107 protein-coding genes, 1 tRNA gene and 1 pseudogene (1 of these 109 only partly in view) are annotated in these 111,777 nt (G+C 74.7%); 53 read left to right on the top strand and 56 right to left on the bottom strand.

The genetic code is table 11. The annotated features are described in order from the left end of the window. Positions 1–603, bottom strand: the 5' portion of a protein-coding gene (locus C8054_RS18885) for an alpha/beta hydrolase family protein (RefSeq protein ID WP_107158126.1). The gene continues 216 nt to the left of window position 1, outside the view; 603 of the gene's 819 nt are visible here — the first part of the coding sequence; its start codon is at positions 601–603; its stop codon lies beyond the left edge, outside the window. Positions 604–755: 152 nt separating this feature from the next. Between C8054_RS18885 and C8054_RS18880 the strand changes: the two genes are divergently transcribed. Beyond that, positions 756–1,148 (top strand): hypothetical protein, encoded by a 393-nt coding sequence (locus C8054_RS18880; protein WP_107158125.1) that lies wholly within the window; start codon positions 756–758, stop codon positions 1,146–1,148. A 20-nt stretch (positions 1,149–1,168) separates the two neighbouring features. On the opposite strand, the gene C8054_RS18875 is transcribed toward C8054_RS18880, so the two are convergent. The 3 genes from C8054_RS18875 to C8054_RS18870 form a co-directional block, all read right to left on the bottom strand. Beyond that, the gene (locus C8054_RS18875; protein ID WP_107158124.1) at positions 1,169–2,362 is read right to left on the bottom strand and encodes a helix-turn-helix transcriptional regulator; all 1,194 of its coding nucleotides are present in this window, start codon (positions 2,360–2,362) and stop codon (positions 1,169–1,171) included. Further along, positions 2,349–2,549 carry a hypothetical protein gene (locus tag C8054_RS31740; RefSeq protein WP_146179934.1) on the bottom strand — a complete coding sequence of 67 codons (201 nt, stop codon included), beginning with the start codon at positions 2,547–2,549 and terminating at the stop codon, positions 2,349–2,351. Before C8054_RS31740 ends, C8054_RS18875 begins: the two co-directional genes overlap by 14 nt. Positions 2,550–2,644: 95 nt before the next feature. Next, complete coding sequence (locus C8054_RS18870; RefSeq protein WP_107158123.1) at positions 2,645–3,883, bottom strand: helix-turn-helix domain-containing protein; 1,239 nt, start codon at positions 3,881–3,883, stop codon at positions 2,645–2,647. A gap of 517 nt (positions 3,884–4,400) precedes the next feature. On the opposite strand from C8054_RS18870, the gene C8054_RS18865 reads away from it, so the two are divergent. Both C8054_RS18865 and C8054_RS18860 read left to right on the top strand, forming a co-directional pair. Next, positions 4,401–4,474, top strand: a tRNA-Glu gene (locus C8054_RS18865). Positions 4,475–4,498: 24 nt separating this feature from the next. Further along, positions 4,499–5,698, top strand: coding sequence for an RtcB family protein (locus tag C8054_RS18860; protein WP_107158122.1), 1,200 nt, complete (start codon positions 4,499–4,501; stop codon positions 5,696–5,698). A 32-nt stretch (positions 5,699–5,730) separates the two neighbouring features. Here C8054_RS18860 and C8054_RS32315 read toward each other — a convergent pair whose 3' ends face one another. From C8054_RS32315 to C8054_RS18845, 4 genes are read right to left on the bottom strand one after another with little or no spacing between them, the layout of a single operon-like run. Then, on the bottom strand, positions 5,731–5,895 hold the full coding sequence (locus tag C8054_RS32315; RefSeq protein WP_199199839.1) for a hypothetical protein: 165 nt from the start codon (positions 5,893–5,895) through the stop codon (positions 5,731–5,733). Continuing rightward, positions 5,892–6,110 (bottom strand): helix-turn-helix transcriptional regulator, encoded by a 219-nt coding sequence (locus C8054_RS18855; protein WP_107158121.1) that lies wholly within the window; start codon positions 6,108–6,110, stop codon positions 5,892–5,894. Before C8054_RS18855 ends, C8054_RS32315 begins: the two co-directional genes overlap by 4 nt. Continuing rightward, entirely contained in the window at positions 6,110–6,589 is a 480-nt protein-coding gene (locus tag C8054_RS18850; protein ID WP_107158120.1) for a DUF2975 domain-containing protein, read from the bottom strand. The genes C8054_RS18855 and C8054_RS18850 overlap by 1 nt, the downstream gene beginning before the upstream one ends. A gap of 46 nt (positions 6,590–6,635) precedes the next feature. Then, complete coding sequence (locus tag C8054_RS18845) at positions 6,636–7,229, bottom strand: HD domain-containing protein (protein WP_107158119.1); 594 nt, start codon at positions 7,227–7,229, stop codon at positions 6,636–6,638. A 139-nt stretch (positions 7,230–7,368) separates the two neighbouring features. On the opposite strand from C8054_RS18845, the gene C8054_RS18840 reads away from it, so the two are divergent. The 7 genes from C8054_RS18840 (at position 7,369) to C8054_RS18810 (ending at position 13,270) form a co-directional block, all read left to right on the top strand. Further along, positions 7,369–8,343, top strand: a complete 975-nt coding sequence (locus C8054_RS18840; protein ID WP_107158118.1) for an LpqB family beta-propeller domain-containing protein — start codon at positions 7,369–7,371, stop codon at positions 8,341–8,343. Next, the gene (locus tag C8054_RS18835; RefSeq protein ID WP_107158117.1) at positions 8,340–9,278 is read left to right on the top strand and encodes an LpqB family beta-propeller domain-containing protein; all 939 of its coding nucleotides are present in this window, start codon (positions 8,340–8,342) and stop codon (positions 9,276–9,278) included. Before C8054_RS18840 ends, C8054_RS18835 begins: the two co-directional genes overlap by 4 nt. 140 nt (positions 9,279–9,418) lie before the next feature. Further along, positions 9,419–10,207: a class I SAM-dependent methyltransferase gene (locus C8054_RS18830; protein WP_107158116.1), complete on the top strand. Its 789-nt coding sequence runs from the start codon at positions 9,419–9,421 to the stop codon at positions 10,205–10,207. 43 nt (positions 10,208–10,250) lie between these two features. Further along, on the top strand, positions 10,251–11,261 hold the full coding sequence (locus tag C8054_RS18825) for a hypothetical protein (RefSeq protein WP_107158115.1): 1,011 nt from the start codon (positions 10,251–10,253) through the stop codon (positions 11,259–11,261). Beyond that, entirely contained in the window at positions 11,258–11,911 is a 654-nt protein-coding gene (locus C8054_RS18820; protein WP_107158114.1) for a hypothetical protein, read from the top strand. Before C8054_RS18825 ends, C8054_RS18820 begins: the two co-directional genes overlap by 4 nt. 21 nt (positions 11,912–11,932) lie before the next feature. Beyond that, complete coding sequence (locus tag C8054_RS18815; protein ID WP_233219716.1) at positions 11,933–12,829, top strand: inositol monophosphatase family protein; 897 nt, start codon at positions 11,933–11,935, stop codon at positions 12,827–12,829. Between the two features lie 36 nt (positions 12,830–12,865). Further along, positions 12,866–13,270 (top strand): VOC family protein, encoded by a 405-nt coding sequence (locus C8054_RS18810; protein ID WP_107158112.1) that lies wholly within the window; start codon positions 12,866–12,868, stop codon positions 13,268–13,270. On the opposite strand, the gene C8054_RS18805 is transcribed toward C8054_RS18810, so the two are convergent. After that, positions 13,261–14,040 carry an SDR family oxidoreductase gene (locus C8054_RS18805; RefSeq protein ID WP_107158111.1) on the bottom strand — a complete coding sequence of 260 codons (780 nt, stop codon included), beginning with the start codon at positions 14,038–14,040 and terminating at the stop codon, positions 13,261–13,263. The genes C8054_RS18810 and C8054_RS18805 overlap by 10 nt on opposite strands. 132 nt (positions 14,041–14,172) lie before the next feature. On the opposite strand from C8054_RS18805, the gene sigJ reads away from it, so the two are divergent. Continuing rightward, the gene (gene sigJ / locus C8054_RS18800; RefSeq protein ID WP_107158110.1) at positions 14,173–15,048 is read left to right on the top strand and encodes an RNA polymerase sigma factor SigJ; all 876 of its coding nucleotides are present in this window, start codon (positions 14,173–14,175) and stop codon (positions 15,046–15,048) included. A gap of 6 nt (positions 15,049–15,054) precedes the next feature. Here sigJ and C8054_RS18795 read toward each other — a convergent pair whose 3' ends face one another. Further along, positions 15,055–15,948 (bottom strand): GNAT family N-acetyltransferase, encoded by an 894-nt coding sequence (locus C8054_RS18795; protein ID WP_107158109.1) that lies wholly within the window; start codon positions 15,946–15,948, stop codon positions 15,055–15,057. Between the two features lie 263 nt (positions 15,949–16,211). Then, complete coding sequence (locus tag C8054_RS18790) at positions 16,212–17,126, bottom strand: SDR family NAD(P)-dependent oxidoreductase (RefSeq protein ID WP_107158108.1); 915 nt, start codon at positions 17,124–17,126, stop codon at positions 16,212–16,214. 75 nt (positions 17,127–17,201) lie between these two features. On the opposite strand from C8054_RS18790, the gene C8054_RS18785 reads away from it, so the two are divergent. After that, entirely contained in the window at positions 17,202–17,621 is a 420-nt protein-coding gene (locus tag C8054_RS18785) for a helix-turn-helix domain-containing protein (protein ID WP_107158107.1), read from the top strand. A 52-nt stretch (positions 17,622–17,673) separates the two neighbouring features. Here the strand turns inward: C8054_RS18785 and C8054_RS18780 are convergent, their stop codons facing one another. The 3 genes from C8054_RS18780 to C8054_RS18770 are packed head-to-tail and all read right to left on the bottom strand — an operon-like array spanning position 17,674 to position 19,759. Next, positions 17,674–18,384, bottom strand: a complete 711-nt coding sequence (locus C8054_RS18780; protein WP_107158106.1) for a methyltransferase domain-containing protein — start codon at positions 18,382–18,384, stop codon at positions 17,674–17,676. Next, a complete protein-coding gene (locus tag C8054_RS18775; protein ID WP_107158105.1) occupies positions 18,381–19,088 on the bottom strand; it encodes a DUF2064 domain-containing protein in 708 nt (235 codons plus the stop codon). Before C8054_RS18775 ends, C8054_RS18780 begins: the two co-directional genes overlap by 4 nt. Beyond that, positions 19,085–19,759: a glycosyltransferase family 2 protein gene (locus C8054_RS18770; protein WP_107158104.1), complete on the bottom strand. Its 675-nt coding sequence runs from the start codon at positions 19,757–19,759 to the stop codon at positions 19,085–19,087. Before C8054_RS18770 ends, C8054_RS18775 begins: the two co-directional genes overlap by 4 nt. Positions 19,760–19,904: 145 nt before the next feature. Here C8054_RS18770 and C8054_RS18765 point away from each other — a divergent pair, with 145 nt between their 5' ends. Further along, positions 19,905–21,353 (top strand): hypothetical protein, encoded by a 1,449-nt coding sequence (locus C8054_RS18765; protein WP_107158103.1) that lies wholly within the window; start codon positions 19,905–19,907, stop codon positions 21,351–21,353. Positions 21,354–21,381: 28 nt separating this feature from the next. Here the strand turns inward: C8054_RS18765 and C8054_RS18760 are convergent, their stop codons facing one another. After that, positions 21,382–22,452, bottom strand: a complete 1,071-nt coding sequence (locus tag C8054_RS18760; RefSeq protein ID WP_107158102.1) for an NAD-dependent epimerase/dehydratase family protein — start codon at positions 22,450–22,452, stop codon at positions 21,382–21,384. Between the two features lie 144 nt (positions 22,453–22,596). Between C8054_RS18760 and C8054_RS18755 the strand changes: the two genes are divergently transcribed. Continuing rightward, positions 22,597–23,916 carry a molybdopterin-dependent oxidoreductase gene (locus tag C8054_RS18755; RefSeq protein ID WP_107158101.1) on the top strand — a complete coding sequence of 440 codons (1,320 nt, stop codon included), beginning with the start codon at positions 22,597–22,599 and terminating at the stop codon, positions 23,914–23,916. Next, entirely contained in the window at positions 23,909–24,343 is a 435-nt protein-coding gene (locus tag C8054_RS18750) for a hypothetical protein (protein ID WP_107158100.1), read from the top strand. The genes C8054_RS18755 and C8054_RS18750 overlap by 8 nt, the downstream gene beginning before the upstream one ends. Before the next feature lie 326 nt (positions 24,344–24,669). On the opposite strand, the gene C8054_RS18745 is transcribed toward C8054_RS18750, so the two are convergent. Then, a complete protein-coding gene (locus C8054_RS18745) occupies positions 24,670–25,902 on the bottom strand; it encodes an SLC13 family permease (RefSeq protein WP_107158099.1) in 1,233 nt (410 codons plus the stop codon). A 110-nt stretch (positions 25,903–26,012) separates the two neighbouring features. Between C8054_RS18745 and C8054_RS18740 the strand changes: the two genes are divergently transcribed. Further along, complete coding sequence (locus C8054_RS18740) at positions 26,013–31,793, top strand: TIR domain-containing protein (protein ID WP_107158098.1); 5,781 nt, start codon at positions 26,013–26,015, stop codon at positions 31,791–31,793. Here C8054_RS18740 and C8054_RS18735 read toward each other — a convergent pair. The 6 genes from C8054_RS18735 to smpB form a co-directional block, all read right to left on the bottom strand. Continuing rightward, positions 31,753–32,388 carry a GNAT family N-acetyltransferase gene (locus C8054_RS18735; RefSeq protein ID WP_107158097.1) on the bottom strand — a complete coding sequence of 212 codons (636 nt, stop codon included), beginning with the start codon at positions 32,386–32,388 and terminating at the stop codon, positions 31,753–31,755. The two genes, C8054_RS18740 and C8054_RS18735, sit on opposite strands and share 41 nt — an antisense overlap. A 106-nt stretch (positions 32,389–32,494) precedes the next feature. Continuing rightward, positions 32,495–33,730: a glycoside hydrolase family 16 protein gene (locus C8054_RS18730; RefSeq protein ID WP_107158096.1), complete on the bottom strand. Its 1,236-nt coding sequence runs from the start codon at positions 33,728–33,730 to the stop codon at positions 32,495–32,497. Between the two features lie 115 nt (positions 33,731–33,845). Further along, positions 33,846–35,108 carry an MFS transporter gene (locus tag C8054_RS18725; RefSeq protein ID WP_107158095.1) on the bottom strand — a complete coding sequence of 421 codons (1,263 nt, stop codon included), beginning with the start codon at positions 35,106–35,108 and terminating at the stop codon, positions 33,846–33,848. Beyond that, a complete protein-coding gene (locus C8054_RS18720) occupies positions 35,105–35,680 on the bottom strand; it encodes a helix-turn-helix domain-containing protein (protein ID WP_107158094.1) in 576 nt (191 codons plus the stop codon). Before C8054_RS18720 ends, C8054_RS18725 begins: the two co-directional genes overlap by 4 nt. A 46-nt stretch (positions 35,681–35,726) precedes the next feature. Continuing rightward, complete coding sequence (locus tag C8054_RS18715) at positions 35,727–36,164, bottom strand: VOC family protein (protein ID WP_107158093.1); 438 nt, start codon at positions 36,162–36,164, stop codon at positions 35,727–35,729. Positions 36,165–36,242: 78 nt separating this feature from the next. Next, positions 36,243–36,734, bottom strand: coding sequence for an SsrA-binding protein SmpB (gene smpB, locus C8054_RS18710; protein WP_107158092.1), 492 nt, complete (start codon positions 36,732–36,734; stop codon positions 36,243–36,245). A gap of 241 nt (positions 36,735–36,975) precedes the next feature. Here smpB and C8054_RS18705 point away from each other — a divergent pair, with 241 nt between their 5' ends. Then, positions 36,976–38,034, top strand: a complete 1,059-nt coding sequence (locus tag C8054_RS18705; RefSeq protein WP_158273870.1) for a PKD domain-containing protein — start codon at positions 36,976–36,978, stop codon at positions 38,032–38,034. Between the two features lie 44 nt (positions 38,035–38,078). Here C8054_RS18705 and C8054_RS18700 read toward each other — a convergent pair whose 3' ends face one another. The 3 genes from C8054_RS18700 to C8054_RS18690 are packed head-to-tail and all read right to left on the bottom strand — an operon-like array spanning position 38,079 to position 40,257. Continuing rightward, on the bottom strand, positions 38,079–38,714 hold the full coding sequence (locus C8054_RS18700; protein ID WP_107158090.1) for a lysoplasmalogenase: 636 nt from the start codon (positions 38,712–38,714) through the stop codon (positions 38,079–38,081). Next, positions 38,711–39,538, bottom strand: a complete 828-nt coding sequence (locus C8054_RS18695) for a sterol desaturase family protein (protein WP_107158089.1) — start codon at positions 39,536–39,538, stop codon at positions 38,711–38,713. Before C8054_RS18695 ends, C8054_RS18700 begins: the two co-directional genes overlap by 4 nt. Next, positions 39,535–40,257, bottom strand: a complete 723-nt coding sequence (locus C8054_RS18690; RefSeq protein ID WP_107158138.1) for a FadR/GntR family transcriptional regulator — start codon at positions 40,255–40,257, stop codon at positions 39,535–39,537. Before C8054_RS18690 ends, C8054_RS18695 begins: the two co-directional genes overlap by 4 nt. A 144-nt stretch (positions 40,258–40,401) precedes the next feature. Between C8054_RS18690 and htpG the strand changes: the two genes are divergently transcribed. Then, positions 40,402–42,294 carry a molecular chaperone HtpG gene (htpG, locus tag C8054_RS18685; protein ID WP_107158088.1) on the top strand — a complete coding sequence of 631 codons (1,893 nt, stop codon included), beginning with the start codon at positions 40,402–40,404 and terminating at the stop codon, positions 42,292–42,294. Positions 42,295–42,455: 161 nt separating this feature from the next. Then, the gene (locus C8054_RS18680; protein ID WP_107158087.1) at positions 42,456–42,827 is read left to right on the top strand and encodes a hypothetical protein; all 372 of its coding nucleotides are present in this window, start codon (positions 42,456–42,458) and stop codon (positions 42,825–42,827) included. Between the two features lie 19 nt (positions 42,828–42,846). On the opposite strand, the gene C8054_RS18675 is transcribed toward C8054_RS18680, so the two are convergent. Beyond that, entirely contained in the window at positions 42,847–44,409 is a 1,563-nt protein-coding gene (locus C8054_RS18675; RefSeq protein WP_107158086.1) for an LLM class flavin-dependent oxidoreductase, read from the bottom strand. 208 nt (positions 44,410–44,617) lie between these two features. Here C8054_RS18675 and C8054_RS18670 point away from each other — a divergent pair, with 208 nt between their 5' ends. Beyond that, positions 44,618–45,067, top strand: a complete 450-nt coding sequence (locus C8054_RS18670; protein ID WP_107158085.1) for a YbaB/EbfC family nucleoid-associated protein — start codon at positions 44,618–44,620, stop codon at positions 45,065–45,067. A 195-nt stretch (positions 45,068–45,262) separates the two neighbouring features. Here C8054_RS18670 and C8054_RS18665 read toward each other — a convergent pair whose 3' ends face one another. After that, entirely contained in the window at positions 45,263–47,326 is a 2,064-nt protein-coding gene (locus C8054_RS18665) for a M4 family metallopeptidase (protein WP_107158084.1), read from the bottom strand. Positions 47,327–47,757: 431 nt separating this feature from the next. On the opposite strand from C8054_RS18665, the gene C8054_RS18660 reads away from it, so the two are divergent. The 4 genes from C8054_RS18660 to C8054_RS18645 all read left to right on the top strand — a co-directional run bounded on the left by C8054_RS18660 (position 47,758) and on the right by C8054_RS18645 (position 52,835). After that, the gene (locus C8054_RS18660) at positions 47,758–48,675 is read left to right on the top strand and encodes a diacylglycerol kinase family protein (RefSeq protein WP_107158137.1); all 918 of its coding nucleotides are present in this window, start codon (positions 47,758–47,760) and stop codon (positions 48,673–48,675) included. 43 nt (positions 48,676–48,718) lie between these two features. Continuing rightward, the gene (locus C8054_RS18655; RefSeq protein ID WP_107158083.1) at positions 48,719–49,507 is read left to right on the top strand and encodes a nucleotidyltransferase; all 789 of its coding nucleotides are present in this window, start codon (positions 48,719–48,721) and stop codon (positions 49,505–49,507) included. A 109-nt stretch (positions 49,508–49,616) separates the two neighbouring features. After that, positions 49,617–52,409 carry an FAD-binding and (Fe-S)-binding domain-containing protein gene (locus C8054_RS18650; RefSeq protein WP_107158082.1) on the top strand — a complete coding sequence of 931 codons (2,793 nt, stop codon included), beginning with the start codon at positions 49,617–49,619 and terminating at the stop codon, positions 52,407–52,409. Positions 52,410–52,454: 45 nt separating this feature from the next. Then, the gene (locus C8054_RS18645; protein WP_107158081.1) at positions 52,455–52,835 is read left to right on the top strand and encodes a VOC family protein; all 381 of its coding nucleotides are present in this window, start codon (positions 52,455–52,457) and stop codon (positions 52,833–52,835) included. A 46-nt stretch (positions 52,836–52,881) separates the two neighbouring features. Here the strand turns inward: C8054_RS18645 and C8054_RS18640 are convergent, their stop codons facing one another. Both C8054_RS18640 and C8054_RS18635 read right to left on the bottom strand, forming a co-directional pair. After that, positions 52,882–55,914: a glycosyl hydrolase gene (locus C8054_RS18640; RefSeq protein ID WP_107158080.1), complete on the bottom strand. Its 3,033-nt coding sequence runs from the start codon at positions 55,912–55,914 to the stop codon at positions 52,882–52,884. Between the two features lie 246 nt (positions 55,915–56,160). After that, complete coding sequence (locus C8054_RS18635; RefSeq protein WP_233219715.1) at positions 56,161–56,424, bottom strand: hypothetical protein; 264 nt, start codon at positions 56,422–56,424, stop codon at positions 56,161–56,163. Positions 56,425–56,520: 96 nt separating this feature from the next. Between C8054_RS18635 and C8054_RS18630 the strand changes: the two genes are divergently transcribed. Continuing rightward, on the top strand, positions 56,521–57,141 hold the full coding sequence (locus C8054_RS18630; protein WP_107158079.1) for an L-threonylcarbamoyladenylate synthase: 621 nt from the start codon (positions 56,521–56,523) through the stop codon (positions 57,139–57,141). Positions 57,142–57,217: 76 nt separating this feature from the next. Next, positions 57,218–58,792, top strand: coding sequence for a Na+/H+ antiporter (locus tag C8054_RS18625; RefSeq protein ID WP_233219714.1), 1,575 nt, complete (start codon positions 57,218–57,220; stop codon positions 58,790–58,792). 111 nt (positions 58,793–58,903) lie between these two features. Here C8054_RS18625 and C8054_RS18620 read toward each other — a convergent pair whose 3' ends face one another. Beyond that, positions 58,904–60,346, bottom strand: a complete 1,443-nt coding sequence (locus C8054_RS18620; RefSeq protein ID WP_107158078.1) for an endo-1,4-beta-xylanase — start codon at positions 60,344–60,346, stop codon at positions 58,904–58,906. 408 nt (positions 60,347–60,754) lie between these two features. On the opposite strand from C8054_RS18620, the gene C8054_RS18615 reads away from it, so the two are divergent. Beyond that, positions 60,755–61,600: a S1 family peptidase gene (locus C8054_RS18615; protein WP_107158077.1), complete on the top strand. Its 846-nt coding sequence runs from the start codon at positions 60,755–60,757 to the stop codon at positions 61,598–61,600. A 54-nt stretch (positions 61,601–61,654) separates the two neighbouring features. Here C8054_RS18615 and C8054_RS18610 read toward each other — a convergent pair whose 3' ends face one another. Both C8054_RS18610 and C8054_RS18605 read right to left on the bottom strand, forming a co-directional pair. Continuing rightward, complete coding sequence (locus tag C8054_RS18610; RefSeq protein WP_107158076.1) at positions 61,655–61,987, bottom strand: putative quinol monooxygenase; 333 nt, start codon at positions 61,985–61,987, stop codon at positions 61,655–61,657. Between the two features lie 9 nt (positions 61,988–61,996). Continuing rightward, entirely contained in the window at positions 61,997–62,902 is a 906-nt protein-coding gene (locus tag C8054_RS18605) for a hypothetical protein (RefSeq protein WP_233219713.1), read from the bottom strand. A 215-nt stretch (positions 62,903–63,117) separates the two neighbouring features. Here C8054_RS18605 and C8054_RS18600 point away from each other — a divergent pair, with 215 nt between their 5' ends. Both C8054_RS18600 and C8054_RS18595 read left to right on the top strand, forming a co-directional pair. Next, positions 63,118–63,423, top strand: coding sequence for a DUF1330 domain-containing protein (locus C8054_RS18600; RefSeq protein WP_107158075.1), 306 nt, complete (start codon positions 63,118–63,120; stop codon positions 63,421–63,423). Positions 63,424–63,642: 219 nt separating this feature from the next. Then, on the top strand, positions 63,643–65,271 hold the full coding sequence (locus C8054_RS18595; protein WP_107158074.1) for an ABC-F family ATP-binding cassette domain-containing protein: 1,629 nt from the start codon (positions 63,643–63,645) through the stop codon (positions 65,269–65,271). Between the two features lie 4 nt (positions 65,272–65,275). On the opposite strand, the gene C8054_RS18590 is transcribed toward C8054_RS18595, so the two are convergent. Continuing rightward, the gene (locus tag C8054_RS18590) at positions 65,276–65,935 is read right to left on the bottom strand and encodes a response regulator transcription factor (protein ID WP_107158073.1); all 660 of its coding nucleotides are present in this window, start codon (positions 65,933–65,935) and stop codon (positions 65,276–65,278) included. Next, positions 65,923–67,212: a histidine kinase gene (locus tag C8054_RS18585; RefSeq protein WP_107158072.1), complete on the bottom strand. Its 1,290-nt coding sequence runs from the start codon at positions 67,210–67,212 to the stop codon at positions 65,923–65,925. The genes C8054_RS18590 and C8054_RS18585 overlap by 13 nt, the downstream gene beginning before the upstream one ends. 120 nt (positions 67,213–67,332) lie before the next feature. Between C8054_RS18585 and C8054_RS18580 the strand changes: the two genes are divergently transcribed. Both C8054_RS18580 and C8054_RS18575 read left to right on the top strand, forming a co-directional pair. Then, entirely contained in the window at positions 67,333–67,620 is a 288-nt protein-coding gene (locus tag C8054_RS18580; RefSeq protein WP_107158071.1) for a DUF1905 domain-containing protein, read from the top strand. After that, positions 67,617–68,387 carry an NAD-dependent protein deacylase gene (locus C8054_RS18575; protein ID WP_107158070.1) on the top strand — a complete coding sequence of 257 codons (771 nt, stop codon included), beginning with the start codon at positions 67,617–67,619 and terminating at the stop codon, positions 68,385–68,387. The genes C8054_RS18580 and C8054_RS18575 overlap by 4 nt, the downstream gene beginning before the upstream one ends. Positions 68,388–68,438: 51 nt before the next feature. Here the strand turns inward: C8054_RS18575 and C8054_RS18570 are convergent, their stop codons facing one another. Next, the gene (locus C8054_RS18570) at positions 68,439–68,984 is read right to left on the bottom strand and encodes a hypothetical protein (protein ID WP_107158069.1); all 546 of its coding nucleotides are present in this window, start codon (positions 68,982–68,984) and stop codon (positions 68,439–68,441) included. 73 nt (positions 68,985–69,057) lie between these two features. On the opposite strand from C8054_RS18570, the gene C8054_RS18565 reads away from it, so the two are divergent. From C8054_RS18565 to C8054_RS18545, 5 genes are all read left to right on the top strand, one after another. After that, the gene (locus C8054_RS18565; protein ID WP_107158068.1) at positions 69,058–69,657 is read left to right on the top strand and encodes a TetR/AcrR family transcriptional regulator; all 600 of its coding nucleotides are present in this window, start codon (positions 69,058–69,060) and stop codon (positions 69,655–69,657) included. A 10-nt stretch (positions 69,658–69,667) separates the two neighbouring features. Continuing rightward, positions 69,668–70,597 carry a diacylglycerol kinase family protein gene (locus C8054_RS18560; RefSeq protein WP_107158067.1) on the top strand — a complete coding sequence of 310 codons (930 nt, stop codon included), beginning with the start codon at positions 69,668–69,670 and terminating at the stop codon, positions 70,595–70,597. Positions 70,598–70,677: 80 nt separating this feature from the next. Further along, complete coding sequence (locus C8054_RS18555; RefSeq protein WP_107158066.1) at positions 70,678–71,430, top strand: dienelactone hydrolase family protein; 753 nt, start codon at positions 70,678–70,680, stop codon at positions 71,428–71,430. Between the two features lie 31 nt (positions 71,431–71,461). Continuing rightward, positions 71,462–72,088: a maleylpyruvate isomerase family mycothiol-dependent enzyme gene (locus C8054_RS18550; protein ID WP_199199838.1), complete on the top strand. Its 627-nt coding sequence runs from the start codon at positions 71,462–71,464 to the stop codon at positions 72,086–72,088. A gap of 83 nt (positions 72,089–72,171) precedes the next feature. After that, entirely contained in the window at positions 72,172–72,885 is a 714-nt protein-coding gene (locus tag C8054_RS18545) for an RraA family protein (protein ID WP_107158065.1), read from the top strand. Between the two features lie 4 nt (positions 72,886–72,889). Here C8054_RS18545 and C8054_RS18540 read toward each other — a convergent pair whose 3' ends face one another. The 7 genes from C8054_RS18540 to C8054_RS18510 all read right to left on the bottom strand — a co-directional run bounded on the left by C8054_RS18540 (position 72,890) and on the right by C8054_RS18510 (position 82,106). Then, a complete protein-coding gene (locus C8054_RS18540; protein WP_107158134.1) occupies positions 72,890–73,516 on the bottom strand; it encodes a response regulator transcription factor in 627 nt (208 codons plus the stop codon). Then, a complete protein-coding gene (locus C8054_RS18535) occupies positions 73,513–74,742 on the bottom strand; it encodes a sensor histidine kinase (protein WP_107158064.1) in 1,230 nt (409 codons plus the stop codon). Before C8054_RS18535 ends, C8054_RS18540 begins: the two co-directional genes overlap by 4 nt. A gap of 9 nt (positions 74,743–74,751) precedes the next feature. Next, on the bottom strand, positions 74,752–75,204 hold the full coding sequence (locus tag C8054_RS18530; RefSeq protein WP_107158063.1) for an ABA4-like family protein: 453 nt from the start codon (positions 75,202–75,204) through the stop codon (positions 74,752–74,754). Further along, a complete protein-coding gene (locus C8054_RS18525; RefSeq protein ID WP_107158062.1) occupies positions 75,204–76,133 on the bottom strand; it encodes a hypothetical protein in 930 nt (309 codons plus the stop codon). The genes C8054_RS18530 and C8054_RS18525 overlap by 1 nt, the downstream gene beginning before the upstream one ends. A 101-nt stretch (positions 76,134–76,234) precedes the next feature. Continuing rightward, positions 76,235–77,422 carry a DNA polymerase IV gene (gene dinB / locus C8054_RS18520; protein WP_107158061.1) on the bottom strand — a complete coding sequence of 396 codons (1,188 nt, stop codon included), beginning with the start codon at positions 77,420–77,422 and terminating at the stop codon, positions 76,235–76,237. A 95-nt stretch (positions 77,423–77,517) separates the two neighbouring features. Then, positions 77,518–80,703, bottom strand: coding sequence for a penicillin acylase family protein (locus C8054_RS18515; protein WP_107158060.1), 3,186 nt, complete (start codon positions 80,701–80,703; stop codon positions 77,518–77,520). 269 nt (positions 80,704–80,972) lie between these two features. Then, positions 80,973–82,106, bottom strand: a complete 1,134-nt coding sequence (locus tag C8054_RS18510) for an N-acetylmuramoyl-L-alanine amidase (protein ID WP_107158059.1) — start codon at positions 82,104–82,106, stop codon at positions 80,973–80,975. Between the two features lie 154 nt (positions 82,107–82,260). On the opposite strand from C8054_RS18510, the gene C8054_RS18505 reads away from it, so the two are divergent. The 8 genes and pseudogenes from C8054_RS18505 to C8054_RS18470 all read left to right on the top strand — a co-directional run bounded on the left by C8054_RS18505 (position 82,261) and on the right by C8054_RS18470 (position 93,131). Then, positions 82,261–84,039 (top strand): hypothetical protein, encoded by a 1,779-nt coding sequence (locus C8054_RS18505; protein WP_107158058.1) that lies wholly within the window; start codon positions 82,261–82,263, stop codon positions 84,037–84,039. A 62-nt stretch (positions 84,040–84,101) separates the two neighbouring features. Further along, entirely contained in the window at positions 84,102–84,449 is a 348-nt protein-coding gene (locus C8054_RS18500) for a PadR family transcriptional regulator (protein ID WP_107158057.1), read from the top strand. Beyond that, the gene (locus C8054_RS32310; RefSeq protein ID WP_199199840.1) at positions 84,446–85,627 is read left to right on the top strand and encodes a hypothetical protein; all 1,182 of its coding nucleotides are present in this window, start codon (positions 84,446–84,448) and stop codon (positions 85,625–85,627) included. Before C8054_RS18500 ends, C8054_RS32310 begins: the two co-directional genes overlap by 4 nt. A gap of 191 nt (positions 85,628–85,818) precedes the next feature. After that, a complete protein-coding gene (locus tag C8054_RS18490; RefSeq protein WP_107158056.1) occupies positions 85,819–87,474 on the top strand; it encodes a serine/threonine-protein kinase in 1,656 nt (551 codons plus the stop codon). Positions 87,475–87,527: 53 nt separating this feature from the next. Continuing rightward, complete coding sequence (locus C8054_RS18485) at positions 87,528–88,565, top strand: hypothetical protein (RefSeq protein WP_107158055.1); 1,038 nt, start codon at positions 87,528–87,530, stop codon at positions 88,563–88,565. 53 nt (positions 88,566–88,618) lie between these two features. Further along, a pseudogene (locus C8054_RS18480) lies at positions 88,619–89,359 on the top strand (hypothetical protein); the annotation flags it as partial. Positions 89,360–89,913: 554 nt separating this feature from the next. Then, complete coding sequence (locus tag C8054_RS18475) at positions 89,914–91,212, top strand: MFS transporter (RefSeq protein WP_107158053.1); 1,299 nt, start codon at positions 89,914–89,916, stop codon at positions 91,210–91,212. Positions 91,213–91,268: 56 nt separating this feature from the next. Beyond that, positions 91,269–93,131: a transketolase gene (locus C8054_RS18470; protein ID WP_107158052.1), complete on the top strand. Its 1,863-nt coding sequence runs from the start codon at positions 91,269–91,271 to the stop codon at positions 93,129–93,131. 83 nt (positions 93,132–93,214) lie between these two features. Here the strand turns inward: C8054_RS18470 and C8054_RS18465 are convergent, their stop codons facing one another. Further along, positions 93,215–93,604: a YchJ family protein gene (locus C8054_RS18465; RefSeq protein ID WP_107158051.1), complete on the bottom strand. Its 390-nt coding sequence runs from the start codon at positions 93,602–93,604 to the stop codon at positions 93,215–93,217. 171 nt (positions 93,605–93,775) lie between these two features. Between C8054_RS18465 and C8054_RS18460 the strand changes: the two genes are divergently transcribed. Continuing rightward, positions 93,776–94,771, top strand: coding sequence for a phosphotransferase family protein (locus C8054_RS18460; protein ID WP_107158050.1), 996 nt, complete (start codon positions 93,776–93,778; stop codon positions 94,769–94,771). Between the two features lie 19 nt (positions 94,772–94,790). Here C8054_RS18460 and C8054_RS18455 read toward each other — a convergent pair whose 3' ends face one another. Continuing rightward, the gene (locus tag C8054_RS18455; RefSeq protein ID WP_107158049.1) at positions 94,791–95,021 is read right to left on the bottom strand and encodes a hypothetical protein; all 231 of its coding nucleotides are present in this window, start codon (positions 95,019–95,021) and stop codon (positions 94,791–94,793) included. A 73-nt stretch (positions 95,022–95,094) separates the two neighbouring features. Here C8054_RS18455 and C8054_RS18450 point away from each other — a divergent pair, with 73 nt between their 5' ends. Further along, positions 95,095–95,790 (top strand): TetR/AcrR family transcriptional regulator, encoded by a 696-nt coding sequence (locus C8054_RS18450; protein WP_107158048.1) that lies wholly within the window; start codon positions 95,095–95,097, stop codon positions 95,788–95,790. Between the two features lie 10 nt (positions 95,791–95,800). On the opposite strand, the gene C8054_RS18445 is transcribed toward C8054_RS18450, so the two are convergent. The 5 genes from C8054_RS18445 to C8054_RS18425 form a co-directional block, all read right to left on the bottom strand. Then, positions 95,801–96,898 carry a magnesium and cobalt transport protein CorA gene (locus tag C8054_RS18445; protein ID WP_107158047.1) on the bottom strand — a complete coding sequence of 366 codons (1,098 nt, stop codon included), beginning with the start codon at positions 96,896–96,898 and terminating at the stop codon, positions 95,801–95,803. 75 nt (positions 96,899–96,973) lie between these two features. Then, on the bottom strand, positions 96,974–97,624 hold the full coding sequence (locus C8054_RS18440) for a class F sortase (protein WP_107158046.1): 651 nt from the start codon (positions 97,622–97,624) through the stop codon (positions 96,974–96,976). Between the two features lie 75 nt (positions 97,625–97,699). After that, positions 97,700–98,185, bottom strand: coding sequence for a hypothetical protein (locus C8054_RS18435; RefSeq protein ID WP_107158045.1), 486 nt, complete (start codon positions 98,183–98,185; stop codon positions 97,700–97,702). A 254-nt stretch (positions 98,186–98,439) separates the two neighbouring features. Further along, positions 98,440–99,102: a response regulator transcription factor gene (locus C8054_RS18430; RefSeq protein WP_107158044.1), complete on the bottom strand. Its 663-nt coding sequence runs from the start codon at positions 99,100–99,102 to the stop codon at positions 98,440–98,442. A 218-nt stretch (positions 99,103–99,320) separates the two neighbouring features. After that, the gene (locus C8054_RS18425) at positions 99,321–100,427 is read right to left on the bottom strand and encodes a sensor histidine kinase (protein ID WP_107158043.1); all 1,107 of its coding nucleotides are present in this window, start codon (positions 100,425–100,427) and stop codon (positions 99,321–99,323) included. 171 nt (positions 100,428–100,598) lie between these two features. Between C8054_RS18425 and C8054_RS18420 the strand changes: the two genes are divergently transcribed. Then, positions 100,599–101,015 (top strand): DUF6069 family protein, encoded by a 417-nt coding sequence (locus C8054_RS18420; RefSeq protein ID WP_107158042.1) that lies wholly within the window; start codon positions 100,599–100,601, stop codon positions 101,013–101,015. 100 nt (positions 101,016–101,115) lie between these two features. On the opposite strand, the gene C8054_RS18415 is transcribed toward C8054_RS18420, so the two are convergent. After that, positions 101,116–101,346, bottom strand: a complete 231-nt coding sequence (locus C8054_RS18415; RefSeq protein ID WP_158273869.1) for a DUF664 domain-containing protein — start codon at positions 101,344–101,346, stop codon at positions 101,116–101,118. Positions 101,347–101,463: 117 nt separating this feature from the next. Between C8054_RS18415 and C8054_RS18410 the strand changes: the two genes are divergently transcribed. The 3 genes from C8054_RS18410 (at position 101,464) to C8054_RS18400 (ending at position 103,653) form a co-directional block, all read left to right on the top strand. Next, on the top strand, positions 101,464–101,874 hold the full coding sequence (locus C8054_RS18410; protein ID WP_107158040.1) for a YciI family protein: 411 nt from the start codon (positions 101,464–101,466) through the stop codon (positions 101,872–101,874). A gap of 8 nt (positions 101,875–101,882) precedes the next feature. Then, a complete protein-coding gene (locus tag C8054_RS18405) occupies positions 101,883–103,019 on the top strand; it encodes an RNA polymerase sigma factor (protein WP_107158039.1) in 1,137 nt (378 codons plus the stop codon). Positions 103,020–103,107: 88 nt separating this feature from the next. Continuing rightward, the gene (locus C8054_RS18400; protein ID WP_107158038.1) at positions 103,108–103,653 is read left to right on the top strand and encodes a hypothetical protein; all 546 of its coding nucleotides are present in this window, start codon (positions 103,108–103,110) and stop codon (positions 103,651–103,653) included. 43 nt (positions 103,654–103,696) lie between these two features. Here the strand turns inward: C8054_RS18400 and C8054_RS18395 are convergent, their stop codons facing one another. After that, on the bottom strand, positions 103,697–104,878 hold the full coding sequence (locus C8054_RS18395) for an aromatic acid exporter family protein (protein ID WP_107158037.1): 1,182 nt from the start codon (positions 104,876–104,878) through the stop codon (positions 103,697–103,699). 200 nt (positions 104,879–105,078) lie between these two features. Here C8054_RS18395 and C8054_RS18390 point away from each other — a divergent pair, with 200 nt between their 5' ends. Next, the gene (locus C8054_RS18390) at positions 105,079–106,350 is read left to right on the top strand and encodes an MFS transporter (RefSeq protein WP_107158036.1); all 1,272 of its coding nucleotides are present in this window, start codon (positions 105,079–105,081) and stop codon (positions 106,348–106,350) included. Here the strand turns inward: C8054_RS18390 and C8054_RS18385 are convergent. Next, the gene (locus C8054_RS18385; RefSeq protein ID WP_107158035.1) at positions 106,322–107,380 is read right to left on the bottom strand and encodes a Gfo/Idh/MocA family oxidoreductase; all 1,059 of its coding nucleotides are present in this window, start codon (positions 107,378–107,380) and stop codon (positions 106,322–106,324) included. The two genes, C8054_RS18390 and C8054_RS18385, sit on opposite strands and share 29 nt — an antisense overlap. 81 nt (positions 107,381–107,461) lie before the next feature. Between C8054_RS18385 and C8054_RS18380 the strand changes: the two genes are divergently transcribed. Further along, positions 107,462–108,685: a lycopene cyclase family protein gene (locus tag C8054_RS18380; RefSeq protein ID WP_107158034.1), complete on the top strand. Its 1,224-nt coding sequence runs from the start codon at positions 107,462–107,464 to the stop codon at positions 108,683–108,685. Here the strand turns inward: C8054_RS18380 and C8054_RS18375 are convergent. Further along, complete coding sequence (locus C8054_RS18375; protein WP_233219712.1) at positions 108,623–109,750, bottom strand: serine hydrolase; 1,128 nt, start codon at positions 109,748–109,750, stop codon at positions 108,623–108,625. The genes C8054_RS18380 and C8054_RS18375 overlap by 63 nt on opposite strands. 2 nt (positions 109,751–109,752) lie before the next feature. After that, a complete protein-coding gene (locus tag C8054_RS18370; protein WP_107158033.1) occupies positions 109,753–110,526 on the bottom strand; it encodes a tyrosine-protein phosphatase in 774 nt (257 codons plus the stop codon). 104 nt (positions 110,527–110,630) lie between these two features. On the opposite strand from C8054_RS18370, the gene rnhA reads away from it, so the two are divergent. Beyond that, positions 110,631–111,197 (top strand): ribonuclease HI, encoded by a 567-nt coding sequence (gene rnhA / locus C8054_RS18365; protein ID WP_107158032.1) that lies wholly within the window; start codon positions 110,631–110,633, stop codon positions 111,195–111,197. Here rnhA and C8054_RS18360 read toward each other — a convergent pair. Both C8054_RS18360 and C8054_RS18355 read right to left on the bottom strand, forming a co-directional pair. Then, complete coding sequence (locus C8054_RS18360; RefSeq protein ID WP_107158031.1) at positions 111,116–111,376, bottom strand: hypothetical protein; 261 nt, start codon at positions 111,374–111,376, stop codon at positions 111,116–111,118. The genes rnhA and C8054_RS18360 overlap by 82 nt on opposite strands. A gap of 36 nt (positions 111,377–111,412) precedes the next feature. Further along, positions 111,413–111,649, bottom strand: a complete 237-nt coding sequence (locus C8054_RS18355) for a preprotein translocase YidC (protein ID WP_107158030.1) — start codon at positions 111,647–111,649, stop codon at positions 111,413–111,415. Between the last annotated feature and the right edge of the window lie 128 nt (positions 111,650–111,777).

Raw genomic sequence — 111,777 nt, 5'->3', positions numbered from 1 at the left:
GACGTAGAGCGCGGGCAGGTCGTCGCCGGCGCGCTCCAGCAGCGCCACCGTGTCGTCTCCGTCCGGCGCCGGGCCGTCGCCCCAGACGGTGTGCCACACCGCCGGGTCGAGGGGGCTGGACGGGTGGTGCCGGCGGTGCACCACGTCGAGCGCGCCGGAGAGGCTGGCCGCCGCCGCGAACCGGTCCGGGTGGCGCAGCGCCCACTTCACCGCGCCGTAGCCGCCCATCGACAGGCCGGCCACGAACGTGTCCTCCCGGCGGGTGGAGAGCCGGAAGAACGACCGGCACACCTCGGGCAGTTCCTCGCTGAGGAACGACCAGTACCGGTTGCCGTGCGCCTCGTCGCAGTAGAAACTGCGCTGCGCCTGCGGCATCACCACGGCCAGCCCCAGCGGGGCGGCGTACCGTTCGATCGACGACCGCCGGGTCCACGCCGTGTCGTCGTCGCTGAGGCCGTGCAGCAGGTACAGCACCGGCGGATCTCCGTCGCCGGCCGCGCCGGCCATGCCGATCCCGGTCGCGCCCCGGTCGGGCAGCAGCACCGTCATCGAGGTGCCCAGGCCGAGCGTCTCGGAGAAGAAGTCACACCGTATCCGCGCCATGAGCCGGCAGCGTACCGGTGGCCCGATGGGGGCGGATTGACCGTTCCTATTGCCGCGGGCCCTTCGCGCGGGACAGGATGGGCATGCGTGCCGGAAACGTGTTCGTAACCTGCGCGTTGCTGGTCTCTGTCACGAGGAAGTGGGAGTCAGTCATGAGCGACGTCTCGGCGGCACTGGGTGTGCGCCTCTACCCGGATCTGGTCGAGCCCGGCGGTCTGGCTCCCGCGCTCGCGCAGACCGCGACCGCCCACCAGCTCGACGTCGGGCGGGTCAGCGCTCCCGAGCAGGGCCGCAGCCGGTTCACCTGCGCCGAGCTGACCTCCGAGCGGGGCGTGGTCTGCGTCAGCCTCGGCGCCCAGGCCCGCTACTTCATGATCGACCTGCGGGTCGACGGCGACGTGCAGGCCCGGGGGGACGCCACCGACCTGCTCCAGGTCGCCCAGGTGGCCGACGCCTGGCGGTCCGGCACGACGCTCACCGACCTCACCGCCCGTTTCCCCTTCATGGAGGAGATCAAGCGCCACCCGGTGGCCCAGGCCGGCTAGGGCCGGTGGCCCGGCCCGCGTCAGCGGGTGAGGCCGACCGCCGTCGCCAGGTGCGCCACGCCGGCCGGCGCGGGTCCGCCGCGCGCCACCTCGGCCAGCACGGTACGCGCCGCCGGCCGCATCCGGACCTCGGCCGGCGCGAGCCGGTCGGCCTCGGTCAGGGCCCGGCCCGCCCGCAGCAGGTCACCGATCTGGAGGTACGCCCGCGCGGCGTCGACCAGGTGCGCGGCGCGGTGCTCGACGGGCAACCACCGCCAGCCCTCCGACCGGATCGCCGTCTCGTGCCGGGTGACCGCCTCGGCGCCGTCGCCGAGTTCGACAGCCACCGCCACGTGTGCCACCTGCACGGCAGCCGGCCCGAACCCATCGAGGTGGGGGTCGAGCCGGTCGTCGGCCCGCCCGGCGATCCCGGCGGCCACCCCCAGCCACTCCGCCGCGCTGCGCGCGTCGCCGCAGGACGCCGCCGCGAGCGCCGCCTCGACCCACAGCGTCCCGGCCAGGGCCGCTCCGCCGGGCGACGCGTCGCGCGCCGCCGGGGCACCGGTCCGGTTCGCGGCGGCGATCGTCACCGTCGTCGCCAGCCGCCCCCGCCCCGTGGCGCGCAGCGCCTGCCCGAGCGGCACCGCCGCGACCGCCGTCCACCTCGGCTCACCGGCGGCCACCGTCACCGCCCGATCGGCGGCCAGCCAGGCCAGATCCGGCTCGCCGAGTTTCACCAGCACCGACGCGGTGATCCGGTACGCCCGCACCAGCAGCCCGCCGGCGCCGTCCCCGTCCCCGGCGTACGCGGCCCGGGTCGCGTCGAGCAGTTCCGGCACCAGGCGCAGCACCTGCGGATAGCGCGCGTGCCGGTACGCCGACCACGCATGATCCACCCGTCGGCCCAGCTCGTCCGTGGACGTCGAATCCCGGTGGCCGGAACCGGCCGGGAACAGGTCGTAGCGGGCCAGCGCCGCGCGTACCCCGTCCACCCCCTCGTCGCCAAGGGCCGGCGGCGGATCCTCCCGGCCGAGCAGCGTCGCCGGTTCCACCCGCAGCACCCGGGCGACATCCTGGATGACGGAGAAGCGGTCCAGGGCGCGTACGCCGCGTTCGACCTTGTCGACCCAGCTCTTCGACTTGCCCAACCGGTCGGCCAGCATCTGCTGGGTCATCCGACGCCGGACCCGCCACTGCGCGACGCGGCGGCCGACCGGCACGTCACCGCCGGTCATGCCGCCGGTCCGGCACCGCCCGGGTCGTCTCCTCGACCGGTATCCGGTCCGCCTCGGCCTGCGCGAGCAGCCGCTGCCGCGCCGCCTCCCGCTCGGCGGCCTGGATCTGCTCACCCCGGTCGACTGCCGGCTTGTCGCCACGCTTCTGCATCGCCACCTCCATCGGCGGTGGCGCGTCGCGCGCCACACCGCCACAGGCTGGCGTGACTGAGGGTAATCAAAAAGGTGCGGAAGGTGCGATCCGAAGATCGTGAAGTCATCCACTCGGACACGGTGTACCAGTCACCGCGCACAACCCATCAGCTCGGCCAGGGCAGCCAACTCGTCCGTCATCGCCCGGCGGCGTCCGGTGGCGATGGTGTCCACGATGTCCCGCGCGTACCGCTGCTGCCGCAGCCAGGTCGGCGCCGTGTCGCGCAACTGCGTCAACACCGCTGTCGCTTTCCCGTAACGCCGCAGATCCGCGTACGCCCATGCCAGGTCCAGCCGATGCCGTCGCCACGCCGATGTGCTGAGAGTGGGCCCCGGCGGCACCGTCGCGGACAGCTCCAGCACCCGATCCGCCTCGCCGGCCACGGCTGCCGCTTCCGCCCGCTGCATCTGCACCTTGGCGCTGTCGAATCCGCCGACCAGCATCAACTGATCCGCCGCCGGTACCCGATCACCGATCCGTACCGCGGCGGCAGCGGCGACCCCGATAAGGTCGGTCACCTCGTCCGGCCGGTTGTCCCGGGACCGCGCGGCGGCGGCGCTCAGCAGCAACCACCCCCACGCGGCCAGATCGCCCGGTGTCGCCCGGGACAGCCGAGGTTCCACCTCGTCGGCGGTGGCCACCGCCAAGTCGGCCGCCTCGCTGATCCGGCCTTGACGCATCAGCGACCAGCACATCGTCCGGATGACGGTGGCCGCGACCACCCGGTCTCCGGAGCGCTGCGCGGCGTCGAGGGCCCCCGAGAGCGCGGTCTGCGCCAGGTCGTCGGCCCGAAGCTGGATCAGCAGACCGCCGGCCAGGTGATACGTGCGGGCGAGCAGGTCGTGCGCCTCGGCCTGACGCTCCTCGCCGACGAGATCGACCGCCGCCCGCACGTTGACCACTAGCGGCGGCACCACCCGTAACGCCATGGCGTAGTCGCCGGCGTTGTAGACCCGATCGGCGGCGTGCAGATTCCCGCGCAACGTGTGGAGGCCGGGTGGCTCGCTCGACGGCACCACGAACGGAGCACCGTCGATTCCCCGGAGCGGGGCGATGACCCGGCGGATCTCGGCCAGCGACAGCGACCGGTGACCCGGCTCGCCACGCGCGGCTGCCTGCGACGCGTCACCGAGCAACGCGGACGTCGACACACCAAGGGCCCGCGCGAGCGCATGCAGCGTGTCGAGGCGAGCCGTGCCCCGGCTGCCCTGCTCCAGCTTCCGGATCACCTCGACACTGACCCCGGAACGCTCGGCGAGCTGCTCCTGCGTCAGCCGCGACTCGCGACGAAGTCCGGCGAGACGCTCCCCGACGGTGGGTTCAGCCATGCCACCTCCCGCTGCCGCAACGACCGACCGCCCCTCGACGCGCGGACGGATGAGCGGCCACTTCGGACCGTACACCGGTCTGAGCTGTGCGTGACGTCCCGCGCAGGCGGGATCGACTCCGCTACGCCGACGTGGTGGCATCACGCGGCTGGCCATGCCGCTACTTCGGCGAAGTGGTGTCGATCAACGCCCTCGTGAATATCGCGTTGCCGGCCGCATGCCGCGGTCGTACCGTGAACGGGCAACCTCAACCGGTTCCAGCCGCAAGGAGAGCCCCGTGTCGCAGCGGAATCGCACCCGAGCCGAGCGGCCCGTGCCGCGCGCCGGTGCCCTGCTGCCCGAGCCGGGCCGCGGTGGCCGCCGGGAACAGCGGTGGCGACCGGGGTGGTGGCGCGTCTAGCGCCGACGCGACGATCCGCGCGAACCGCCCGCCCCAGACCGGAGCCGGGCGGTTCTCCGTGTCCGGGGCGCGCTCCGGCACGGACACCAGCACCGCCCGGGACGTCCGTCCCGGCACGGGCCGTTGGAGCAAATGGGCAGCTCACCCGGTTCTCACCCGGGAGGCTACGGGTTCGAGTCCCGTACGGCCCACATCCCACGAACAAGGAGACGATCATGGGTTTCACCCCCCTGGCCGGTACCCGGGCGCCGGTCCGGGTCTGGACCGATCCGTACGCGATCGAGGCGCAGGCGGCCCGGCAGCTGCGTAACATCGGCGCGCTGCCCTGGGTGCAGGGCGTCGCGGTGATGCCGGACGTGCACTTCGGCAAGGGCGCGACGGTCGGCTCGGTCATCGCGATGCGGCAGGCCGTCTCGCCGGCCGCGGTCGGCGTGGACATCGGCTGCGGCATGTCCGCGGTGCGCACCTCGCTCACCGCCGCCGACCTGCCCGACGACCTCGGGCCGCTGCGGTCGGCGATCGAGGCGGCGATCCCGGTCGGGTTCGCGATGCGCGACGACGCGGTCGACCCGCGTCGGGTCCGGGGTCTGGAGCAGGCCGGCTGGGTCGACTTCTGGCGTCGGTTCGGCACGCTCGACCGGAGGGTGGCGCAGCTCGAGACGCGGGCCCAGCGGCAGCTCGGCACGCTCGGCGGCGGCAACCACTTCATCGAGGTATGCCTGGAGCAGGGCGGCCCGGACGACGGCCGGGTCTGGCTGATGCTGCACTCCGGTTCCCGCAACATCGGCAAGGAGCTGGCCGAGCGGCACATGGCGGTGGCGCGCGGCCTGCCGCACAACACCGACCTGCCCGACCGTGACCTGGCGGTGTTCCTGTCCGGCACGCCTGAGATGGACGCCTACCGCCGGGACCTGTGGTGGGCGCAGGAGTACGCGCGGCGCAACCGGGCGGTCATGCTGGCGCTGCTCTGCCAGGTGGTCCGGGACGCGTTCCCGCGGGTCGGCTACGACGAGCCGATCTCCTGCCACCACAACTACGTGGCGGAGGAGCGGTACGACGGGGTGGAGGTGCTGGTGACGCGGAAGGGTGCGATCCGGGCCGGCGACGGCGACCTGGGCATCATTCCCGGCTCGATGGGCACCGGCTCGTACGTCGTGCGGGGCAAGGGCAACCTCGACGCGTACTGCTCGGCGTCGCACGGCGCGGGGCGGCGGATGTCGCGGGGGCAGGCGAAGCGGACGTTCAGCACGGCCGACCTGGCCGCGCAGACCGCCGGCGTGGAGTGCCGCAAGGACGCCGGTGTGGTCGACGAGATCCCGGCCGCCTACAAGGACATCACCGAGGTGATGGCCCAGCAGGAGGACCTGGTCGAGGTGGTCGCCCACCTCAAGCAGGTCGTCTGCGTGAAGGGTTGACCGGCGGGGCCGGCGTCGAGGGGGCGCCGGCCCTACCGGGTACGCCGGGCGACGCGCACGGCGACGGCGACCGCGCCGATGACGAGCAGCGCGGACAGGAGCTGGAGGCCGGGGGAGTCGTCGACTTCCCCGTACCCGAAGCCGGCGACGCCGAGCGCGACGGCGAGGACCGCCAGGGCGGTGAGTGCGTGTCTCATGCCTCCTCCCCGTCGGCGACCCATTCGAGCAGGTCGCCGGGTTGGCAGTCGAGGACCCGGCACATGGCCTCCAGGGTGCTGAAGCGGACGGCCTTGGCGCGGCCGTTCTTCAGCACCGCGACGTTGGCCGGGGTGAGCCCGACCCGCTCGGCGAACTCGCCGACGCTCATCTTGCGTTTGGCCAGCTCGACGTCGATGCGGACGACGATGGGCATCAGATCACCGCTTCCATGTCGGTGCGCAGCGTGGTGGCCTGCCGCAGCAGCGCGCGCATCACCACCATCAGCAGCCCGAGCACGCTGACGCCGGTGGTGAGCAGGAACAGCAGCAGCGGCAGCCCCGGGTCGTCCGCGTGGAACCCGACGTATCCGAAGACGGCGACCAGGCTCGCCCAGGCGGCGGCGACGGCCCAGACGATCCCGTCGACCCAGGCCAGGGACGCCTCGGTGAAGATGCGGTCGGTGCGGACCAGGGTGAGCAGCTGCCAGGTGCACACGATCACCACCTGCACGCAGAGGACCCAGAACACGGTCACGGCGGTGGCCGGCCAGCGCAGGTACGCCATCTCCGGATCCTCCCGGGCCAGGTGCGCGAACTGGCCCGGCAACGACATGGTCTGGAACAGCAGCAGAATGCCGAACAGCAGGACGAGGAAGGCACGCAGTGCGGTCACCGCACGCTCGGTAGTCACCATGAATCGACTATCGCTCGGAAGCTATCGAAAGTCAATCGGTTCAGGGTCAGTCGTGCACCGGATGCTCGGCCTGGAAGGCGAGCCGGTGGTCCGCGCCGGCGGCCAGGTCGGCGAGCACGTCGTCGAGGTCCAGGAACGTCTGCCAGGGCGCCTGCCCGGTGATGTCGGCGAGCCGGTCCACCACGAGCTGCTCCAGGTCGGTGACCCGGCGGCCCTTCCACACCTTGTCGGCGAGGCTGACCAGCAGATCCTCCAACTGCACGCCGGGGGAGTGCCAGGCGGCGTGGGTGACCGCGAAGCGGGCCCGCTCCTCGGGCACGCCGAAGCGCAGCAGCAACTGGTAGCCCGCCTCCTCGTGCGCGGAGCCGGGACCGGTCAGCTCGGCCGGGTGCTCGACCTTGCCGAGGTCGTGCACCGCGGCACCGAAGAGCACCGCCTGCCGGTCGAACGGCACCGCGGCGAAACGTTCGGCGAACGCGGCGGTGAGGTGCCAGGCGACGTCGTGCACCAGCCGCAGGTGCGCGCCGAGCCGGGGCGGCGCGGACAGGGCGGCCAGCAGCTCGACCGCCACCCCGGGCAGCGGGAGCAGCGGCGGGTCGCCCGGTTCGGTCAGGGCGCGGCGCAACGCGTCGGAGGTCACCGGGGCGAGGGTACCGGGCGTCAACGCCGCTCACTCCGGGTCCTGACCGAGTGGCCGACGGTGAACGGTCCGCTCGCCCGATCCCGGCGCGTTCGTCCGGTCAGGAGGGTGGAGCGATGTCTACCACGGGGGATTTCACATGATCGAGTTGACTCGTCGTACCCTGCTGCGCGCCGCCGCGCTGACCGGCGCCGCCGCCGCGACCGGGCTGGCCGGCGGGACGGCCGCCGCGACACCGGCCGCCGCCGCCGAGATCGTCAACGGGCCGTGGCTGGTCAGCGTCGGCTGGGGCGTGCGCCAGGTCGACCCGGGCCGCACCACCCCGCGGTGGCTGCTGGAGGACGGCGACAACGCCAAGACCTCACCGGACGGCCGGTACGTGGCCTGGGTGAACACCGCCCGGTCCGGCGACGGCACGCTGGAGCCGTATGTGGCGGTGTACGACCGGGTCACCGGGCAGCGGCGCACGCTGCTCGCCGACCCGTTCGGGGTGCACTACGGCGCGCCCACCTGGTCGCCGGACGGCCGGGAGATCGCCCTGGTCACCGGCGCGCAGGACGACACGCTGATCGCGGTCGACGTGGCGACCGGCGCCGCCCGGGTGCTGGCCCAGGGGCACGTCATGCGGGACCCGGACTGGTCCCGCGACGGCTCCATGATCGTCCTGCACTGGCTCAGCCGCTCCGAGGGCTGGCAGTTGCGGGTGCTGGAGCTGGCGACCGGCACCGTCCGGCGGCTCTACGCGCCGCAGGCGGGAGAGCGGGTCAGCGGGCCGGTGTTCACGCCCGACTCCCAGCGCGTGGTGTTCTGCACCACCCGCTGGTATCCCGACCGGGACACCTACAACCAGTCCCTGGCGTCGGTGCGGCTCGGCGGCACCGGGTTGAAGCAGCTCACCGACCAACCGCGGTTCTACCTGTCGCCGGTCTTCTCCCCGGACGGCCGGTACTGCGCGGCGCTGTCCATCCCGCCGGAGAACACCGAGCCCGACGGCGGCAACATCATCGTCTCCACCAGCGGCTTCGGTGAGCCGTGGTGGATCCCCGGCGACGAGTACGACGACTCCTCCCGGCTGGACTGGGCCCGGGCGCTCACCACGGAGGTGCCCGCATGAGCGCGATGAACCGTCGTGCCCTGCTGCGCGCCGCCGCGCTCACCGGCGCCGCCGCCGCGACCGGCCTGGCCGGAGGGCTGGTCGCCGGTGCGCCGGCCGCCGCCGACGTGGTGAACGGGCCGTGGATCGTCACCGGCCCCGGCGTGCTCCAGATCAACCCCGGCCGGACCACCCCGCAGGTGCTGCTCTCCCAGGGCAACGCCGCGACCGCCTCACCGGACGGCCGCCACCTGGCCGTCCTCGGTCAGAAGCCCGGCCCCGCCTTCGACCCCACCCTCGACGTCCACGACCGGGTCACCGGGGAGAGTCGCACGCTGATCACCGATCCGTTCGGCGTCCACTACGAGTGGCCGACCTGGTCCCCGGACGGCACCGAGATCGCGCTGCTTGTCGACCGGTCCACGTTGATCGCGGTGAACGTGGCCACCGGCGCTCGCCGCGTCCTCGTCGCGGGCCACGACATGGCGCGACCGAACTGGTCCCGCGACGGCTCGCTGATCGTGATGGAGTGGTCGAGCCGGTCCGAGGGGCGCCAACTGCGGACCCTGGAGCTGGCCACCGGCAAGGTGCGGCGGATCTACCAGCCCGACCCGGGCGAGTTGTTCGGCTGGCCGGTCTTCACCCCGGACACCGGCCGGGTGGTGTTCGTGAGCAACCACTGGACCCGCGACGTCGACGTCTTCGGCGGCTCGCTCGGCTCGGTGCGCGTCGACGGCACCGGTCTGAAGCGGCTCACCGACGAACCGCGCTTCTTCCAGTCGCCGGTGTTCTCCCCGGACGGGCGCTACTGCGCGGCGCTGTCGGTGCCGCCCACCAACCCGGAACCCGACGGCGGCAACATCATCGTCTTCACCAGCGGCTTCGGCGAGCCGTGGTGGATCCCCGGCGACGAGTACGACGACTCCTCCCGGGTGGACTGGGCGCGGGCCATCTGACCCGCCCGGACGACGCGGCGGCCGGACCACGGCCGCCGCGTCGGTGTATCCGGGGTGAAGATCCCGGCAACCGGGCGCGCGCGGTGCGAGGCTTGGGGTGGACGCCGCCGACGGGGCCGGCGACCGCTGTGGAGGGTGCGATGGCCGAGCCGCCGACCGGGACTTCGGCGCACCGCGCGCAGGCGCACGGCCGGCACGCCAACCATCACAGCTACCACGACGGCGCGCAGGTCGACGGGTACGTCGACGACCCGTACCACCGGGTGCGCCGCGCCGTCGCGGCCCGGCTGATGGCCGACGGGGTGACCGGCGACGGACCGGTGCTGGAGCTGGGCTGCGGGTCGCGCGGCATGCTCGACCCGGCCGCGCTGCCCGGCCCGCTCGTGCTGGCCGACATGGCCGAGACGGCGCTGGGCACCGCCCGGCGGGCGGCCGGCGGGCCGGCGCTGCCGGTCTGCCTGGACGCCACCCGGGGCCTGCCGTTCCGGGCGGGCAGCTTCGCCGGGCTGCTCGCCGGCGAGCTGATCGAACACGTCTACGACCCGCTGGCGTTGCTGCGGGAGTGCCACCGCGTGCTGGCTCCGGACGGCCTGTTGGTGCTCACCACCCCCAACCTGGCCCCGGTGCAGGACCGGCTGGCCTTCCTCGCCGGCCGGGCGCCGCGCCAGGTCGACCCGCTGCATCCCTACCTCTGGCTGCACATCCGCCCGTTCACCGCGTCGCTGCTGCGGCGCACGCTGCGTCGCGCCGGGTTCCTCCCGCTGGCGATGCGCTCCAACGAGGTCGGCTGGCGGCTGCCGGGCGGACGCTGGATCGCCTCGCGGTGGCTGGCCCGGGCCGCGCCGGGTCTCGGCGGGTCGCTGATCTGCGCCGCCCGGCGACGCGGCACACCGCCGCCACCGGCGAAACGGGGCGTGATCGCGCATTGACAAAGGGCTATCATGGAGGCTCCGTCGTCGACCGGGGGATGTCATGGCGCGCCTGCTCGGCTGGGTCGTCAGCAATCTCGACGCGTTCATCGGTCTGCTGCTGGCCGTCACGGTCGCCGTCCTCGGCCTGACCAACACCGTCAGCCAGGACGTGGTCAACAGCGCCATCCTGCTGGTCCTCGGCCTGCTCGCCCAGGCGGTGCTGCGCGACCGGCTGCGTCGCCGGACCGCCGAGCAGGAGGTCCGGCAGGTCATGGTGGACGTCCGGGCCCGGCTCACCGACCTCGTCCCGCCGATGGCCGCGCTCACCGGCCCGGAGGGCGCGCTGACCCGCTCCCGGGAGGCGATCCAGAGCGCCTCCATGGTCCGGGTGCTGCACGGCAGCGAGGTCGGCCAGGCGCTCGACGAGGCCCGGCAGCACACCGACCAGTGGCACTTCAAGGGCGGCACCGGCACCTACCTGCGCGCCGTCACGCTGCCCGAGTGCCTGAAACACGCCCGCCGCCGCAACGCCACGCTCAGCCTCGCCATCGAGATCATCGACCCGACCGACGAGGAGGTCTGCGAGCGGTACGCGTGGTTCCGGCGCAGCCTGGAAGCCGACGAGCCGACCGAGCCGAAGGAACCGTGGACGGTCGACCGCACCCGCAAGGAGTCGTACGCGACGGTGCTCGCCGCCTGCTGGCACATGCAACGCTCCGGCCTGCTCACCGTCGACATCCGGCTCTCCGCGCAGATGACCACGTTCCGCTACGACCTCTCCTCCTCCTGTGTGGTCATCACCCAGGAGAACCCGCAGACGCCGGCGCTGCGCATCGACCGTGGCGAGGTCTACTACAACCGGTTCAACATCGAACTCGACTACAGCCGCCGGCAGAGCCGCCGGGTGCCGATCGAGTCCGCCGGGCAGGTGCGCCTCGACGACGAGCCGTCCGTCGAACAGGTCCGCCGGCTGCTCGCCGCGCTCGGGCTGACGCTGCCCCGGTCCTTCGGGGACCGGGAGGTCGGCGAGATCGTGCGCAAGGCCCTCCAGGCGAGGAACCCGTACGCATGACCAGCTACGCCGACCTGGCCCGCGAGATCGACCGGGGCACCCGGCCGGAGCTGCTGCGCGACTGGGTGCTGCACGTGCTCGCCGACGTCGCCGACGGGCGGCGACCACTGCGGGCGGTCCGGCACCCGCTCGGCTTCACCTGCCTGCCGGTGGAGCGCGACGGCCCCGACGGGATCTGCGTGCACGCCTGGCCGGCCGACCCGCCGCCGGTGCGCCCCACCACCTCGGCCATGCACTCGCACAGCTGGGACCTGCTCAGCCACGTGCTGCACGGCACGGTCCGCAACGAGCTGATCGACGTCACCGACGCGCCCGCCGACCCCTCCTGGCGGATCTACGAGGTGCACAGCCTCGGCGAGGTCGACGAGGTGGCCGCCACCGACCGTCTGGTCACCGCGATGACCGCCACCGTGGAGACGCACACCGCCGGCGACTCGTACGCGCTGCGCGCCGGTGGCTTCCACACCTCGGAGGTGGCCGCCGGCATGCCCGCGGTGACCGTGGCGCTCGGCCGGACCACACCCGGCGCGTGCGACCTGAGCCTCGGCGCGGTGGACGGGCGCAGCCACCGGGTCCGCCGGGACCGCTGCGACGCGGCGGAGACCGCGCGGATGGCGCGGGAGATCGCGCGACTGGTGGCACGGGGCTGACTGGCTGGAGGAGCCGTGGACGTGGAGCCGAACAGAGGCGGGCCCGACCTGCGCGACGCGCACCGGTTCGCGGTGGACGCCGCCCGGGCGGCCGGCCGACTGCTGCGCCGGGGCATCCGGGGCGAGGTGCACGCCCGGGCCAAGGACGACTCCGGTGACCTGGTCACCGACCTCGACCTGGCCGCCGAGCGGTTGATCGTCGACCGGATCCGGGCCCGCTGGCCGGAGCACGGGGTGATCGCCGAGGAGGGCGGCGAGTACGCCCCGGACACCACCTGGGCGTGGCTGGTCGACCCGCTCGACGGCACCAACAACGTGGCGATCGGCCTGCCGGCGTACGTGGTGGGCATCGCGTTGTGTGAACGCGGCTCGCCGGTGCTCGGCGTGGTGCACGACCCGGTCACCGGCCGGACCTGGTCCGCGCTGCGCGGACACGGCGCGTTCGTGCACGGTGCGGACCCGGCCGGCCGTCCGCTGCGTACCGCCCACCGGCCGGTGCCGGCCGCGCCGGTGCTGGCCTGGACCCAGGGCCACGGCGTACGCCGCGACGACAGCACCGCCCGGGCGTTGAAGGTCGTCCTCGACACCACCGCCCGCCGGGTGCTGCAACTGTGGGCGCCGCTGCTGTCCTGGGTGATGCTGGCCCGGGGCGACATCGACGGCATCGTCGGCTACCGCCCGGAGGCGGTCGACCTGCCGGCCGGGCTGCTGCTGGCCGCCGAGGCCGGCATGGTGGTACGCGCGCTCGACGGCGGCCCGTTCGACGACCGCTACGGTTGCCCGGCCGACCGGCGCAGTTTCGTCGCCGGCCCACCGGAGACGATCGACCGGCTGGTCAAACTGGTCACCGCGGCGCAGTGGATCGAGCCGCAGGTCCGCCAGCTCACCCCGATCAGCCTCGGCACGGTCGGCTGGTGAACCGGGGCGCCAGCGGAATCCGGTAGCGTCGCGCCGATGGCCGCCAGACAGCTCAAGCTCGGTCTCCGGGTCCGCGACCTGGACCGCTCGCACCGGCTCTACCAGCGACTCGGCTTCCGGCAGATCCCGCAACCCGACCAGCCGCACCTGCGCTACCTCACGTTCGGCCACACCTGGCTGATCCTGTCCGACCTGCACCGGCACGGGCACCACAACGCCGAGCGGGAACGCGCCACCAAGGACGGTCCGCCCGGTCTCGGTGTGGTGCTCACCGTGCCCACTCCGGACCTGGACGCCACGTACGCGCTCTGGCGCGACGAAGGGCTGCCGGTGACGCTGGAGCCGGAGGACGTGGGCTGGGCGCGCATCTTCTACGGGCTCGATCCGGACGGCTACGAGGTCATGTTCGAGCAGTTCCACCCGCCGGCCCGTCAGGGCTGACCCGCGCCGGACCGCAGTCGCCCGGCCAGGAACTCGTCCCAGGTCCGCACGCCCCGGGTCGCGCCCGGCCGGGCCAGGTTCGCCCCCTCCCGGTACACCCGCCCGGCCCGCCCGGGCAGCCGCACCGGCAGTCGCAACCGGCGCCGCCCGGTGGCCGCCAGGTAGCCGGCCAGCAGCTCGTCGAGGCCGTGCGTGGCCGGGCCGGCCAGATCGGGCACCAGGCCGGCGGGCGCGCCGAGCGTCAGGTCGACCAGCCGCGCGGCCACCTCGGCGGCGTCCACCGGTTGCAGCCGCAGGCCACCGGGGACCGGCACCATCGGCAGCTTCGTCATCGTGGTCAGCATGGTCAGCACCAGGTCGTGGAACTGCGCGGCGCGCAGCACCGTCCACGGCAGGCCGGAGTCGGCGACCGCGCGTTCGGCGTCGTGCTTGGACCGCAGCCAGGCCAGCGGCACCCGGTCCGCGCCGATGACGGAGACGTGCACCAGGTGCGTCACGTCGGCGCGCCGGGCGGCGCGGACCAGGTTGGCGGTCGCCCGGTCGTCGCCCTTGGCGCCGCCGGCGAGGTGCAGCACGGTCGCCGCGCCGCGTACCGCCGGTTCGAGGTCGCTGTCGGCGAGCAGGTCGGCGGTCACGTGGGTGACACCGTCGCCCGGTGCGCCGCCGCGGCGGCTGAGCACCCGGACCGGGTGGCCGGCCGCGCGCAGCAGCGGTACGACGTGCCGGCCGAGCGTGCCGGTGCCGCCGGTGACCAGGATGGGTGCCTGCATGATCGTCCTCCACGGGTCGGTTGCCGTACCGACCCGGGGAGACCGTCCGACGTGACCGATGTGACCGGCGTCACCTGTCGTCACATCGTCGGGGCGTCCCGGGTCGCAACGGTGAGCGAGAGGGAGGCCACGATGGACGGGACCACCGGACCGGCGGCGCGGTTCGAGCGGGAACGGCCCCGCCTGCGCGCGGTGGCCTACCGGCTGCTCGGCTCGCTGACCGAGGCCGAGGACGCCGTGCAGGAGACCTGGCTGCGGCTGGCGCGCGCCGACGTCGACACGATCGACAACCTGGACGCGTGGCTGACCACGGTGGTGGCCCGGATCAGCCTGAACACGCTGCGCTCCCGTGCCGCCCGCCGGGAGGATCCGCTGGACGTACGCCTGCCCGACCCGATCGTCGAGACGCCGCCGGACGCGGACCCGGCCCACGCCGTGGTGCTCGCCGACTCGGTGGGGCTCGCGCTGCTGGTGGTGCTGGACACGCTCAACCCGACCGAGCGGCTCGCGTTCGTGCTGCACGACATGTTCGGGGTGCCGTTCGACGAGATCGCCCCACTTGTCGGCCGCTCACCGACGGCGGCCCGGCAGCTCGCCAGTCGGGCCCGGCGTCGGGTACGCGGCCGGGCGCCCGCCCCGGACCCGGACCTGGCCCGCCAACGGGCGGTGGTGGACGCGTTCCTGACCGCCGCCCGCGAGGGCGACTTCGAGGCGCTGATCGCGGTGCTGCACCCGGACGTGGTGCTCCGCTCCGACGGCGGGACCGCCCGCGCCCGGCACACCACCGTGCTCACCGGCGCGACCGAGGTCGCCGCCCAGGCCACCACGTTCGGCCGGCTCTTCCCGTACGCCCGGCCGGTGCTGGTCAACGGCGCCGCCGGCGTGCTGGTCGGCGCCGGCGGCCGACCGCTGTCGGTGATGGCGTTCACGGTCACCGGCGGCCGGATCGCCGCCGTGGACGTGATCGCCGACCCGCACCGGCTGGCCGCGCTCGGCCTCGCCGACTGAGCGGCGTCAGGGGGCCACCACCAGGTTGGCCATGTCGACCAGCGGCCGGAAGCCGAGGCGGGCGTAGAGCCGGTTCGACGTCGGGTTCGCCTGGTCGGTGAAGAGACACACCCGGCTGCCGTCGGCCCGCAGCCGCCGGCTGACCTCCGCGACCGCGTTGCCGGCCCATCCCCGCCCGCGCTGCTCCGGTGGCGTGTAGACCGGTCCCACCCGGGCGACACCGAAAGCCGGGGGATTCGCGGCGGTCAGGTGCACCGGCCGGCCCGCCTCGTCGGTCCAGAACCAGACCCGGCCGCCCCTGATGCGGTGGAGCAGGTCGGCCCGGTCGGGTGCCTCGTGGGCACTGGCACCGCGTGGTCGGCCCGCCTGCTCGTCGGCGTCCGCCAGGAACGCGCCGAACCAGGCCTCGACCAGGTCGACGTGGTCCTCTCCGGCGACCGTCAACGCGCCGGCCGCCGGCGTGGGAGGCACCAGCGCGTCGAGTTCGTGCAGCCGGGTGTGCTGGGCCACCTCGACCCGGCCGCCGCCGAGCCGCGCCACCTCGGCGGCGCAGTCCCGCGCGGCCGGCAGTGCGCCGTTGATCGCCGACACCGTCTCGCCGCGTTCGTGCCAGGCCCGGGCCAACGCGACGGCCGCCTCCGCCGGCATCGGCAGCAGGAACGGCGGACGCGGCGGGAACGGCGCGGTACGCATCCCCGCGCCGACCACCGCGCCCGAGGCGTCCCGGACCACCAGCCACCAATCGTCCGCCGGCACCTCGTCCCCCTCGGCCCGGCGGGCCGCCATCCGGTGCGCCACGGTGGCGACCACGGTGTTGACCACCGGCTCCGCGGCCAGGTGGCCGCCGGCAGCCTCGAGGAACTCTCCCGGATCGGTGCAGAAGTGCAGGGTGGCGGTCATGCGGGCACGCTAGCGGATGGCGCATGAGCGACCGCAGCGGTTTTCCACCGTGCCGGAACCGGCGTTCAGGCCACGGCCAGCTCGGCGAACCACTCGCCGCCCGTCGGATGCAGGTCCCGCTCGGACAGCCCGGCGGCCGTGGCCGGGGGCCGTGCGCCGCCCGGGTGTCCAGTCGGCCCAGCCGAAGCTGGGCCCCAGGCGCCGGCCGGAGACCACGCGCGCCTGCCCCTGCCACGTGCCGCCGCCGGGTGTGCCAGCCCGGCTCACCGGGTGCCGTCCCTGCGCGTGACCCGTGTCGGATCGGCCGCGGCCAGGATCTGTTCGGTCACGTCGGCGAGGCGTCGCGCTGCGACGGGGTCGAGGGTCTTCAGGTCGAGCGGCACGGGCCTGCCGCGGTCGACTGCCGTCAACGGGGCCGTGGGTGGCGAGTCGAGAAACTCGTGCACCGGTGCGACCGCCCGTGCCACGGGCCGGGCGGCAACCGAGGCGAGAGTCTTGATGACGGTACGAACCAGGGGGTTGACCTGCTCCATCACGGAATCGCCGCTGCGGGTGAACCCGGGGTGGTAGAGAACGTAGGGAACCCGCTCACCGAACCGGCCCGCCATCGCCACTCCCAGGAGATCGTTGGCACGTGCTGCCTGGAGTTGCGCCGCGATGGTGCGATATCGGGTCCGCAGTTGCAGATCGTCCCAGTTGATCTTTCCGGAGGTGAGTCCGACGCCGGCGATGTTGACAATCACCGGCTGTGAAGCGATCGACAGCGCGGGCATCAGGCCGTGGCCCAGGAGGTAGCGGCTCAGGTAGTAGAGAGCGAAGGTCGATTCGAATCCGTCGCTGGTCTCGACGCGCTGAGGAGACTGGCGGTTCGCCGCCAGCACCAAGCCGTCGACGGTCCGGTAGGTGGCCGCGACATGATCGATCACCGCCTGGTTGCCGGCGATCGTGCTGAGGTCGGCGGCCAGGAACTCGACCCGGTCACCGGCCTCGGACGCCGTGGCCTCGGCGAGCAGGGACTCGCCCTTGGCCGGGTTGCTCCCGATCGCGAGGACCCGGTCGCCGCGTGCCGCGCGGCCGAGCACGATGCCTCGTCCCATGCCGTCGCTGCCTCCGGTGACGACAACGGTCCGGCCCCGCGCTGCCGCATCGGGGCCGGCGCCGTCGTGATGGGTGGCCATCTCTTCTCCCTGGTTACTCTTGGTAAGTACCCCCATCATCGGTAACCCCGCTGGATCGCGGAAGAAGGCAGTTTGATGTCAGCAGCGAACACCGGTGTGCCTGCCCCACTCGACACCCCGTTGCCGAGCCCGGTGCCCGGGGACGAGCACGATCAGTGCCCGGTGACCGACGTCCTGCGCCGCATCGGGGACAAGTGGACAGTGCTCGTGGTGGTCCTGCTCGGGCAGCGACCGCATCGGTTCAACGAACTTCGCCGCGGCATCGAGGCCATCAGTCAGCGCATGCTCACCCGTACGCTGCGCGGGTTGGAGAAGGACGGACTGGTCCACCGGAAGGTCTTCGCGACGATCCCGCCCAGTGTCGAGTACCGCCTCACACCCCTCGGCAGATCCCTGTTGGAGCCGCTGTCGGGCCTGGCCAGATGGGCCGTCGAGCATCAACCAGCCATCGCGGCCAGCAGACGCGTCAACAACCTCCCGCCCCGTACCAGCTGACGGGCGGCGCATGAGCGGCCGTAGCGCCGCTCCACCGCGCGGGGATCGGCGGTCAGGCCACGGCCAGCTCGGCGAACCACCGGCCGCCCGCCGAGCGCAGGTCCCGCACGGACAGCCCGGCGGCCGTGGCCGGGCCGTGCACCGCCCGGGTGTCCAGCCGCGCCCAGCCGAAACTGGGCCCTCGCCGCCGGCCGGAGACCACGTGCGCCCGGCCCTGCCAGGCGCCGCTGCCGGGCGGGTCCACCTCGACCAGCACGGTGCCGTCCGGGTGCAGCAGCTCCCGGCACCGCCGCAGCAGCCGCGCCGGGTCGCCGCCGATGCCGATGTTGCCGTCCAACAGCACCACGTGCCGCCACCGGCCCTCGGCCGGCAGCGGGTCGAACAGGTCGGCGCGCACCGCGACCGCGCCGCGCGCCCGGGTCAACGCCACCGCCCGCGGGCAGACGTCGACGCCGAGCGCGGCCAGACCGGCCCGGGCGAGCGCCGCGGTGAGCCGGCCCGGCCCGCACCCCAGGTCCAACGCCGGGCCGTGGCAGCGGGCCACCACCGCGGCGGTCGCCGCTTCCGCCGGGCCGTGCCACCGTTCCACCGGCAGCCGCCGGCGAACCCCGTCGGCCTGCACCAGCCAGTGACTGCCGACGCGCTCGCGCAGCGCGATGCCGAAGGCGTCCACACCGGTCGCGCTCGCCGGGCCGGTCCCGGTCGGCGACTGGCGGGCCCGCAGGCCCGGCCCGGTTGTCGCGCTCGCGGGGCCGGCGCTCATCGAACCGCCTTCGGTCGACGATCGGGCGACACCGCCACCAGGGCGGGTCGCAGCGCGGCCACCTCGCGGGCGAACCGGCCGTCGGGCGCGCCCCGGGCCACCGCGCGGGCGTCGACCCAGTCGTCCACGTCGCGCAGCGTGGGCAGGGCACCCACCCGCAGGCCCGCGTCGCACAACGCCGCGTAGGTGAGCCGCCCGGTCTCGGCGGTGGACATCGGCACCGCGCGCAGCGCCGCCGCCCGACGCGGGTCACGCAACCCCAGTGCCCACCAGCCGCCGTCCGCCGCCGGGCCGAGCACCGCGTCGACACCGGGCGCGGCCAACCGGCGTACGCCGTCGGCGAGCAGCACCGGCGTCACCTGCGGGGTGTCCATGCCGATCTGGAGCACCGGCCGCCCCGGGTACGCGTGCGCCACGTCGGCGTGCGCGTGGGCCAGCCGCTCGGCGAGGCCGTCGCCCCGCTGCGGCAGCACCGGCCAGCCGGCGACCGTGGTGGCGAGGTCCGCGCCGTCCTCGGCGTCGGCGAGGTGCCCGGCCAGCGCCAGCACCGGCGTCACGCCTTCGGTGGCGGCGACCGCGTCCAGCGTGTCGCGCAGCGCGGCGGCGGCGATCCGGGCCGCCTGCGCCGGGGTGGCCGGTGGGCAGAGCCGCGTCTTCACCGCCCCCGGCACCGGGGCCTTCGCCACCACCAGCAGGACGGTCACCGTCGGCCGTCCACACTGCGCAGCACGGTGAGGAAGTCACGGGTGGCCCGGACCGTGCCGCGTACCGAGCCGGACACCTTGGACTTCGTGCCGGCGGCGCGCGGGGCGTAGCGGACGTCGTGCTCGTGGATCCGCCAGCCGGCCGCCGCCGCCCGGATCATCAGCTCCAACGGATAGCCGAACGCCCGGTCGGTGACGCCGAGCGCCAGCAACGACTCGCGGCGGGCCACCCGGATCGGGCTGAGGTCACGCAGCGGCACCCCACGCTGCCGGAGCAGCGCGGCGACCAGCGCGGTCCCGGCCCGCGCGTGCCACGGCCAGGCGCCGGCCGACACCGGCCGGCGACGTCCCACCGCCAGGTCGGCCGTGCCGGCCGCGACCGGGGCGACGAGCGCCGGCAGCTCCGCCGGGTCGAACGAGCCGTCCGCGTCCAGGACGCAGACCAGCTCCGTCCCGGCGGCCTCCAGCCCGGTGTGCACGGCCGCGCCGTAACCGCGACGCGGTTCGCGTACCACCCGGGCGCCGTGCCGGGCCGCCACCTCGGGCGAGCCGTCCCGGGAGCCGTTGTCCACCACGATCGCCCGGTAGCCCGGCGGTAGCGCGTTCAGCACGCCGGGCAGGGCGGCGGCCTCGTCCAGGCACGGCAGCACCACGTCGATCTGTGTCCGCATGCCGCCGACGCTAGGCCGACCGCCACCCGGACGAGCCCTCGATCGTGCTTACGGAACCGTTACGAGCAGGCATTTCTTACCATCCCGTGACGGGCCGGCGGTTGCGGTCCCGGCCCGCCCCGGCCCCCCGTACCGTGCGGTCGTCATGAGATCCGCACCCACCCTGCGTCGCGACCCCGCCGCGGACCGGACCGGCTCCCCGCACCGGGGCGACCTGGTCGTGGTCGCGGTCGAGGCGGCGCTGCTCGCCGCCGCCGTCGTGGTCGGCCTGGTGCTCAACCGGCGTGGCGTGGGCCTGCACGCCGACGCGGCGCCGCTCTACGCCACCTGGCGTCCGCACGCCGGTTGGGGTACGCCGCTCGCGGCGTTCGTCGCGCTCGTCGTGCTCGGACCGGGACTGCGCTGGGCCCGGACCGCCCGATGGGGGCCGCTGCTGGCCGTCGGCTGGCTGGCCGCGGTGGCGTGGACGCTGGCGCTGGCCCTGGTGGACGGCTGGACGGCCGGGCTGACGCGACGGTTGACACCGCAGGCGGAGTACCTGCACGAGGTGCCCGGGGTGACCGACGTTCCCCGCATGCTGGCCGGCTTCACCGACCGCATCGTGGACTTCCAGCCCGACTCCTGGTCCACCCACACCGCCGGGCATCCGCCGGGCGCGCTGCTGGTCTTCGTCTGGCTGGACCGGGTCGGGCTGGGCGGGGGCGCCGCCGCCGCGCTGTGCTGCGTGCTGGTCGGCGCGACAGTGGTGGTCTCCGTGCCGGTCACGCTGCGCGCGTTGGGCGCCGCCGACGCGGCCCGGGCCGTGCTGCCGTTCCTGGTGCTGCTGCCCGGCGCGGTCTGGCTGGGTGCCTCCGGAGACGCGGTGTTCACCGGCGTGGTCGCCGCCGGGCTCGCGCTGCTGGCGGTACGCGGACCGCTCGCCGCGCTGGCCGGCGGTCTGCTGCTCGGCTTCGCGCTGCACCTGTCGTACGGGTTCGTGCTGGTCGGCGCGCTGGCGGTGACCGTGTTGGCGTTGCGGCCCGACCGCCGCCGGGCCGCCCTGCTCGCCGCGACCGCCGGCGTCGCGGCCGTCACGGCGCTGTTCGTGCTCTCCGGTTTCCGCTGGTGGGAGGGGTACGACCGGGTCGTCGAGCGCTACTACCAGGGCTGGGCGGCCGACCGCCCGTACGCGTACTGGGTGTGGGCGAACCTGGCCGCGCTGCTGCTCTCCGCCGGGCCGGTGCTCGGGCCGGCACTGCGCCGGACCGTCGTCGCGGCGCGCGCCGCCTGGCTCGCGACCGGCCCGGCCGGCATTCACCGCCCCGGGTGGACCGGACGGACCGGGTGGACAGGACGGACCGGGTGGACCGGGTGGACCGGGCGGCTGGTCGGGCTCGGGCCGACGGTGCTGCTACCGGCCGCCGCCGCGCTGGTGGTGGCCGCCGCCGACCTGTCGGGGATGAGCAAGGCCGAGGTGGAGCGGATCTGGCTGCCGTTCGTGGTCTTGCTGCTCGTCGCCGCCGCGCACCTGCCCCCATCGACCCACCGCCGCTGGCTCGCCGCCCAGGCCGTGACCGCCCTCCTCGTCAACCACCTCCTCCTCACCGTCTCCTGACCCCAACCCGCGCCGGAGGGCAGGCCGGTCAGGCGGGTTGGGGGGAGAGGGCGGCGGGGGAGCGGAGCGGATCGGTGGCGAAGGCCTTGACGCCGTCGGTGAAGGTGACCCGGGCGGTGTAGCCGAGCAGGTCGCGGGCGCGGGTCGGGTCGGCCACCACGTGCCGGACGTCGGCCGCCCGCGCGCCGCCGGCGATCTCCGGCGACGGGCCGCCCATGGCCTCGGCCAGCGCGGTCGCCAGGTCGCCCACGGTGTGCGGCTCGCCGGAGCAGACGTTCACCGGCACCAGGCCGTCCGGCGGCGGCGCGGTCAACGCCAGCAGGTTCGCCCGCGCCACGTCCGTGACGTGCACGAAGTCCCGCCGCTGCCGGCCGTCCTCCAGCACCACCGGGGCGCGACCGGCGGCCAGCGCCGAGCGGAACAGCGAGGCCACCCCGGCGTACGGGGTGTCGCGGGGCATCCGGGGACCGTAGACGTTGTGGTAGCGCAGCGCCCACACGCCGCCGCCGGTCTGCCGGGCCCACGCCGCGGCGTAGTGCTCCTGGGCGAGTTTGCTGGCCGCGTACGTGCTGCGCGGCTCCAGCGGCGCGTCCTCGGGCACCAGCGCCGGGGTGAGCGGGTCGCCGCAGCCGGGGCAGGTCGGGTCGTAGCGGCCGGCGGCCAGATCGGCGGCGCGGCGCGGGGCGGGACGCACCACGCCGTGCCGGGCACAGGTGTAGCGCCCCTCGCCGTAGACCACCATCGAGCTGGCCAGCACCAGCCGGCGTACCCCGGCGCGGTGCATGGCGGCCAGCAGCACCGCCGTGCCGAGGTCGTTGTGCCCGGCGTAGTCCGGCGCGTCGGACGGGTCGAGCCCGTGCCCGACCATGGCCGCCTGGTGGCAGACCGCGTCCACGCCGGACAGCAGCCGGTCCAGCAGTCCGGCGTCACGGACGTCGCCGACGGTCGGGTCGTGCCGCCGGGACCACTCCGGCAGCGAGCCGCCGTGTGCCTGCGGCAGCAGCGCGTCCAGGCAGACCGGCTCGTGGCCCTCGGCCGCCAGCAGGTCGGCGATCTGCGATCCGATGAAGCCGGCCGCGCCGGTGAGCAGTACCCGCATACCGGCCCACGCTAGGGCACCCGGGCCGGGTCGGCGGCCGGTTCACGTCCGACGTCAGCGGTCCGTAAGGGACGACGGCGGTAAGGCTTCGGTAATGCGGCAAACGCCGTCGCGGGCCGCCGGCGGCGTCTAGCGTCCCATCGCGTGACCACCGACGCCCCACCGCCGGTCGAGCCGGCGTACGCCGCGCCGGCCCGGCTCTGGCGCGCCCTGGACCGGCACCGTCCCCCGGGCGTCGACGCGGTCGACCGCGCCTGGCGCAGCCCGGTACGCGGACCGTGGCTGACCTCCGTGCTGGGCGCCGTGCTGCTGGCCACCCTGCCGCTGGTGATCGTCACCGGGCTGCTCGACTGGATCGCCTACGGCCCCCGCTTCGACCAGGCGTTCCCCCGGGACGTGGGGTGGCTGCACCCGCCGGTGTTCGACTGGCCGACCCGGCCGGCGTGGCTGTTCCGGGTCACCCAGGGGCTGCACGTGACGCTCGGGATCGTGCTGGTGCCGGTGGTGCTGGCCAAGCTCTGGTCGGTGGTGCCGAAGCTGTTCGCCTGGCCACCCGCCCGTTCCGTCGCGCAGGTGCTGGAACGGCTGTCGTTGCTGCTGCTGGTCGGCGGCATCCTGTTCCAGAGCGCCACCGGGCTGCTCAACGTGCAGTACACGTACCTGTTCGGCTTCGACTTCTACACCGCGCACTGGTACGGCGCCTGGATCTTCACGGTGGCGCTGGTGGTGCACGTGGCCGTCAAGCTGCCCCGGCTGGTGACCGCGCTGCGCGGGCCGGGCTTCGCGCGTACCCCGCTGGCCCGGACCCGGCCGGAGCCGGCGGACCCGGACGGCCTGGTGGCCCGCCGCCCCGGCCCGGCGACGATGAGCCGGCGCGGCGTGCTGGCGCTGGCCGGCGGCGGCGCGTTGCTGCTGGCCGCGCTGACCGTGGGGCAGGGCGTGGACGCGTTGCGGGGGACCGCGCTGCTGCTGCCGCGCGGCCGGCGGATCGGCGACGGGCCGACCGGTTTCCCGGTCAACCGCACCGCCGCCGCGGCCGGCGTCACGCCGGACCGGACCGGGTCGGGCTGGCGGCTGACGGTGCGCGCCGGCGACCGGACGGAAACGCTCGACCGCGACCGGCTGCTCGCGCTGCCGCAGCACACCGCCACGCTGCCGATCGCCTGCGTGGAGGGCTGGTCGACGTCGCAGACCTGGACCGGGGTACGCCTGCGGGACCTCGCCGCGCTGGTCGGCGCCGCGGAGCCGGCCACGGCACGGGTCCGTTCGCTGGAACGCGGCGGGCTGTTCAGCCGGGCCACCCTGCACGGCGGCCAGGTCAGCGACCCGGACGCGCTGCTCGCGTTGCGGGTCAACGGCGTCGACCTGAGCCCGGACCACGGCTTCCCGGCCCGGATCATCGTGCCGGCGCTGCCCGGCGTGCACTGCACCAAGTGGGTCGAGGGGATCGAGTTCGATGGCTGAGCTGCGGCGGGCGTACGGCGCGGCGTGGTGGCACCTGGCGCTCCTGGTCGGTTGCTTCGCGGTGACCGGCTGGATCGCGCTGCGGCTGGCCGGCGAGCCGACCGCGGGGCGGATGCTGCTCTGGTTCGTCGGCGCGGTGGTCGCCCACGACCTGGTGCTGTTCCCGGCGTACGCGACCCTCGACCGGCTGCTGCGGCGCGCCGGCCCGGCGGTGCGCAACCACGTGCGGGTGCCGGCGCTCGGCTCGGGGCTTCTGCTGCTGGTCTATCTGCCGGGCGTGCTCGGGCTGGGGGACGGCACGTACTCGGCGGCCACCGGGCTGACGCCCGAACCGCTGCTGCGACGCTGGCTGGCGGTCAGCGCCGTGCTGTTCGCCGCGAGCGCGCTGCTCTATGCGGTCCGTCGGCTGCGCCACCGTGGACGCTGACCGCGAGGCGACCCGGGCTGGCGGGGGTATGCCCGGTGCTGCCCGGCAGGGCGAGCGGTTCCACTGGCTGCGGGTGCTCAGCGGCTGGCCGGCGTGTCGCGACGCCTCGGCATCGTCCGGTGAAGCGATATACCGCAGAGGCATAATTATGCCTCTGCGGTATATCGCTGGTACCGCATGCACTGTTCCCCGTCGTTACCCACGGTGACGCCGTGTATCTCTTCAGTCGCCCGAGCGGGCCGAGGCCGTCCGAACGGCCGGGCAGCACCGAGCCGGGCAGCACCGGGCCGAGCGGGCCGGGCGGGCCGCCGGAGGAGAGGGACGGGTCAGGCGCCGGGGCCGATCAGCAGCGCGGCCACCGTGCCCGCCGTGGCGAGAGCGGCCAGCGCGGCGCTGGTCGCCACGAACCGGCCCAGCGGCACCGCCACGCCGGCCGCCCGGCACCGCTCGTACCAGATCAGCGTGGCCAGCGACGCCCACGGCGTGGCCAGCGGACCCACGTTCGTGCCGATCAGCAGCGCCAGCAGTTGGGTGTGCCGGTCGGCGGCGATCACCGCCTCGCCGGCCACGTACGCGGGCAGGTTGTTGACCACGTTGCTGAACAGCGCGCCGACCGCGCCCGCCCGCAGCGCCCCCTCCGCGCCCGGATCGGCACCGATCAGCGCGCCCATCACGCCGTCCAGGCCGTGCCGGCCGATGGTCTGTACCACCAGGAACAGGCCGGTGACGAACACCAGCAGCCGCCACGGCACCAGCGCCGGCCGCAGCCGGTGCCGGGCGCGTGCCGCGAAGCCGGCCACGACGATCGCGGCGGCCACCCCGGAGGCGACGCCGATCTCCACCCCGGCCAGGACGCCGCCGACGAAGAGCAGGCAGGCGGCCAGCGCGGTGCGGTAGAGCAGCCGGTCCGGCGCCACGTACGGCGGCGGCGGGACGAACGGGTCGGCCCCGGCGCGGGCCGGTCGCCAGTACCACCACCACAGCAGCAGCATGGTGACCGCGATGGCGACGAGCTGCGGCCACCACATCCGGGCCGCCCACGGCACCGGGGCCAGGCCGATCCGGTCGCTGGCCAGGATGTTGGTCAGGTTGGACACCGGCAGCAGCAGGCTCGCGGTGTTGGCCAGCCAGACCGTGGTCATGGCCAGCGGCGTCGGCGGCACGTTCAGCGTCCGGGCCAGCGCGATCATCACCGGCGTCAGCAGCACCGCGGTGGTGTCCAGGTTGAGCGCGACGGTGGTGACCGAGGCGAAACCGACGCAGAGCCAGAACAGCGCCCGGAAGCTGCCCCGCGCGGTGATCGCCACCCGGGCGGCGAGCGCGTCGAACACGCCGGCCACCGCGGTCAGCTCGGCCAGCACCACCACCGTGCCGAGAAAGATCAGAATGGGCACGATCCGGCGTACGGTGGCCTCGGCGTCGGCGCGCGGGAGCAGGCCGGAGAGCACGCAGAGCACACCGACCACGGCCAGCCCGATCGCGATCCAGTCGAGCACGTGCAGCCGGCTCCGACGGGATCGGTCCGGCGCGGCGGACGGCGGATCGCCGACGGTCTCCACGAACGACGATCCTCGCACATCCGCCCCGACCGGTCCGGCCCGACGCGGGGCGGCATACCGAGCTGCCCGAGGGTGTCGATCTGTTGACCGTCGGTGGTCATAATGACCACGTGGCTGTAGGCGCGCACCCCACCCGGTCCGACCGCCCCATCGACTTCTTCATCAGCTACTCGCCGGCCGACGAACGCTGGGCGACGTGGCTGGCGTGGGAGTTCGAGACCGCCGGCTACCGCACGATGATCCAGGCGTGGGACTTCGTGGCCGGCACCAACTTCATCGACTTCATGGACCGCGGGGTCCGCGAGGCCGAGGTGGTGGTGGCGGTGCTGTCCGAACGTTACCTGCACTCCACGTACGGCAAGCTGGAGTGGCAGGCGGCGTTGCGCGCCGATCCGGACGGCACCGGCAACAAGCTGGTCACCGTGCGGGTCGAGGACTGCCCGATCGACGGCCTGCTCGCCACCATCACCTACGTCGACCTGGTCGGCGTGGACGACCCGGCGCAGGCGCGCGCCCGGGTGCTGGACCGGATCCGGGAGGCGCTCGACGGTCGGGCCAAGCCGATGCGGCAACCGGCGTTCCCGCACCACCCGGACGATCCGGCCGGGCTGCTCGCCGCGCCCGCCGCGGGGGCGCCCGCGCAGCGCCGCCCCCGGCGTACCCCGATCAACCCGCCGCCGTTCCCGCCGGCCGCGGTGGCGCCGCCGACAGCGCGCGACACCGTCACGGTGCTCCAGGTGGCCGGGCCCCGGTTCGGCCGCGGCGTGCTCGACCCCGGCGCCCCGGTCACCCCCGGCGAGGTGCAGGAGCACCTGATGGGTGACCTGACGCTGCTGATGAACGACGGGGTGCCCCGACCCGACCTGCTGGTGGTGGCCGGCAACCTGACCGAGTCGGGCAGCCCGCGCGAGTTCTCCGACGCGTTGAGCTTCCTCACCGGGCTGCGGGTGCTGCTCGGCCTGGAACCGCACCGCCTCGTGGTGGTGCCCGGCCCACGGGACGTGACGATGGCCGCCTGCCGGGCGTACTTCGCCACCTGCGAGGCCGACGACGTCGACCCGCAACCGCCCTACTGGCCCAAGTGGCGGCACTACGCGCGGCTCTTCGACGACCTCTACCAGGGGCTCGACGACCGGCTCTTCGACAGCGAACAGCCCTGGACGCTGTTCGGAATCCCCGACCTGCGGGTGGTGGTGGCCGGGCTGAACTCCACCATCGCCATCACCCACCGCGAGGAGGACCGCTACGGCTTCCTCGGCGAGGCCCAGTCGAGCTGGTTCGCCCAGCGGCTGCGCCACTACCAGCAGTCCGGCTGGCTGCGGCTGGGCGCGATGGCGCACGCCCCCGGCCCGCGCAGCCCGTACGCCGACGAGGCCCCGCCGGACCGGGTGTCGCTGCGCGACCGCGGCTCGGTCAACCGGCTGGTCGGCCCGATGCTCAACCTGCTGATCTCCGACGCGGCGCCGGCCGGCCGGGTCGACCCGGTGGTGCCGCTGGCCGCCGCGCCGCGCGACGGTCGGGCGCAGGTGCTGCGGCTCGGCGCGGACGGGATGACCCGCTGGGTGCTGGGCCGCGACGACCGCCTGGACGTCGGCGAGTCGACGGCGGTGAGCTGGCCTCGCGCCGAGGCCACGTTCGGCGCGGCCGGCCCGGCCCAGGTGCCCGACCCGAGGCGACCGACCCTGGTGGAGGGCGCCACCCAGGGCGGGGCGCCGGCCGCGGCGGCGACGCCGGCGGCGCCGGTGGAGCGGCTGCTGGACCGGCTCGCCGAGGTGTGCGAGGCCCGCTACGACCGGGTGGTGGTGCGGCGCGTCGAGGGCGACCCGCCGCACCTGTACGTCAGCTACCGCTCCGACGGGGTGGTCCGGCAGCAGCGGGTCGGCGCGCACGTGGGCACGCCGGGGCCGGACGACGTGGACCGGTTCGCCCGTCGGGTGCACGCCACCGACCCGGACATCGGGTCCGAGCTGGTCTACGACGGCGACCGGGTGCCGCGCGGGCTGGCCGAGGAGGCGCAGCGGCGCGGCGTACGCGTGCTGCACCTGACCGAGTTCCAGGGCCTGCTGGACCTGCGCGACTACGTGGCCGCGCAGACCGCCCGGCTCCAGGCCGACCGGCTCTACCCGCCCGGGCAGTACGTCCCCCAGCGCTACCGCCACCTGGTCGGCGCGGACCAGCGGGTCCGCGAGGACGTGGTGGACGAGCTGCTGGAGACCGTCTCCGCCCCGGACGGCCGGTTCGTGCTGGTGCTCGGCGACTTCGGCCGGGGCAAGACGTTCGCGCTGCGGGAGGTGGCCCGCCGGCTGCCGACCGCCGCACCGGACCTGATCCCGATCCTGGTCGAGCTGCGCGCGTTGGACAAGGCACACTCGGTGGACGGCCTGGTCGCCGCGCACCTGGCCAACCACGGTGAGCAGGTGATCGACCTCAAGGCGTTCCGGTACATGCTGCGGCAGGGCCGGATCGTGCTGCTCTTCGACGGGTTCGACGAACTGGTGGCCCGGGTGACCTACGACCGGGCGGCCGACCACCTGGAGACGCTGCTCCAGGCCGCCGAGGGCGCGGCGAAGATCGTGGTGAGCAGCCGGACCCAGCACTTCAAGACCAACTCGCAGGTGCTGACCGCGTTGGGCGAGCGGGTCGGGCTGCTGCCGCACCGCCGGGTGCTGGCGGTGGAGGACTTCACCCCCGGCCAGATCGAGGCGTTCCTGCGGCACCGCTACGACGGCGACGAGGCCGCCGCCCGCGAGCGGATGAGCCTGCTGGCCGGCGTCAAGGATCTGCTCGGCCTGTCCCGTAACCCGCGCATGCTCGGGTTCATCGCCAACCTGGACGAGGGGCGGCTGGCCGCGGTGGCCGGCGCCGGCGGCACGTTCAGCGCCGCCGCGCTCTACCGGGAGATCCTGGAGTCCTGGCTGGACTTCGAGGAGCGGCGCACCCAGGGCATCCCGGGGGCCCCGGTCAGCCTGCGCCGGCCGGAGCTGTGGCAGGCGGTGAGCCGGTTGGCGTTCCAGCTCTGGGAGAGCGGCGAGTCCTACCTGCGGCTCGCCGAGCTGACCGAGTCCACCGGCCAGCTCGCCGGGCGGGCCGAGTCGCGGCTGTCCGGCCCGCAGGCCGCGCACGCGGTCGGCGCGGGCAGCCTGCTGGTCCGCACCGACGACGGGCTGTTCGGCTTCATCCACACCTCGGTGATGGAGTGGCTGGTCGCCGACGGCGTCGCCGAGCAGCTCAACCGGGGTGAGGAGCCGACCGCGCTGGCGGTCCGGTCGCTGTCCGCGCTGGCCGTGGAGTTCCTCGGCGACCTCGCCGACCCGGCCCGCTGCACCGCGTGGACGGCCCGGGTGCTCGGCGACGAGTCGGCCGGCGAGACGCTGCGCGCGAACGCGCTGCGGCTGTCCGCCCGGCTGCGCCTGCCCGACCGGGCCGACCTGCGCGGCGCGGTGCTGCGCGGCGAGGACCTGTCGCACCGGGAACTCGCCGGCGCGGACCTGACCGGCGCGGACCTCACCGACACCCGGCTGGTGGCGACGAACCTGACCGAGGCGCGGCTGGAGCACGCCAGGCTGCGTGGCGCGCGGCTGGACCAGGCGCGGCTCGCCGGGGCGGACCTGCGTGGCGCGGAGCTGGCCGGCGCGCGGCTGTTCCGGGCCGACCTGCGTGGCGCGCGGATCGGCGGCAGTAGCTGGCACCGCACCGCGCTGATCGACGTGAGCGCCGACCCGGCGTTGCTGCGCGCGCCGGAGCTGCGTGGCGCGGTCGTCGCGCCGGGCCGGCCGGTCGCGCCCGGGCTGGCGCCGCCCGCGGTGGGCGTCGGGTACGGCTTCGAGGTGGGCCGGCTGCCGGTGCCGGTGGCGTACAGCCCGGACGGCGCGGTGCTGGCGGTGGGCAGCGACGACGGTGGCGTGCTGCTCTGCGACACGGCCACCGGGCTGCCGGTGCGCACGCTCCAGGGGCACCGGTCCCGGGTGTACGCGGTGCGCTACGACGCCGCCTCGCACCAGCTCGTCACCGGCGCGGCCGACCTGACCGTACGGCTGTGGGACGCCGACCACGGCGACGTGCGGCACGTCATCGAGGACGTCTTCGCGGGCTGGGTGTGGCCGCTGCTCACCGACGAGCGGCGGGGCCGGCTGGTGGTCGGCGACGCGGCCGGCGTGGTCCGGCTCTTCGACACCCGCACCGCCCGGCTGCGCCACGAGTGGCCGGGGCACGACGCGCCGATCTGGGGCACCTCGTTCAGTCCGGACGGCCGGCGGGTGGTGGTGGTGGACAGCGCCGGCGCGGTCCGCGGCTGGGACATCCACACCGGCCGGCTCGCGTTCGAGGTGCGGGAGCCGGAGGTGGTCTACCGGGTGGTGCACTCGCCGGACGGCCGGCTGCTGGCCGCCGTCGGGCAGCACGGCCGGGTCTGGGTGCGCCGGGCCACCGACGGCGAGCTGCTGCGGCAGCCGCGCGGCCACGAGGCCGACGTGTACGCGCTGGACATCAGCCCCGACGGCACGCTGATGGCCACCGGCGACACGCACGGCGCGCTGCGGCTGTGGGAGACCGAGACCGGCCGGCCGGTCCGGGTGCTCGGCCGGCAGCGCGGCGCGATCTACAGCGTCCGGTTCAACGGTGACGGCAGCCTGCTCGCCACCGCCGCCAGCGACGGCGCGATCCAGCTCTGGGACACCGCCGACGGCCAGGTACGGCACGAGTTGACCCGGCACCGCGGCTCGGTGTGGCCGGTGGTCTGGCGGCCGGACCAGAACCAGGTGGCGACCAGCAGCAACGACGGCACCACCCGGCTGTGGGACGTGCGCAGCGGGCAGCTCCAGCACACGCTGCGCGGGCACGGCCGGCGGGTCACCGCGCTCTCCTTCCGCGACGACGGGGAGGTGTTGGCCGCCTGCGGCAACGACGGCGTGGTCCGGCTCTGGGAGCCGCGCACCGGCCGCCTGCTGCGGCAGCTCGCCACCCCCGCCGACCGCCTGCTCTCGGTGGTCTTCTGCCCGGACGAGCCGCTGGTCGCCACGCCCAGCGGCGACGGCGGCGTGCACCTGTGGAACACCGACACCGGCGCGGACGAGCGGGAACTCAACGTGGACACCGACCACGTCTGGGCGGTCGCGTTCAGCCCCGACGGCGACGCCCTGGCCACCGCGAACGACGACGACACGGTCCGCCTCTGGTACCGCCGCACCGGCCGGCACTTCGCCACGCTCACCCCGCACCGGGGCCGGGTCCGCACGGTGGCGTTCAGCCCGGACGGCGAGACCATCGCCACCGGCTGCGACGACCAGACGGTCCGGCTGTGGGACGCGGCCACCGCCACCTGCCGGCTGACCCTGGAGCACCACACCGACCGGGTCTACTCGATCGGCTTCAACAGCGAGGGAACGCTGCTGGCCAGCGCCGGCAACGACGGCACCGCGGTGGTGTGGGACGTGGCCACCGGGGAGGCGCGCACGGTGCTCACCGAGCACACCGGCCGGCTCTGGTCGTGCGCGTTCAGTCCGGACGGCAACCTGCTCGCCACCGCTGGCGACGACCTGGTGATCCGGCTCTGGGACCCGGGCACCGGGCGGCTGCACGGCACCCTCGCCGCGCACACCCGGCGGGTCTGGTCGGTGCACTTCAGCCCGGACAGCAGCCTGCTGGCCAGCGCCGGCGACGACGGCACGGTCCGGCTGTGGGACGTGGCCGACCCGGAGCACGCCCAGTTGCGGACCACGCTGATCGGTCTGCCGGACGGCTGGGCGGCGGTCAGCCCGGACGGCCGCTACAAGCTGGACGGCGACCCGGGCGGCCAGTTCTGGCACGTCATCGGCACCTGCCGCTTCGAGGTCGGCGAACTGGACCCCTACCTCACCCAGGTCCGCCGGCTGGCCGTCGACGCCCCCTTCTGACCGCCCCCGCCGGGCCCGTCCAGCGGACCTCGCCGTCGTGCCACCCGTCCGTCGGGGCCAGGCCGCAGGCGGTGGCCACCGCCGCCGACGCGCGGTGGTCGGGATGGATGTGGGCCACGAGGGTACGCACACCGCGTCGCCCGAGCCAGCCGGCCATTCCCCGGGCGGCCTCGGTGGCGATGCCGCGCCCCTGCCAGGGCGTGCCCACCACCCAGGCGATCTCCGCGACCGGCCCGGCGACGACCGGTTCGGTGTCGTCGCGGTGCCGGTGCCCGACCGCCCGGGCGCTCGCCGTGGCCGCGTGCCGGCGCGGCCCCTCGGGTGCGGTGACGGTCGCCTGGACGAACCCGGCCAGCGGGCCGTCGTCGCGGAGCTGGATGACCCAGTTGCACCACGACTCGCCCGGGTCGGGGGAGCCGGCGACCAGCCGCTCGTAGCGGGCGCGCAGCGCCGCCGGGTCGGCGGGGCTGCCGCCGATGAAGGTGTGCAACGCCGGGTCGGCGAGCACGGCGGCCATCTCCTCGGCGTGCGCGACGGCCAGCGGCAGCAGGAGCAGCCGGGCGGTGGGGACGGTTCCGGTGGTGAACCCGCTCATGGCGTCGCCGTCTCGGAAGAGGGGTGGGATGGCGCCGCGTCATCGTACCGGCGGGGCGGGCGCCGGGGCGGACGGTGGGCGCCGCCCGCCCCGGCTCACCGGCCGGTCAGCGCCGCCACTTCTGGTTGGCGGTGCCGCCGCACTCCCAGATCTGCAACCGGGTGCCGTCGGCCGAGCTGTTGCCGGTGGCGTCCAGGCACTTGTTGGCCTGCGGGTTGACGATGTCACCGGCGGCGCTGAACACCCATTTCTGCGCGCCGGTGCCGTTGCAGTCGTAGAGCTGCACCTTGGCGCCGTTGGCGGTGGACCCGGAGGCCACGTCGAGGCACTTGCCGAGCGCGCGCACCGAGCCGTCGGCGTTCCAGGTCCAGCGCTGGGCGGCGGTGCCGTTACAGGTCCAGAGCTGCACGGCGGTGCCGTTGGCGGTGCTCGCGCTGGCGACGTCGACGCACTTGTCGCCGTACCCGACGATCGGCCCGCCGGTGCCCCCGCCGCCGGTGTCCCAGGCCTGCACGCGGACGTAGTCGACGGTCATGGTCTGCGGGAACGTGGTGGAGCCGTCCGGCGAGCCGGGCCAGTTTCCGCCGACCGCCACGTTCATGATCATGAAGAACGGGTGGTCGAAGACCCAGCGGTTGCCGCCCGCGTCGGCCGGCGTCTTGCGGGAGTAGGCCACGCCGTCGAGGTACCAGGTGATCGAGTCGGGGGCCCAGTCGACGGCGAAGGTGTGGAACGCGTCGGCGAGCGCCTGGCCGTTCGGCAGCGAGGTGGACGCCCCGATGCCGTTGGCGCCGGAGTAGCCCGGTCCGTGCAGCGTGCCCCACACCGTGGACGGGGCGTAGCCGACGTTCTCCATGATGTCGATCTCGCCGCTGTTGGGCCACGGGTTGCTGCCGATGTCGTTGCCGAGCATCCAGAACGCCGGCCACAGCCCCTGCCCGCGCGGGATCTTGATGCGCGCCTCGAACCGGCCGTACGCCTGGGCGAACGTGCCGTTGGTGAGCAGCCGGGCCGAGGTGTACTGGCAGCTTCCGTACCAGCAGCCGTAGCCGGCCGGGTTCTCCTTGCGGGCGGTGATGACCAGGTTGCCGTTGCCGTCGAGCGCGGCGTTGCGGGTGCTGTTGGTGTAGTACTGCAACTCGTTGTTGCCCCAACCGCCGCCGCCGATGTCGTAACGCCACTTGCTCGCGTCGGGGGCGGCGCCGGCCGGGCCGGTGAAGTCGTCGGACCAGGTGACCGCGCCGGGGGCGGCCATCGCCGGGGTGGTCGGGACGGTGGTGAGGGCGGCCGTGAGGCCGACCGCCGCCATCGCCAGGGCGGCGAGGGTACGGATGCTGCGCACGGGGGTGCCTCCTGCGGTGGTGGGTCCGCCTACCGTCCGGGTGGCCGGCCCCGCGGAACGGTAAACAAACTATAGAGATAACCTTCGATGAAGGTATGAACGAAGCCACCCGTTGTCAAGAGAGCGCTTCCTCCGGCACGGCACGCCGCGGCGTCGGCGCCGGTCGGCGCATCCCGCGCCATGGGCCGCCGAGCAGCGGGGTCAGCACCACCAGCAGGTAGCAGGTGCCCATGATGACCAGCGTGGGCGTGGTGCCGAACCGGTCGGCGGCCAGCCCGGCGCCCAACGCGCCCAATGGCATCGCCGCCCAGGCGCCGGCGCCGATCACCCCGTACACCCGGGCCCGCATGGCCGCCGGCACCCGTTCCAACTCCACCGCGCCCATCAGCGGGTTGAGCGCGCCGGCGGCCAGCCCGGCCACCGCGACGATCGCGACCACCACCGGCAGCGGCGGCGCGGCGGCGAGGGCCCACAGCGGCGGCGCGCCGCAGATCGCGTACGCGGTGACGAACGTGGCCCGGCGGGGCAGCCGGTGCCCGATCGCGCTGAACACCAACGAGCCGATCAGCGCGCCGCCGCCCATGACGCCGACCAGCAGGCCGAACGCGGCCGGCCCGCCCAGGTCGCGATTGGCCACCACCGGTAGCAGCACGTTGCTCTTGGCCGCGTCGAACAGGTTCGTGACCAGCACCAGCAGCACCATGGCGCGCAGCAGCGGCTCCCGGGCCAGGAAGCGCAGCCCGGCGGCGAACTGTCGCCAGTAGCCGCCGGTCTCCGGCTCGGCCTCCTCGGTGGAGGGGCGCAGGCCGCGCGGCACCAGCAGCGTCACGACCAGCGCCGAGACGGCGAATGTGGCCGCGTCCACGGCCAGCACCGGCAGTGCGCCCAGCACGCCGACCAGCAGACCGGCCACCGGAGCCCCGATCATGCGCGCGCCCCGCGACGTCGCCTCGTGCCAGCCGATCGCCCGTTCGATCGGCACCCCGGCCGCGGTCGCCGCCTCCGGCAGCAACGCGGTGCGGGCGGTCTGGCCCGGCGTGTCCAGCAGCCCGCTGACGAAGACCAGCGCCAGCAGCGCCGGGAACGGCAGGCCGACGGTGGAGTGCAGCAGCGGCACGGCGGCGACCGTCACGCCGGAGACCACGTCGGCCAGCACGCTGGACCGGCGGTACCCGATCCGGTCGACAAGCACGCCGCCGAACGCGCCGCCGAGCACCACCGGTGCGGTGGCGAACGCGCCGGCCAGCCCGGTGGCCGCCGGCGAGCCGGTCTCGGCGAGCACGTAGAGCGGCAGCGCGATGAGCGTCAGCACGTTGCCGGTCAGCGAGACGGCGTGCCCGACCAGCAGCCCGACCAGCGGCCGGCGGTCCCGGGTCACTGCGGCCCCCGGTAGGCCTGCCAGATCAGCGTGACCATCTCCGCGCCCGGCCGGCCGGGCGTGCCGCGCGCCTGCCAGCGTCGGCCCAGCTCGGACAGCTCGTCGCGCAGCTCGCCCAGCTCGTCGGGGGTCAGGTGCAGCACCGTGTCGCTGCTGGTGGTGCCGCGCACCCAGGCCAGGTCGAGGCTCGCCTCCGACTCCAGGTAGGCCTGGTAGCGGGCCACGTACCGCTCCATCGCGGCGCGGCGCAGCAGGTCGCCGGCGAGCCGGCGTTCCGGGTCGTCGAGCAGCTCGACCGGGTCCCAGTCGGTGGTGGCGTGCGCCGCCCGCCACCACCGTTCACGGCGGTCGCGGGCCAGGTCGGAGGCCTCGGTCACGAAGCCGTGCTCGGCCAGCTTGCCGACGTGGTAGCTGACCGAGCCGACCGCCTCGCCGGTGCGCTCGCTCAACATGCCCACGGTCTGCGGGCCACGCAGGCGCAGCTCGCCCAGCAGCCGCAGCCGGGTGGGATGGGCCAGCGCCCGCATGGCCCGCGGGTCGGTCAGGTGCACGTGGTTCGGCTGGTCCGCCATGCCGCCACGCTAGACCGACAAGAGATGAAGTACAAGATGTCTTGTACTAGTCGAGGCAGAACTCGTTGCCCTCCGGATCGGCCAGCACCAGGTGCCCGGCGTCCAGCGGCGGAACGGGCTCGTGCCGGGCCACCCGGGTCGCCCCGAGCGCCACCAGCCGGTCGGCCGCCGTCTCCAGCGCCGCCATCCGGGCCGCTCCGGTCAGCCCGGGCGCGGCCCGGACGTCGAGGTGCACCCGGTTCTTGCCCCGCTTCGGCTCCGGCACCCGCTGGAAGAACAGCCGTGGCCCGGTGCCCTCGGGGTCGACCACGGCCGAGGCGTCGCCGTGCCGCTCCGGCGGCACGCCGAACGCGGTCAGCGCCGCCTCCCACGAGTCGAAGCCGTCCGGCGGCCCCTGCACCCGGTAGTCGAGCGCCTCGGCCCAGAACGTGGCCAGTGCGGCCGGGTCGGCGCAGTCGAAGGTGAATTGCACGTCGAGGCCCATCGCGGCTCTCCTTCTCCTCGGGTCCCGGCCAGCCTTCCCGACGTAGCGGTCAGGAGCTGACCGCGACCCGCGGGAGCGTCACGTCCGGCGCGTCGTCGTCCGGCCCTTGAGCCGCCGCCCCATCTCCCGGGCGATCTCCCGCTTGGCGTCCCGCTCGGCGAGCGCCTGACGCTTGTCGTATGACCGACGCCCCCGGGCCAGGCCCAGCTCGACCTTGGCCCAGCCGTCGGCGAAATACATCGACAGCGGCACCAGCGTGACCCCACCGTCGCGCAGCTTCTCCAGGATCCGGGCGATCTCCACCCGGTGCAGCAGCAACTTGCGGGTGCGCCGGGGCGCGTGGTTCGTCCAGGTGCCGAAGCCGTACTCGGCGATGTGCAGCCCGTAGAGCCACAGCTCGCCGTCGCGCTCCTGGGCGAACGCGTCGACGAGCGACACCCGCCCCTCGCGCAGCGACTTCACCTCGGTGCCGGCCAGCACGATGCCCGCCTCGTAGGTCTTGAGGATGTCGTAGTCGTGCCGCGCCTTCTTGTTCGAGGCGATCGCCTTGCGCCCGTTCTCCCTGGCCACGCCGGCAGAATACCCAGCCCGCCGCCCCGTCCGCCCGCCCCCGCCGGGCCCGATTCACGGAAACTGCGGCTATTCCACCCGCGATGGCCGCCCTTTCCGTGAATCAGCGCGTGCGGCGCGGGGTGGGGCGGGGGCGTGGGGCTTAGGCGGAGGAGGAGCCTCCGTTAGCCCGGCGTTAGGACGCGGACGCCTACCGTGGCCCGGTCACATCCACAAGGGACACGGGGCCCTGGGAGGAAACGTGCTCAACAGTCAACTCGCCCGACTCGCTGTCGCGGTGCCGGGCGTGATCGCACTACTGGCGGCGTCCGCGACGTCGGCGTCAGCCGCCGTCGATCCGCCGGTCAACGACAACCTGGCCGGCGCGTCGCCGGTCGGCGCGCTGCCGTTCGTGGGCGTCCAGGACCTCAGCGCCGCCACCGTGCAGGAGGGCGAGCCGTCGTCCTGCTTCGAGACCGACCGGACGGTCTGGTACTCGTACACCCCGACCGTGGACCGGCTGGTGACCGCCGGCACCGGGCCGGACCATCTCGGAGTCGCGGTCTACACGGGCGACTCCCTCGACGCTCTCACGGAGGTCTCCTGCCGGCCCACCTACGCGGGGACGCCGGTGACGTTCCCCGCGCGGGCCGGCACCACCTACCTGTTCCGGATCGGCGCCAACCACGTCGAGCAGACCACGTTCCGGCTGGACGTGGCGCCGGCGCCGGAGGTCGACTTCGACGTCGCCCCGGTGGAGTGGACCGTCTTCGACGAGGTCGCGTTCTGGCCCCGCCTGTACGACCCGGCCGGCCTGGGCATCGACCTGGGTTCGCTGCGCTGGGACTTCGGCGACGGCACCACCTCGACCGAGCAGTACCCCCGCCACCGCTTCACCGGCGACGGCGACCACCAGGTGCGGTTGACCGCGCGCACTGTCGACGGGCGCACCGCCTCGGCCACCCACACGTCGGTGGTCCGAACCCACGACGTGGCGGTCGTCAAGCTGAACACCCCCTCGACCGCCCGCGCCGGGCAGCGCGTCGGCGTCACCGTCGACGTGCGGAACACCCGTTACGACGAGAACGTCGACGTCCGGCTCCACCGCAGCGGCCCGTTCGGGTACGAGGAGGTGGGGGTCGACACCCGCCCGGTGCCGGCGCGGAGCGGGAGCACGTCGTTCTCGTTCGCGTACACGGTGACGCCGGAGGACGCTGCGGCCGGCAAGGTCACGTTCCGGGCGAGGGCCGAGCTGCGCGACCACCGGGATGCGCTCCCGGCGGACAACGAGCTGCTCTCCGCCCCGGTCCGGATCCGCTGACCGCGCCGGTGGCGGTGCGCGCGGCCCGCGCGCACCGCCACCGGTCAGGCGGGGACCGCCACCGGCACGCGGGGCGCGTCGGCGCGGGCCGCCACCCAGCCGGTGGTGATCAGCAGCAGCGCGGCGCAGTAGGTGCCCATCACCAGCAGGCCCGCACCGGGCAGCTCGACGCCGGCCGCGCCCACGCCGATGAGCAGGTCGGAGACGAGGAAGAACGCGCCGCCGGCCGCGACCCGCGCGGACACCCCGGTCGCGGCGGCGGCCATCAGGCACAGCGCCAGGCTGTAGCCGAGCACCGGCAGCCGCAGCGGCCCCAGCGTGCCCCACAGCAGCGCGTTCCCGGCCGCCCAGGCGACCAGGTAGCCGGCCCACGCGGGCACCGGCGCTCGGCCGTGACGCCGGAAGCCGGTCAGGAAGGCGAGCTGCGCGACCAGGAAGAACCCCATGCCGGCCAGGAACGCGGCCCGGCCGGGCACGAGCAGCGCCACGTCCCCGGCGGTGGCGGCGACCAGCCCGGTCGCCACCGCGTCCCACCGGCGCCTGCACCGCCAGAGGTACGCCAGCAGCACCGGCGCCAGCAGCGGCTTGGCCAGCCACTGGAGCACCGTCGAGTCGAGCGCCACCCCGACCAGCTCGACCGCGGCGACGAGCCCGAACAGGGTCAGCCAGGAACGCCTCACCGGGCCGGCTGCCAGCCGGGACGGCCGAGCAGATAGCCGAGCCGGTGCCGCCAGCAGGTGGCCCGGCGGACGTCGGACCAGATCGCGGCGAACTCGTGCGTCGCCACCCGCAGCGGGTTGTAGGTGCCGATGTTCTTCGTCAGCCCGTAGCGCACCGCGGCCCGCTCCGGCGCGAAGCTGCCGAACAGCCGGTCCCACACGATCAGGATGCCGCCGTAGTTGCGGTCCAGGTACTCGGTGTTCGAGCCGTGGTGGACCCGGTGGTGCGACGGGGTGTTGAACACCCACTCGATCGGCCGGGGCAGCCGGCCCACCCGCTCGGTGTGCAGGAAGAACTGGTAGAGCAGGCTGATCGACTGCTGGAGGAAGATCATCCACGGCGGGATGCCGAGCAACGCCAGCGGCAGCCAGAACGGCAGCGAGGTCATCGGCGTCCAGCTCTGCCGCAGCGCGGTGGAGAGGTTGTAGTGGACGCTGGAGTGATGGACCACGTGGCTGGCCCAGAGCACCCGCACCTCGTGGTGGGACCGGTGGAACCAGTAGTAGGCCAGGTCGTCGGCGAAGAAGACGATCGCCCAGGTCCACCAGTCGCCGGGGGACAGGTGCACCGGCGCGACCGTCCACAGCGCCGCGTAGAGGCCGACCGTGAGCAGCTTCCACGGGAAGCCGATGAGTTGGCTGCCCAGCCCCATCGACAGGCTGGTGGTGGTGTCGCGCAGCTCGTAGCCGCGTTCCTCGTCGTCGGGCAGGAAGCGGTAGGAGGCCGCCTCGATCACGATCAGCAGCAGGAACGCCGGGACGGCGTACAGCACGGCGGGGATCATGCGCGCGCTTCCCTTCCGGTGGTGGGGATGGGGGTGACCGGGGCGGTCAGCAGCGCCCGGGCCTGCCGGGCCGCCGCCTCGCCCCGGCCGGACGCGACCGCCGCGGCGAGCCGGCGGTGTCCGGCGACGTCGAGCAGCTCGGCGGCGCGGGCGTCCGGGGGGACGTCACCGACCGCGAACGTGCCGGCGACCAGGCTGTTGAAGGCCAACTGGTAGGCGGTGTTGCCGCTGCCCCGCACCACCAGCCGCCAGATGCGGATGTTCGCCTCGGCCATCCGGTCCAGGTCCGGCGCGAGCGCGCCGTACTCCTCGGCGGCCCGGACCAGCGCGGCGACCACCGCCTCGTCGCCGCGTTCGGCGCAGAGCCGGGCCGCGTCGACGCCGACGCAGGCCCGCATCTCCAGCATGTCGCGCACCAGCGTCTCGACCGGGAGTACGTCGCCGGAGCGGGCCAGCGACAACGCCAGGTCGAGCCCGGCGTGCACCCGCCAGTCGAGCACCCGGGTCGCGCCGCCCTGGCTGACCCGGACCAGGCCGAGCTGTTGCAGCCGGCGCAGCGCCTCGCGCACCGCGTGCCGGTTCACCGCGAACGCGGCGGCCAGCTCCCGCTCGCCGGGCAGCGTCTCGTCGGGCCGGTGGCGCCCGGCCACGATGGCGTCGCGGAGCTGGCCGAAGACGTGGTCGGAGACCGAGGCGCGCGGCGCGGGGGTGAAGGCCATGGCCAGCAGTGTGGCCCCGGACACATCAACCCGTCAACTGGTTGGACCAGTTTGATTTCCCGGGCCGGCCCGGCCGGTGGGTACCGTCGCGGTCACGCCTCGTATCCTTTTCGCGGTAGGACCGCCACGGTGAAGGGAGTCGGTGTGAGCGACCGGGTCGAGACGTTGGAGTTCCAGGCCGAGGCGCGTCAGCTGTTGCAGCTGATGGTGCACTCGATCTACTCGAACAAGGACGTCTTCCTGCGTGAACTCATCTCGAACGCGTCCGACGCGCTGGACAAGCTGCGGCTGGAGTCGCTTGTCGACAAGGAGTTGTCGGCCGACACGTCCGACCTGCACATCGAGATCGAGACCGACGCCGAGGCCCGCACGCTGACCGTGCGGGACAACGGCATCGGCATGTCCCGCGACGAGGTGGTGGCGCTGATCGGCACCATCGCCAAGTCCGGCACCGCCGAGATGCTGCGCAAGCTGCGCGAGTCGAAGGACGCCGCCGCCTCGCAGGAGCTGATCGGCCAGTTCGGCGTCGGCTTCTACGCCACCTTCATGGTCGCCGACCGGGTGACGCTGCTGACCCGCCGCGCCGGGCAGACCGGTGGCACCCGGTGGGAGTCCACCGGCGAGGGCACCTACTCGGTGGAGACGGTCGAGGAGGCACCGCAGGGCACCTCGGTCACGCTGCACCTCAAGCCGGTCGACGCCGAGGACAACCTGCACGACTACGCCGCCGAGCGGACCATCCGGGAGATCGTCAAGCGCTACTCCGACTTCATCGCCTGGCCGATCCGGATGACCGTCGACAAGCCCGGCGAGGACGGCGACACCACCCGCGAGGAGCAGACGCTCAACTCGATGAAGGCGCTCTGGGCGCGGTCCCGGGACGAGGTCGACGAGGCGGAGTACAAGGAGTTCTACCGGCACGTCGCGCACGACTGGGCGGACCCCCTGGAAACCATCCACATGCGCGGCGAGGGCACGTTCGAGTACGAGGCGTTGCTCTTCCTGCCCTCGCACGCCCCGGTCGACCTGTTCTCCCCGCAGGGCCGGCGCGGCGTGCAGCTCTACGTCAAGCGCGTGTTCATCATGGACGACTGCGAGGCGCTGATCCCGAACTACCTGCGCTTCGTCAAGGGCGTGGTGGACGCGCACGACCTGTCGCTGAACATCTCCCGCGAGATCCTCCAGCAGGACCGGCAGATCAGCGCCGTGCGGCGGCGGCTGGTCAAGAAGGTGCTCGCCACGCTCAAGGGCCTGCCGGCCGAGTCGTACCGCACGTTCTGGACCGAGTTCGGGCCGGTGGTCAAGGAGGGCCTGCTGGAGGACGCGGACAACACCGACGCGTTGCTCGACCTGGTCCGCGCCGCCTCCACCCACGACCCGGCCGAGCTGACCACGCTGCGCGACTACGTGGAGCGGATGAAGGACGGCCAGACCGAGATCTACTACGCCACCGGCGACAACCGGGCCACCATCGAGAACTCCCCGCACCTGGAGGCGTTCCGGGCCAAGGGCTACGAGGTGCTGATCCTCACCGATCCGGTGGACGAGGTGTGGGTCGAGCGCGTCGGCGCGTACGACTCCAAGACGCTGCGCTCGGTGGCCAAGGGTCAGGTCGACCTGGAGACCGAGGAGGAGAAGGAGAAGGCCGAGGCGGAACGGCAGGAGTACGCCGAGCTGCTCACCTTCCTCGGCGGCGCGCTCGCCGACAGCGTCAAGGAGGTGCGCCTGTCCACCCGGCTGACCACGTCGCCGGCCTGCGTGGTGGGCGACGCGTACGACATGACGCCGACGCTGGAGAAGATGTACCGGGCGATGGGCCAGGAGGTGCCCCAGGTCAAGCGCATCCTGGAGCTGAACCCGACCCACCCGCTGGTCACCGGGCTGCGCAAGGCGCACGGCGAGGGCGGCGACAGTGCCGCGCTGACCGAGACCGCCGAGCTGCTGTACGGCATGGCGCTGCTCGCCGAGGGTGGCGACCTCGCCGACCCGGCGCGCTTCACCCGGATCCTCGCCGACCGCCTCGCCCGCGGCCTCTAGATGCAAGGAGGGGGCCCTTCTTATCGCCTACGCGATAGGAGGGGCCCCCGCTTAACATCGCCGTCGGCCTTTCGTCCCCTTCATGACAGGGGCGGGATAACGATCTACGTCGATGGGAAGATGGTCGGGTCATGTCGTCTCATCCACGGGGGATCAGTGTCATGCGCCTGTTCCGCACAGCGGCCGCGATCGCGTCGGCCGTCCTGCTCACCACGACCCTGGGGCTCACCGTCGCCTCGCCCGCCCAGGCCAGCCACTTCTGTGGCTCGCCCGCCTACCAGAACGTCGACGACGGGTACGGCATCCTGAAGGGGGGCTACAACCTCAAGACCGCCCCCTACTCCGACTGCTTCAACGTCGCCTACCTCGGCAAGGGCACCAAGCTCTACATCTGGTGCCAGGTCATCAACGAGTACGGCAACTTCTGGGTCTACACCCGGGTCGCGGGCACGGAGACCTACGGCTGGATGTCCTGGGACAACTTCAGCGAGGTCACCGGCAACCGGGGCCACTGCACGCCCTACCTGCTCTAGTGCGGGCCGGGCCCGCCGGTCAGACCTGACCGGGGAAGAAGCCGTGGCGGGCCAGCGGCTCGACGATCTGGTGCTCCTCGTACGACAGGTGCGACAGCAGCGTGTCGGTGAGCAGGTCCACCGCGTCCTGTAGTTCGGTGAAGTCGCCGGGGGAGCGGATCAGTTCCACCAGCGCCCGGTCCACGCTCTCCACCACGTCGTGGATCACCACGTGTTCCTCCGCCAGGCGGTCCAGCACCGGCGCCAGCCCGGCGTCGGCCCGGCGCAGGTGCGGAAAGATGGAGGCGTCCTCCAGCCCGTGGTGCTGGGTCACCACCGTGCAGTAGGCCGCGCAGTAGGCGCCAAGCGTCCAGTTGTTCTGCCGCATGGTCATCTCGTTCAGCGCGGCCCGCGCTCCACCGGGCGAGACCGCGCCGCGCCGGACCTGGTCGAGCAGGTCGCGCACCTGGGCCAGCTCCCGACGCAGGTGGTCGTGCACGTCCACCAGGTGCTGCCCGGCCGCCTGCCCACCGGCCGGGTAGACCTGACCGGCCGGCGCCGGCGGGGCGGCCGGCCGGGTCGACTCGTCCCAGGGGCGGCGCGCGCTCAGGCGTACCCCCGGGTCAGGGGTGGGGGTGACCGCGAGCGTGGTCGGACCGCCGGTCGCGGCCTGCTCCCCGGCGACGGCCCGGGCGCCGCTGCCGGGCGTGGTGCGCTCGGCCGCGACCAGCTCCCGCACCGCCGGCGCCACCTCCTGCGCGAACAGTTGGATGGCGCGGGGCTCGTCGGCGGCGAGGATGAACGTGGTGATGCCGTGCGTCAGCGTGAGCCCGGCCAGCTCCTCCACCCACTGCTCCGGCGGGCCGGCGAGGAAGCCGGTGGACGAGCGGGCGAACGTGCCGGTCACGTTGAGCATCCGGCGGATCGCGCCCGGGTCCCGGCCGGCGGCCCGCGCGCCGTCGTCGACGAGCGCGTTGAGCGCCGGCAGGTCCTCCGGCCCGTTCGGCAGGTACGACAGCGACGGCAGCCAGCCGTCCGCGGCGCGGCCGACCAGCCGCAGCATCCGCGGCTTGTACGCGCCCACCCAGATGCCCACCGGATGCGCCGGGGCCGGCCCGCGTTTCGCCCCGACCACCCGGTAGTGCTCGCCGGGCAGGCGGATCATGTCGCGCCGATCGGTGTCCCACACCTCGCGGACGACCCGGATCGCCTCGTCGAGTGCGTCGACCGCCGCGCCGGGGGAGAGCCGCCGCCCGCCGGCCGCCTCGATCCCGTCCCAGAACGCGCCCGCGCCGAGCCCCAGTTCGACCCGGCCGCCGGTGAGCAGGTCCAGGCTGGCGACGCTGCGCGCCAGCACCACCGGTTGGCGCAGCGGCAGGTTGAGCACGTTGCCGGCCAGGCGGATCCGGTCGGTGGCGGCGGCCACGTACGACATCAGCGTCCAGGTGTCCAGGAAGGCCGGCAGGTAGGGATGGTCCTGGAAGGTGACCAGGTCCAGCCCGGCCCGCTCGCAGAGCGTGGCGAGCGCCACCACCTGCTCGGGCTGCCCGGCGGCCGGCGTGAGGAAGCTGCCGAAGGCCAGCTCGGGTCCGTGGTCGGTCATCCACCCGCTCCTCGCGCGATCTTGTCCGGTCCCGCCCACGGTAGCGCCGCCGCCCGCCCGGCGTCCGCCGTCCCGCGACACGCCGGGCCGTCGGCGTCCGTGCTGCTCGGGGCGCCGGTGACCGGCCGAGGTGGCGGATGGTCGGGTTCCGTCGTCGTCGGTTGCTATGGTCACGGGTGCTTGGCTAAGACGTGAAGAAAGCGCGGATATGACCAACGATGCGTTCTCGGCCGCCGCGAGCCTCGACGAGCTGCTGACCCGCACGCAGCAGGCGTTGGCCGCGATGCGGTCCCGGGCCACCGTGCACGCCGACGGCGAGCCGGGTGACCTGCTGCGGGCCGAGGGCGCCGCGGCCGGCGGCCGGGTCCGGGCGGTCGCCGTCCAGGGTGGCCGGCTGGATTCCGTCGCGGTCGACCCGGAGCTGGCCGGCGAGCCGCTGGAGGCGCTCTGCGGGCACGTCGTCGCCGCCGTCAACGCCGCGCTCGCCGAGTTGGACGCTCAGGTCAGCGCCTCGGCCCGGGCGGACGCCGACGCGCTCGCCGCCCGGCTCGGCGGGCTGCCGGACCAGGCGGAGCTGTTCAGCGCGACGATGCACGAGGTGGCCGCGCGGATCCGCCGCGACCGCGCCGCCGCGTCCCGCGCCGCACGCCCGGTCTGATCGGCGGTCAGCGCCCCGCCTCGTCCATCCGTCCGGCCTGACCCGTGCCGCTCGTCCGTCCGTCCGGCCTGATCGGCGGTCAGCGCCCCGCCCCGTCCATCCGCCCGTCCCGCCTGATCGGCGGCGGGCCGGTCACCGGAGACGACGGAGCGGCCGGCCGTCTCCGAGGAGGACGACCGGCCGCTCGCGCTGCGGTCAGCTCAGGTTGACCGCGGTGTCGTCGACGACGAAGGACGTCTGGAGGGAGGCGTCCTCCACGCCGCTGAACGAGATGGTGGCGGTGGTGCCGGCCAGCGACGAGATGTCGAAGGACCGCTGCACGTAGCCGGTGGCCTTGTTCAGGTTGGAGTAGGTCGCCAGCGTGGTGCTGCCGGCCTTGACGGTCAGCTTGTCGTACGCGGTGCTCGTGGTGGACTCCGCGCTGTCGATGTGCAGCCAGAAGCTCAGTGTGGCCCGGCAGCCGGCCGGGATGCTGACCGACTGGCTGAGCGTGTCGGTGTGCGAGGAGCCGTAGCCGTCGAGCCACGCCTTGTACGAGCCGCCGTGCGCGGCCTGGCCGCTGTCGGTGGTGATGACGCCGGACGAGGCGCTCCAGTTCACGTTGCCCGACTCGAAGCCGGGGTTGGCCAGCTTGTTGCCGGAGCAGCCGCCCGACGGCGGGGTGGAGGTGGTCGGCGTGGGCGTCGGGGTGCCGCCGCCGGAGCAGGTCGGGTCACCCGACTGTGCCGGCACGCTGACCGCGTCCCAGGCCGCCTTGACGGTGTTGAACTCGGTGCAGCTGCTCGGGTAGAGGTTCTTCGCCGCCTGCAGCGTCCAGGTGCGGTACTTCAGGTACGACGAGGACGAGGTCTTCAGCAGCATCGCGTTGTACATGATCTTGATGGCCTTCTGGATGCCCAGGCCGGTCACGCTGCCGCCGTTGCAGGTCGAGCTGGACGGCTGCCCGTTGGTCGGGCTGTTGCCGTTGGCCAGCAGGTAGAACCAGTGGTTGCCCGGCCCGGCGGAGGCGTGCACCTCGCCACCCGGAACGCTGCTGGAGTAGCAGTTCGGGTCGCCGAGCGCACCCGGGTTGTACATGTTCCGGATCGGGCCGGAGCCGACCAGGTTGATCTTCTCGCCGACCAGGAAGTCCGGCGCGTCGTAGCTGGACGGCTCGTTGGCGAACCACTCGGTGGCCGCGCCGAACGTGTCCGCCACGAACTCCTGGGTGCCGCCGCCGGAGATGCCACCGGGGGTGTGGTCGTCGATGCCGTGGCCGATCTCGTGGGCCACCACGTCGAGCGAGCCGATCCACTGGCCGGCGGTGTTCTTGCCGATCTGGACCTGGGTGCCGTCGTAGTAGGCGTTCTGGTCGTTCAGGCCCACCCGGATCGGCCAGTAGCCGCCGTTGCCGTCGGCGCCGTTGCGGCCCAGCCACTGGCTGAGCATCTTGTGCTCGGTCTGGGCGGAGAACAGCGCGTCGACGCAGCCGGTCTCCTTGTTGGTGGCGGTGCCGTTGCCCCAGGCGTCGTCGGTGCCGCTGAACGTGGTGTTGTTCGCGGCGTCCTGGCAGCTGAGGTTGGTGACGGTCGGGTCCTTCATGGTGTACGTGCTGCCCGACTGGGTGGTGTTCAGCGTCAGCGGGCTGGGCCCGTTCCAGGCGCCGGTGCCGGTGCCCGCGACGATGTGCTCCTGCTTGCGCAGCACCGCGCCGGTGCGGGCGTCGACGTCCACGGTGAGCCGGCTGGCGCCGTCCGCGCCGGTGCCGCGCACGGTGGTCTCCCAGGCCAGCGTCGGGCTGGCGCCGAGCGTGTAGACCACGAGCGTGGTGCCCTCGACCGCGCTGACGGTCTTGAGCTGGGCGCGCGCCGTCTTCGCGCCGGCGGCCGAGGTCAGCTTGGGGGTGGTGGCGAGCGCGCCGATCGGCCGCTGCTGGGCGACCGAGGCGTACTTCAGGTTGCCGGCGGCGTCGGTGGCGAGCACGAAGTCGCCGCCGACCACCGGCAGGCCCCGGTAGGTCCGCTCGTAGGGCACGTACTGGGTGCCCTCGGAGGAGATCACGGGCTGCTGCACGAACGCGTCGTCGGAACTGGCCTGCAGGTAGGCGGGACGGTTCGCGACCAGCGCGCGGGCCGAGTCGGCGGCTGTCGCGCGGGCCTGGGCGGGGTTCGGGGCGGCGGGCCCGGGGGGCGCGGCCTGCACGGCCGCGGCGGTGCCGGCGGCCAGCACGCCGGCCGCGGCCGCGCCGGTGAGCGCGGCGAGGCGGGGTGAGAGCTTCAAGAGGGTGTGCTCCTGTTCCTAGGCGCGCCGCACGGAGCCCGGTGGGGACGGGCGGCGCGATGGTGCGAGGCGGGGTGACGGTCGGTCACCGGAGCTGCCGGCGTGGCTCCGGGTCGACAGATCGACCGTCCGGGCCGTCGGGGGTCGGCGGCTCGTTGGGTGCACAATCACACGGCGCGCGAGCCGGGAGCAATGGGTGACCGGGGCAACCGACACCTGCCGGACAGTCGGCCGTCGACGCGAATTCAGGAAGCCATGATCTTCAATAGCCCCTGATCAGGGTGAACATTGTCGTCCGTGGATGGTGGCCGGTCTGAGATGCGAGGATTGCCGCTCTACGCAATCTGTGCACATAGATTCAGCGTGGACGTGCGGTCGGGCCGGTCCCGGCGGCAGGCGTGGGCCGGGCGCGCTCCGGGTACGAGGACGCCATGAGAACGAGCACCACCGACCGCCCGGCCCGCACGGGCGTGATCGCGGTCGTGGCACACCGGAAGAAGACCTTCGGCGGCGGCCTGGACGAGTTGCGCGCCCGCCTCGTCGGCGCCGGCGTCGGTCGGCTGCTCTGGTACGAGGTGCCGAAGAGCCGCAAGGCGCCGAAGCGGGTCCGCGCCGCCCTCGACGAGGGCGCGGAGCTGGTGCTGGTCTGGGGCGGCGACGGCATGGTGCAGCGCTGTGCCGACGCGCTGGCCGGCACCGACGTGCCGATGGGCATCCTGCCCGCCGGCACCGCCAACCTCTTCGCCGTCAACCTCGGCATCCCCGCCGACCTGCCCGAGGCGGTCCGGGTCGCGTTGCACGGCCCGCGTCGCCGGCTGGACCTCGGCCGGATCAACGGGGAGCACTTCGCGGTGATGGCCGGCGCCGGGTTCGACGGCGACCTGATCCGCGACGCGGACCGCCGGCTCAAGAGCCGGCTCGGCCGGGTCGCCTACGTCTGGACCGGGCTGCGGCACGTGCGCGGCGAGTGCGTGCGCACCCGCGTCCGGGTGGACGGCGCCGACTGGTTCGACGGCGAGGCGAGCTGCGTGCTGTTCGGCAACGTCGGCACCATCACCGGCGGAATCCCGGCCTTCGACGACGCCCGGCCCGACGACGGCGCGCTCGAGGTGGGCGTCGCCACCGCCAGCGGCGCCGTGGACTGGGCCCGGACGCTGGGGCGGATGGCCGCCGGGCGCTCCGACGAGTCGCCGTTCGTGCGGATCACCCGGGGTCGGAAGATCACCGTACGGTTCGCCGCGCCGAAGACGTACGAGCTGGACGGCGGCGCGCGGGGGACGGCGAAACGGCTGAAGGTCAAGGTGGTGCCGGGCGGGCTGACGGTCTGCTGCCCGGAGCCGGTGGACTGACCCGGCCGTGGGCGCCGGTGACCGCCCCGGGCAGGATGCCGGCATGCGTGACGACGTCCGCGACTACCTCGCCGACCTGGTCGAGCGGGCCCGCGGCGTGCTCGGCGACGACCTGACCGGCGCGTACGCGGCCGGTTCGGTCGGGCTGGGCGCCTACCAGCCGGGGCGGAGCGACGTGGACGTGGCGGTGCTGGTTGCCGGCCCGGTCCCGGCCGCCGCGAAGCGGGCGCTGGTGGACCGGCTGCGGCACGAGGCGCTGCCCTGCCCGGCGCGCGGCCTGGAGCTGGTCGTCCACCGGCGGGACGTGGCCGCCTCCGGCACGCCCGAGCCGGGCTTCGAGGTGGAGCTGAACACCGGCGCCGCCATGGCGTTCCGGGCCACGTTCGACCCGGCCGACCGGCCCGCCGCCGACGGGCGGTTCTGGTACGCGCTGGACCGCAGCATCCTGCACCAGTCCGGCCTGGTCCTGCTCGGCGCGCCCGCCGCCGACGTCTTCGCCGACCCGTCCCCGGCGGCGCTGCGGGCGTTGCTGGTGGACGCGCTGCGCTGGTGGCTGGCGCGGCCCACGCCGCCCGGCGACGGGCCGGCGCCGGGCGCCGAGGACGCGGTGCTCGGTGCCTGCCGCGCGCTGGTGCGCCACCGCGACGGGGTCTGGCTGGGCAAGGTCGACGCCGGCCTGCGGGTGGCCGCCACCGACCCGGACGCCGCGGTGATCCGGGCGTCGATCGCCGCCCGCCGCGGCGCCCCGCCCCCGACCGGCCCGGCCGCCCGTGCGTTCCAGCGCCGCGTCCTGTCCCGCCTCACCGCCGACGGCGACCCCCGGCGATCATGAGGTTGCGGGCGCCGCCGTCCGGTTCGTCGCCGCCAACCTCATGATCGCCGCCCGACCGACCGGGGCGGACCGGGGACGGGACTAGGGTGGGGTCGGGAGGTCGGTGATCATGGGAGAGTTGAGCGCGTCGGTCCGGGCCGGGCTGGCGGCGGCGGTGCCCGGCGGGGTGAGCACCCGGGCCGCGGACCGGCTGCGGCTGGCCCACGACGCCTCGCACTACCTGCTGCACCCCGGCGCGGTGGCCACCCCGGCCGACGCCGGCCAGGTCGCCGCGCTACTGACGCACAGCCGCCGCACCGGCACCCCGCTGACGTTCCGCTCCGGCGGCACCAGCCTCAGCGGCCAGGCGGTCACCGACCGGCTGCTCGTCGACGTCCGCCGGCACTTCCGCGACCTGACCGTGCTCGACGACGGGCGGCGGGTGCGGGTGCAGCCGGGCGTGGTGCTGCGGCAGGTCAACGCGCGGCTCGCGCCGCACGGCCGCAAACTCGGCCCGGACCCGGCCAGCGAGTCCGCCTGCACGGTCGGCGGCGTGGTCGCCAACAACTCCAGCGGCATGACCTGCGGCACCGAGGCCAACACCTACCGCACGTTGGAGTCGCTGGTGCTGGTGCTGCCCAGCGGCACCGTGCTGGACACCGGCGCCCCGGACGCCGACGCCCGGTTGCGCGCCACCGAGCCGGCGCTGCACGCCGGCCTGCTCCGGCTGCGCGACCGGGTCCGCGACAACCCCGACTCGGTGCGCCGGGTCCGCGCCCAGTTCGCCATGAAGAACACCATGGGGTACGGCGTCAACGCGTTCCTCGACCACGACGACGCGGCCGACCTGCTCACCCGGCTGGTGGTGGGCAGCGAGGGCACGCTCGCGTTCGTCGCGTCCGCGACGTTCCGCACCGTACCCGCGCACCGGCACGCCGCGACCGGCCTGCTCGTCTTCGACTCCCTCGACGCGGCGATGGCCGCCATGCCGGCGCTGGTGGCCGCCGGGCCGGCGGCGGTCGAACTGCTCGACGCCGTCGCGCTGCGGGTGGCCCAGCGCGACCCGAAGGCGGACGCCGCGCTGCGCGCCCTGGCCGTACGCGGGCACGCCGCGTTGCTGGTGGAGTGGCAGGAGTCCGCGCCGGACGCGCTGGCCGACCGGGTCGCCGCCGCCGGGCCGGTGCTGGCCGACCTGCCGCTGACCACCCCGGCCCGGCTCAGCGGCGAGCCCGCCGCCCGGGCCGCGCTGTGGCACATCCGCAAGGGGCTGTACGCGGCGGTGGCCGGCGCCCGCCCGTCCGGCACCACCGCGCTGCTGGAGGACATCGCGGTGCCGGTGGCGGCGCTCGCCGACACCTGCGCGGCGCTGGCCGACCTGTTCGACCACCACCGCTACGCCGACAGCGTGATCTTCGGGCACGCCAAGGACGGCAACCTGCACTTCATGCTCAACGAGCGGTTCACCGACGGCACTGCCCCGGCCCGCTACGCCGACTTCACCGAGGAACTGGTCGACCTGGTGCTGGGTCACGGCGGCACGCTCAAGGCCGAGCACGGCACCGGCCGGGTGATGGCCCCGTACGTGCGCCGTCAGTTCGGCGACGAGCTGTACGACGTGATGCGGGAGCTGAAGACGCTCTGCGACCCGCACGGGGTGCTCAACCCGGGCGTGCTGCTCAGCGACGACCCGACGGTGCACCTGCGGCACCTGAAGACCGTGCCGACCGTCGAGGAGGAGGTGGACCGCTGCGTCGAGTGCGGCTACTGCGAGCCGGTCTGCCCGAGCCGCGACCTGACCACCACGCCCCGGCAGCGCATCGTGTTGCGCCGGGAGATCGCCGCCGCCGAGGCCGCCGGCGACGCCGCGCTGGCCCGGGAGTTGACCGACGCGTACGACTACGACGCGGTGCAGACGTGCGCCGTGGACGGCATGTGCGCCACCGCCTGCCCGGTGCTGATCAACACCGGTGACCTGGTCAAAAGACTGCGCGCCGAGGAGCAGGGCCGGGCGGCGCGGGCCGGCTGGCGGGGCGCGGCCCGCCGTTGGGGCGTCACCACCCGGGGCATGGCCCGTGGGCTGGACCTGGCCGGCACGTTGCCGCCGGTGCTGCCCGAGGCGGCCACCCGGGCGGCCCGCGCCGTGCTGGGCGCCGAGCGGGTGCCGCAGTGGCGGCGGGACCTGCCGCGCGGCGGCACGCCCCGCCGGCCGCACCCGGCCGACGAGCCGGACGCGGTCTTCGTCCCGTCCTGCCTCGGCACGCTGTTCGCACCCGCCGAGGGCGGGACCGGCGTGGCCGACGCGCTGCGCGCGCTCGCCGACCGGGCCGGCGTACGCCTGCTCGTGCCGGCCGGCGTCGGCGACCTGTGCTGCGGCACCCCCTGGTCGTCCAAGGGGCTCACCGACGGGTGGCGGACGGTGCGGGACCGGGTGCCGACGGTGCTGCGGGCGGCCAGCCGGGACGGCGCGCTGCCGGTGGTCAGCGACGCCGCCTCCTGCACCGAGGGCTTCGACCGGCTGCTCGCCGACGCCGGCGGGCTCCGCGTGGTCGACGCGGTGGAGTTCACGGCCACCACGCTGCTGCCGCGGCTGACCGTGCGCCGCCGGCTCGGCTCGCTGGCGCTGCACCCGACCTGCTCGTCGGTCCGGCTGGGCCTGGACGACGCGGTGCTCACGGTGGCCCGGGCGGTCGCCGACGAGGTGGTGGTCCCGGAGGGCTGGCAGTGCTGCGGCTTCGCCGGCGACCGGGGGCTGCTGCACCCGGAGCTGACCGCGTCGGCGACCCGCGCCGAGGCCGCCGCCGTCACGGCCCGCCCGTTCGACGGGTACGCCTCGGTGAACCGCACCTGCGAGATCGGCCTGACGCGGGCCACCGGGCAGCCCTACCGGCACCTGCTGGAGCTGCTGGCCGAGGCGACCGCCTGATCCGGCGGGGCTGCCGGGATCGGTGACCGTGGCTAGGCTCGGGCGATGCATCGGTCCCGCCTGTACGCCCTGATCATCGACGCACCGAAGGAGTCGGCCGGGGAGGTCACCGCGTTCTGGTCCGCCGCGCTCGGCGCCGAGGCGCGCACCGATCCGGCGGAGCCCGAGTTCACCGGTCTGGCCGACGTGGTGCCGGGCCTGGTCACCGCCGTGCAGGCAGTGGACGACACGCCCCGGCACCACCTCGACATCGAGACCGACGACGTGCCCGCCGAGGTCGAGCGGTTGCGGGCGCTGGGCGCCACTCCGGTCTCCCGCTGGCAGGACTGCCACGTGCTGCGCGCCCCCGGCGGTCACCTCGTCTGTGTCATCCCGGTGGCCAGCGACCCGGAGCTGTTCGAGGCCACCGCCAGCCGCTGGCCGTGACGGCCGGCGCCCCGACCCGTCGAGGGGTCGGGGCGCCGGTCCACGGTCACCGGGAGTAGGGCAGGGTGATCGTCGAGCGGTCGCCGGTGCCGACCGTGGTGGGGTTGTTGCCGATGGCGTTCCAGACCTCGACCTTCACCGTGCCACCGGCCAGGTTGCCCAGCGTGCCGGTGGCCGAGGCCAGGCCCTGGGTCTGGCGGTAGCGCTCCAACCCGACGATCGGGTCGGTGGCGAAGTACCGGTAGGTCTCCACCCGGTCGAAGCTGCCGTCACCGGTCAGGTCGTACGAGATCCGGGCCTGGACGCCGTTGCCGACCGCGATGCCGGCGTCGACGCCCAGGTCGAAGGCGGTGGTCCCGCCGGTGTAGGTGCCGGTCAGCCCGGTGGCGGTGAAGACCTGCGGGCTGGTCGGCGTCCCGTCGTGGTTGCCGTTCGCGGCGGCGACGGTGACCGTGCCGGCCGGGCCGGCGGTGCCGTCCAGCCCGCCGCCGGCGGCCAGGTAGCGGGTCGGCTCCAGCGTCGGCGTCGAGGTGCTCGGGCTCGGGCTGGGGCTCGGGCTGGTCGGCGTCGGGCTGGCGGTGGTCGGGGTGGGCGTCGGCGTGGTCGGGTCCGGGGTCGGGGTGGTCGGGTCCGGCGTCGGCGTGCCGGTCGGCGGGGGACCGGTCGGCACGGTCACGCCGCCGGTGGCGCTGCCGCCGCTCCAGGTGTACGCCCCGGAGGTGGCGGTCTTCCCGGCCGGCACGGTGAGCCGGGTGCCGTCGGAGAACGTGACGGTCAGCGGCGCGGCGGTGATGTTCGACGCCACGTAGGTGCGTGCGGTGCCCTTGCGGAACACCTTGGCCAGCGGGTGGTTCGCGGTGACCGTGGTGTCCACGTTGCCGAGCGCGGCCAGGTTGCGGATCCAGTGGAACGTGTGCGCCTTGCTCTCGCCCTCCTCGCTGGCGAACGTGCTGTTGGCCCGGAAGTTGCGCAACGCCTCGTCGCCGTCGCCGAGCGCCAGGAACTCCCAGATGATGTCCTGCCACACCGTCGGCGGACCGTTCTTGTTGGTGAGCAGCTCGGCGTAGTTGGCCTTGACGTACTCGGGGTGGTCGCCCAGGTACAGGTGTCCGCCGGTGATCGGCAGCATGTTGATGCCCTGGATCATCTCCGGCGCGGAGGAGAACCAGGTGGCGTACGCGCCGCCGTCGCCCCACACCATGCCGACGGTCTTGTGACCGAAGCCGGCCGGGAAGTTCTCGTCGTGCACGTCGAACCAGTATTCCGAGATGGCCGCCGACTGCGTGGTCCACAGGTAGACGCCGGCGTCCCGGACGGCGGTGTTGCCGGTGGCCTGTCCCCACTGGATCAGGGCGTTGGCGAAGTTCATCCCCTCCGAGGAGGACTCCTGGTTGTTGCCGGCGAAGAACGGCGCCAGGCCGGAGGCCCAGTCGTGGCCGGCGTAGATGTCGAAGTCCCGCAGGTACGGGAAGCGCCCGTCGGCCCGGTCGTAGTTGTTGGCGTCGCGGATGAGCAGGTCGACCATGCCGCCGTAGCGGGTGTTGTCGGCCCAGCCGGGGTCGAACTTGGCCACCGTGGCCGCCGCGGCGACGAAGTAGCCGTAGTGGAAGTGGTGGTCGTTGAGGTCCTCGTCGGAGCCGTACGAGGCGGGGTAGCCGATCAGCGTGCCCCAGTTGCGGTCGTAGTAGAAGAGCTGGCCGGTCTCGCCGGAGCCGGCGGTGAGCCAGTTGGTGAGCCGCGTCTTCATGGCCGCCACGGCCGCGTCGCGGACCGTGGTGAGCCCGAGCTGGTCGGCGATCTCGGCGATCCGGGCGGCCCGGCCGAGGCCCTTGCCGGCCCAGTAGGTGTCCTTGCCGCTGATCCCCTCCGGGTTGGCCAGCTCGGCGTTGAGGTAGTTGGTGACCGTGCTCAGGTCCGCGCCGGCGGCGTCGCCGACGGCCGGCACCTCGGGCAGCACACCGGTGAAGCGCATGCCGGTGGTGAACGACGGCACGCCGGCGAGCACCCGCATGGCGCCGCGGGGCGAGACGTACGTCGGGGTGATCGGGGTGGCGCCGGTGAGGCTGCGCCACTGGTGCGGGTAGAGCGCCACCACCGTCTTCGTCTCGGTGCCCTCGCGGGGCGTGGTGGTGAACGCGTACGTGGTGCGCACCGAGCCGGTCGCCGGGTCGTAGGCGTAGCTCATCCGGGTGCCGGTGACGTGCGCGTGGGCGTACCGGCCGTAGGTGTCGGCCAGGGCGGCCTTGTCCGCGCCGCCGGGCAGCACCGCCACCGAGAAGTAGCCCTTGCCGGCCAGCGTGGAGCTGATGCCGGCGCCGTTGACGGTCCAGGTCGACCCGGTCGGCCCGTACGCGACGTAGTCGTGGCCGTTGACGGTGAAGCCGATGGTGGCGCCGGAGTTGCGCCACACGGTCGGCGTCGCGGTGGCGGTGAGCTGCGCGGCGCCGCCGCCGGTGACGGTGTAGTAGCTGAACGGCAGGCCGTGGCCGATGGTGGCCCGCATGCTGCGGTTGCCGTCGCTCCAGTCGGCGGTGACGGTCCAGTCGGTCCAGTCGGCGGCCTTGACCACCGGCGCGGCCAGCCCGGCCACCCCGACGCGGACGTCCTCGGTGTACGGGTAGTGGTACTCGCCGACCCCGGTCGTGGTGCCGCTGATCGCCGGCGTGGTGGTGTAGGACAGCCCGAGCCCGTTGTTCTCGGCCTTGAACGCCAGCGGGTGGGCCTGGAGGTTCTCGCTGGTCCCGCAGTTGTTGCGCTTCCAGATCAGCGAGGACCACCAGTCGTTGGTGGGGATCGCGCCGGCCGGCGCGTCGGCGGTGGCGAAGATGCGGGGGTTGGTGCTGACCGTGCCGCAGCCCTTGGGCAGCACGGCCCCGGGCGGCAGCGTCTCGGTGTAGCTGCCCGCGCCGACGGTGCCGGCGGTGGCGGTGCCGCCACCGCCGACCACGACCCCGAGCAGGCCGGCCGCCAGCAGGGACACGGTGGCGAGGGCGATCGCCCGGCGACGCCGGGGAGTGGACGGGTGAGGGGTCGGCGGCGGTGCGGCGCCGGGGGAGACGTCCCGCAGGGGGAGTGTCATGGAGGTCCCCTTCAGAGGAGAAGGTGGTGTCCGGATGGTGGTCCGATGGGTGAGAGAGCGCTCTCTTGAGAAGCGAGATTAGGTTCCGGTTACGCGTCCGTCAATGTTTTGTTGCCCAAGAGAGCGCTCTCCCGGCTCCGCTCACGTCTCACCCACACCCCCGCGAGCGTCCCCTTTTTCACGGAAAGAGTGGCTATCCGGCACCGGATAGCCACTCTTTCCGTGAATTTGCGGGCCTGGGGCGGGTCAGGCGGCGGGGGCCAGGCGCTGGGGGGTGGTGGTGGGTGGGGCGGCGGTGGCGGACGAGCGGGGGCGGGCGGCGCTCAGCCCCGCCTGTGCGGTGTCCCAGGCGGCGCACGGCCAGGCCGCGCCGGCGCAGCTCGGGCTGGCGCACGCCCGCTCCGCGTCCGGCTGGTGCGCGTCGGCCACCGCGACGGACAGATCCCACAGCAGTGGGTCGGTCACCTCCGCCGGACGGGCGGCGGCGCGGTCGGTGCTGGATTCGGACATGGTCGATCCCCCCTGTGGTGAACGGCCCCCACCTGTTTCCGGAACCGGCCCCCGGCAAACCTGCGGATGATCGGGACGGGGCATAGGCTGGCCGGCGTGGCGCGGTACTACGACCTGCATCCGGACAACCCCCAACCCCGGGTCATCCGGCAGGTGGTGGACCTGCTCCGGTCCGACGGCGTGATCGTCTACCCGACCGACTCCTGCTACGCGCTCGGCTGCCGGCTCGGCAACCGGGCCGGCGTAGAGCGGATCCGGGAGATCCGGCGGCTCGACGAGCGGCACCCGTTCACGCTGGTGTGCGCGGACTTCGCCCAGCTCGGTCAGTTCGTCAAGCTCAGCAACGCGGTCTTCCGGCAGGTCAAGTCCGTGATCCCGGGCAGTTACACGTTCCTGTTGCCGGCCACCTCGGAGGTGCCGCGCCGGTTGCAGGACCCGCGCCGGCGGGTGGTCGGCGCGCGGGTGCCGAAGCACACCGTCACCCAGGCGCTGCTCGCCGAGCTGGGCGAGCCGTTGCTCTCCAGCACCCTGCTGCTGCCCGGTGAGACGGAGCCGATGACCCAGGGCTGGGAGATCAAGGAACGCCTCGACCACCTGGTCGAGGCCGTGGTCGACGCCGGGGACTGCGGGCTCGAACCGACCACCGTGGTCGACCTGTCCGGCCCGGAGCCGGAGATCCTGCGCCGGGGCGCCGGCGATCCGTCCCGCTTCGAGTAGCGATCGGCCCGTTCCGCCCCACCCGGCCCGCGACGTGCGGCACGGTGGTGGCGGCGGACGGCGACGGGGGTACGGCGTGGACGCACTCGTGCTGATCGGGGTGCTCGGCGCCACCGTGCTCGTCGGCACCACGATCGGCGGCCGGTACAGCGTCGCGCCGCCGGTGCTGCTGATCGCCATGGGCGCGCTGCTCGGCCTGCTGCCCCCGTTCGAGAACGTGGTCCTCGAACCCGAGGTGGTGCTGGTGCTGTTCCTGCCGGCGATCCTCTACCGGGAGAGCCTGGTGATCAGCCTCCGGGAGATCCGGGCCAACCTCGCGGTGATCGTGCTGCTGGCCGTCGCCCTGGTGATCATCACGATGGTCGCGGTCGCGTACGTCACCCGGGCCCTCGGGGTGGAACCGGCCGCCGCCTGGGTGCTCGGCGCGGTCCTGGCGCCCACCGACGCCGCCGCCGTCGCCGGCCTGGCCAAGCGGATGCCGCGGGGCATCCTCACCACGCTGCGCGCGGAGAGCCTGGTCAACGACGGTACGGCGCTGGTGCTGTTCGCGGTGGCGGTGGGCGTGATCGCGGGCGGGAAGGTGCCCGGGGCGCTGTCGTTGACCGGGCAGTTCGTCGGCAAGTCGCTGGGCGGGGTCGCCGCCGGGCTGCTCGTCGGCGGGCTGGTCGTGCTGATCCGCAAACACGTCGACGACGCGATGCGCGAGGGCGGGCTGAGCATCATGACCCCGTTCGTCGCGTTCCTGCTCGCCGACGCGGTGCACGCCAGCGGCGTGCTCGCGGTGGTCGTCTCCGGCCTGCTGCTGTCGTGGGCGGGCCCCCGGGTGATCCGGGCCCGCTCCCGGGTCACCGCGTACGCGTTCTGGGACCTCTCCACCTTCATGATCAACGGCAGCCTGTTCGTGCTGCTCGGCATGCAGGTGCCGCGTTCGCTGCGCAGCATCACCAGCCACTCGCCGGCGGCGTCGTTCGGCATCGCGGTGCTGGTGGCGCTGGTCGTCGTGGTCACCCGGCTGGCCTGGGTGCACCTGTCGGTCTCGGCGCTGCAACGGGTGGACCGGCGCCAGGCGCGGCGGTCGCGCCACTTCGACGCCCGGATGCGGACCGCGGCGGGCTGGGCCGGGTTCCGGGGCGCGGTCTCGCTCGCGGCGGCGCTGGCCGTGCCGGTGGCCACGCACGACGGCACGCCGGTGCGCGAACGTGACCTGATCATCTTCGTCACCGTGGTGGTGATCGTGCTGATCATGGTGGTGCAGGGCACCACGTTGCCCGCGGTCGTGGGCTGGGCCGGGCTGACCGGTGACCGGGAACGCGCGGACGAGATGCGGGTGGCCCGGATCCGGGCCACCGAGGCGGTGCTGGAGGCGCTGCCCGGAACCGCCGCGGAGCTGGGCGTCGCGCCGGACACCGTGGAGCGGCTCCGCGCCAGTTACCAGGACCACCTGGACGACGTCCGCAACCCGCGCGACGAGGCGACGGACCGGGAGCGGGAGCTGGCCCGACGACTCCAATTGGCGATGCTGGACCGCAAGCGTCAGGCGGTGACCCGGCTGCGCAACACCAACCAGATCGACGAGTCGGTACTGCGGGAACTCCAGGCGGCCACCGACATCGAGGAGCTGCGACTGCTCGGCCCCGAACTGGAGGACTGACCGTCGCGTCGACACCCGGTCCCGCCCCGCCCGCGCCCGATTCACGGAAAGAGTGGCTGTCCGGGCCCGGACAGCCACTCTTTCCGTGAAAGAGGGGGATAGCGGGAGGGATCAGCCGGCGGTGCAGCTCGCGGTGCCGGCGGGGGCGGTGCCCGTCCCCTGGAACCCGAACTCGGTGCTGCCGCCGGCACCGACCTGGCGGTTGTAGTCGACGTTGCGGAACGTCACCGCACCGCTGGAGCCGCTGGCCTGCGCGCTCCACGCGTTGGTGACCGACGAGCCGGCGGGCAGCGTCACCGACACCGACCATCCGTTGAGCGGGCTGCCCCCGGCGGTGACCCGCACGGTGGTGACGAAGCCGCCCTGCCACTGGTTCGTGGTCAGCGTGGCGGTGCAGGCGCCGGCCGGCGGGGGCGTCGACGGCGGCTCCGACGTGGGCGGCGTGGTGGTGGGCGGCGTGCTCGTCGGCGGCGTCGTGGTCGGCGGCGTGCTGGTCGGCGGCGTGGTGCCACCGGCGTTCAGCGCGTTGAGCACCGACGTGTACGCCGCCTTCTTGTTGCCGTTGCCGTCGAACAGCAGCGGCGTGCCGCTGGCCCGCCACGAGTCGCTGTCGCGGATGCCCCAGACCGTGATGCCGTTGCAGCGCGCCACGGCCAGGCAGTCCTTGACCACGTTGCCGTACGTGGTGGCCTGGGCGCTGCCGGACCCCTCGATGTCCAGCTCGGTGATCTGCACGTCGACGCCGAGGTCGGCGAAGTTCTGCAGCGTGGTGCGGTAGTTGCTCGGGTAGGGCGAGCCGCTGTTGAAGTGCGACTGGAAGCCGACGCAGTCGATCGGCACACCGCGGGCCTTGAAGTCCTTGACCATGTTGTAGACGCCCTGCGTCTTGGCCCAGGTCCAGTTGTCGGTGTTGTAGTCGTTGTAGCAGAGCTTGGCGCCCGGGTCGGCGGCGCGGGCGGTGCGGAACGCCACCTCGATCCAGTCGTTGCCGGTGCGCTGGAGGTTGGAGTCACGCCGACCGCCGCCGCTGTCGGCGTACGCCTCGTTGACCACGTCCCAGGCGTAGATCTTGCCCTTGTAGTGCGTGGCGACCTGGGTGATGTGGTTGACCATGGCGTTGCGCAGCGCGGTGCCGGACAGGTTCTGCGCCCAGCCCGGCTGCTGCGCGTACCAGGCCAGCGCGTGCCCGCGCACCCGCATGCCGTTGGCCTGGGCGTGCGCCACGATCCGGTCGGCGCTGGTGTAGTTGAACTGGTTCTGGGACGGCTCGGTGGCGTCCCACTTCATCTCGTTCTCCGGCGTGACCATGTTGAACTCGCGGTTCAGGATGCCGACGTACGTGCTGTCGGACAGCTTGAACGCGGCCACCGCGGTGCCGAAGTAGCGGCCCTGTTCCGCCGCCGACGCGCCGAGCGTCGTGCCGGCGCTGGCGCTGGTCGCCACCGCGATCGTCGCGGCGACGGCCGCGGCTCCGGCCACGATCGACACCACCGCGGCACGCGGACGCGACCGGGCTGCCGCGCTTCCGCTGTCGCGGGCGAGCACCTTGTCCATGTGAAAGCCTTTCCTAGCTTGGGCGAAGGGGAGGTCGCCCCGACCACCGCCCGTCACGGTGTCGGCTCGTGCGCGGCCGCCCGGAGGCCGCGCGGGATGGGGAGAGACTCCCCGCCACCGTGGGTCGATCGAAGCAGATCTCTGGCCGCAGCCTACCGGAACCGTTCCGAAAACTTAACGCCGTCGATCCCCGAGTTTGCCGGCGCAGCCGGCGGCCGACGGCGTGAAGACACGGGTCGGGCGGTCGGCCGACCGGGGTGCCAGCTCCGGAAGTTTCGGCGCCGGGCGTGCCGGGGCGACCCGGTCGCGCCGCTGTCCGGCACCGGACGACGGCGCGGCGCTTGAACGCCGGCGGGCCGGGGTCGATGCTGAACGGAATCGACTTCCACCAATGGAAGGATTCTCCGGATGCGCCGACCGTCGCTCGTCGTCCTCGTCCTCACCGCCCTGCTGGCCGCCACCCCGGCCGCCGCCCGTGCCGCCGCGTCGACACCGCCACCGGCGCCGTCGACGCTCGCCGAGCTGCGCACCGTCGGCACCGCCTGGGGCCACGACCCGGCCACCGGCCGCCTGGCCGTCACCGTCGACGACACGGTACGCGGGGCCGCGCTGGCCGCGGTACGCCGCGTCGCCACCCGATCCGGCGCGGTGCTGCGGCACGAGCCCGGCCGGCTGCGCCCGCTCATCGCCGGCGGCCAGGCGATCTACAGCGGCGGCGGGCGCTGCTCGCTCGGCGTGAACGTCCGCAGCAGCAGCGCCTGGTACTTCGTCACCGCCGGACACTGCACCACGCTCGGCGCCACCTGGTACGCCGACAGCGCCCGCACCACGGTGCTGGGCAGCCGGACCGGCAGCAGCTTCCCCGGCAACGACTACGGCGTGGTCCGCTACACCGGCACGGTCACCCATCCCAGTGCCGTGTACACCTACCCGGGCCAGGTGACCATCTCCGCCGCCGGCAACGCGTACGTCGGGCAGGCGGTCTGCCGCAGCGGCGCCACCACCGGCGTCCGCTGCGGCGCGGTCACCGGGCTGAACGCGACAGTCAACTACGCCGAGGGCAGCGTCACCGGGCTGATCCGCACGAACATCTGCGCCGAGCCGGGGGACAGCGGCGGCCCGCTCTACGTGGCGGCGACCGGCACGGTGCTCGGGATCCTCTCCGGCGGCAGCGGCAACTGCACGAGTGGCGGCACCAGCTACTACCAGCCGATCCTGGAGATCCTCGCGGCGTACGGCCTCAGCATCCCGTGACCGGCGCGGGCCGGGCGGGCGCCGACCGACCGCCCGGCCCGGCGGGCGCCCGGGTCAGTCGTCGCCCGGCACGGCCATCTCGCCGAGGCGCGACCAGTCCTGCTGCGGCACCGTCGCGTTGACGACCCGCGGCGTCTCGACCAGGTGCGGCGGCAGCGTGCGCTGGGCTTCGCGGAAGTGTGCCGACTGCACGTGCGCGGCACCGGCCTCGTCGTCGCGGAACGCCTCGACCAGCACGTACTCGGTGGGGTCGGCCAGGCTGCGGGACCAGTCGAACCACAGGCAGCCGGGTTCGGCCCGGGTCGCCTCGGTGAAGTCGGCCGCGATCCGCGGCCAGCGGTCGGCGTCGGACGGCCGGACCCGGAACTTGGCGGTGATGAAGATCATGGGTCCAGGCTACCCAGGCCGGACGCCCCGATCCCTGGTCACCGGCCCCAACAGCTCGCCAGCCCGCCGGTCGGCGAACGCGGTGACCGCCTGCTGGCCGGCGCCGAACACGATGGCCAGGCCCAGCAGCGCGGCGGTGCTGTCCACAGTGGTGTTCGCCAGACCGCCGACGACGAGCATGATGCCGACCACCGCCACCAGCGGGCCGACCGCCAGCTTCAGCAGCCCCTGCTGGAACGGCAACCGGTAGGGCAGCCCGCCGGAGCGGGACGTGATCATCGACGGCAACGCGCTGACGAACGCCCCGAGCGCGCCGGCGAGCAGCACGAAGAACAGCAGCCGCCAGGGCGGGACGCCGCCGGTGTCGGTCGGCGTCCGGATCAGTTGCGGGTCGGGGTTGCGCCACTGCACCAGCACCAGCAGCGCCTCTGCCGTCAGCGCGGACATCGACAGCCCCAGCATCCGGTTGCGCAGCCGCCGCACCGACTCGTGGAAGTCGTCGGACACCGAGTGGTACCGCACCAGCAGCGCCTGCACCCGGGCCCGCAGCAGTTCGGGTGTCGCCGCGTCGCGGACCGGGTCGAGGTCGGTGAACACCCTGTCGTCAGCGCGCAGGAACCGTGCCGCCGCCCCCTGGTACGCCGGCAGCAGGCCGATCAGCTCGGTCGGTGTCCGCAGGTCCACCATGGCCCGCTCCACCGCGTGGACGGTCTGCCACGCGTACTCCACGGTGGCGCCGCGCAGCCACTCGACGGGCCCGCTGCGGCCGAGCGTCGCCGCCACGCCGGACAGTTGGGCGCACAGCGCGGCGGCCTGTTCCGGAGCGGCCGGCCCCAGTACGGACAGTTGCTGGCACAACTCGTCGACCCGGGTACGGACCCGCACCTGCCACACCGAGGCGGGCACGGCGTCCATGGCCGGAACGGGACACGTGCCCGGGCCGCCGGGCCGGCCCGGTGGATGTCCCTGATCGGTCATCCCGTGCACCTTCCCTCCCGGATGCGACAGGCGTTGTCCCCAGTATCCGCAGGTCAACGCCGATCGGTCGGACAAAACGGGACGTTGGTCGCCGCGCACCGCCGGCCCGACGGAGGGCATCGGGTGCGTCTACCGATCGGTAGCCTGACCCGGTGACCGTCTACGCCCTCGCCCAGCTCACCGTCCACGACCGGGCACGCTACGACCGCTACGTCGCCGCCTTCCTCCCGGTGCTGGCCCGGCACGGCGGCCGGCTGCTCGCCGCCGACACCGCCCCCCGCGTGGTGGAGGGCGACTGGCCGCACGACAAGGTGGTGCTCATGTCCTTCGACAGCCGGGAGGACTTCGAGCGCTGGTCCGCCTCGCCGGAGTACCAGGCGATCTCCCGGGACCGGGAGGCGGCCACCGACGGGGTGGTTCTGCTGCTCGACGGGATCGGTCACGCCTGGCCGGCCTGACCGGCGCCACCGGCGGGCCCCGGACGGCCCGCCGGTGAGCTAGGGTTTACCTCCTCCGTCGAGGATCGGAGTGGTCATGGCAGGTGACGACGACATCTCCGGGTGAGAGCCCCGGACGGCCGCCGACGCGCGCATCCCGCGCCGTCGCCGCGGCCTCCTTCGTCGTCCCCTGTCCACGCCGGCGCACCGCGCCCGCGGCTCTCCCTCCTGAGGTTGATCATGTCCGACGCCTACGTCGTCAGCTCCGCGCTCTTCTTCTCCTGGCCGGACGACACACCGGTCCTCACCGACCTGACCTTCTCCGTGCCCGGCGGCCGTACCGGCCTGGTGGCGCCCAACGGCAGCGGCAAGACCACCCTGCTGCGGCTCATCGCCGGCGAGCTGCGCCCGACGGCCGGCGCGGTCACCGTCCGGGGCGTGCTCGGCTACCTGCCCCAGCACCTGCCCTTCGCCGTCGACCAGACCGTCGCCCAGGTCCTCGGCGTCGACCGGGCCGTCGCCGCGCTGCACGCCATCGAGGCCGGCGACGCCCGCGAGGAACACTTCACCGCCGTCGGCGACGACTGGGACGTCGAGGAGCGCACCCACGCCGAGCTGGACCGCCTCGGCCTCGGCGGGCTGGCCCTGGATCGTCGGCTGGGCACGCTCAGCGGCGGTCAGGTGATCTCCCTGGGGCTGGTCGGGCAACTGCTGCGGCGTCCGGACGTGCTGCTGCTCGACGAGCCGACGAACAACCTCGACGAGGCGGCCCGGGAGCGGTTGACGGCGGTCCTGCGCGGATGGACCGGCTGCCTGCTGGTGGCCAGCCACGACCGGGCGCTGCTGGACGAGATGGACCGCATCGCCGCGCTGACCCCCGACGGGCTCCGCTGGCACGGCGGCGACTTCACCGCGTACGAGCAGGCCGTGCGCGCCGAGCGCGAGGTGGCCCAGCGGCAGGTCCGCGGCGCCGAGCAGGACCTCAAGCGGCAGAAGCGCGAACTCCAGCAGGCCCGGGAACGCGCCGCCCGCCGCGCCGCCACGGCCGCCCGCAACCTGCCCGACGCCGGGCTGGCCCGGATCGTCGCCGGTGGCCTGAAACGGGACGCCCAGGTCTCCGCCGGCCGGGCCGCCGAGACGCACGCCGCCCGCGTCGGTGACGCGCAGCACCGGCTGGACCAGGCCAGCCGGTCCGCCCGTCAGGACGACAAGATCGTGATCGACCTGCCCGACACTGCCGTGCCGGCCGGCCGGACCGTCTTCCACGGCGAGCGGCTGCGCGCCGAGTACGCCGGCCGTCAGGTGTTCGACGGCGTCGACCTGACCCTCCGGGGGCCGGAGCGGATCGCGCTCACCGGCGCGAACGGCGCTGGCAAGTCCACGCTGCTGCGCCTGGTCAGCGGCGACCAGCAGCCGACCGCCGGGACCGCCACCCGGGTCGAGGGGCGGGTGGCGTACCTGTCGCAGCGGCTGGATCTGCTCGACCCGGCGCGTACGGTCGCGGAGAACCTGGCCGCCTTCGCGCCCGGCCTGGCCGACGCGGAGCGGATGAACCTGCTGGCCCGGTTCCTGTTCCGGGGCGACCGGGTGCACCTGCCGGTCCGCGTGCTCTCCGGCGGCGAGCTGCTGCGCGCCACCCTGGCCTGCGTGCTGAACGCCGAGCCGGCGCCGCAGCTGCTGCTGCTCGACGAACCCACCAACAACCTCGACCTGGACAGCGTCGCCCAGCTGGCGGGTGCGCTCGGCGGCTACCGGGGAGCGCTGCTGGTGGTCAGCCACGACCCGCGGTTCCTGGCCGACCTCGGGGTGGACCGGTGGCTGCGGCTGACCGACGGCGCCCTGACCGAGACCGGCGGCCCGGAGCGGTAGCCCGTCAACCCTCGGCGCGCAGGTAGGCGAGCACGGCCAGCACCCGGCGGTGGGTGTCCTGGTCCGGCGGCAGGTCCAGCTTGGCCAGGATGTTGCCGACGTGCTTGCCGACCGCCGCCTCGGTCACGTGCAGCCGGGCCGCGATCGCGCCGTTGGAGTGCCCCTCCGCGACCAGCCCCAGCACCTCCCGCTCGCGGCGGGAGAGCGCGTCGAGCGGGTCGCGGGGGCGGCGCAGCAGGTGCCGCACCACGTCCGGGTCGACCGCGGTGCCGCCGGCGGCCACCCGGCGCAGCGTGTCGGCGAACTCGGCGACGTCGGCCACCCGGTCCTTGAGCAGGTAGCCGACCCGCCGCCCGTCGCCGCTGTCCAGCAGCGCCGCCGCGTACCCGCTCTGCACGTGCTGGCTCAGCACCACAACCGCGAGATCCGGCCGCTCCGCGCGCAGCGTGACCGCCGCGTGCAGGCCGTCGTCCCGGTGCTCCGGGGGCATCCGGATGTCGGTCACCAGCAGCTCGGGCCGGTGCGTGCGGACGGCGTCGAGCAGCGCCGGGGCGGAACCGACAGCGGCGGCCACCGCGAACCCGAACCGGGTCAGCAGGCCGACCAGACCCTCCCGGAGCAGGACCTCGTCCTCGGCGAGGACGACCCGGATCACGGACGGCACGGCAGCTCCACCCGCACGAGGGTAGGCCCGCCCGCCGGGCTGGCCAGCAGCAACCTGCCGTCCACCGCGGCCACCCGGTCGGCGAGCCCGGTCAGGCCGGTGCCCCGCGCCGGGTCGGCGCCGCCCCGGCCGTCGTCCTCGACCTCCACCACCAGCAGGTGACCGGTCCGGGTCAACCGCACCACCGCGTGCGTCGCGTGGGCGTGCCGGGCCACGTTGCCGAGCGCCTCGGAGACCACGTACCAGGCGGTGGTCTCGACCAGCTCCGGCACCGGGTGGGGCAGCTCCGCGCGGACGGTGACCGGGACCACCGAGCGGGCCGCCAGGTCGCCGACCGCGCGGGCCAGCCCCAGCTCGGTGAGCTGCGGCGGGCGGAGGCCCTGCACGATGCCGCGCAGCGTCACCATCAGCTCCTTGGCCTGCTCGTGCGCAAGGTCCAGCGGTCGCGCCGCCGGCGAGTCGTCCGGCACGTCGAGGCGGGCCAGCCCGAGCTGGAGCGTGAGGCTGGTCAGCCGCGGCTGCGCGCCGTCGTGCACGTCCCGCTCGACGCGGCGGCGTTCCGCCTCGTACGCGCCCATCAGGCGGGCCCGGGACCGGGTCACCTCGCGCAGTGCGGTGGCGTCGGGCGCGTCGTCGAGCAGCCACCGGGCCACCGCCGCCTGCCCCGCGACCAGCAGACCGGCCAGGTAGACCAGGGCCGGCACGGCGAGCACCCCGGCGACCGCGTACGGGACCGCTCCGGCCGGGGAGTCGACGGTGGCCCAGACCAGCACGATCCGGTCCTCGCCGCCGGCCAGCCACGGGCCGGCGACGAGCGCCGCGTCGAGGAGCACCAGCAGCGCGAACGTGCCGTACGCCACCGGCACCACGGTGCCCAGCCAGCCGGCGTACGCGACCTCCCGCCAGGCGGCGGCGCCGGTCCAGCGGGCGGCCGGGCCACGCCGACCCGGCGCGCGTACCGGCCGGCCGTCGACCAGGCCGAGCCGCCACCGCTCGACCGCCGCCACCGGCGCGCCGACCAGCGGGGCGACGGCGAGCCCGGCCAGCGACACCAGAGTGAGAACGACCAGGGCCGGGACGTCGACCGGCCGGCCCTGCCGCAGCGCGCTCACCACCAGCAGCAGCGGCGCGGCGAGCACGCCCGCCGCCACCGCCGGCACGCCGGCGACCGGCAGGGTGGTCACGGCGTACGCCAGGGCCCGCCACGGCCAGGCGGAGCGCAGGTAGCGGCGTCGGCGCAACGCCCCGGCCAGGTACGACGGTCGGTCCTCGGTCATGGGCTGACGCTAGCCAGGCGGCGGCCGGCCGGCCCAGCCCTCCAGACCCCGGTTGTCGGGTGGAGCTGGCCCCACCCCCGCCGGGCCGGGCGCGTCGTACCCCGTCCCTATCCTGACCGGATGGAGCTGGCGTTCAGCGGCGAGGTCTGGTTCTGGCGCGGCCCGGCGCCCTACCACTTCGTCACCGTGCCCGACGAGCAGTGCGCGGCGTTGGCGGCCGCCGCCGCCTCGGTCAGCTACGGCTGGGGCATGGTCCCGGTCGGCGTCCGGATCGGCGCCACCGGCTGGCGGACGTCGCTGTGGCCCAGGGACGGCCGCTACGTGCTGCCGCTCAAGGTGGCGGTGCGCCGCGCGGAGCGGATCGAGCTGGGCGACCGGGTGGGCGTCCTGTTGACGGTGGACGGGTGAGCGCCGGCGACCTCGCCGCGGCGGCCCGGCTGCTGGCCGCCGCGACCCGGCCGGTGGTGTTCACCGGCGCCGGCATGTCTGCCGAGAGCGGCGTGCCGACGTTCCGGGACGCGCAGGTCGGCCTCTGGCAGCGCTTCGACCCGGCGCAGTTGGCGACTCCGGCCGCGTTCCACGCCGACCCGGCCCTGGTCTGGGGCTGGTACGAGGGCCGGCGGCACGGGGTGCGCCGTGCCGCGCCGAACCCGGGGCACCGGGCGGTGGCCGCTATCCAGGCGCGGCTGCCGGACACCGTGGTGGTCACGCAGAACGTCGACGACCTGCACGACCGGGGCGGCGCCGTCGCCCCGGTCCGCCTGCACGGCAGCCTGTTCGCGCCCCGCTGCTCCGGGTGCGCCCGGCCGGCGCCGCTGCCCGACGACGCGGGGGAGCCGGCCGGGCCGCTCGACCCGCCGGCCTGTGCCGACTGCGCCGCGCCGGTCCGGCCCGGCGTGGTGTGGTTCGGTGAGGCGCTGCCCGAGGCGGCGTTGGCGGCGGCGGTCGAGGCGGCGTCCCGCTGCGACCTGCTGCTCACCGTCGGCACCTCGGCCCTGGTCCACCCCGCCGCGGAGATCCCGCTGGTGGCGGCCCGCCTCGGCGCGCCGGTGGTGCAGGTCAACCCGGTGCCGACGCCACTGGACGCGGTCTGCGCGGTCAACCTGCGGGGGTCGGCCGGCGAGGTGCTGCCGGCGCTGGTCCGGGCCGCCTGGCCCGACGCGCCCGCCGACTGAGGAAGGTGGTTCGTCGAGGGCATCGCGTCCACCGGCCGCAAGGGGTGAGCGTCAGGCGTCGCGGGGCGCCCGCTTGGGGAACACTGTGTAGGCGACCGGCCAGAACACCAGCCAGGCCGCCATGGCCAGGGTGAGCCGGCCGGCCCAGGCCCACAGCTCCCCGGTCCGCTCGGCGTCGCCGACCAGCGCGACGCCGCCGAGCAGCACGGCGCAGGCGACCGCCCAGCCGAGCATGCCCTTGCCCCACTCCCGCCACTCGTGTCGGGCCCGGGCCCAGCCGTGGCGGGGGGCCCGGCGCGGCGGCGGGCCGCCGGCGAACCGGTGGGCGAACCGCTCGTCGGCCCAGCGCACCATGCTGTGCCCGAAGGCGACGGAGAAGCCCAGGTACGCGGCGGCGAGGCCGTGCGCGAACGTGGCGGTGCCCCCGCCGCGCAGGTCGATCATCGTGGCGGCCAGCAGCACGAGGTCGACGGCGGGCACCGCGAGCAGCAGCGCGGCACCCAGGCGGGGCCGCCGCAGCGGGTAGCGGGCGACCAGCCCGGCGACCAGGAAGAGCCAGAACGCCACCTCGCAGGCGATGATCACTCCGATGAGCACGTGGCCTCCAGGTTTTAGTACGCTGTGCGACAACAACCGTAGCAACAGTCGTCCACCCGCCGCCGGAGGGGCCGTGCCCAAGATCGTCGACCATGACGCCCGCCGCGCCGAGCTGGCCGCGGCGATGTGGCGGGTCGTCTACCGCGACGGCGTCGGCGCCGCCACGGTGCGCAGCATCGCCGCCGAGGCCGGCTGGTCGCCCAGCGCGCTGCGGCACTACTTCGCCACCCAGACCGAGCTGCTGCTCTTCGCCATGGAACACGTGATGGCCGAGGCGACCGAGCGGTTCACCGCCGCACACTGGAGCGGCACACCCCGTGACGTCGCCCAACGGATGCTCGAGGAACTGCTCCCGCTGGACCGGCAACGGGCGCGGGAGGCCGAGGTGTGGCTGTCGCTCGCCGCCCGGGTGCCTGTCGACCCCGCCGCCCGCGAGCGGATGACCGAGGCCGACGACGGCGTACGCCGAGCCGCCGAACTCGCCGTCACGCTGCTCACCGGCGCGGACCCGGCCGACGCGGCCACCGCCGCCCGGCTGCACGCCCTGCTCGACGGCCTCACGCTGCACGCGTTGCTGCATCCCGACCGGATGCCGCCGGCCCGGATCCGCGACCTGCTCGCCGCGCACCTCGACCAGCTCGCCGAGAGGCCGGACACCGGCGTCGGCGGATAGGGTCGCACCCGTGCGGACCAAACAGGAGCTGTCCACGGCGATCCGGGAACGACGGCGGGCGGCGTTGGTGGTCAATGCCCACTCCCGTCGGGGCCGCCGGCTCTACGACACCGTCCACGCGCGCCTGCGCGCGGCCGGGTTCACGCTGCTCGGCGCGTACCCGGTGGACCGGCCCGGCGAGCTGGACCGGGTGCTCGCCGAGGCCGCCGACCTGGGCCCGGACCTGCTGGTCACCGGCGGCGGCGACGGCACGGTCGGCGCGGCGGCCCGGCTGCTCGCCCACCGCGACGTCGCCCTGGGCCTGCTGCCGCTGGGCACCACGAACAACTTCGCCCGCACCGTCGGCGTCCCGCTCGACCTCGACGCGGCGATCGCCGTGCTCACCGACGGCAAGGTGATCGACGTCGACCTCGGCCTGATCGGCGACACCCGGTTCACCAACCACGTCGGGATCGGGCTGTCCGCCGACATCATGCTGACCGCGCCGCCCCGGCTGAAGCGCGCCGTGGGCCGGCTCGCCTATCCGCTGACCGCGCTGGGGCTGCTGACCCGGCACCGCCCGCTGCGCGTGACGGTCCGCGCCGAGGGCCGGGACCACGCCTTCCGCACCCACCAGGTGTACGTGGCCAACGGCGGCTTCCACGCCGGCCGGCCGATCACCGCCGACGCCAACGCCGACGACCGGCTGCTGGTCGCGTACCCGGTCGGTGGGCCGAGCCGACGCGGGCTGCTGCGCGACACGGCCCGCAACGCGGCGGCCGGCCGGCGTCGCACGCTGCGCGACGAGCCGTTCCTGGCCGTGCGTCAGCTGTGGCTGGAGACCGACCCGCCGGCCCGCATCGAGGTCGACGGCGAACCGTACGGGCGGACGCCGGTGCGCATCGGCCTCGACCCGAACGCGCTGCGGCTGATGGCGCCCGCGGACAGCCCGGACCACTGAACCGGCCCGGCCTCGACGTGCCGGCCGCCGACGCCGGGAGTAGCGTGCGACGCGGAAACCGCAGCGAGGAGGTTCGGACCGTGCAGCCGACGATCGTGGACGTGCCCACCCCCGACGGGACGGCGGACGCCTATCTGCTCCGGCCGGACTCCGGCGGCCCGTTCCCGGGCGTGCTGCTGTTCATGGACGCGTTCGGGCTGCGGCCCCGGCTGGCCGAGATGGCCGCGACCATCGCCGACCGGGGATACGTGGTGCTGGTGCCCAACCTGTTCCACCGCGCCGGCCCCGCCGCGCCGGTCGACACGTCCGCGCTGGCCGACGCCGACCGGCGCGCCGAGCTGTTCGCCCGGCTCGGCCCGCTGATGGCCGCGCTGACGCCGGACGCGGTGGCCCGGGACACCGCCGCCTACCTCGACTTCCTCGCCGCCCAGCCGGACGTCGCGCCCGGCCCGGCGGCGATCACCGGCTACTGCATGGGCGGCACGAACGCGCTGCGGGCGATCGAGGCCCACCCGGACCGGATCGCCGCGGTGGCCGCGTTCCACGCCGGTCACGTGGTCAGCGACGCGCCCGACAGCCCGCACCGGGGCGTCGGCGCGGTGACCGGCGAACTCTACTTCGGTCACGCCGACCAGGACGCGTCGATGACCGCCGAGCAGATCGCCACGCTGGAGCAGGCGCTGGACGCGGCCGGCGTCACCTACCGCTCGGAGGTCTACCGGGGCGCCCGCCACGGCTACACGCAGGCGGACACGCCGATGTACGACGAACAGGCCACCGAGCGGCACTGGGCGGCTCTGTTCGACCTGCTGGACCGCACTTTCCCGGGCTGACCCGGCCGGTCGGGGCGGCCACAATGGGGTGGTGGAGACCCACTTGTTGCCGATGATCGCCGCCGAGCGGCGCCGCACGGCCGACCTGATCGACTCGCTCACCCCGGCCCAGTTGGACACGCCCAGCCTCTGCCAGGCGTGGACCGTCCGGGAGGTCGCCGGTCACCTGGTGTCACCGCTGGTCTCCACGCCGTGGCACCTGCTGCCACTGCTGGTGGGCGCCGGGCTCCGGCCGCACGTGGCGAACGCGCGGCTGGCCCGGCGGGTGGCCCGGCGCCCGCCGGCCGAGCTGGCCGCCGCGTTGCGGGAGCACGCCGACCACCGGTTCCGCCTGCCGGTGGTCGGCTGGCCCGGCCAGCTCACCGGCCTCCAGGTGCACGGGCAGGACATGCGTCGGCCACTCGGCCTCCCCGCCGACCTGGACCCGGAGCGGCTGCGCATCTCGCTGGACTTCCTCACCGGTGGCCGGGCGGTCGGGTTCGTCGACCGTGGGCGGGTCGCCGGCCTACGCGTCGAGGCGACCGACCTGGGCTGGTCGGCCGGGGCCGGGCCGGTGGTGCGGGGCCCCGGCGCCGCGCTGCTGCTCGCGCTGACCGGCCGCCGGGTGGCGCTGGCCGACCTCACCGGAGACGGCGTGGCGCGGCTCGCCGCCCCCTGACCGGCCGCCACCGGCGCGGGCACAGGCCACCGGCGCGCAACTGGCACCTGCCATCCCCGTCCCCGGCTGGCTAGCGTCGGCCCATGGACGCCGACCACACCGCCCCGGCGGGGCCGTTCGCCGCGCTGACCACCGCCCACGTCGCCGACGCCTGCCTGCGGGCCGGCGTCGCGGTCCGCTGCGCCCCGGCCGCCGTACGCCCGGTGCTGGCCGGGCGGCGCCTGGCCGGGCGGGTCCGGCCGGCCCGGCACGCCGGCAGCGTCGACGTCTTCCTGGAGGCGATCGACCGGGCCGAGCCGGGGGACGTGCTGGTGGTCGACGACGGCGGTCGCACCGACCGGGCCTGCGTCGGGGACCTGGTGGCGTGGGAGGCGCGGGCCGCCGGCCTGGCCGGCCTCGTGGTGTGGGGCGCGCACCGGGACACCGCGGACCTCACCGTCGTCGGGCTGCCGGTGTTCAGCCTCGGCGCCACGGCGAGCGGACCGCTGGAGCTGGACCCACGACCGGCCGGCGCGTTGGACGCGGCGCGGGTCGGGCCGTGGACGGTCGACGACGGTGATCTGGTGCTGGCCGACGACGACGGTGTGCTCTTCGTGCCGGCCGACCGGGCCGGGGAGCTGTTCGACCTGGCCGGGTCCATCCGGGACACCGAGCGGCGGCAGGCCGACCGGATCCGCGCCGGCCGGTCGCTGCGGGCGCAGGTCGGGTTCGACGACTACCTGACCGCCCGGGCGGCGGACCCGACGCTGACGTTCCGGGCGCACCTGCGGGCGGTCGGCGGCGCGATCGAGGAGTGACCGCTCAGCCGCCGCGCGCCCACAGCGCCAGGCGGACCCGGTTGGGGCTGCCGGTCTTCGCCATCAGGCTGGTGATGTGGGTCTTCACCGTGGTCACGCCGATGTGCAGCCGCTCCGCGATCTCGGTGTTGGCCAACCCCTCCGCGACCAGGTCGAGCACGTCCTGCTCGCGGGCGGTCAGCCCGGCCGACCGCCGGGGCGTGCCGGTGCGGGCGTGCACCGCCCGCTGGACCAGCCGGCGCAGCACCTCCGGGCTGAACGGGCTGTCCCCGGCGGCGGCCCGGCGGAGGCCGTCGAGCAGGTCGGCCGGGGGCGCGTCCTTGAGCAGGAAGCCGCAGGCGCCGGCGGTCAACGCGGGATGGAGGTGGTCGTCGTCGCCGAACGTGGTGAGCACCATGATCCGGGTGGCCGGCCGGTCGGCGAGGATCCGGCTGGTCGCGGTGATCCCGTCGACGCCCGGCATCCGCAGGTCCATGACCACCACGTCCGGCCGCAGCCGGGCGGCGGCGGCGATCGCGTCGCGGCCGTTGTCCACCTCGCCGACGACCTCCAGGTCGGGCTGGGCGTCGCAGAGCATCCGCAGGCCGGCGCGGATCAGGTGCTGGTCGTCGGCCAGCAGCACGCGGATCACGCCGGCTCCGGCGCGGCCGGCCGCGACCGCGGCGCCACCCGGGCGGGCCGGTCCGGGGCGCCGCCCGGCGGCAGCACCGTCCGCACCCGCCAACCGTCGCCGGTCGGCCCGGCCTCCAGCCGCCCGCCGAGCACCTCGACCCGTTCCCGCATCCCGACGATGCCGTGGCCGCCGCCGACCGGCACCACGGTCGGCGCCGCGCCGCGCCCGTCGTCGGAGACCGCCCAGTGCACCGCCCCGTCGACCACCGACACGGTCAGTCGGGCCCGGGCCGTCGCGCCGGCGTGTTTCGCCACGTTCGTCAACGCCTCCTGGGTCAGTCGCAGCACCGCCTGGCCGCGGACCGCGTCCACTGTGCCGATCGCCGGGTCCACATCGGCCTCCACGGTGACCCCGGCCTGCCGGGCCCGGTCCACCGCCACGCCGATCGCCGCCGGCAGCGCCGCCGGATCGATCGCGGTCAGTGCCGCGTCACCGCGGACGCCGTCCGGGTCGCGCAGCACCGCGACCAGCCGGCGCAGGTCGGTCAGCGCGGCCGTGCCGGTGCGGTGCACGTCGTCGAAGACCGGGCCGACCCGCGGGTCGAGGTCCGGCAGCACGTGCCGGGCCACCCCGACCCGCAGCACCATCGACGCGACGTGGTGGGCGATCACGTCGTGCAGTTCCCGGGCGATCGCGGCCCGCTCGTCGGCGCGCGCGGCCCGGCTCTCCGACTCGCGTCGGCGCTGCTCCGCCACGGCCCGTTCCTCGGCCTGCCGGCCGAGTTCCCGGGTGGTCCGCACGACCAGGCCGATCAGCAGCGGGAGCCCGACGGTGACGGCGAGGCCGAGCAGACCGGCGAGCGCCTGCCGGAGCGGGTCGCCGATCAGGCCGGTCAGGTCGACGGCGGCCAGCAGCCCGGCGGCCAGCCAGAACGTGCGGGGCCGGGTGGCCCGCATGGTCAGCTCCAGCAGCGCCCAGCTCGCCCCGACCTGGTTGATCATCACGTCGTCGACGAGCGGGAACGCGACCGCCAGCAGGGCCGACTGGAGCAGCAGGTTCAGCAGCGGCCGGCGGTGACACAGCAGCGCCAGGACGAACGCGCCGAGCGCGAGGATCCACTGCGTCGTCGTCGGCCCGGGCCGGCCGTGCACGCCGACCACCAGGTAGCCGACGCCGGCGAGATTCAGCAGCAGCCGCCGCGCGAGCGTGTCACTTGCGTCGAGCAGTCGACCCACCCAGCCCACGACGTCAGCCTAGGCAACCGGCGCGGCCGGGGCCACCACCACGGTCCGCCGCCGCCACCCGGCCCGCAGTCCGAGGTGGACGGCCAGCCCGAGCGGGCCCAGCAGGATGGTGAGCACCAGCACCGGCGCGGTGAGCAGCGCCGGGATGCCCCGCTCCCGGCCGTCGCGCCAGATCCACCGCCCGACGAACAGGTCGAAGCCGATCATGTGGGCCCAGGCCGCCGCCGCGCCGTTGTCGGTGCCGAGCAGGTCCCGGACGCCGTCCAGGTTGGGCAGGGCCACCACCGGCAGCACCGTGCCGAGCGCCGGCAGTACCAGGATCGCGTAGATCAGCAGGACCGGCGCCACGATCAACGGCGAGTCGACGATCCGCGCGGTCCACGACCAGCGGGGCGCCACGATCATCAGCGCCCAGAACGGCGCGGCGAGGGCGAACGTCAGCCCGAACAGCGTGGCGGCCATCAGACCAGCACCGCCGTGGCGTGGTCGGACCGGCGTGCCAGGACCAGGCCGGTGGCCGCCGCGGTGGCGGCCACCAGCACTCCCGCCGCGGTCAGCGTGATCTCGTCCGGCCGCAGCAGCGGCTGGCCGCGCAGCGCCTGCACGGTGGCCAGCAGCGTCAGTCCGGCGTAGGCGAACCCGCCGACCAGCACCAGCCGGGCCCGGACCAGCTCGTCCAGGCGGGCGCCGAGGAACCGGTCGAGCAGGATCGCCAGCAACGGCAGCGCCTGCAACGCGTGCAGCCCGATGAAGTGACCGACCCGCAGGTCGCCGCCGGTGGTGCTCCAGCCGACCACCGGCAGCCCCGGGCCGCCGTCCGGCACGCCGACGCTGTGCGCCCCGGTGATGCCGGCGGGCGTGCCGTCCGGGTGCTGGGTCAGCATCGGGAACGCGACCAGCATGCCGAGCAGCGACACCGCGAGCCCGGCCCGGATCGCGTATCCGCCCGCGCGGTCCGGCAGCGGCCGGCGCGTCAGGACGACCGCGAGCACGACCTGGGCCAGGAACAGCGCCGTGATGGCCGTGCCCATGACGTTGTACAGCACCGCGTCCAGCGGCGTGCCGGTGTTGAAGTGGCTGGTGGTGCCGCGCAGCACCTGGACGACGATGAGGACCATCTCCAGCACCGCCGCGGCCACGATCACGGTGACCGTCCGTTCGGCGAGCCGGCTGCGTCGGGGCAGCAGGGAGAGCATCCAGGCCAGGGTGCCGCCGTAGAGCGCGAGCGAGACCGAGAACTTCAGCGGCTTGAGCCAGACCGGCGCGCCGGTGAGCACGCGGGGGTCGGTGATGAGGCCGATCGCGGCGACGACGGTCAGCGCCGTCATCATGGACACGAGGAGCAGCAGGGGGCGGGGCCAGCCGGCCGCCCGGTTCCGTACGGTAGTCATGTCTGTAGATGCTCGCGGTCGGCGACCGTGGTCGCGCCCGACCGGGGGTCGCGGTCGCGGCCACCGGTCCGAGCCGCGTCTCCTCCCGGGGGAGGAGACGCTCAGTCGGGCAGGCGGGGCATCTCCACGCCCGGGTCGCGGCCGAGCAGCACGCCACGGGTCAGTGCCCGTGCGCCGAAGCGGTCCCGGACGGCGTCGACGGCGGCGTCCAGCGCCGGCCCCGGCTGGGCGGTGAACGGCAGGGTGAGCTGGGTGTGCCCGGCGTCGAGGTTGGCCACCGAGACGCCCAGCAGGGTGATGCCGCGCTGCTCGATCTGCGGCAACGCGGCGCGCAGCAGCGCCCGGGCGGTGGCCCGCAGCGGGGCGGTCTGCGCGGTCGGCTTGTCCAGCGTGTGCGAACGGGTGGCCCGGGTGTAGTCGGCGAAGCGCAACCGTAGCGTCACCGTGCGGCCGGTGCGCCGGGCGTCGCGCATCCGCCCGGTCACGCGGTCGACCAGGCCGGCCAGGACCGCGTCCAGCTCGGCGGGGGAGTGCGGCTCGCGGCTCAGCGCGTGCTGCGCGCCCATCGAGGAACGGCGGCGGCCCACCTGCACCGCGCGCGGGTCGCGGTTGTGGGCGAGGGCGTGCAGGTGCCGGCCGGCGCCGCCGCCGAGCAGCGACACCAGGGTCGGCTCGTCGAGCCGGGCCACCTGCCCGACCGTATGGATGCCGCGCTCGCGCAGTTTCGCGGCGGTGATCGGGCCGACGCCCCACAGCCGCTCGACCGGCAACGGGTGCAGGAAGGCCAGCTCCCGCGCCGGCTCGACGACCAGCAGGCCGTCCGGCTTGGCCACCCCGCTGGCCACCTTGGCCAGGAACTTCGTGCGGGCCACGCCGACCGTGATCGGCAGGCCGACCTCGCGGCGGACCCGGTCGCGCAGCTCGGCCGCGATGCCGGCGGGTGGCCCGACCAGCCGCCGCAGCCCGCCGACGTCGAGGAACGCCTCGTCGATGCTGATGCCCTCGACCAGCGGGGTGGTGTGCCGGAAGATCTCGAACACGGCCCGGCTGGCGGCCGTGTACGCGGCCATCCGGGGTGGCACCACGATCGCCTCCGGGCACAGCCGCCGCGCCTGCCGGCCGCCCATGGCGCTGTGCACGCCCCGCGCCTTCGCCTCGTAGCTGCACGCGAGCACCACGCCGCCGCCGACGATGACCGGCCGGCCGCGCAGCCGGCTGTCGTCGCGTTGCTCGACCGAGGCGTAGAACGCGTCCAGGTCGGCATGCAGGATGGTGGCCTCGCCCGACACTCGACCATCTTCGCACACCTGTTCGATGGACGGGTGCTGACCTGCGAGGAAGTGGCGACCGGCCGGCGGAGGATCCCACCGGCCGGTCACCGTCGTCACCGCCCGTAGACCTCGAACTCGTAGAGCGAGAAGCCGTACGAGGTGGCCCGCTTGACCCCGTACACCCGTACGTAGCGGGCGCTGACCGGGGCGAAGGTGACGTTGTCGACGCCGCCGTTGCCGGTGGTGGTGGCGAACACCGGCGTCCAGGAGCTGCCGTCGCCGGACACCTCCACCCGGTACGACGTGCCGTACGCGGACTCCCAGCGCAGCACCGCCCGGCTCACGGTGCGGGCCGCGCCGAGGTCGACGCGCAGCCACTGGTTGTCGTTGTAGCTGCTGGCCCACCGGCTGCCCAGGCTGCCGTCGACCGCCTTGTCCGGCGTGTAGCTGGTCAGGAACTGGGTGCTCGACGCGCTGGCCGGGCGCCCCTGGGCCAGGTTGGTGACGTCGTCGCCCCGGCGCGCCGGGAACGAGACGACCTGCTGGTAGGTGGGGCGGTTCTGCCAGGCGATCAGCGGGTGGGTGATGCCGCCGAGCCCGGACTGGGCGATCGAGTCGGCGCACCACTGGTCGCCGGCGCCGCAGGACTTGTCGCCCGGGTAGACAGTGGTGGCGGGCACGGCGGCGGCCTGGCCGAGCGCGCCGAGCAGCGCCGTCCGGCAGGCGCCGAGGTCGCCGTTGCCGCAGTACGCACGCCCCAGCCCGCCGGCCACCGGGTCGCCGAGCACGGTGCGCACGTCCTTGTCGACGTAGCCCCACCAGCCGTACTGGAACGACGAGCCCTTGTGCGCCTGGCCCTGCAACGCCCAGCTCGCCGCGCCGTCGCGCCCGCCGTTCTGGCCGCCGGAGGGCGCCTCGTTGACCTCGATGGCGTCCACCAGTGCGGCGTACAGGTCCGGCCCGAGGCCGGGCCGGAACTCGGCCGAGGCCAGCAGCGGCCACCAGGCGTCGAAGATCCGGATGGCGTCGGCGTGCTGGTAGACCTTCGAGCCGGGCGACGTCTCCACCCGCCGGCTGCCGGCCTGCTGCCAGGCCCGCAGCTTGCCGACCGCGTCGGCCAGCGCCGGGTCGGTGACCGGCGCGCTGTCCAGCACCCGCAGCAGGTCGCCGAGGACCTGCTGGCCGCGCAGGTCGGTCACCGCCGCGTCCGCCATGATCTTCACGACGTCGGCGCGGCCGAGCTTGCGCTGGGCGATCGCGGCGCGCACCGGGCCGTCCAGCAACTGACCCCGGTGTACGGAGCCGAAGCTGAAGTTGCCGTCCGCCGCCCCGAAGTCACGGGCCTGCTTGTTGTTCCAGCTCACGTAGTAGTCCTGGTTGACCGACTGCGGGTGCGCCGACGCCGGGGCGTAGCTGGCGTCGTTGGTGTCCGGGTTCCAGCCGGCCCACTCGTACGCCGGTTCGGCCTTCGTCGGCAGGTTCGGGTCGGTGACCGACGACCGGACCGGGTTCGCGCCGGAGTTGTAGTACGCCGCCTCGGTCGAGTTGACGTAGAACCAGTTGAACGCGTACCCGACGCTGGCCGCGGACGCCTGGAACGCCGCCGCGCTGCCCATCGCCGACGGGTCGTTGAACGCCTGGAAGCCGATCGCCGAGTCGGCCTCGTGCCGGTAGGTGGAGCGCAGCTTGGTGAACGCGGTCGGCTGCCCGTTCACCAGCCCCCGGTACGCGACCAGCCCGTACTTCGTGCGCGACGCGCGCAGCGTGTACGAGCCGGCCGGGGTGGAGTCGGCGAGCGTCGGCGACCAGGAGTTGCGCTGCTCCAGCGTCTCCATCGCGAGGCACTGCCCGTGGTACAGGTAGCGGTTGGTGCGCAGCGTCGGCGCGCTGCCGTCGGTGGTGCACAGCGGCACCGCGTACGTGTCGGTCAGGTCCTGCGAGGCGGAGGTGGCGCTCCACGCGTAGTCCTGGCCGCGACCGAGCAGCACGTAGAGGTTGAGCCCGGCGAACGCGGCGCCGCGCGCGCTGATCCCGGGGCCCTGCAACTCCTGGAGCATCAGCAGTTGCGGCGCGAAGTAGCCGGTCTGCGGCCCGAACACGGCGACCGGGTTGCCGGTGGTGGTGTGCCGGCCGGAGACCACGACCGCGTTGGACATACCGTGCGCGCGCAGGTTGGCCAGGCCGCCGAGCAGGTCCTTGGTGGCGGTGCTGGCGCCGGTGCGGGCGGCGGCCCCGCCGGTGGCGTCGTAGGCGAGCGGCTCGGCGACCACCGAACCGGCGTCGGGGAGCACCGCGCTGGTCGCCCCCGGCGGCGTGGCCCCGTACGGGAAGCTCTGCCCGTCGTGCAGCGTGAGCACGGTCTCCGGGTCGTTCTGCGAGCGGAACGCCGCCCAGACCTTGTCGCCCTCGGTGGCGCCGTACTTGGCGCGGGCGGCGACCCGGACCAGCGCGGACTGGATCTCGCTGCCACCCCCGCCGCCGAACAGGCCGCCGATCACGCCGGCGGTGGCGATCAGGTCGGTCATGGTGAAGTGCTTCGGCTTGCCGGCGCCGGCGAGCACGTACTCGCCGGGGTAGTTGTCGTCGGCGATCGACTTGTCGATGTAGGCGTTGATGCCGGCGATGTAGTCGACCACGTCGGTGTAGAGCTGCTGGCCCCGGGCGCCCTTCTGCCGCAGCGCGTCCACCTGGGCCTGGAGGTCCGCCTCGGTGTAGGGCGAGTTGGCCCAGACGCTCTGCTCCAGCTCCCGGTTGCCGGGGGCGCCGCCGGCGAACGAGGTGACGTTGCCGCGGCCGACGTGCCGCAGCAGGTCCATCACCCAGAGCCGGTCCTGGGCCCCGGCGTAGCCGGCGCCGAACATGGTGCCGCCGCGGGTGGTGCCGGTGACGTGCGGGACGCCGGTGGCCTTGTCCCGCACGATGGTGACGTCCGAGCGCGGCGAGACGGTGCTCTCGACCTGCGCGGCGGGGATGCCGAACGAGGAGTCGTTGTAGAACTGGGCGATCTGCTCGTCGGTCAGCCCGGCGTAGTTGTAGACCAGGTTGGCGTACTCGTCGAGCTGGTCGCTGGAGTGCGCCGGGCGGGTGCCGAGCGTCTGGTGGGCCAGGATGGCGACGAGCGTGGCGTTGCCGTTCTGCCCGGGAGGCAGGATGTCGGCGCACTGGCCGAGGCAGTAGTCGTTGGCGGCGAACGTGGTGGCCGCCAGCGCCGGTGAGGGCGGGGTGACGGTCAGCACGCTCGCGGTCAGGGCGGCGGCGGTGAGCGCCGCGAGCCGGGCACGGAGTGGGGGTCGGGGCATGGCGATCCTCCGGGGACGCGGAGTCGGGCCTTCGGTACGCCCGGCTGCCGGTTGCCGACGTCTCGCCCTCCGCGCCCGGGCGTTCCACCCGGAGGTGAGAATGACTCACATCTATCTCCGGGCAATGATCGGCGGCGGACCGCCGTCCGGGATACCCGTTGTTCACCAGCCGCGAATGCCGACGTTTCGCTCCAGGCGCGGGGTCCGGACGCGACGGTGGGGGGCGGCGCCGTTGCCACCCCCCACCGTGCTCCCCGCCGGTGCGACCGTCAGCCCTTGTGGAACGACTGGCGCACCACACCCCCCACCAGCGCGCACCAGGTGCTGGTGCTGAGCTTGCCGGTGGGCGGCAACCCGTGCAGGCGTTGCAGGTCCTTCACCGCGCTGCGGGTCACGTGGTCGTACTCGCCGGTCGGGAGCACCTCCGCGTAGCCCTTGGCGGCGAGCATGAACTGCGCCGCGACCACCGGAACGCCGGTGTCGTGCTGGTCCAGCTCCGGGGCGAGCGTCTCCCAGGTCGGCGCCGTGAGCGTGGCGTCCACGTCGACCGGGATCCCGTTGCGGGCCTGCCAGTCCTGCACCGCCGCCACGGTGGCGGCGTCGAACACGCCGGTGACCGGCACGGCGTAGCCGCGGAACGTGAGCAGGTACTGCGCGACCTGGACGACCGGGCCGCCGACGAAGCGCCAGATGTCCGGCCAGCGGCGCGCCGGTACGTCACCCAGCCGGGTGCCGAGCTTGCGGAAGACCTCGCGGCGCAGCCGGGGGAACTCCCGGTAGAACATCGCGCCCGGGCACTGGGTGGCGCGGAAGTCCCAGTGGCCGAAGATGTCGTGCGCGTGCAGCCCGTACTGCCGGCAGATCGCGGTGCAGAGCCGGACCAGGCCGTCGAGCAGCTCCTCCGGCGGCGTCTCGGTGACGTAGGTGCCCTCGTTCTCGATGCCGATCGCGCGGCCGTTCTCACCCGGGCAGTGCGCGGCGATCATCTGCCGGTCGCCGGCCTGCAGCCGCTCCAGGCTGCCGTGGCGTCCCTCCAGGACGTGACCGCCCCGGCTCACCGTGAAGTGCTGCCCGGTGTCCGACCAGCCGTTGCCGTCCATGTGCAGGTCCTGGCAGTCACGGGCGAGCTGCTTGGCGTGTTCCTCGGAGTAGTCGGTGACGTTCGGGAACGCCATGTGGTGCACGATGATCTTGTTGGTCGGGATCGCGCTGACCGACAGCGGGTCGGCCGGCGGGCGGGCGGCCCACTCGTCGCAGCTGATGATCCAGTCGAGGTCCGCGCCCGGCGCGGCCTGCGCGGCGGCCGGAAACGCGAGTTCGCTCCCGACGACCGCGACCGCGGCGGCGCCGAGGCCGGCCCGCAGCAGCGTGCGGCGGTCCAGCTCGGGGTGGTCGAAGTGCATGGCATCTCCTCGATGACCCGACCGATGCCGGGTGATGTAAAGGAACTCCAAGGTAAGCGCGCGAGTCGAAGAATATTGCCACCATGCCGCGCCGCGCCAGAGGACAAATGCCATCACCTCTACGCTGGGGCGCGGGCGGGGTCGGGGAGGGCGTGTGCGGGGACTGGATCGGCGTGGGGTGCTCGCCGCCGCGGGCGGGTTGGTGGTCGCCGGGGTCGGCGTACCGGTGGGGCTGGTGCTCGGTCGCGACCGGGCGCCCTCGGTCCCGAACGGACGCCGGCCGGTCAGCATGGCCATGCACCTGCACGCCTCGTTCAGCGAGGGTGTCGCCAGCTACGCCGCCCACCTCGACCAGGCCCGCCGCAACGCCGTCGACGTGCTCTGGTGGACCGACCACGACTTCCGGGTGGCCGCGCACGACCACCGCCGCGTCGTGCACTTCGACGGGCCGGAGGAGCCGGAGGGCGGGCTCGCCTGGACCTGGCACCCGGCCACCGAGGGGCGGCTCACCGACTCGTCCGCCGACTTCGTCGCCGTCCCGGACGCCGCCGACGGACCCGGCCGCGCGTTGCGCCTCACCGCCGCCGGTGCCGGCACCCACTGGTACGCCGGCAAGGCGTGGAACTGGACGCACACCGGGAACATCACCGACACCACGCTCCACCTCGACGTGCGACCCGAGTCGACCGGGCCGGACGCCACGCTGACCGTCGAGATCGCGTTGTCCCACCACCCGGCCGGGCCCGGCCGGCCCGCCGGGCAGCTGGTGCTGCGCTACCGGATCGGCGGCACCGACGCGGCCCGGCACACCGTCGACGGCCGGCACGGCACGGTCGACCGGCCCGCCCCGGCCGGCGTCTGGCGGCGGCACACGCTCGACCTGCTCGCCGACGTCCGGCGACTCTGGCCCGACCTGGTGGCCGGCGACAACTCGCTGCGCGGGCTGCGCCTCGGCGTCGCCGTCACCGGCGGCGCGCGGGGCGCGTACCTGGTCGACCGGCTGGTCTTCGACCGGGCCCGCCGCGCCGGGCAGGCCGGCGAGGAGCTGCGCGCCGAGGTGCTGAGCGGCTACGCCGGGGCGTATCCGGAGGTGACCCACCACCGGGCGTACGAGGTGTCCATGGTGCGCCACCTCAACTGGTTCGGTGGCGACGGCACGCTGCCCCGCTTCCCGTCCCCGCCGGTGCGGGACAACGACGTCGACGCGACCGGACGGATGGTGGAGTTCCTGCACGCCCACGGTGGCGTGGTCTGCTGGAACCATCCGCTGGACGTGGAGCGGCGTGACTCACTGGCCCGGCTGCTGGTGGCGCGGCGCGGGCTCGGCGTCGACCTGATCGAGATCGGACGGACCCCGGTCGAGGACCACCTCTGGGCGTACGACGTGGCGGCCCGTAACGCGATCCCGTTGACCGCCGTCGGCGTCACCGACGACCACGACGGCACCGACTGGCGGGCCGGGCGGGACCGGTGGATCACCTCCGTCTGGGCCGGTTCCACCCGCCGGGACGACCTGGTCGCGGCGCTGCGCGCCGGGCAGGCGTGGTTCGCCGACCTGGCCGCCTACCGGGGCGCGCTGGACCTGGAGCTGGGCGGTCGCAGCGCCATGGGCGCGTTGCCCACCGTCGCCGACGACACCGTGACGGTGCGGGTACGCGCCACCGACCTGCCGGCCGGGGCCGCCCTGGAGGTGGTCACCGGCGACGTCGACTCCGCGGGCGTCGCGGATCCGACGCCCGCGATCCGGACCGGACAGGTGCCGTGGCGTCAGCTCCGCCAGGGCTGGCACGACCTGCCGGTGCGGGTGGGCACCGGCGCGTACCTGCGCACCCAGGTCCGCGACCGCGAGGGTGCCGTCGTCGCGGCGAGCAACCCGCTCTGGCTGCTGCGCCGCCCCCCACCCGGCGGCGTCCCCCCAACCCGCCGCTTCTGACCACCCCACCCGAACCACCGCACCCGAGCCGTATATGCCGGTGAACGGTATATGCTGACGGGGTGAATGAGCCGCCGTTGCGTGAACCGACGTTCCTGATCCTCACCGCGTTGGCCGAGGAACCCCGGCACGGCTACGCGGTCGTCGAGGACGTGCTCCGCATCTCCGACGGCCGGATCCGGTTGCGGGCCGGCACGCTCTACGCCGCGCTGGACCGGCTGCGGTCCGACGGTCTGATCGAGGTGGATCGGGAGGAGGTGGTGCAGTCCCGGCTGCGCCGCTATTACCGGCTCACCGCGCTGGGCGCGACGAGGCTCGCCGACGAGGTGGACCGGCTGCGCCGGCACGCCGACACCGCCGGCCGCCGCCTGCGCGCCGCCGGCCTGCTGCCCGAAGGCGGCACCGCATGACCGAGCGCACCGAGCGCAGCGAGGGCCGTGAGGGCGTGCCCGATCGGCACCGCATGACCGAGCGCACCGAGCGCGGTGAGGGCGGTGCGGGCATGCCCGGTGAGCACCGCGCGAGCGCCGAGCTGGAGCGCCGCTACCGTCGGCTGCTGGCCGTCCATCCCTGGGCGCACCGCCGGGTGTACGAGGAGGAGATGCTGGCCGTGCTGCTGGCCGGCGCGCGACCGGGGCAGACCCGTCCCGGCCTCGCCGACACGGTCGACCTGGTGGGGGCGGGGCTGCGGGCCCGGCTGCGGGTGGGCGCACGGGGGTTCACCGCGCCGGCCTGGGCCGACGCCGCCGCCGTCACCGGTCTGCTGGTGGCCGTGGTGCTCGCCGCCGCCGCCGGGAAGAACGTGCTGGACCAGCTCGTGGTGGATCCGTCGCTGCCGCCGCCGCTGCCGCCCGCCCGGCCGGACGCGGTCGACTGGCTACGGGTGGCCGGTTGGGTGGCGGTCGCGATGGCCGCCGCGGTCGGGCCGCGCCGGGTCGCCGCGGTCCTGGCCTGGGCCGGTGTCGCCGGATGGCTGCTGTTGGTCGGCCCCGGCGCGGTCGACCAACCCGGGTACGTCGTCGACACGCTCCCGCAGTTCACTCTCGCGGTGATCGCCGCCGCCGCGCTCACCCTGCCCGCACCGTCACGCCGGGCGGTACGCGTGCTGGGTCCGCGCCGGCTCGCCGCGCTGACGACCGGCCCGATCGTGGGGGCCGGACTGCTGGAACTGAACCGGGCGACCCGTCCGCGCGTGTTCACCGATCTGGTCACCTATGAGAGCTTCCTCGGCCTGAGCACCACCGGCGAGGCGGCCATGTGGCTCTACCACGCCGGTCTCGCCGGGGCCGCCCTCGCGGTCAGCGTGGCCGTGCTCACCCTGGCGGCGGCGGTACGGCGGCGGGTCGTGGTGCTGCTGGCACCGGTGGCCGCCCTCGTCCTGGTGATCGACGGCGCGTTGTCCGGCTGGGCGGCGTCCACCGCCCACATGGGACATGTGATCCCGCTGGTCGGCGTGCAGTGGGCGATGCTGGCGCTCGCTCCGCCGGTCACGTTCCTGGCCGGCGCGCTGCTGGTCCGGCGCCGCGAGGAGACCCAGCGGATGGTGGCGCTGGGGCGTGCCGCTGACCGGGAGCGACCGACCGGCTGACGCTTGCCGGTGTCTGCTAGCACTGACGGTGTGTCCGTTACCGACCATCCGTCGCCCGCGGCCGGATCCGGGATCGCCGTCCGGTGCGCGGAAGCATCCGTTGCGCCGATGGCCGGCAGCCGCGATGCGACCAGAATGACCAGCGAGGCGGCCACCGACATCCGCCCCTGGAACGCCCTGGAGTGGGTCGCATGAGCGGCTGGCAGCTGTCCGGCTACACGCCGGTTCGCACGCTCGGCTCCGGGGCGTCCGGCAGTGTCGTGCTGGCCACCCACGACAGCACCGGCACCCCGGTCGCGATCAAGTACCTGGTCCGCGATCTCGGCGCCGACTCCTCGTTCCGGGCCGCCTTCCGCGACGAGGCCCGGCTGCTCGGCGAGGTCGACGACCCGCACGTCAGCCGGCTCTACGAGTACGTCGAGTCCCCGCACGGCGCGGCCATCGTGATGGAACTGGTCGACGGCGTGTCGTTGCGGCAGATGCTGCGCGCACACGGCCCGACCACGCCCGAGGCGGCGCTCTGTGTGCTGAAGGGCTCGCTCGCCGGGCTCGCCGCCGCCCACGCCCACGGCGTCGTGCACCGCGACTACAAGCCGGAGAACGTGCTCGTCTCCGGTGCCGGGCTGAGTAAGCTCGCCGACTTCGGGATCGCCATGCCGATCGGTCGGGGCAGTGACACCACGGTCTCCGGCACGCCCCGCTACATGGCGCCGGAGCAGTGGACCGGCGCCCCGGCCAGCCCGGCCTGCGACATCTACGCCGCGACCGCCACGTTCTTCGAGTGCCTCACCGGGCGGCCCCCGTACCAGGGACCCGGCCTGCTCTCCCTGCGCGACCAGCACGCCAGCGCGCCGATCCCCACCGACCCGGCGCCCGTGCCGGTGCACGAGCTGCTCCGCCACGGCATGGCCAAGCGCCCCGACGACCGGCCGCAACCGGCCGCGGTCTTCCTGGAACTGCTGGACCGGGTGGCCGGCATCGGATACGGGCCCGACTGGGAGGAGCGCGGGCTGCGCGAGCTGGCCCGGCGGGCCGCCCTGCTGGCCGCGCTGTGGCCGTTCCCCGACCGGGCGGGGGGCGCCACCGCGGTGGCCGGCACCGCGCTCGGCGCCACGATCGGCCGGGGCCGCCTGTTCCAACGGGGACGCAAGCGCGTTCTGCTGGCGACCGGCGCCGTGGTCGCCGCCGTGCTGGTCGGTGGCGCCGGCTACAGCTACGCCGCCCGCGAGACGTCGGCCGCCAAGGCGCCCGCCGGCCTGTCGCCGGCCGGCGCCGGCCCCACCGGCCCGGCCGCGCCGGAGCCGACGGACACCGCCACACCGGACAGCACCGCCACCGTGTCGCCCGCGCCGTCCGTCCCGCCCGATCCGCCGACGGGCACGCCGTCCGCCACCCCTGACGGCACGCGATCGCCGACCCGGCCAACGGTACGCACCAGCGCGCCGGCCTCCACCCCGTCGCGCCGCACCGCGCCGCCGCCCCCGCCGGACGTCACCGCGCCGGCCGTCGGTGGGGTGACGGTCGACCCGGGCCAGCTCGAACCGAAGGGCTGCCCGTACGGGGTGCAGAGCAGCACCGTCACCGTCACCGTCACCGTCACCGACGACCGCAGCGGCCCGGCCGCCCTGACGGTCACGTTCCGCTACCTGCTCGGGGGCGCCACCGGCACGGTCCGGATGGCCGCCGCCGGACGCGGCGTGTTCACCGGCCCGCTCGGCCCGCTGGCCGCGCCGAGGCAGAGCACCCGCATCCCGATCGAGGTCACCGCCGTCGACGCCGCCGGCAACGCGGCCACCTCGGCGTCCCCGGTGTACGTGACCCTCTACAACTACTGCACCCCCGGCTAGGAGGACGACGTGCCCGCTGCCCCGCACCGTGGCCCGGACCGGGGACGGCCGGCGTGACCCGGCCGGAGGAGCCCACCGAGGCGCTGCCCACCCGAGCCCGGCCCGCCGACCCGGCCCGGGACGAGCCCACCGTCCACCTCGTCCCGCCCCGGCCGCCGGTCGACGCGGACGCCACCGCGCCCCTGAACGTCGACCCCGCCGGGCAGCCGACCGCGCACCTCGCGCGCCCGCCCGCGGCCGCCGACGCGACGGCACACCTTGCCGGCCCGGCGATATCCCGGCCGGTCGACGGCGAGCCGACCGTGCACTTCGGCGGTGGCACTGCTGGCGGCGGGGAGCCGACCGTGCACTTCGGCGGTGGCACTGCTGGCGGCGGGGAGCCGACCGTGCACTTCGGCGGTGGCACCGTCGGTGGCACGGCGTCGGCCGTGCACCGGACCGGGCCGTGGTCGGCCGGTGGGCAGCCGACCGCCGGGTACCGGTCGACGACCGCCGGACCGGTCGGGCCGACGGCGGGGGCGACGGCGGGGGCGTACCGGGAGACGACTGTGGACGCGCGGCCGGTGAGCGGCGTTCCAGGGCCCCCGCCCGGCGGCGAGCTGCGCTTCGGCCCGGGCGTGCCGGCGACGCCGCCGCCGGCCCCGGCCTGGCCGGCCGTGCCGCCGGCCCGCCCGCCGCGCCCGGTCTGGCGTCGCGTCGTCTCGGTGCTGTCCACGCTGCTCACCGCCGCGTTGCTGGTGACCGTCGGGCTCTACCTGTGGCAGCGGCTGCGACCGTTGGAGGTCGAACAGGTAGCGGTGGCGGTGCCCCGACCGGCCGGGGTGGCCTGCGACGTGACCGTCGACGTCGTCGCCACGGTACGCACCAACGGGCGCGCCGGCACGATCCGCTACCAGTGGTTCCGTTCCGACGCGCCGCCCGGCGCGCTGCTCGCCGAACGGGTCGGCAGCGGCCAGCGGACCGCGACGCTCACCCTCAGGTGGACGTTCAGCGGCGTCGGCGCCACCACCGGGACGGCCACCGTCAACATCGTCGAACCGACGCCGGTGCAGGCCGGCACGCGGGTCAGCTACCGCTGCCCCGGCGGCTGAGCGTTTCCCCGCGCGCCGCCCAGGGTAGGCCGACCCGGGATGAACCTGAACCCATGCGTGGAGGCCCTTCGATGACAGACAACTTCGGTGACGCGGTGGGCGACGCGTTCCGTTCGGTGATGCTCTTCCTGCCCAAGGCGGTCGCGTTCGTCGCGATCCTGGTCGCCGGCTGGCTGATCGCCAAGGCGGTGCTGAAGCTAGTGGACAAGGTCCTGGAGCGGGTGCACTTCGACCGGGCGGTCGAGCGCGGCGGCATCAAGACCGCGCTGGCCCGCTCGAAGTACGACGCCAGCGACATCGTCGCCAAGCTGGCCTACTACGCGGTGCTGCTGGTCACGCTCCAGCTCGCGTTCGGCATCTGGGGGCCCAACCCGATCTCCGACCTGATCGCCATGGTGGTCGCCTGGCTGCCGCGGGCGTTCGTCGCGATCGTCATCGTGGTGGTGGCCGCGGCCATCGCCCGCGCGGTGAAGGACATCATCTCCAGCGCGCTCGGCGGCCTCTCCTACGGCCGGGTGCTGGCCAACCTCGCCTCGGTGTTCATCCTCGGCCTCGGGGTGATCGCCGCGCTCAACCAGATCGGCGTCGCCACCGCGGTGACCACGCCGGTGCTGATCGCGGTGCTCGCCACCGTCGGCGGCATCCTGGTGGTGGGCGTCGGTGGCGGTCTGGTCCGGCCGATGCAGAGCCGCTGGGAGAGCTGGCTGACCCGGGCCGAGGAGGAGTCCCGGACCATCGCCACCCACGCGCGCGCCTACCAGGCCGGCCGGCGTGACGTCGAGGCCCGGCTCGCCACCACCGACCCGTACCGCGAGGTCGAGCTGACCCAGCCGGTTGCCGGGGACGCCGAGGCGGACCGCACCCAGCCGGTGTCCCGGGATGCCGAGCCGACCCAGCCGGTGCCGACGTACGCGGGTGCCGCCGAGCCGACCCAGCCGGTGCCGGCCCCGGGCGCCGAGGACGCCACCCAGGTGATCCCGCCGCTCGGCGACTCCGGGCGCACGCCGCCGGCCGCGCCGCGCCAGCCGACCGCCGAGCAGGCGGCGGACAGCGAGGCGACGATGGTCATCCCGTCGGCCGACGTGGACAAGTTCCGCCGCTGAGCCGAGCGTACGACCGGGGCGGGATCCGATGCGGGTCCCGCCCCGGCGCGTGTTCAGCCGGGGGCGCGGCCTCGCCGCCGGCCGCTCGGGGCGGGCGCAGCTCCCCGTGTTCGTCGAACGCGTCGTCCGGTTAGGATCGTGGCATGACCTGGCGATGGTGATCCCCGCCTGACCGACGAGGCCGCGGGCCGCCGCGGACACCGTGCACTCCGACCGGTGTCCGTCACGTCCCGTGGGAAGGCCCCATGCTCGTCGCTCCTGCCCGCGTGCCCGCGACCCGCCGACTGGCGGCGACGCTCTACGGCTACGCGTTCCTCACCGACCTCGTCCTGCTGTACCCGCTCTACGTCCTGCTGTTCGCCGACACCGGGCTGTCGGTCGGGCAGATCTCCTCGCTGTTCGTCCTCTGGTCGACCGCCGGCATCCTGCTGGAGATCCCGTCCGGCGCGTGGGCCGACGCGCTGTCCCGGCGGCTGCTGCTCTGCCTGGCGCCGCTGCTCACCGCCGCCGGCTTCGCGCTCTGGGTGCTGCTGCCGTCGTACCCGGCGTTCGCCGTCGGCTTCCTGCTCTGGGGCGCGGGCGGCGCACTGCGCTCCGGCGCGCTGGAGGCGTTGGTCTTCACGGAGCTGGACCGTCTCGGCGCGGCCGACCGGTACGCCCGCCTGATCGGTCGCGCCCGCACCGCCGAGGTGCTCGGCGCGGTCGGCTCCGGGGTAATCGCCGGACCGGTGTTCGCGCTCGGCGGCTACCTCGCGGTCGGCGCGGCGAGCGTGCTGACCTGCCTGCTCGCCGCCGCCGTCGCGGCGCGCCTGCCGGAGCGCCGGGCGCCGGTCACCGCGCCGGCAGCCGACCGACCGGTGCCGGCCGGCGCCGGCCCGGGGGAGAGCGCCTCCGGCGTCGGCCCGGAGGAGGCGGCCCCCGGCGGGGACGCGGCCGACGACGAACCCGGCTGGCGGGAGAGCCTGCGCGGCGGGCTGGCCGAGGTGCGGGCCGACCGCGCGGTCCGCACCGCCGTGCTGCTGGTCGCCGCCGTGGCGGCGATCTGGGGCGGACTCGACGAGTACACCGGACTGCTGGCCCGCGACACCGGCGTCACCGAGGCGGCCGTGCCGCTGCTGCTCCTGCTGCTGTGGGGCGGGATGAGCGTGGGCGGGCTGCTGGCCCCGCTGGGCGAGCGGCTGTCGCACCGCGGGTACGCCGGCCTGCTGGTGGTCGCGGCGGTGGCGACGGCGGCCGGGGCGTTGCTGCGCCACCCGGCCGGGTTCCCGCTGCTGGCAGTCGCGTTCGCCGCGTTCCAGCTCGCCACCGTGCTCGCCGACGCACGGTTGCAGGCGCGGATCACCGGCGACGCCCGGGCCACTGTCACCTCGCTGGCCGGCATGGCCACCGACCTGACCACAGTCGCCTGCTACGCCGGGTACGGCCTGCTCGCCGGTGCGCTCGGCAACCCGGCCGCGTTCGCGGTGGCCGTGCTGCCGTATCTGGGGGTGGCGTTCTGGTTGCTCACCGGACGAGGGGTGACTCGCTGGAAAAAGGAACAATAGCCGCATTCGCCACTACGGTGAGTGGCGGACCCGACCGACCGCGGGAGACGATTGCGGTGACCCTGGAAGCAGAGCGCACGCTGCGCGACGAGGACCTCAGCGGGCTGGCGGAGCTGGCGGCCCAGCTACGGGTGGACGCGATCCGGTGCAGCACCATGGCCGGCTCCGGCCACCCCACCTCCAGCCTCTCCGCCGCCGACCTGCTCGCCGTGCTGGTCGCCCGGCACCTGCGCTACGACTGGTCCTACCCGGGCAACCCCGGCAACGACCATCTGATCTTCTCCAAGGGCCACGCCTCGCCACTGCTGTACGCGGTGTTCCGGGCCGTCGGAGCGATCAGCGAGCAGGAGCTGCTGGAGACGTACCGCCGCGCCGGTTCGCGTCTCCAGGGCCACCCCACCCCGGTCCTGCCCTGGGTGGACGTCGCCACCGGCTCGCTCGGCCAGGGCCTGCCGGTCGGGGTGGGCGTGGCGCTCGCCGCCCAGTACCTCGACCGGTCGACCGCCCACGTCTGGGTGCTCTGCGGCGACAGCGAGACGGCCGAGGGCTCGGTCTGGGAGGCGCTGGACAAGGCCGGCCACTACGGCCTGCGCAACCTCACCGCGATCGTCGACGTCAACCGGTTCGGCCAGCGCGGCCCGACCGAACTGGAGTGGGACCTGGACACCTACCGTCGGCGGGTCGAGGCGTTCGGCTGCCGGGCGATCGTCGTCGACGGCCACGACCTCGGCGCGGTCGACGACGCGTACCGGCAGGCCCGCGACGCCACCGGCCCGACCGTGGTGCTGGCCCGCACCGTCAAGGGCAAGGGCGTGCCCGAGGTCGAGGACGACCCGTCCTGGCACGGCAAGGCGCTCGACCCCGAGCTGGCCGACCGGGCGGTGCGGGCGCTCGGCGGGCCGACCCGGATCCGGGTCACCGGGCCACGCCCGCCCGCCGCGCCGCGCGCCACCGGGGCCGAGCCCGGACAACCCGACCTGCCCCGCTACGAGCGCGGCGCGAAGGTCGCCACCCGGGACGCGTACGGGGACGCGCTGCGCGCGCTCGGCGCCGCCCGGCCGGACGTGGTCGCGCTCGACGGCGAGGTCGCCGACTCCACCCGGGCCGAGCGCTTCGCCGACGCGTACCCCGACCGGTTCTTCCAGATGTTCATCGCCGAGCAGCAGCTCGTCGCCGCCGCCGTGGGCCTGGCGGTCCGCGGCCGGCGACCGTTCGCGGCCACGTTCGCCGCGTTCTGGTCACGCGCCTACGACTTCATCCGGATGGCCGGCGTCTCCCGCGCCGACATCGCCCTGGTCGGCTCGCACGCCGGCGTGGAGATCGGCCCGGACGGGCCCTCCCAGATGGGGCTGGAGGACATCGCCGCGCTGCGCGCGGTCCCCGGCTCCACGGTGCTGAGCCCGTCCGACGCGGTCTCCTGCGCGGCGCTGGTCGCCCAGTTGCCGGACCGGCCGGGCGTCAACTACCTGCGCACCACCCGCGGCGCGTACCCGGTGCTCTACGAGCACGGCGAGGCGTTCCCGATCGGCGGCAGCCGGGTGGTACGCGACGGCGTCGACGTGGCGCTGCTCGGCACCGGCGTCACCGTGCACGTCTGTCTGGCCGCCGCCGACGAGCTGACCCGGGAGGGGATCGACGCCCGGGTCGTCGACCTCTACTCGATCAAGCCGGTCGACCGGGAACGCCTGCTGGAGACCGCGCGGGACACCGGCGGCCGGCTCGTGGTGGTCGAGGACCACTATCCGGAGGGCGGCCTCGGGTCCGCCGTGCTGGAGGCGCTGGCGGACCGGGCCGACCCGGTGCGCGTCCAGCACCTCGCGGTACGCGGACTGCCCGGCTCCGGCACCCCGACCCAGCAGCTCGACCGCGCCGGCATCGGCGTGCACGCCGTCGTCGCCGCGGCCCGCTCCCTCGCCTGAGGTGTAAGGAGGGGCCCCCTGTTATCGCATTCTGCATAACAGGGGGCCCCGCTTAACACGCGTGGGCCGGCGCGCCGGCATCGTCACCCGGGCAGCGCGTCGACGTAGACCCAGCGGCCGTCCTCCCGGGCGAAGCGGCTGTGCTCGGTGAGCACGCCGGGATGACCGCCCTCCCGGTAGTGGGCCCGGAACCGGACCGTGCCGGTGCTGTCGAACAGGCCGCCCTCCCGGGTCTCCACCACCTCCAGCCGGGTCCACCGGGTGCCCGGGTCCAGCCCCAGCCGATCGGGCCGGGTGCGTGAGTGCCAACTGTGCCGCAGGTAGTCGGCGTCGCCGAGCGCGAACGCGCTGAACCGGGACCGCATCAACGCCTCGGCGGTGGCCGCCGCCGCGACACCCCGGTGCACCGGGGCGCAACAGTCCTCGTACGGCTGGCCTGACCCGCACGGGCAGGCCGTGCTCCGTTTCCCCATCCCACGATTCTCGCCCGCCGCCGAGAGGTGCAAGCAGGGGCCCGCTCAACGCCGGCAGGTCAAGCGGGGCGCCCTTCTCTACCGGACGCGTTAAGCGGGGGCCCCTCCTTGCCCGCCGGAGGGGGCGCGGGGCAGCGGGGGCTGGAGCGGCGCACTAGGGTCCGAGGCACCATGAGTGGCAGCCCGACCCGGCGCGACCTCGACCCGGAGCAGGTCGGCCGCTATCTGACCGTCTCGCTCGGGCCGGCCGGTGAGGTCGCGGCCTGCGGTCCGCTGACCGGCGGCGGGTTCGCCGCGGTCTGGTGGGTACGCCTCACCGACGGGCGGGACGTGGTGCTGAAGGTCGGCCCACCGCCGGGCGTGCCATTGCTGCGCTACGAGCGCGACATGATCGGGGCGGAGGCGCGCTACCTGCGGCTGGTGGCCGGCCGCGCGCCCACGGTGCCGGTGCCGCCGCTGCTGCACCACGGCCGCCACCCCGAGCTGGGCGACTGGCTGCTCACCGCGCGCCTGCCCGGCCGTACCCTGTGGGACCTGACCCGGGCCGGCGCGGACGTCGCGCCGCTGCGGGCGGAGGTCGGCCGCGCGTTGGCCGCGTTGCACGCCGTTCCCGGCGACCGGTTCGGCTACGACGGCGGGCGCGCCGGCGCCCCCACCTGGCGGGGCGCGTATCTCGCGATGGTGGACGACCTGCTCGCCGACGCAGCCGACTGGGCGGTGCCGTTGCCCAGCTCCCGGATCCGGGAGCTGGTCGCTCGGCACGCGGACGCCCTCGACGCGGTCCGCCGCCCGGCGCTGCTGCACGTCGACGGCTGGGCCGGCAACGTGCTGGCTGTGGACGGGCCGGACGGCGCGCCCCGGCTCAGCGGCCTGGTCGACGGGGAGCGGCACCTGTGGGGCGATCCGCTGCTGGACCTGGTGTCGCCGCTGCTGTTCCGCCGCGCCGAGGACGAGCCGGACGACCCGCTGGTGCGGGCGTACCGGGCGGTGGCGCCGTTCCCGTTCGACGCGGCGGTGCGGCGGCGGCTCGGCCTCTACCGGCTGCACCTCTATCTGCTGATGACCGTGGAGATGCCCAGCCGCGCCATCACCGCGGAGTCGGATCCGGGTCGGGTGGCCCGGCTGGCCGAGCTGCTCGACGCCGAGCTGGCCGACCTGTCCGGCTGACGAACGCCCGCGACGACGCTCACGGCACGGTGTCGGGGTAGACCTCGACGTCGTAGAGCAACCGCAGGTGGCGGCGGCCGTTGGTGACGCCGACGAAGACCGGCTCGCCGGCGGGGGTGCGGCCCTGACGCCACACCTGCTGCCGGGCCGCCTCCCGCGACTCGTGATGGGCCTTGCCCTGGCGGTGCAGGAGCAGCACGCGGCGGGCGATGGTCGGGTCGGTGTCGAGCTGGACGCGCAGCAGAGGCATGGCGGACCTCCTCGTTTCGTCTTCAGCCAATTTACCGCCGTTAAGTTGGCTGTCCACTGTTTATGATGGCGTCATGACCGCCACCCAGCCGCCGGTGTGGCTCCGGACGGAGCCGACCCGGGCGCGCCGCAGACCGCCGCTGACCCGGGAGCACATCGTGGACGCGGCGGTCTCCCTCCTGGACCGGCACGACGTCGACGGCCTGACGATGCGTCGCCTCGCGGAGCGCCTCGACGTGACGCCCACCGCGCTCTACTGGCACGTGCGGACCCGGGACGACGTCCTGGACCTGGCCGTCGACCGGATCTTCGGCGAGGTGCCGGTCCCGCCGGTCAGCGACGACTGGCGGGACGACGTCCGGGCTCTCGTCCGCGCGTGGCGCGCCGCGATGCTCGACCACCCCTGGGCGCCGGGGCTGGTCGGTCGGCCGATGCTCGGCCCCAACGTGCTGGCCCGCACCGAGTTCCTCCAGGCCACGCTGGTGCGCGGCGGTTGTCACGGCCGGCAGCTCGCGGTGGTCACCCGGATGCTGGCCAACTACGTCATCGGCGCGTCGCTGACCGAGGCCACCTGGCGCCGGAGCGCGCACCCCGACGCGCGGGCCGCCGCCCGCGCCCACGTGGCCGCGAGCGCCGAGGCCTATCCGACGCTGACCGCCTCCGGTCACCTCGACGACGGCCGGTGGAGCGACGACCTGCTGTTCGAGGAGGGTCTCACCGGCCTGCTCCGGGTCGCGGCCGAGCGCGGTACGCCGCCCGAACGGCGGTGAATACGGCCGGTCAGAGCCAGCCGGAGCGGCGGAACAACCGGTGCAGCGTCACCGCCAGCGTCGCCATGAGCAGCAGCGCGCCACCGTAGCCGTACCGCCAGTGCAGCTCCGGCATGTGCGCGAAGTTCATCCCGTACACGCCGGCCACCGCGGTCTGCGAGGCGGCGATCGCCGCCCACGATGCGATTTTGCGCATGTCGTCGTTCTGCTCCACCGCGAGCTGCGCCAGCCGGGACTGGACCAGCGAGGTGAGCAACTCGTCGTAGGCGCCGATCCGCTCGACCACCCGGGCCAGGTCGTCGGCCACCGCGACGAAGCGGGACCGCAGCGCGGTCGGCGGGCCGGCGTCGGACGGGTCCAGCAGCGCGCGCAGCGGGGCACTCAACGGCAGCACCGCCCGCTTGAACTCGACCACCTCCCGTTTGAGCTGGTAGAGGTGCTGGATGTCGGCGCCGTGCTCGCGGGCGAAGACGCTCTCCTCGACCCGTTCCAGATCACGTTCCAGGTGCTCGGCGACCTCCCCGTACAGCTCGACCATCCGGGCGCAGACCGCGTACGCCACCGCCCAGGGGCCCTGGGCCAGCATGTCGGGGCGGCGCTGCACCGCCTCGCGTACCGGGGCGAGCGCGCCGGTGGCGCCGTGCCGGACGGTCAGCGCGAAGCGGTCGCCGAGGAACACCAGCACGTCCCCGGTGTCGACCACCTCCGAGGTGGCGGTCAGCTCACCGTGCTCGACGTAGCCGGCGCTGCGCAGCACCAGCAGCGTCACGTCGCCGAGGCGCCGCACGGTGGGCCGGTGCCCGTCGGCGAGCGCCTGCTCCACCGACGCCTCGTCGAGACCGAACGTCCGGCCGACCGCGGCCATCACCGCCGCGCCCGGCTCGTGCAACCCGAGCCAGACGAACGCGCGGCGGCCGTGGCGAGCCCGGGCGTACGCGTCGGCGTAGTGCGGCCGGCCCGGCTCCCGCCGCCCGGCGACGTATACCGCGCAGTCGACCACCGCGTCCGGGTTGGTCCGGCGTGGACGCTTCCCGGCCACCGGACGGTCGCGTCCGAGCAGGCGCCCGACGAGGCCGGGCAGCCGTTCCCGCCACCGGATCCGGTCCACCGCACACCTCCGCCCGCCGGGAAACCGACGGCCTACCGTACGGCCCGGCGGTGTGGCGGTGGGGCCCGGCCCGGGTCAACCGGCGGCGGTGGCGAAGACCACGATGTTGTCGGGGTAGCTGCCGGTGCGCGGGTCGAACCGACCGCCGCAGGTGATCAGCCGCAGCCGGGCCGCCGCGCCGCCGCCGTACACCCGCTCGGTGGGGAAACGCGCCTTCGGGTACGCGCCGACACCGTCCACGGTGAACGCCACGGTCCGGCCGTCGGCCCGCACCACCCGGACGGTGTCGCCGGGACGCAGCCGACCGAGGTCGAAGAAGACCGCCGGCCCGCGGGTGGAGTCGACGTGCCCGACCAGCACCGCGTTGCCGGCCTGCCCGGGCGCCGGACCCGGCCGGTACCAGCCGGCGACCTCCGGGTGCTCCAGCGGCGGCACCTCCAGCGCGCCGTCGTCGTCGGTGGCCACCGCGACGATCTCGGCGTCGACGCCGATGCGGGGGATGACCACCCGCAGCGGTGCCGCGCGGGGGAGCGCCGGACCGGCGGAACCGGGGCGCTCGGTGGCCGGCGCGGCGGACGCGCCCGGTTGGGGCGGCGACGCCGAGGTGCTACCGAGCCCGGCCGAGAGCAGCCCGACGCCGGTGGCCCCGGCCAGGGTGACGGCGGTGACGACGGCGGCGGTGCGGGCCCGCGACGGCCCACCCGCCCGACGCTCTGCTGGGGACAGGGTCCTACCTCCGTCCGGCGAGGACGCGGGGCCCGCGCCGGACGGACCGGCGCGGGCGACCCACTCGACGAGCTGTCAGGCGGTGACACCGGCCCGGCGCCGGCGACGGACCAGGACGTACGCCCCGCCGGCGACCGCGCCGGCGGCCAGCGCGCCGCCCGCGACCAGCACTCCGGTGTCGCCGTCCCGGCCGCCGGCGCCGGCCTGCGCGCCGCCGATCGGGGTGACGGTGAACGTGGCGCTGCCGCCGTCGCTGCCGTCGCCGCAGGTCGTGGCCACCGTGTACGTGCCGAGCGTGAACCCGGCGGTGAACAGTTCCGCGCTCAGCCCGCCGCCCGCCGCGGCCGTGGTGGACCTGACGTTCTGATCCCGGTCCGGCCCGGTGACCCGGAAGATCGCGTCACCGGCCTTCGGGTTGCACGTCGAGGTGAGCACCACCGTGCCGCCGACCGGGGTGGTGGCGGGTGAGACTCTGGTGTCCGCCAGCGCGGCGGCCGGGAGCAGCAGTGCGCCGAGACCCACGCCGACCGCCGCCGATCCGAGAATTGACTGTGCCTTCATCCGCGTCTTCCCTCACTTTTCGTCCGCTGTCTGCGTGGGACGTCGTTCGGGTGGCCAACTCCGTGACGAGCACCGGTGTGGCCAACACTAGGAGGGTTGAGGCGATCACTGGGGGTAATTGAGAAATCTTCGTTGCCGTCCGGTGTCCCCCCTCCCGCCACCGGACGGCGGACATGCCCTCACACGCGGCGCCGAGGCGGACAGAACGCCGCGCCCGCCGAGCGAGGTGAGCGCCGCCGCGCGCCCGGCGCGGCTCAGCCGGCCGGCCGGACCAGCCCGACGTCGTACGCGAGAACCACCGCCTGGATCCGGTCCCGCAGGCCCAGCTTGGTGAGGATCGCGGAGACATGGGTCTTCACGGTCGCGGTGCTCACATGCAACCGCTCGGCGATCTCAGCGTTGGACAGCGCACGGGCGGTCAGCGTGAGCACCTCCACCTCACGGGCGGTCAACGCGGCGAGGGCCCGCTCGGCGGTGGGCGCCGGACCGGGCAGCCGGTCGGCGAACCGGTCCAGCAGCCGCCGGGTCACCGTCGGCGCCAGCAACGCCTCGCCCCGGGCCACCACCCGTACCGCCTCGGCGAGGTCCGCCGGGCGGGTGTCCTTGAGCAGGAAGGCGCTCGCCCCGGCGCGTAGCGCGGCGTAGACGTGCTCGTCGACGTCGAACGTGGTGAGCATGACGATCCGGGCCGGACTGCCGGCGGCCACCAGCTCCCGGGTGGCGGCGATGCCGTCCCGCCGGGGCATCCGCACGTCCATCAGCACCACGTCGGGCCGGGTCCGGGTCACCACCGCCACCGCCTCCACGCCGTCCGCGGCCTCGCCGACCACGGTCAGGTCGGCTCGCGCGTCGAGCACCGTACGCAGCCCGGCGCGGATCAGCTCCTGGTCGTCCACGACCACCACGCGCACGGTCACCGGGTCTCCTCCTGCTCGCGACCCCGGCTCGCTCCTCGCGCTCACCGGGACTTCTTCGTTCGCGACTGCGGGGCTCGCAGGCCCGGCTCGCTCCTCGCGCTCACCGGGTCTTCTTCGTTCGCGACTGCGGGGCTCGCAGGCCCGGCTCGCTCCTCGCGCTCACCGGGTCTTCTTCGTTCGCGACTGCGGGGCTCGCAGGCCCGGCTCGCTCCTCGCGCTCACCGGACCGCGCCGACCGGCAGTCGCGCGTGCACCCGGTAACCGCCGGTCGGCAGCGGGCCGGCGTCGAGGGTGCCGCCGAGCAGCCGGGCCCGCTCCCGCATGCCGACGATGCCGCGTCCACCCGTGGTCCCGGGCCGTCGGGCCGGCGGCGAGCCGTCGTTGACCACCTCGAGCCGCAGCACCCCGTCGTCGTACCGGACGTCGACGTCGGCCCGGGTGGCGTGCCCGTGCCGCAGCGCGTTGGTCAGCGACTCCTGCACGATCCGGTACGCCGAGAGCTGCACCCCGCCGGGCAGCTTCCCGCAGTCGCCCGCCCGGCGCAGCGTCACCGGCAACCCCACCGCCCGCACGGCCTCGACCAGCGCGTCGAGTTGGGCCAGCCCGGGCTGCGGCCCGTTCGGGTCGGTCCCGTCGTCGGCGGTCAACGCGTGCAGCATGGCGCGCAGCTCGGTGAGCGCGGACCGGGCCGCCGTGTGGATGGACCCGAGCGCGGCGCGCGCCTGCGCCGGCTGTTCGTCGAAGACGTCCTCGGCGGCGACGGCCTGCACGGCGATCACCGCCACGTGATGGGCGACCACGTCGTGCAGCTCGCGGGAGATCCGCTCGCGTTCCCGTGCGCGGACCTGCCGCTCCCACTCGCAGCGCCGTTGTTCCCGGGCGCGCAGCAACTCGCCGACCGACCAGCTCAGGCCGAGCGCCGTCACCGCGAGCAGCAGGTCCCGCCAGTCACCGGTGACCAGCTTCCACGGGGTGGGCGCCAGCAGCAGGCCGAGCGCGACGAGCGAGAACCGGGGCGGTCGCAGCCGGGCCACGTAGGACAGCGGCGCGGCCACCAGCCCGAGCCAGCCCAGCGCCGGGCAGAGCGCCTCCAGGCCCACGCCGGCCGCCGCGGCCATCGCGAGCGCGTACCCGGGTCGGTAGCGGATCCACAGCAGACAGCTGGCCTGCCACGCGGCGAGCCCGACCGCGACGGCGACACCGCCCGGCGTGGTCGGGCGGGTGTCCGACGTCAGCAGCACGAGCAGCGACACGCCGAGCACGACGGCGGCGATGCCGCCGTCGATCATCAGCAGCACGGACCGGGACCGGGACGGGCACCTCATGCCCCGGATGCTAGGCCGTCGGCCCACCGCCGTTCATCGGCCGGGAGACGGAGATGCGGCGGGGCGCTGGGTCTCGGGACGGAGACGGGAACCGCTCTCCGGCGTGATCCGCGCGGTGCCCGGCCGGACCTAGCGTTTCCGCCAGGAGATCAGACCGGGAGGTACGCACCGATGGAGACCACGATCCCGAACGCCGGCGTCCGTCCGGCCCGTCGCCGTGACCGGCTGCTCACCGTGCTCGCCGCCACCGTCGCCACGCTGCTGGGCTGGGTCGTCGCGGTGCCGCTGGCCGGGGTGGAGCTGGTGGCGCGCAGCGGCGGCGGCGAGCAGCATGTCACGCCGTTCGCCGTCGCGGTCAGCACACTGCTCGCCGGCCTGGCCGGTTGGGCGTTGCTGGCCCTGCTGGAACGCTTCACCGGGCGGGCCCGGACCGTCTGGACCGCGGTCGCGGCGCTGGTGCTGCTGCTGTCCCTGCTCGGTCCGCTGGGCGGCGGAGCGGGTGGGCCCGCGACGGTGACCCTGGTGGCGCTGCACCTGGTGGCCGCCGCCGTGCTGGTGCCCGGGCTGCGGCGGACCGCCGCCGGCTGAGCGTCGGGTCGGGGTCGCCGGCACGGGGGTGGGCGACCCCGACCCGATCGTAATCCAGGATCCTAGGATGCCCTACGCCGGGTGACGCCCGGCACGGCCATCACCCGTTCACTGAGAGGAATCCCCAGACCAGCCAGCGGCGCTCCATGAAGCTCAGGTGCCGGGCCAGTTCCACAGGTGTCCAGCCGGAGGGCACCCATGGGCGCCGGACCGCCCCGTCGTCGAGCCCGGCGAGCCGGTCGGCGACCGTGTCGCGGTAGAAGTCGAGACAGGTGAGGAGGAGTGCGGCCGGGTCGACGGCGGCTCCGGGCTCGGGAACCGGCAGGCGCATGGCGAGCAGCATCGCGGACGGAACGTTTCCGACCCCGATGTCGAGAACCGGCGACCGGCTCCGTCCCCGGGGTGAACGCGGCCAGAATGGGCCGCACCCGCACCGAGGAGACCCATCATGGCGAAGTACCTGCTGCTGAAGCACTACCGTGGCGGCCCGACCCCGGTCACCGACATGCCGCTGCTGGACCGGTGGACGCCGGCGGAGGTGACCGCGCACGTGCGGTACATGAAGGACTTCGCGGCCCGCCTCGAGGAGACCGGCGAGTTCGTCGACTCGCAGGCGCTCGCCCCGGAGGGCACGTTCGTGCGCTACGACGGCGAGGGTCGCCCACCGGTCACCGACGGTCCGTTCGCCGAGACGAAGGACCTCATCGCCGGCTGGATGGTGATCGACGTGGACAGCCACGAACGCGCCCTCGACCTGGCCGCGGAGTTGTCCGCCGCGCCGGGGCAGGGCGGCGAGCCGATCCGCGAGTGGCTGGAGCTGCGCCCGTTCCTGACCTCGCCGCCCACCATCACGGAGTGAGCCGACCGATGGACGAGGTGCTGCCGCGCAGCCTCATCCCGGGCGTCCTCGGCGTCCTCGTCCGCCGCGGAGCCGACTTCGCGACGGCCGAGGACGCCGTGCAGGACGCCCTGGTCGAAGCGCTCCGGGTCTGGCCGGTGGACCCGCCGCGCGAGCCGAAGGCATGGCTGGTCACCGTGGCCTGGCGCCGGTTCCTCGACACGGCCCGCGCCGACGCCGCCCGGCGTCGGCGCGAGGACGCCGTCGACGAGGAGCCGGCGCCCGGGCCGGTGCCCGGGGCCGACGACACGCTCCGGCTCTACTTCCTCTGCGCGCATCCGTCGCTGACCCCGTCGTCCGCGGTGGCGCTCACCCTGCGCGCGGTCGGCGGGCTCACCACCCGGCAGATCGCCCGGGCCTACCTGGTACCCGAGGCGACCATGGCGCAGCGGATCAGCCGCGCGAAGCGCACCGTGTCCGGCGTCCGGTTCGACCAGCCCGGTGATGTCGCCACCGTGCTGCGCGTGCTCTACCTGGTGTTCAACGAGGGCTACTCCGGCGACGTCGACCTGGCGGCCGAGGCGGTCCGGCTCACCCGACAGCTCGCCGCCGCCATCGACCATCCCGAGGTCGCCGGGCTGCTCGCCCTCATGCTGCTGCACCACGCCCGTCGGGCCAGCCGGACCACGCCCGACGGCGGTCTGGTGCCGCTGGCCGCGCAGGACCGCCGCCGCTGGGACACCGGCCTGATCGCCGAGGGGGTGCGGATCCTCCAGGCGGCGTTGGCCCGCGACCGGCTGGGTGAGTTCCAGGCCCAGGCCGCCGTCGCGGCGCTGCACGCCGACGCGCCCACCGCGGCGGAGACCGACTGGGTGCAGATCGTGGAATGGTACGACGAGCTGGTGCGCCTGACCGACAGCCCGGTGGCCCGGCTCAACCGGGCGGTCGCCGTCGGCGAGGCGGACGGTCCGCGGGCCGGGCTGGCCGCGCTCGCGGCGCTGGACGAGGCGCTGCCCCGGCACGCGGCGGTGGCCGCGTACCTGCACGAACGCGACGGTGACCGGTCGACGGCGGCGCGCCTCTACGCCGAGGCCGCTCGTCGGGCGACCAATCTGGCCGAGCGTGACCACCTGATCCGCCAGGCCGCCCGCCTCAACACCCGGTGACCTGGCGGATCAGGTGGTGGACGTCGGCCGGTTCCCGGGGGTGCGCTCCGCAGGGGTCGGCGGGTCGGTCGCACGCTAGCCTGCGGGCATGGATCTGGGGCTGGACGGCGAGCGGGTGGCCGCGTCCCTCGCGCACCGACTCGACGGGCTGACCTTCGTGGATCTGACCACCGACCAGGTGACCGCCCGGCTGGTCGACGCCGTGGCCGAGTGGGCGACCGGCGAGGGGTGGCGGGTCTACCGTCGGGCGGCGAGCGTGGTGCCGTTGCCGCCGCCGCTGTCCGGGCGGCAGTCGGTGCTCGACGTCGCATGCGCCCGGCCGGACCGTCCGCCGGTCGTCGTCGAGGTCGACCACACCGATCGTCGACGGACCGTGGAGAAGCTGCTGGCCGAGGCCGGGGCCGGGCGGGTCCCGATCTGGTTGCGCTGGGGTGTGCCCGGGTTCACCGCGCCGCCCGCGCCGATCCGGATGGTGGCGGTCGAGGTGTCCCGCCGCAACGGTCCGGCCGGCCAGGGGCGGCTGTACTCGCGGCGACCGGCGGTGGTCCGGCCGGCGCCGCCGCACTCGGTTCCGGTGGGCGGTCCCGGCGACCCGGTCGCGCTGCCGATCCCCACCCTCGACGAGGCCGACTGAGCTGAGCGGGACGCGGCCGGCCCCGGCAGCGCCCGCTCCGCTGTCAGGCCGCCACTGTGGTCGGCGTCGTCCCGGGGTCGGCGCGCGGCGCAGGCGGACCGCAGGCACCCGGCGGGGTGGATGACTCCGGCAGGCCGAGGGCCTCGTCGACCCGGCCGAGGACCGGGTCGTCGGTGCCGACCGCGCGTAGCAGGTCGATGGCGGTGGCCCGGATCTGCCCGATGATCATGATGAGTGGCAGGGGCGGCTGGGACTCGAACAACTGCGCGGCGATCCGGACCGCCTCCAGGGCGGCGGCGTCGGCCCGTTCCGCGCATCCGGGCGCGTCGTCGTCGCCGGTCAGGCTGTGCACCATGGCCTCGCCGGCGGCGCGGAGCGCGTCGGCGAGTTCGTTCATCGCCAGGGCCAACTCGGGTGGGGTGGCGGTGTGCAGCCGGGTCAGGTGCACGCCGGCGCGGGCCAGCACCCGGATGTTGCGCGCGGCGTAGTCGAGTTGCCGGGTGGTGGCCTCGACCTCCCGGACCTGGCCGATGTGCCGGCGGCGGCGGACCCGCAGCCGCAACGTCTCACCGGTCGCCGCCACCGCCTCGCGCAGCCGATCCACGCAGTCGTCCACCTGGCGGGCCCGCTCCAGCGCCGCCCGGGCGGCGTCCTCGTCGCACCGGCGCAGCGCGTCGTTGACACGGTCGAGCAGGTCGGCCAGGTCGGCGAAGGTCTGCCGGGCCTCGGCCACCAGCGGCGCGAGCGGGTCCCGGGCCACGATCAACTGGCTGGCCGCGATCGCCACCGCGCCGCCGATCAGCGCGTCGACGAACCGGAACGGCATCAGACTGCCCTTCGGCGCGGCCACCACGACCAGGTACAACGCCGAGACGGCGGCCTGTACGGTCAGCGTGGTGCTCGCGCCGAGCACCACCATCAGCCCGAGGGTGCAGCCCAGCACCAGGAACACGGTGGTGGTGGTCGGGCCGAGTGCCTGCACGACGACGTCGGCCACCAGGATGCCGGCGGCCACCCCGAGCAGGATCTCGACGGTCTGCCGCAGTCGCTTGCCCCGGGTCTCGCCGAGCACCACCAGCGCGGCGGACGGGGCGAAGAACGGATCGGGGTGACCGATCACCCGGGAGGCGAGGACCCAGGCGACGGTGGCGGCCACGGTCGCCTCGACCACCGACACCCAGTCCCGGCGTACCCGCCCGGCGGCGGCCCGCACCCAGTTCCGCATGTTCGTACCTCACCTTGGTCGCACCGGTCGGGTCCGCCGGGCCGGCCCGGTCGTCGCCCGCAGGTACCCCGACCGGCCCGCGTCGTAACGAGAGCACGCCGACGTGTGAGGTGGGGCCCCTTCTCTACCGGAGGCGTTAACAAGGGGCCCGGCCTTAAACCGCTGGGCGGGGCGGCTCGTCGCTGGTAGCTTGCGGCTTCGTGACGGGGGAACGGCTGGACGGACGCTTCGCCCGACTGTGGGCCGCGAGCACGCTGTCGGCGTTGGGCAGCGGCACGGCCACGGTGGCCGCCCCGCTGTACGTGGCGTCGCGGACCGACGATCCGCTGGTGGTCGCCGCGGGCGCGGCGGTGTCGTGGTTGCCGTGGCTGCTGTTCGCGCTGCCCGGCGGCGTGCTGGCCGACCGGGTGGACCGGCGTCGGCTGATGGTGCTCATCGACTGGGTACGCGTCGGCGCGCTCGTCGCGTTGGCCGCGGCGATGCTGGCCGGTCGGGCCGGGGTGGCGCTGCTCTACGTGGTGTTGTTCGTGGTGAACACCGGTGAGGTGGTGTTCCGTACCGCGGCGCAGGCGGTGCTGCCGGCGGTGGTGCCGCGGGCCCGGCTGGAGCGGGCGAACGGGTGGTTGAGCGGCGGCGCCCAGGTGATGCAGAACATGGTCGCCGGCCCGCTGGGCGGGTTCCTGTTCGTGTTGGCGGCGGCCGTGCCGTTCGCGCTGAACGCCGGCACGTACGCGCTCAGCGCCGTGCTGGTGGGTCTGCTCGCCGGTTCGTACCGGGGCGCGCCGGCGCCGGCCGGGACGCGTTCGGTGCGGGCGGAGGTGGCGGAGGGGTTCCGTTGGTTGTCGTCGCAGCGGCTGCTGCGGACCATGGCGCTGCTGATCGGGTTGCTGAACGTCACGCTGACCGCCGCGGTAGCGGTGCTGGTGTTGCTGGCGACCGAGCGGCTCGGTCTCGGCCCGGTCGGGTACGGCGTGTTGTTCACCTGCATGGCGGTGGGTGGGCTGCTCGGTTCGGTGCTCGGCGACCGGTTGATCGCCGCGCTGAGCGCCACCTGGACGGTGCGGGTGGGTCTGCTGGTGGAGGCCGGTCTGCATCTGGCGTTGGCGGCGTCGCGCAGCGCGGCGGTGGTCGGGTTCGCGTTGTTCGCGTTCGGCGTGCACAGCGCGTTGTGGAACATCGTGGCGAACTCGCTGCGGCAGCGGCTCACCCCGCCGGCGTTGATGGGCCGGGTGGGCAGCACGACGTTGTTCCTCGCGGCGGGCGGCAACTGTGTCGGCGCGTTGTTGGGCGGCGTGGTGGCGGCGCGGTTCGGGATCACCGCCCCGTACTGGGTGGGGTTCGTGGTGGCGGTGGTGGTGATCGCCGCGACGTGGCGGGTGTTCGACCGGGCGACGGTGGCCGCCGCGTACGCCGAGCCGGCCCCGGAGGCGCCCGGGCCGGCGGTCAGCGCAGCGGGGGGACCGGCAGCGTGAGGTTCTGCGCGGCGGCCTCGTGCGCCAGCTCGATCAGTTCGACCACGGCGACCGCGTCGGCCGGGTCGACCGGCATCGGTGTGCCGTCGCGCAGCGCGGTCGCCACCTGGGCGTAGAACTCCGGGTAGCGGCCCGGTTCGGTGGGTACGGCCCGCAGGTCGTCGTCGGCGCCGAGCCGTCCGTAGCGCTGCGGGTCGACCTCGCCCCAGCCGGGTTCGTCGGGTCGCCGGCCGGCGCGCAGCGCCGCCTCCTGCGGGTCCAGGCCCCAGCTCGTGTAGGCGGCCCGGTCGCCGAGCACCCGGAAGCGGGGGCCGGACTGCGCGGTGACCGCGCCCGTCCAGAGGTGCGAGCGTACGCCGCCGGTGTGGGTGAGCGCGACGAACGCGTCGTCGTCCACCTCGGCGCCGGGCCGCCGCCGGTCCACCTCGGCGTAGACGTGTGCCACCGGCCCGAACAGCTGGACCGCCTGGTCGATGAGGTGGGCGCCGAGGTCGAACAGCGCGCCGCCGGCGTCGTCGGGCGCGCCGCTCTCCCGCCAGCCCGGCTTGATCGTGGGCCGCCACCGTTCGAACCGTGACTCGAACCGGGTGACCCGGCCCAGCTCGCCGGCCTCGACCAGCCGGCACACGGTGCGGTAGTCGCCGTCCCAGCGTCGGTTCTGGAACACGGTGAGCGGCACGCCGGCGGTTTCGGCGTCGGCCAGCAGCGCCCGGCCCTGTTCACCGGTCGGGGCGAGCGGCTTGTCCACCACGACCGGTAGCCCGGCGGCCACCGCGGCCCGGGCCAGCGGCACGTGCTGCCGGTTCGGCGCGGCCACCACCACCAGGTCGAGCTGGTCGGCCGCCCGCCACAGGTGGTCCGCGTCGTCGACGACCCGGGCGTCGGGGTGGTCGGCCTGGGCCTGCGCGCGGCGCTGCGGGTCGCGGGTCACCACCGCGTCCAGCCGCAGGCCGGGAGTGGCGGCGATGAGCGGGGCGTGGAACACCCGCCCAGCCGTGCCGTACCCGAGCAGTCCCACCCGCAGCGTCATGCCGCCGAATCTACGCGGCGCGGCGGCGTCGGGCGGCGGGGTCCCCGACGGCGCTGCCCGTCGGTGTGACAGCGTGGGCGGATGCCCGCATCCTCCCCGGTCGACGTCGACCTCGCGCTGGTCGGCGGCGGCGGCGCCGCGTCGCTGGTCCTGGCTGCCCTGGACCGGCACGGGGTGACCGGCGTGCGGGTCGCGGTGGTCGACCCGGTCCGCAAGCGGGGCCAGGACCGCACCTGGGCGTTCTGGGGCACGCCGGGCGGTGACCTGGAACCGCTGTTGAGCGCGAGCTGGTCGCGGGTGGAGGTGGTCACCGCGGCGGGCCGCCGCGTCCTGCCGCTGGCCCCGCTGCGGTACGCCATGGTCCGCTCCGCCCCGGTCTACGACCGGGCTGCCGAGGCGGAGCGGCGGCTGGGCGCGGTCCGGATCGCCGCGCCGGCGGGGGAGCTGCGTGACGACGGGGAGCGGGTGACCGTGTGCGACCCGTCGGGGCGGGCGTTGGTGCGCGCCGGTTGGGTGCTGGACTCCCGGCCGCGCCCGCCGTCGCGGCCGGGTCGGACGAGCTGGTTGCAGCACTTCCGGGGCTGGTGGTTGGCGGCGGAGCGGCCGACCTTCGATCCGGGTCGGGCGGTGCTGATGGACTTCCGCACGCCGCAGCCGGCCCGCGGCGTGTCGTTCGGGTACGTGTTGCCGGTCGACGACCGGTTCGCGCTCGTCGAGTACACCGAGTTCGGGCCGGCGGTGCTCGACGACGCCGGCTACGATGCGGCGCTGCGCGGCTACGCCGGGCTGCTCGGGCTGGATCTGGGCGCGTTGCGGGTGCGGGAGGTGGAGAACGGGGTGATCCCGATGACGGACGGCCCGTTCGTGGTCCGGCCGAGCCGCCGGGTGGTGCGGTTGGGCACCGCCGGCGGGGCGACGCGCCCGTCCACCGGGTTCACGTTCTCCGCGATGCTGCGCCAGGCCGACCAGGTGGCCCGGGCGGTGGCGGCGGGCCGGCCGCCGGTGCCGCTGCCGGCGTACCCGGGTCGGCACCGGTGGATGGACGCGGTGGCGTTGCGCGCGCTGGACCGGGGGCACGTGGCCGGGGTGGAGTTCTTCGAGCGGCTGTTCGACCGCAATCCGGCGGAGCGGGTGCTGCGGTTCCTCGACGGCGCGACCACGCCGGCCGAGGATCTGGCGGTGATGCGGTCCAGCCCGTTGCTGCCGATGACCGGTGCGGTGCTCGGCGACGCCGCCGGGCGGCTACGGGCCCGTCTGCGCCCCGCTCAGGGTCTCGGCGACCCGGTCGCGCACCAGCGCTCGTAGCCGTTCCATCGGGTCGCCGTCGCCGGCGCCGAGCCGGTTGCGGACCGCCGCCACGGTCAACCCCAGTTCCGGGTACGCGAACGCGAGGCTGCCGCCGCTGCCGGCGGTGCCGAACGAGCCGTCGTCGTCGACCGCGTAGCCGAGCCCGAACGTGCTCTCCTGCCGGAACACCCACTCCTGGGCGCGGACGGCCGGCGCGGACACCGCGCGTAGCCGCTCGGCGGAGATCAGTCGGACGCCGTCGACGGGGCCGAGCAGCGCCGCGTACATCCGGGCGACCGCGCGGGCGCTCATGGTGCCGACCGAGGGCACGTCGGCGCGCAGCACGTCGGGGTCGCTGCCGGTCGTGGTGTCCGGGCGGACCGCGGGCGGGGCGACCGCGTCGAAGTGCGGCAGATGCGCGCCGGCCCAGGTCATCAGCGCGGACAGGCCGGCGTCCTCCAGCCGGGCCAGCCGGGGCAGCTCCGCGTCGGGTACGCCGAGGAACAGTTCCCGGGTCACGCCGAGCGGCCCGGCCACCTCCTCGGCGAGCACCTGGGAGACCGGTCTGCCGGTGACCCGGCGGACCACCTCGCCGAGCAGCCAGCCCCACGTCCACGCGTGGTACGCCAGCCGCTCGCCAGGGGCCCACAGTGGTGTCGCGTCGGCGAGCAGGTCGCACATCCGGGACCAGTCGGTGAAGTCGGCGGGGGTGACGTCGGCGGGCAGCGCGGGCAGGCCGGCGGTGTGGGTGAGCACGTGCCGCAGCGTGATGCCGTCCTTGCCGTGCCGGGCGAACTCCGGCCACACCCGGGCCAGGGGCAGGTCCTCGTCGAGCCGGCCCTGCTCGGCCAGCACGTGCACCACGGTGGCGGTGAGGCCCTTGCCGGTGGAGACCGCGTGCACCGGCGTGTCGGCGGTCATCGGCCGGCCGGTGGCGGTGTCGGCGAGGCCGGCCTGCTCCTCGACGATCGGCGCGCCGTCGAGGTACGCGGCCACCTGCACGCCGGCCTCCCGCCCGGAGGTCACGAGGTCGTCGAGCGCGGCGCGCACCTCGGCCCGCAGGCCGTCCCAGCGACTGTCCACGATCAGCGAGCCTGCCAGAGCGCCGCGTCGCCGTCGTGCGGTTTTTCGTCGTCGGTGAGCAGCCGGGCGCGCAGCGCGGCGATGGTCTCCTCGCCGACCCCGAGCCGTCCGGTGACGTAGCCGTGGACCGAGCCGTGCGCCGTGGTCAGTTCGGCCAGCACCAGCCGGATGAGCGCCTCGGGCGCCCGCCCGTACGCGGGCCAGCGTGGCGTCGCGCCGCCGTTGCGCTCGCGCCACTCGGCGACCAGCCGCCCGGTGGCGTGTTCGGTGCGCGCGAAGTCCGCCGCGATCTGGTCGGTGTCCACGCCGAGCAGGGCGAGCACCAGCGCGGCCAGCAGCCCGGTGCGGTCCTTGCCGGACGCGCAGTGGAACACCAGCGGGTGCGCGTCGTGGGCGATCACCTCCACCGCCCGGCGCAGCTCGACCACGCCGTCCTCGGCCACCTCGGCGTACCGGTCGGCCAGGTAGCGCCACGGGTCCACGTCGGGGTCGATGTCGGCCTGGACGTAGGTGCGGTGCTCGATGCTCAGGTTGTGCCAGGTGACGCCGAGGCTCTCCGGTGCCCGGCCGTGGTCGGCGATCTCCCACGGGTAGCGCAGGTCGATCACGGTGCGGACGCCGAGCGCCGCGAACCGGGCCAGGTCGTCGCCGGCGAGTTTGGCCAGGGAGTCGGAGCGGTAGAGCCGGCCGCGGGCCACGGTGTGACCGTCGTCGGTCCGCCAGCCGCCGAGGTCTCGGAAGTTGCACAGGGTGCCGAACTCCAGGGGTGCGGTCATGGCTCCGCACGCTAGTCGGGCGACCGCGCCGCGGGTGGCCCCGCCGGACCCGGGAACGCGGGTCGGGCGGTCGGGTCGGGCGGCGTACCGGGTAGGTTGCCGGCATGGTGGAGGCGGAGAGCGGCCGGGTCGTGGAGATCTGGACCGACGGCGCGTGCAGCGGCAACCCCGGGCCGGGCGGCTGGGGCGCGCTGCTGCGCTGGGGCGGGCACGAGCGGGAGCTGTGCGGCGGCGAGGCCACCCCGACGACCAACAACCGGATGGAGCTGACCGCCGCGATCCGGGCGTTGGAGAGCCTCACGCGGCCGGTCACGGTGCGGCTGCACACCGACAGCACCTACGTGCGCAACGGCATCACCGGCTGGGTGGACGGGTGGAAGCGCAACGGTTGGCGCACCGCGGCGAAACAGCCGGTGAAGAACGCCGACCTGTGGCAGCGGTTGGAGGCCGCCTGCGCGCGCCACGACGTCACCTGGCTGTGGGTGAAGGGCCACAACGGGCACCCGGAGAACGAACGCGCCGACGCGCTGGCCAACCGGGGGATGACCGAGGCGCGGGCGGCCGGCGCACCGGCCGCCCCGCGCGCGGCTCAGCGCAGCGGCCGGCCCTCCTCGATCTCCTCCGGCTCGTCGGCCGGGTCGCCGGTGCCGGAGACCGCGTCGACGTCGTAGCCGGCGCGGCTCGTGTCCTGCGCCGAGCGGCGGTCCTCGGCAGGCAGGTCGGCGAAGTCGTCGCCGGTGTCGTTCGTGGTGTGCAGGGATTCGCCCGGCGGGCGTAGGGACGCCTCGTAGGCGGTGGCGCCGTCGGGTTCGTCGCCGGCGGCGCGGCCGAAGGACTCTTCACTGGTCATGTCGCACTCCTGCCCGCCCGCGGGGATGGCAAACGTTCAGCGGGCCGCGTCGGGGTGGGTCGGCATCGACGAGCCGCCCGAGCTGCTGCCGGACGCTCCGCCGGCCATCCCGGACCCGTCGTCCTCGGTCACCTCGTCCGGCGCCGGCGTGTCCGGGGTGGGGGCCGGCACGTCCGTGTCCGCCGCCACCTGCACCAGGCGAGCCTGACCGGCGGCGTCTTCGGCGTGCGCCGGGTCGACGGGTTCCTCGCCGTCGCGTGCCCGATATCCCATCGATCCGCCCCCCGATCGCGTCGACCCGTGCCGCCGCCTACCCGCCCCACCCCCACCAAAACCCCCACCTCACCGGGAGGGGCGGGGGGTGGGGCGGCGGCGGGACCGGGGGGTGGGGGTGGGGAGCG

It is taken from the genome of Micromonospora sp. RP3T (assembly GCF_003027925.1).
GTDB lineage: Bacteria > Actinomycetota > Actinomycetes > Mycobacteriales > Micromonosporaceae > Micromonospora.
This window is presented reverse-complemented; position numbering and strand designations above follow the sequence as displayed.

Excerpts from the sequence above, each read along its gene's own strand:
- C8054_RS18880 (WP_107158125.1), top strand. The coding sequence starts at position 756 with ATGAGCGACGTCTCGGCGGCACTGGGTGTGCGCCTCTACCCGGATCTG.
- C8054_RS18875 (WP_107158124.1), bottom strand. The coding sequence starts at position 2,362 with ATGACCGGCGGTGACGTGCCGGTCGGCCGCCGCGTCGCGCAGTGGCGG.
- C8054_RS18870 (WP_107158123.1), bottom strand. The coding sequence starts at position 3,883 with ATGGCTGAACCCACCGTCGGGGAGCGTCTCGCCGGACTTCGTCGCGAG.
- C8054_RS18860 (WP_107158122.1), top strand. The coding sequence starts at position 4,499 with ATGGGTTTCACCCCCCTGGCCGGTACCCGGGCGCCGGTCCGGGTCTGG.
- C8054_RS32315 (WP_199199839.1), bottom strand. The coding sequence starts at position 5,895 with ATGAGACACGCACTCACCGCCCTGGCGGTCCTCGCCGTCGCGCTCGGC.
- C8054_RS18855 (WP_107158121.1), bottom strand. The coding sequence starts at position 6,110 with ATGCCCATCGTCGTCCGCATCGACGTCGAGCTGGCCAAACGCAAGATG.
- C8054_RS18850 (WP_107158120.1), bottom strand. The coding sequence starts at position 6,589 with ATGGTGACTACCGAGCGTGCGGTGACCGCACTGCGTGCCTTCCTCGTC.
- C8054_RS18840 (WP_107158118.1), top strand. The coding sequence starts at position 7,369 with ATGATCGAGTTGACTCGTCGTACCCTGCTGCGCGCCGCCGCGCTGACC.
- C8054_RS18835 (WP_107158117.1), top strand. The coding sequence starts at position 8,340 with ATGAGCGCGATGAACCGTCGTGCCCTGCTGCGCGCCGCCGCGCTCACC.
- C8054_RS18830 (WP_107158116.1), top strand. The coding sequence starts at position 9,419 with ATGGCCGAGCCGCCGACCGGGACTTCGGCGCACCGCGCGCAGGCGCAC.
- C8054_RS18825 (WP_107158115.1), top strand. The coding sequence starts at position 10,251 with ATGGCGCGCCTGCTCGGCTGGGTCGTCAGCAATCTCGACGCGTTCATC.
- C8054_RS18820 (WP_107158114.1), top strand. The coding sequence starts at position 11,258 with ATGACCAGCTACGCCGACCTGGCCCGCGAGATCGACCGGGGCACCCGG.
- C8054_RS18810 (WP_107158112.1), top strand. The coding sequence starts at position 12,866 with ATGGCCGCCAGACAGCTCAAGCTCGGTCTCCGGGTCCGCGACCTGGAC.
- C8054_RS18805 (WP_107158111.1), bottom strand. The coding sequence starts at position 14,040 with ATGCAGGCACCCATCCTGGTCACCGGCGGCACCGGCACGCTCGGCCGG.
- sigJ (WP_107158110.1), top strand. The coding sequence starts at position 14,173 with ATGGACGGGACCACCGGACCGGCGGCGCGGTTCGAGCGGGAACGGCCC.
- C8054_RS18795 (WP_107158109.1), bottom strand. The coding sequence starts at position 15,948 with ATGACCGCCACCCTGCACTTCTGCACCGATCCGGGAGAGTTCCTCGAG.
- C8054_RS18790 (WP_107158108.1), bottom strand. The coding sequence starts at position 17,126 with ATGGCCACCCATCACGACGGCGCCGGCCCCGATGCGGCAGCGCGGGGC.
- C8054_RS18785 (WP_107158107.1), top strand. The coding sequence starts at position 17,202 with ATGTCAGCAGCGAACACCGGTGTGCCTGCCCCACTCGACACCCCGTTG.
- C8054_RS18780 (WP_107158106.1), bottom strand. The coding sequence starts at position 18,384 with ATGAGCGCCGGCCCCGCGAGCGCGACAACCGGGCCGGGCCTGCGGGCC.
- C8054_RS18770 (WP_107158104.1), bottom strand. The coding sequence starts at position 19,759 with ATGCGGACACAGATCGACGTGGTGCTGCCGTGCCTGGACGAGGCCGCC.
- C8054_RS18765 (WP_107158103.1), top strand. The coding sequence starts at position 19,905 with ATGAGATCCGCACCCACCCTGCGTCGCGACCCCGCCGCGGACCGGACC.
- C8054_RS18760 (WP_107158102.1), bottom strand. The coding sequence starts at position 22,452 with ATGCGGGTACTGCTCACCGGCGCGGCCGGCTTCATCGGATCGCAGATC.
- C8054_RS18750 (WP_107158100.1), top strand. The coding sequence starts at position 23,909 with ATGGCTGAGCTGCGGCGGGCGTACGGCGCGGCGTGGTGGCACCTGGCG.
- C8054_RS18735 (WP_107158097.1), bottom strand. The coding sequence starts at position 32,388 with ATGAGCGGGTTCACCACCGGAACCGTCCCCACCGCCCGGCTGCTCCTG.
- C8054_RS18720 (WP_107158094.1), bottom strand. The coding sequence starts at position 35,680 with ATGGCGGACCAGCCGAACCACGTGCACCTGACCGACCCGCGGGCCATG.
- C8054_RS18715 (WP_107158093.1), bottom strand. The coding sequence starts at position 36,164 with ATGGGCCTCGACGTGCAATTCACCTTCGACTGCGCCGACCCGGCCGCA.
- C8054_RS18695 (WP_107158089.1), bottom strand. The coding sequence starts at position 39,538 with ATGATCCCCGCCGTGCTGTACGCCGTCCCGGCGTTCCTGCTGCTGATC.
- C8054_RS18690 (WP_107158138.1), bottom strand. The coding sequence starts at position 40,257 with ATGGCCTTCACCCCCGCGCCGCGCGCCTCGGTCTCCGACCACGTCTTC.
- C8054_RS18680 (WP_107158087.1), top strand. The coding sequence starts at position 42,456 with ATGCGCCTGTTCCGCACAGCGGCCGCGATCGCGTCGGCCGTCCTGCTC.
- C8054_RS18675 (WP_107158086.1), bottom strand. The coding sequence starts at position 44,409 with ATGACCGACCACGGACCCGAGCTGGCCTTCGGCAGCTTCCTCACGCCG.
- C8054_RS18670 (WP_107158085.1), top strand. The coding sequence starts at position 44,618 with ATGACCAACGATGCGTTCTCGGCCGCCGCGAGCCTCGACGAGCTGCTG.
- C8054_RS18660 (WP_107158137.1), top strand. The coding sequence starts at position 47,758 with ATGAGAACGAGCACCACCGACCGCCCGGCCCGCACGGGCGTGATCGCG.
- C8054_RS18655 (WP_107158083.1), top strand. The coding sequence starts at position 48,719 with ATGCGTGACGACGTCCGCGACTACCTCGCCGACCTGGTCGAGCGGGCC.
- C8054_RS18650 (WP_107158082.1), top strand. The coding sequence starts at position 49,617 with ATGGGAGAGTTGAGCGCGTCGGTCCGGGCCGGGCTGGCGGCGGCGGTG.
- C8054_RS18645 (WP_107158081.1), top strand. The coding sequence starts at position 52,455 with ATGCATCGGTCCCGCCTGTACGCCCTGATCATCGACGCACCGAAGGAG.
- C8054_RS18640 (WP_107158080.1), bottom strand. The coding sequence starts at position 55,914 with ATGACACTCCCCCTGCGGGACGTCTCCCCCGGCGCCGCACCGCCGCCG.
- C8054_RS18635 (WP_233219715.1), bottom strand. The coding sequence starts at position 56,424 with ATGTCCGAATCCAGCACCGACCGCGCCGCCGCCCGTCCGGCGGAGGTG.
- C8054_RS18620 (WP_107158078.1), bottom strand. The coding sequence starts at position 60,346 with ATGGACAAGGTGCTCGCCCGCGACAGCGGAAGCGCGGCAGCCCGGTCG.
- C8054_RS18615 (WP_107158077.1), top strand. The coding sequence starts at position 60,755 with ATGCGCCGACCGTCGCTCGTCGTCCTCGTCCTCACCGCCCTGCTGGCC.
- C8054_RS18610 (WP_107158076.1), bottom strand. The coding sequence starts at position 61,987 with ATGATCTTCATCACCGCCAAGTTCCGGGTCCGGCCGTCCGACGCCGAC.
- C8054_RS18605 (WP_233219713.1), bottom strand. The coding sequence starts at position 62,902 with ATGGACGCCGTGCCCGCCTCGGTGTGGCAGGTGCGGGTCCGTACCCGG.
- C8054_RS18595 (WP_107158074.1), top strand. The coding sequence starts at position 63,643 with ATGTCCGACGCCTACGTCGTCAGCTCCGCGCTCTTCTTCTCCTGGCCG.
- C8054_RS18585 (WP_107158072.1), bottom strand. The coding sequence starts at position 67,212 with ATGACCGAGGACCGACCGTCGTACCTGGCCGGGGCGTTGCGCCGACGC.
- C8054_RS18580 (WP_107158071.1), top strand. The coding sequence starts at position 67,333 with ATGGAGCTGGCGTTCAGCGGCGAGGTCTGGTTCTGGCGCGGCCCGGCG.
- C8054_RS18545 (WP_107158065.1), top strand. The coding sequence starts at position 72,172 with ATGGACGCCGACCACACCGCCCCGGCGGGGCCGTTCGCCGCGCTGACC.
- C8054_RS18530 (WP_107158063.1), bottom strand. The coding sequence starts at position 75,204 with ATGGCCGCCACGCTGTTCGGGCTGACGTTCGCCCTCGCCGCGCCGTTC.
- C8054_RS18525 (WP_107158062.1), bottom strand. The coding sequence starts at position 76,133 with ATGACTACCGTACGGAACCGGGCGGCCGGCTGGCCCCGCCCCCTGCTG.
- C8054_RS18515 (WP_107158060.1), bottom strand. The coding sequence starts at position 80,703 with ATGCCCCGACCCCCACTCCGTGCCCGGCTCGCGGCGCTCACCGCCGCC.
- C8054_RS18510 (WP_107158059.1), bottom strand. The coding sequence starts at position 82,106 with ATGCACTTCGACCACCCCGAGCTGGACCGCCGCACGCTGCTGCGGGCC.
- C8054_RS32310 (WP_199199840.1), top strand. The coding sequence starts at position 84,446 with ATGACCGAGCGCACCGAGCGCAGCGAGGGCCGTGAGGGCGTGCCCGAT.
- C8054_RS18490 (WP_107158056.1), top strand. The coding sequence starts at position 85,819 with ATGAGCGGCTGGCAGCTGTCCGGCTACACGCCGGTTCGCACGCTCGGC.
- C8054_RS18475 (WP_107158053.1), top strand. The coding sequence starts at position 89,914 with ATGCTCGTCGCTCCTGCCCGCGTGCCCGCGACCCGCCGACTGGCGGCG.
- C8054_RS18465 (WP_107158051.1), bottom strand. The coding sequence starts at position 93,604 with ATGGGGAAACGGAGCACGGCCTGCCCGTGCGGGTCAGGCCAGCCGTAC.
- C8054_RS18460 (WP_107158050.1), top strand. The coding sequence starts at position 93,776 with ATGAGTGGCAGCCCGACCCGGCGCGACCTCGACCCGGAGCAGGTCGGC.
- C8054_RS18455 (WP_107158049.1), bottom strand. The coding sequence starts at position 95,021 with ATGCCTCTGCTGCGCGTCCAGCTCGACACCGACCCGACCATCGCCCGC.
- C8054_RS18450 (WP_107158048.1), top strand. The coding sequence starts at position 95,095 with ATGACCGCCACCCAGCCGCCGGTGTGGCTCCGGACGGAGCCGACCCGG.
- C8054_RS18435 (WP_107158045.1), bottom strand. The coding sequence starts at position 98,185 with ATGAAGGCACAGTCAATTCTCGGATCGGCGGCGGTCGGCGTGGGTCTC.
- C8054_RS18425 (WP_107158043.1), bottom strand. The coding sequence starts at position 100,427 with ATGAGGTGCCCGTCCCGGTCCCGGTCCGTGCTGCTGATGATCGACGGC.
- C8054_RS18420 (WP_107158042.1), top strand. The coding sequence starts at position 100,599 with ATGGAGACCACGATCCCGAACGCCGGCGTCCGTCCGGCCCGTCGCCGT.
- C8054_RS18415 (WP_158273869.1), bottom strand. The coding sequence starts at position 101,346 with ATGCGCCTGCCGGTTCCCGAGCCCGGAGCCGCCGTCGACCCGGCCGCA.
- C8054_RS18410 (WP_107158040.1), top strand. The coding sequence starts at position 101,464 with ATGGCGAAGTACCTGCTGCTGAAGCACTACCGTGGCGGCCCGACCCCG.
- C8054_RS18405 (WP_107158039.1), top strand. The coding sequence starts at position 101,883 with ATGGACGAGGTGCTGCCGCGCAGCCTCATCCCGGGCGTCCTCGGCGTC.
- C8054_RS18400 (WP_107158038.1), top strand. The coding sequence starts at position 103,108 with ATGGATCTGGGGCTGGACGGCGAGCGGGTGGCCGCGTCCCTCGCGCAC.
- C8054_RS18395 (WP_107158037.1), bottom strand. The coding sequence starts at position 104,878 with ATGCGGAACTGGGTGCGGGCCGCCGCCGGGCGGGTACGCCGGGACTGG.
- C8054_RS18385 (WP_107158035.1), bottom strand. The coding sequence starts at position 107,380 with ATGACGCTGCGGGTGGGACTGCTCGGGTACGGCACGGCTGGGCGGGTG.
- C8054_RS18380 (WP_107158034.1), top strand. The coding sequence starts at position 107,462 with ATGCCCGCATCCTCCCCGGTCGACGTCGACCTCGCGCTGGTCGGCGGC.
- C8054_RS18370 (WP_107158033.1), bottom strand. The coding sequence starts at position 110,526 with ATGACCGCACCCCTGGAGTTCGGCACCCTGTGCAACTTCCGAGACCTC.
- rnhA (WP_107158032.1), top strand. The coding sequence starts at position 110,631 with ATGGTGGAGGCGGAGAGCGGCCGGGTCGTGGAGATCTGGACCGACGGC.
- C8054_RS18360 (WP_107158031.1), bottom strand. The coding sequence starts at position 111,376 with ATGACCAGTGAAGAGTCCTTCGGCCGCGCCGCCGGCGACGAACCCGAC.
- C8054_RS18355 (WP_107158030.1), bottom strand. The coding sequence starts at position 111,649 with ATGGGATATCGGGCACGCGACGGCGAGGAACCCGTCGACCCGGCGCAC.